The following is a 113,401-nucleotide window of genomic DNA, read 5'->3' on the forward strand; positions in this document are numbered from 1 at the left end:
CGGGCACCCCGACGGGAAGATCGACGAGGACGCGCTGACCTCGGCGCTGACCGGGCTGCTGACGCCCGGACGGTGGTGCCTGGCCACGTGGCGCGAGGACGGCCACCCCGACCACGAGGCGGTCGGCCGGGCGGCGGCTGCGGCGTGCGCGGCCACGGGGGCGGTCCTGCTCGAATATCCGATCTGGGCGTGGCACTGGGCCGTTCCCGACGATCCCCGGGTGCCGTGGCGGAAGGCGTACCGGATCGATCTTGATCTGGGCGCCCGGGAGGCGAAAGCCGCTGCGATCGCCGCCTTCCCCAGCCAGATCGCGGCCCTGGGACCCGAGCCGGCCGACGCCGCGATCCTGCCGCCGCACGTGCTCGCCCGGTTCTCGCGCCCGTTCGAGGTGGTGCTGCGATGACCACGCCGCTGACCTACTTCGAGGATCTGTACGCCGGCAGCGGCGACCCGTGGAACTTCTCCACCCGCTGGTACGACGCCCGCAAGCACGCGCTGACCGTCGACGCGCTGCCGTCACGCCACTATCGGTCCGCGTTCGAACCCGGCTGCTCCACCGGACGGCTCAGCGCCCTGCTGGCCGAACGCTGCGAACGGCTGCTCTCGGTCGACGCCGTCCCAGCCGCCGTCGCCACCGCCGCACCCCTGCTGGCCGCGTTCCCGCATGTCACCGTCCGCACCGCCCGGATGCCGGCCGAATGGCCGGACGAGACGTTCGACCTGGTCGTGCTCTCCGAGCTCGGCTACTACTTCGACGACCGCGACCTCGGCACCCTGCTCGACCACGCGATCGCCACGCTCGAGCCGGGTGGTGACCTCGTCGCCGTGCACTGGCGGCACCCGGTCGACGAGCACGCCCGCTCCGGCGACGATGTGCACGAACGCCTCGCCGCCCGGCCCGGCCTCACCCGGCTGGCCCGGCACGAGGAGGCCGACTTCCTGCTCGAGGTCTACACCCGTACGCCACCCGAGGCTCTCTCGGTGGCCCAGCGCGAGGGATTGGCATGAACAAGATCGCGGTTGTCGTCCCCGCCCACGACGAGGGTGACCTGCTGCCGGCCTGCCTGCGCAGCCTCAACGCGGCCACGTCCCCGGTTCCCGTCGAGATCATCGTCGTCGCCGACGCCTGCGGCGACGACACCGCCGCCCTGGCTGCCGCGGCCGGGGCGACCGTGCTGACGACGTCGTTCCGCAACGTCGGGCGGGCCCGCGCGGCCGGCATGGACCACGCCCTGCGCCACGGCCCCGACGGACTCTGGCTGGCCACGACCGACGCCGACAGCACCGTCCCGCGGGAGTGGCTGCTGTGGCACCAGGTGCACGCCTCGTCCGGGGCCGACCTGCTCGCCGGCACGGTGATGGTCGACGACTGGGCGGGCTGGCCGGCCGCGCTGCCCGGCCTCTACGACAGCCGGTACGCCACCACGGACGCTCACGTGCACGGGGCCAACCTGGGCATCTCGGCCGCCGCCTACCTGACCGCGGGCGGGTTCAAGCCGGTGCGCCACGACGAGGACCGCGGCCTGATCGACCAGGTGCGCGCGGCCGGCGGCCGGGTCGTCATCGACGCGACCTGCCCGGTCGTCACCAGCGCCCGCCCGATCGGACGGGCGCCGTACGGCTTCTCGGCCCACCTGACCGGCCTGGCCGCCTCCCTGCCCGCGGCCTGACGGTCAGCGGCTCGCCTTCTGGATGGCCTTGACCAGCTCGCCCTTCTTCATCTTCGTGCGCCCGCTGATGTCGAGCTTCTTCGCGACCTTGAGCAGGTGATCCTTGCTGGCGTTGGCGTCTACCCCACCGGCGGTCCTGCCCTTGCCGGTGGCGGCCCGCTTGTCACTGGGCCCCTTCTTGTCCTTCTTCTCCCAGTGATCCCCGACCTTCTCGAACGAGTGCTTGACGGCGGCGAGCGCGGTGCGATGCGCCCGCTCCCCCTCGCCGTACTCCTTCACGGCCGAGTCGTGCGCCTTGACGTACGTCCTCTGGGCCTTCTTGGGCGACCGCTTGAGCGTGCCCGGCAGAGCCGTGCTGGCCGGCATCGCAACCTCCTCGAATCGGTGGATACCGGTTCCGTTCCCCGCGGCGAGGGCTTGAAACGGGCGTACGCTGCGCCATGGCCTCGAAAACCGGACCCCTCGACATCACCTTCACGGCCACCCTGGGCAAGGCTCAGGAGGGCGACACCTGGACGTGCGTGAAGCTGCCCGGCTCGGCGACGATCTTCGGCACGCGCGGGCTGGTCAAGGTCGCGGGCACGGTCGACGGGGTGCCGTTCCACGGAGCGTTCATGGCGCTCGGCGACGGCACGCACAAGCTGCCGGTCAAGGCCGAGGTGCGGCGCGCGATCGGCAAGACCGACGGCGACGAGGTGGTCGTCCACCTCACCGAGCGGCTCAGCTGACCGCGTTCCTCAGGAGAGTCAGCACCTCTTCGTCCAGTTCGCGGGCCACCTTCGAGACACGCTCGTCCCCGTACGGGGCCACGAGGCTCGCCTCCAGGTCATAGGCCACGCGTACGGTGTCGCCGTCCTCCCAGATCAGGATCGTCGTGGGAGCGTACGACCCGGCATCGGGCACGTAACGGGTCATCTGCGTCATCGTGAACGCGTTGCCGACGATGAGGCGCACCTGGCGGCGCTGGGGCGTGTCGGGCAGCTTGCCGAGCGCCGCGTCCTGGTCGAGCCGCAGGAACTGGGTCAGCCCCGCCGGCCCGGACGTCTTCGCCACGGCGGCCTGGAACTCCTCATACGTCTCGGCCTCGTTCCAGGTCTTCACGGCCGCCTTCAGATCGGGCCGCGAAATCCCCTCGTAGATGCCGGCCAGCACGTCGTCGAACTTCTTCGTCGTCTCCAGGGTGACTCGCTCGACAGTCACCCGGCGTCGCGTCTCGGTCATGCCGTCGACGCTAATCGCTCTTGCGGCCCAGCCCATCGGTCAAATGACGCCCCCGATCCCTCAATTCCTCCGGAACCAGCATCGGCTCGACCCCGTCGCCGAGCCGCTGGGCGTCCTCGGGCCGGGCGACGACCCGGATGCCGTTGGGCCCGGCCAGCTTGACGAGCGTCTCGACCGACGCGCTCACGTCGTTGCGGGGGTGCACCACCAGGCCGAGCACGCGTCCACTCATACCTCCGACCATGCCACGCCCCGCCCGCCCCGGCAGCGGACTGCCTGATCAGGCACGCTCGCGCCGGCCGAGCTCCACAGCGGATGGCATTTCGTACCTTTCGAGGCCGCAGCCGGGATCGAACCGGCGTACGCCGCGTTGCAGGCGGCTCCCTCACCACTCGGGCATACGACCGTGTTCCTGTTTCTTCCAATTCTCGGGTGACTGACCGGATTCGAACCGGCGACCTCCGGGGCCACGACCCGGCGCTCTCGCCACTGAGCTACAGCCACAACCTTGGGCGTACGCCCGGTGCCCGCACCAGGATTCGAACCTGGGGCCCTCCCCGTGTGAAAGGGATGCTCTCCCGCTGAGCTATACGGACTGGGAGCAGGGGCGGGATTCGAACCCACGGTTTCCGGCTTATGAGACCGGCGAGGACGACCTGGCTCCTCTACCCTGCAAGTGCGCCGCCGGGGAATCGAACCCCGAACCCACTGATTAAGAGTCAGTTGCTCTGCCAATTGAGCTAGCGGCACCTGGTGTCGCCGGGTGGGATCGAACCACCGGCCTCCGCCTCATCAGGGCGGCGCTCCGACCTGCTGAGCTACGGCGACATCGCGTGGACCCGGCCGGGGTTGAACCGGCCACCTCCGCTGTGCGAGAGCGGCGCTCTACCTGATGAGCTACGAGCCCTGGCATTCCGTTGACGCGTACCCGGAGCGCGATTCGAACGCGCACTGGCGCCGTCCTGAGCGGCGTGCCTCTGCCATTGGGCTACCCGGGCGGGAAGCCGGCGGCGGGGCTCGAACCCGCAGCCTGCCGATTACGAGTCGGCTGCACGACCAGTCGTGCTGCACCGGCGTCTGTCACGTGCGTGCCCTCGGCGCGATTTGAACGCGCACTGTCGACGTTCTCGACGTCGTGCCTCTGCCGTTGGGCTACGAGGGCGGAAAAGCGGTCGGCCGGGATCGAACCGGCGGCCTCCACCTTGGCGGGGTGGCGCTCTGCCTGACTGAGCTACAACCGCGTGAGCCGTCGGCCAGACTCGAACTGGCCACCTCTGTCGTACCGGGACAGTGCTCTACCCGATGAGCTACGACGGCTGGTGTTTCATGCGTGGACCTGGGCGGATCCGAACCGCCGACCCCCGGTCGGGGCCGAGCTGCGCCACAAGCCCGTTCATCCGTCCGGAACCCCCGAGTCGAACGGGGTGTCTCACGCTCCCAAGGCGCGCGGGTTGCCGTCTCCCTCGCTCCGGATTGTTTGTGCCATCCGCTGTGTAATTGTCAAATAAATGCGCAGCAAGAATCGACTCACGGCGCTTTTTCGATCGTTGGCGGAATAGAAAAAGCCGCCGGTCCCTGATCGGGGCGGCGGCCTGGTCGTTGCCAGCTCTCGCTAGCAGCGCCACCGCGCCCTGTGGGTCTTGACCTGGAGTGCATGGGTGCCGATCAGCGTGGTCAGCACACACTCGGCACCCGGCTTGAGCCGCGGTAGCGTAATCGTGGCGTGCCGCGACATCGGTCTCTCCTATCCCGTGGTGGTCGGTGGTGATGACTACGTTAGATCGGTCGCGGCGGGATGGCAACGCTATTTATTTACTCTTTCCTGAGGCGCGCGGAATTGGCACGCGGCGCGCCGGTCGTGAATTGCTTCGGCACTGTCGCTGCACTGCTGATGGGCATGGGTGTGGATAACCCCCGGGTCGCTGGTACGCGGCCTGTGGACAACGCGCGGAGCCGGCGAGCCTCCGGGTCCAGGTCTGTGCCGGGAAGCTCAGCGCAGGCATTTGGTTCGCGTGGCCTGTCACGGTGACCGGTCGGCTCGCTGCGCGGCTGGCTGTTTCCAGGAGCCAGGCCCTTCCCCGCTTGATCATGGATGTTGATCGTTGATGTAGGGGTCTCGCTCGTGGTTCAGGGGCCTAAATCCAGGAGATGCCTGCAACCCCTCCCCGCCCGAGACAGCTCACAAGCCCTCGGCCGGAGACAGCTGAGGACAGACCACCACGGCTTGTCGCGTCGCGGCGTATGGTCGATCTCCCGTGGGGATGGTGGCCCCGGGTGGCACAGCAGGGAGTCGTAGGGGGCGGGCGCCGGCTCGGCGGGCCGTTCTTGGTCGAAGGAGTCGCGTAATGGGCAGCAGCAGGCCGGCGGTTCACCTGGCCGTCCCGGTGGATGATCTGGGGGCCGCGCGGGCCTTCTACGGCGGCGTCCTCGGCCTCAGCGAGGGCCGGTCCAGCGATCACTGGGTCGACTGGAATCTGCACGGGCATCAGCTCGTCACCCACGTGGTGTCCGGGCCGGTGCGGGCGGTCGGCGACAGCGAGGTCGACGGGCATGAGGTGCCGATTCCGCACTTCGGGCTGCTGCTGACGGCCGATGCGTTCCACGCGCTGGCCGAGCGGCTTCGTCAGGCCGGGACGACGTTTCTGATCGAGCCCTACCTGCGGTTCCCGGGCGAGCCGGGCGAGCAGTGGACGATGTTCTTCCGCGATCCGGCGGGCAACGCGCTGGAGTTCAAGGCGTTCCGCGACGAGGGCCAGGTGTTCGCCCGATGAGCGGGCGGCGGGTTCTGGTGACGGGGGCGTCACGCGGCATCGGCCGGGCCGTCGCGGTCGCGTTCGCCGCGCGGGGCGACCGGGTGGCGGTCCACTACGGCTCAGACCGACAAGAGGCCGAGACCACCATCCGTACGATGGAAGGCTCTGGACACGCGCTGGTCAGCGGTGACCTCGGTGACCCGGAAACGGCGCGGCAGGTCGTGGAGACCGCCGTCGACGAGCTGGGCGGAATCGACGTGCTCGTCAACAACGCGGCCATCGCCCCCGATCCCGGAAACCAGCACGACGTCGCGCTCGTCGGGTGGGAAGAGTGGCAGCGCGTCTGGAAACGCATGATCGACGTCGACCTGCTCGGGGCGGCGCACGTGACCTACTGCGTCGCCAACTACCTCATCGACGAGAAACGACCGGGCAGCATCGTCAACGTCGGTTCGCGGGGCGCCTATCGCGGTGAGCCCAGTTTCCCGGCGTACGGTGCCGCGAAGGCCGGTCTGCACGCGTTCGGGCAGTCGATGGCGGTCGCGCTCGCGCCGTACGGGATCTCGGTCGCCTCGGTGGCGCCGGGCTTCATCGGGACCGAGCGTCAGCAGTCCAAGGTGGACGAGTCGATCAGGGGGCAGAGCCCGTTCGGCCGGGTCGGAACCCCCGAAGAGGTCGCCGCGGCCGTGCTGCATCTCAGCTCCCCCGAGGCGGTCTGGTCGTCGGGCGCCGTGCTCGACTTGAACGGAGCCTCCTACCTGCACTGACAGGTGTCGATCGCTGCGGCTATCGTGGAGGGCCGACGAATGGGGGCGCCGCCGATGTCCGCTGCACGTAGGTTCGCCGTGATCTCGACATCCGAGCGCCCCACCGGGCAGCGTGTGCTGTTCCGGCAGGCGGTCGTGATGGGCGGCAGCATCGCGGGTCTGATGGCCGCCCGGGTCCTGAGCGGCCATGCCGAGCAGGTGCTCATCGTCGAGCGCGACGATCTGGCCGCGCTCGACCAGCCGGACGAGCGTCTGGCCGCGGGTCCTGTCGAGCCGCGGCCGGGGGTTCCGCAGGGCAGCCAGGTGCACGCCCTGCTCCCGTCGGGCCTGAATCAGCTCGAGCGCTGGTTCCCCGGCTTCATCGACGCGGCCCTGGCCGCCGGAGCGGTCAACCCGCCGCCCACGACCAACCGGTTCTACCTCGACGGCAAACTGCGCGCGGATCCGCCGAGCGGCCCGGCCGCCCAGGCCGGCCTCATCTCCAGCCGCCCGTTCCTCGAAGCCCTGATCCGGCACCGGGTTCTGAGCATCCCGAATGTCACGGCGATCCAGGGCCGCGCCGACGGCCTGGTCCTGGACGGCGCAAGGGTGGTCGGGGTGAAGAACAGGGACGCCGAGATCCCGGCGGATTTCGTCGTCGACGCGACCGGCCGCTCCAGCCGGCTCGGCGACTGGCTCGACGGCCACGGCTTCCCCAAACCGCCGATGCAGCGCATGGGCATCAAGCTCAACTACGCCACCGCGCTGTTCTCCCGCCCGGCCGACGCCGAGGTGTGGACCTGCATCTCGATCGCCAACCCCGGTCCCGGCAAGGTCGCCCGCATCGGCGGCTTCACCCCGATCGAGGGCGACCGCTGGACGGTCCTGGTCTCCGGCTACGACGGCGACCGTCCGGGGCGCGACCACGGCGAGTTCCGGCAGCGCTGCGTCGACGACTTCCCGCCCGAGTTCGGCGAGGTCGCCACCACCCGCGAACAGGTCAGCGATGTCATCACCTACCACCAGGCCGACAGCCGCCGCCGCGACTTCCACAAGCTCAGCCATTTCCCGGCGCGCCTGGTCGCGGCCGGCGACGCCGTCGCGTCGTTCAACCCGGTCTACGGCCAGGGCATGACCTCGGCGACGCTGCACGCCTCGGCGCTGTCGGAGTACCTGCGCGGCGACCCCGACCTGAACCGCCCGGCCCGCTCCTATTTCGCGGACGTGAAGGTCGTCGTGGACGCGGCCTGGCAGGTCTCGACGATGGCCGACCTGGCTCTGCCGCACGTCGACGGCCCCTACCCGCGCGGTTATCGGGCGCTCAAGCTGGCCAGCGGCCTGATCTTCAAGGCGTCGATGCGCGACCAGCGGGTCAATCAGCGGCTGGGCCAGGTCACCACGATGCTCGCGCACCCGAGCGCGCTGGCCGAGCCCCGGTTCCTGCTGCGGGCGCTAGCGGCCGGTGCTCGGGGCTGACACCCAGTCGCGGCCGAACCAGCGGCGGATGCGGTCGCGGCCGAACGCGGTCTTGTCGGCGGCGAGCTCGGCGGACGGGCCGATGAGCGCGCCGATCGGGCGCTGCCCGGCGACGAACTTCACGTCGACCTTCGCCACCTGGTCGGTGCCGAACTCGAGGTAGCAGACGCCGCGGCCGTCGTACTCGGTGCCGTCGGGCGAGCCGTGCAGCGACGCCAGGATGCGCGCGGCGACCACGGACGCCTGGCCCTCGGCGAACACTCCGGCTTTGGGTGTGCCGACGCTGGTGACATCGCCCACGGCGTACACCTGGGGGTAGGCGGTTTCGAGGGTCAACGGGTCGACCGGGATCCAGCCGTCGACGGTCATGCCCGATTCGGCCACGACCCGGGGCGCCTTGTGCTGCGGCACCCCGAGGAACAGATCGTACGGAAGCTCGGTGTCATCGCTGAGGATGGCGACCTTCCGAGCCGGGTCCAGGGCGCGTACGAGCCGTTCGGGCACCCAGTCGATGCCACGTTCCTCGAAGGCGGCGAGCACGGCGATCGACGCGTCGGGCGACGGAGGGATCGGCGTCCCGAGCGGCATGACCAGCGTGATGTCGGCCGGCAGCCCGCGCGAGGTCAGGTATTCGTGGGTGAGCAGCGCGGTCTCGCTCGGCGCGGGCGGGCACTTGAACGGCGTCGACGTGACCGCCACGACGACCCGGCCGCCCGGGAACTCGGCCAGCGCGTCGGCGGCGGCGAACGCGCCCGGCACGGTGTAGAACTCGTGGCCGCCCTCGAGCAGCCCCGGCGTCGCCGACGGGTCAAGGTCGGCCCCGAGCGCGACGACGAGAACGTCCGCCTCGAACGGGCCCGCGCTGGTCTCCACACGGCGAGTCACCGGGTCGATGGCGGTGATCTCGGCGCTCACGAACCGTACGCCCGGATTGACCAGATCGGCGTAGCCGTGCAGCACCTGGTCGGGCGCGGCCCGGCCGAACATCACGTCGAGCTTCGAGTAACCGAAGACGAACCCCTCGGCCCGGTCGACGAGGATGACCTCGAGGCTCTCGGGGGAAGCGGCCAGAGTCGTCGCCAGCTCGAGGCCGCCGAACCCGGCGCCGAGCACCACCACACGCGTTGTCACCTGCGCAGACTATCCGGCCTGTCGCCCGCGCCACACGCTGTCACGTTCGGTTTCGCCCCCTCGTCCTTGCTGCGAACACCGACACGACGGGAAGGACGAGACGCAATGAGGATGGCGGTGGCCGGAGGAACCGGCTGGGTCGGCAAGCTGGTCGTGGCCGAGGCGCGACGGCGCGGGCACGAGGTCGCGGTGATCTCGCGCTCCCACGGCGTCGACCTGACGACCGGGGCGGGCCTCGACGACGCGCTGCGGGGCTCCGACGTCGTGATCGACGTGACCAACATCGAGACCCTCAGCGGCAAGACCGCGACCGAGTTCTTCGAGACCGAGACGCAGACCCTTCTCGCGGCCGAGACCAAGGCGGGCGTACGACACCACGTCGTCCTCTCCATCGTCGGTGTGGACCGGGTCGGCACCGGCTATTACACCGCGAAGCGCCGTCAGGAGGAGCTCGCGCTGGCCGGGCCGATCCCCGCGACGGTGCTGCGGGCCACGCAGTTCTACGAGTTCGCCGAGCAGATGCTGGGCCGTGTCCCCGGCCCGGTGAAGCTCGCGCCGTCGATGCTGACCCGGCCGGTCGCCGCCGCCGACGTCGCCGCCGAGCTGGTCGGACTCGCCGAGGGTCCCGCTCAGGGGCACGCCCGCGATCTGGCCGGCCCCGAGGTGCTGAAGATGCCGGACATGATGCGCCGGCTGGCCAAGGGCAAGCTCGTGCTGACCGTTCCGGCCGGTAAGGCGATGGCGAGCGGCGGCCTGCTGCCCGCGGGCGAGTTCACCAGCGGCAAGATCACCTTCGAGCAGTGGGCGGCCGCCCGGGCCGGGTAGGGTCGCTGCTCGTGCCAGAGATCGTCACGGAGACGCGCGACGGCGTCGGGCGGGTCACGATGAGCAACCCCGCCCGGCGTAACGCGCTGTCGACCGCCATGCTCGCCGCGCTCGACACCGCCGTACGCGGAATGGACGCCGACCCCGCCGTGCGCACCATCGTGCTGTGCGGCGCCGGGGACACGTTCACGGCCGGCGCGGACATCTCGGAGTTCGCGGCCCACCACGACTCGTCCGCCGCCCGCGAAACCTGGGAGCGCACGCTGACCGGGCTGTTCGAGACGCTGAGCGGACTGACCACGCCGCTGATCGCGATGATCCGCGGCCACTGCTTCGGGGCGGGCATGGCGCTGGCGCTCAGCGCGGACATCCGCGTAGCCGCTTCGGGCAGCCGTTTCGCGATCCCCGCGGCCCGGCTCGGCATCGGCTATCCGTTCGCGCTCGCGCAGACACTCGTCCACGTGGTCGGACCGGCCAACGCCGCCGACATGCTGTACACCGCGAGGGCGTACGCGGACTCGGAAGCCCTGTCGGCCGGCCTGGTCAACCGCCTGGTCCCCGACGCCGAACTCGAGTCCGACGTGCAACGCACCGCGGCCGCGATCGCCGCGAACGCGCCCCTGGCCGTGCGCGCCGCCAAGGCGGCAATCAAGGCCGCGGCCCACCCGTCGCTGGTCGAACGGGCCCACGAGCTGATCGCCGCGACGGTCGGCTCCCACGACGAACGCGAAGGCCAGCGGGCGTTCATGCAGAGACGCGCGCCGTCCTTCGAGGACCGTTAAGGTCGCTCTCCATGGATGTCGCCGCCACGTTCCTCGCCGAGATCGACGCCCGTCAGCCCGGCGCGCTCGAAGGCCTGTTCCTGCACGGCTCACTCGGCTGGGGCGAGTTCTACGAGGGCAGCGACGTCGACTTCGTCGGGGTGTGGGCGCAGCCGCCCGACCACGCCGCGCTCGCCGCCGCGCACGAGGCCACCAAGGGCCGGCACCCGTCGGTGGTCTTCGACGGCTTCCACTGCTCGGCTCTCGACCTGGCCGGCTCGGCACTGGCCGTGGGCCGCCGCCCCGCGTTCTTCCAGGGCACGTTCGACCCCTCCGGCAAGATCGATATCAACCCGGTGACCTGGCACGAGCTCGCCGAGCGGGCCGTCGTCATTCGCGGGCCGCTGCCACCGGTCCACACCGACAAGGCCGAGCTCCGCGACTTCACGCGCGACAACCTGGACACGTACTGGCGCTCGACGATCACGCAGGTCGAAGAGGCCGGCATCGCTGCTTTCGGGCGGCACGACCCGTCGATCGCCTGGGTCGTGCTCGGCGTCGCGCGCCTGCACCACCTGCTGGCCAAAGACGAGCTCACTTCCAAGAGCGGAGCCGGCCGCTACATCCTCGAAGACATGGACCCGCGCTGGCACCGCCTGGCCACCGATGCCCTGCGCATCCGCGAACGCCCCACCGGCAGGTCCCCCTACGACGACCTGGCCTACCGAGGTCAGGAGGCGTACGACTTCCTCCGCTGGACAGTCGCCGACGGCGTCGGCCGGTAGGCGCAACTCCGAACGCCGCGTCCAGGGTGACGGGCGCTTACCGCTGCCAGCGGTAGGGCGTTGTTGTCGAGACGTTGATCAGGCCGGATCGTTCAAGGATGGGACGGGAGTCGCTGCGAAGCTGCTCGTCGTAGGCCGCCAGAAGATGCGCCGTGTTGATCATGGCCGTCACAGTGGGTCCGGCGAGGCCGCGGAAGCAACTCTTTCCAGCCGGCATCCAACGACCGCGGCGAACATTGACTTACTTCACTTCTTGTATTGACGAATATTAGTAAACCTTCCTAATATTTGGTGGCCCGGTAGTCATCCCCACGGCGCACCCCCCGCGCCGGACATGAAGGGTCACCATCCCCATGACCATCTCGAAAAGGTGGGCGGCCGCGCTCGTTGCCGCCGTCGGCACGCTCACCGCACTCTCGGTCCCCAGCCAAGCCCAGGCCGCCGTCCTGCCCAACGGATTCAAGAGCGTCGGCTACATGCCGTCGTGGGCCGGCAGCGTCACCAGCATCCAGTACTCGAAGCTGACCCACATCAACTACTCGTTCGCGCTTCCCAACTCGAACGGCACCCTCCAGCCGATCGAGAACACGGCGAAGCTCCAGCAGCTCGTCACCCTCGGCCACCAGAACAACGTCAAGGTCTCGCTGGCCATCGGCGGCTGGAACGACGGCAACGACTCCGCCTTCGAGTCGTTCGCCGCGAGCGCCGGCGGCCGCACCACGTTCACCAACAGCGTCATGAGCGTCGTACGGCAGTACGGCCTCGACGGCGTCGACATCGACTGGGAATACCCCGACCCGGGCCAGTCCGGCAACAACTACACGGCCCTGATGCAGCAGCTCAGCACGGCCCTGCACAACGAGGGCAAGCTGCTCACCGCCGCGGTCGTCAGCGAGGGCGGCACGGCCAACGGCGTACAGCCCGCGGTCTTCGGCGTCGTCGACTGGCTCAACATCATGGCGTACGACGGTGGCAGCCCCCACGCGAACTACGACTGGTCGATCAACGCCGCGAACTTCTGGAAGAACCGCGGCCTGCCCAAGGCCAAGACCGTCCTCGGCGTGCCGTTCTACAGCCGCCCCGGATACCTGACCTACGCGCAGCTCGTCGCGCAGGACCCGGCCAACGCCAACCGCGACTGCACCCCGTCCGGCGAGTGCTACAACGGCATCCCGACGATCAAGCGCAAGACGCAGTGGGCCCTGGCCAACGCCGGCGGCATCATGAACTGGGAGCTCTCGCAGGACGCGACCGGCGCCAACTCGCTGGTCAGCGCCATCTACGACACTGTCATGGGCGGCACCACTCCCCCGCCGACCGGTCGCACCGGCCGCATCACGGGCATCGGCGGCAAATGCGTCGACATCGCCTCGGCCAGCAGCGCCAACGGCACCGCCGTCCAGCTCTACGACTGCAACGGCACCACCGCCCAGACGTGGACGGTCGGCACCGACGGCACCATCCGCGGCCTGGGCAAGTGCCTCGACGTCGCCGCCGCCGGCACCGCGAACGGCTCGCTCGTGCAGATCTACGACTGCAACGGCACCGGCGCCCAGCAGTGGCAGGCGCAATCCAACGGCACCCTGCGCAACCCGACCAGCAACAAGTGCCTCGACGCCTCCAACAACTCCTCCGCCAACGGCACCCGCCTGCAGATCTGGGACTGCTTCGCCGGCGCCAACCAGCGCTGGGTCCTGCCCTGACCTGACCGTTCATCGGCCCGCCCCTCGTACGGGGGGCGGGCTTTTGTCAACCACACAACCGTCCCCAGCGGGCGACGCTCACTAGAACCGGCCTACCTCGTGCAGCATTTTCTCCAGGATCTCCCTGGTGTGTTCGGCCGGCTCGGCTTTCAGACAGACCCGTTCCAACACCCTCGCGTACTGTTCGACGTCCTTGCGCTGGTCCAGATAGATCGCGCTGGTGAGCTGCTCGAGATAGACCACGTCCGGCAACTCGGGCTCCGGAAACCGGAGGATCGCGAACGAGCTGCTCGCCGCAGAATGTCCACTGTCGTAGAACGGGATGATCTGCAGGCGCACGTTCGGCATCTCCGACGCCTGGATGAGGAACTCGATCTGATCTTTCATCACGTCGACGCCACCTATCGGCCGGCGCAGCACGGCCTCGTCGATGACCGCCCACAAATGCGGTCCACCGGGCCGGTGCAGAATCTGCTGCCGCTGACGGCGCAGCTCGACCCGCTTGTCGATCTCGTCCGGCATGACACCGGCATGACCGAGCATGATGATCGAGCGGGCGTAGTCCGGCGTCTGCAGCAAGCCCGGCACAAACTGAATCTCGTAGACGCGGATCAGCCTGGCCGCCGCCTCGAGACCCAGATAGGACTGGAACCAGCCGGGCATGACGTCACTGAACTGCTGCCACCAACCTCCGGTATTGGCCTGGCGGGCCAGCACGAGCAGCGCCTCACGCTCGTTGCCGTCGCTCACTCCATAGAGGCTCAGCAGGTCGCTGACGTCGCGCTCCTTGAAGCTGACGCGGCCGAGCTCCATCCGGCTGATCTTGGAGGCGGAAGCCCGGATTTCCCACCCGGCGTCTTCACGAGTGATGGCCTTGGCCTCGCGCAGGCGACGGAGTTGAGTCCCGAGCAGGATACGAAGCACGGTCGGGCCGCCGTCGGGGACGCCACTCGCTTGTTCCCTGGGCCGCTCGCTCGGGACCGCGCCGGCTTGCCGGTCGTGGCCGACCGCGGGCCATTCCCCGGTCCATCGCCGCAGGCGACGCACGGTGGCGGCGTCCAATCCCGCGTAGACGGCCCGGCGGACCAGGTCGTGTTCGAATGACAAACCCTGGGGGCCCCGTACGAGTATCCCGGCCGAGACCGCCTCCTCGATCAGCTCGAACAATTGGCCCACCGGGGCGCCGCCCAGCCGGCGAGCGACGGCAAGGTCGAGTGGTTGCAGAACCGAGGTGACACGCAGCAGCCACTGACTGCGCTCGGGTCGGTCGCGTAGCCCGTCCTGAACCGTCTCCACCAACAACGGCGGCAACTCTTCGCCGAGAAGAACAGCGGTTCTCGCGTCGACCGAGAGTTGCCCGGTCGCCAGCAAGGAGGACACCAACTGCTCGATCCGTGAAGGCAGACCGCCGCTGATGGCCGCGAGTGCCCGTACGGTGTCGTCCACGACCACGCCGAGAAGGTCGGCGCACAGCAGAGAGGCCGCGTAGTAGTGCAAGAGCACCAGCTCCATACGGTCAGCGCCGTTCGCAACGAGCCAGTCGAGCGTTTGTGAACCCGCCGTTGGGGCTGCTGATCGTCGGCGAGCGAACAACCAGCGCACCGGTGAGGAGACGAGAGCGGGGACGAGTTTCCGGACTGCCAGAGCGCTGAGCCTGTCCATCCAGTGCGCGTCATCGACGATGATGAGCAGGGGCCGCGCAGCCGTGTATCGCGCCAACGACTCTTGAATTCTGTGAATCCTGGAGTCCGCATCGAGTCGCGGGTCCTGCGGCTGAGCCAGCCAGTCGAACGAGCTAGACGGCGGAGTGGAGGCCAGTAATGCCTGACTGAGCGTGGCCAGCGGTGCCTCCTGGTCGTGCTGGGAGCTCTGCAGGGCGGCGACGGAGATGTCCCGCTCCTCCGCAAGGACTGCCGCCGCTCGCAACAACCGGGATTTGCCGATACCGGCCTCCCCGGACACGACGAGGCAGCCGCCCGTTCCCCCCGCCGTCTCCTCCAGGGCCCGACGGATCTGTTCTGTCTCCTTCGCACGCCCGACGAGATACCCGCTCGGCTGCGACCGCGCGTGACCGAGGCCGCTGACAGTCCGGCCGACCACCGCCGGCCTGACGGATGCAGCGGCGGAGGCACGACGTACACGCTCGAGGTCGGCCGCAGAGGTTCGCTGACGCAGTTGGGAGGCTCCCGGGCGGCCGAGGGAAGAACGTTGCAGCAGCCGCTCGAAGCTCTCGAACTGCTCCTCATTGCTGTTCACCGGACTCACCCCCGAGTAGCTCCTGTTCCTTCTTGCGCCACCGGTGCACCACGCCCTCCACGGCACGAATCGAGGCCTCGTCGAGTAACTCGACGATCTCCTCATAGCTGTAGCCCTGAAGCTTCAACGTCAGGATCGGCCGAATCCGATGACCTGCCCGGTCTAGACAATCGCGAATCGAGAGATCGCCGATGACAACGGCTTCCGGCCCCGACGCCTTATCGGGGCCGGAAAAGAGTTCCAAGTCGTCGTCGTTCTGCAGCAGGAGCGGATTGCCTCGTCGGCGGCGTCGCCATGCGCGCAGCTCGTTCGGAAAGAAGAAGACACAGGCGCCCAGGAAGTAGGTGCTGAGACAAGCTCCGCCGTCAGGTCTCCAGACCTCGGTTATCAACGCTTTCTCACGGAACCACGGCAAGGCCTTGGCGACGATGATATCGGCGAGGTCGTCCCGGGCGTGCGCGTCGCGGCACAACTGGTCGATCTCCTCGGCGGACGGCTCGAGATCGAACCCACGGGCCGCGGTTCGCCGGAAGATCTCGCCCGAGTGCATCCACGCGCGAAGCACAGCCAGGGCATATCGCGCGAGTTCGTCGGCGAATCTTTCGTAGAGGGGACCCGCGAAGTCGACGGCTGTGAGCGCCGAGACCAATTCCTGGTCCGCTGAGCAACGCTGTTCGTTCTCCTGCCACGTGCGGACCCCTTCGGCGCCGGCGAACGCCATCTCGTCCAGAAGCTGAGCCGCAGGTGTCTCGGTATCGAGGCCGAGAGGAATCTCCGGCTCGGGCCGATCGCTGCATCGCGGATCGGCCGGATCTTGCTCAGCCTGGGCGCCGTCGCCGCCTATCACCACCGTCGCCCTCTCGGTCGCCACTCGTCGGGCCGGACCCGGCAGGTGGGATCGGCTTTCATCGCCGGGCGCCCCGTTGCGCCGTAGATGAAGACGTTCCTTGTAAGTACAGGGGCCGGATTCACCCCACGCGCCCTGTCGCCCTTCCACCCGACCGGGGGATCCCCACGTGGTCGCGCCCCTTGGCTCGTGGGTTTACCTGCTGCTTCGGACATACAGACGACGTCCACAAACCATCCTGTATGGAGGCAATCGATGGCGTCATCACCTGCGAGGAAGCTCACCACCGTCGATCGCGAGAGCGTGACAGCGTGACGAACATGCTGCCGTGGGTATTGGTCATCCTGCTGCTGTCGCTGTTGTGTGCGGTCACGACACACCACCTTTGGCTGTCCCGAGGAGGCACTTCATTGCAGGCACTCGGCGCCTCCGGCACCGCTGGCGCAGCTACCTTCGGCATCGGGATAACCCTGCTCAACACCTTGAACTAGATCCTGCGATCACGGCGGTAGGTGCGTGAGGTGAGGATGCGCGAGGAGCCTCATCTTGCCAAGCAGGCGACCGCGAAGAGGGCGGCGAGGACGCCGTACAGGTGCACGGTGTGAAGTCGCTCGCGCAGCAGCGACCGGCTCAGCAGGAGGGTAATCGCCGGGTAGAGGGAGGCCACCACCGCCGCCGGGGCCAGAGCTGACGCGGCGGCCACGATGAAAGCCGCGTCGGCCACGGCGTCGGCGACCCCTACAACAGAGATCGAGACGGCGGCACCCACGCTGATCGGTAGCACCAGTCGACGACGCGACCGAAGCTGGGTGGACGCCACAGCCGGTTTCGCCTCAGACGACGAGGTCGGGGCCGGGGCTGGGCAGGCGGTACGGGTCCGGGCTCGGGCAAGGACAACAGCCAAGGCTACGGCTGCCACGCCGGCGATGATGCGGGCCAGGGCCACTGACCAGAACTGGTCGGCCGCACCGGCCTCGTGCAGCAGGACGAAGTAGACGCCGAAGCCCAGGGCGGCGCCTATCGCGCACAGGTCGGCCAATCGGCGCGAGCGAGTGCGAGCGGCGCCGGTGCCGGCGTCGGCGGACACGGGCCAGCTCGACATGGTGACGCCGGCCAGCCCCACCACGACACCGACCGCAGCCAGGACGCCGAGACGTTCGCCGTGCAGGAGGCCCCAGACGACCGGGACCAGGGCGGCGACGGCGGCGATCGGGGCGACCACGGCGAGGGAACCGTCGCGCATCGCCCGGTAGAGCAGCCCCATCGCGGGCAGGCCGACAAGTCCGGCGGCGACGCCAAGAAGCAGGCGGGGGTCGTTCGGCGGGGGAAGGCCGCGTACCGCCACTGCCACGAGCGCCAGCAGCATGGCCGCGAGCTTCGAGCCGATCAGGATGGTCAGGACCGGCAGACGGCGGGCGAGTAGCCCGGCCAGGAAATCGGAGAGTCCCCACGCTACGGCCGCGAGGACTGCGGCCGTCATCGCCCAACCCACGTCTGTCAGGTGTTCCGGTTGTCACGGCGGGATACGCAAGTAGGCATGCGGTGATGATGCCGACCGCAAAGCCGCAGGTCAGTCCCTCGATCAGGGCCGTCCCGTCAGGGGACCCCCGAACTAGCGGGTCGGCCTCGATGGGAGGAGCTGCGACGGGAGGAACAGCAGCGGCGGGGAGGGGGCGGCGCCGAGTGCGGGAGCCGGGTACGCGACCCCACGGCTTGTAGACCGAGAGCACGGTGGCCACACTCAACAGGGTCAGCGACACGATCGGGGGCATGATCAGGCTGCTCGTGTCGAAGCCCGGGTCGGCACCGGCGGCGACCTCGACGCCGTACGCCTGAATCGCCGACATGCCGGGCCGCAGCAGGATCAGGATCAGGGTGCAGAGCGCGACGTTGAGCACCAGCTTCACGGCCACCCACCAGTAGCGGATCAGCCCCCACCGCGTCCCGGCGCCGAGCACGACGCCTGTCGCCAGGCAGATCAGGCCCGAGATCAGCATCGGCCACACCACGAACGTTCCGAGCGCCTGATAGGCCAGCCCGCGCCGCGCGGGATCGTCGCTGAGCCCGCCGACGCCGACGAGCACTGCCACGAGCACGTCGACGCCGATCCAGGCGCCGGCCGACACGATGTGCAGCACGAGCCACAGCTTGCGATGCGCGGGCTTCAGAACCATGCGGCCAGCGTGCGCGAATCCGGGATCCGGCGAATCCGTTCCGGGGCGGCTGCCCGCGTACGCCCTCCGTCGTACGCAAGGAGGCCGTGCTCGTGGCACCGTGTGGGGCATGCGCACCCGTGACCTGGTTGTTCCCAGTGTGCTGGCGGCCGTCGGGCTGGCGGGGACGATCCCGGTCTTCGACCTCGCGGGACGGCCCGTCGAGGTCGCCGCGGTGGTCCTCGTGCTCGCCGCTGCTTCCGTGACCGTCGCCGCCCGCCGATGGCCCGGCCCGGTCCTGCTGGCCGTCGCCGCGATCACTTCGGTCTATCTGGTCGCCGGCTACCCGTACGGGCCGATCTTGCTCTCGTTCGGTGTCTCCGTCTTCACGGTGGCCCGGCGGCTGCCGATCCCGGAGGCGCTCGCCTGGTCCGTGCCCGCCCTGGTGCTGCTGCTCGTGCACGTTTCGACGACCGGGGTGGAAGGGATCGTGCCCGGCCTGGCCTGGGTGGTTGTGCCGTTCACGCTGGGTGCCGCCCGCCGTTCGGTCGTCGAGGCGCAGGCGAAGCAACGGGCCGAGTCTGAGCAACGGGCCGCTGACGCTGAGCGCCTGCGGGTCGCCCAGGAGGTGCACGACGTGGTCGGCCACGGGCTGGCGGCGATCCAGATGCAGGCCGACATCGCGCTGCACCTGCGCGACAAACGCCCCGAGATGGCTGTCGAGGCGCTGACCGCGATCAGTGCCGCCAGCGCCGAAGCCCTCGACGAGCTGCGGGCGACGTTGGCGGCGCTCACCACCCCGGCTCCTGGCCTGGCGAAAGTGGACGACCTGGTCGCCCGGGTCCGCGGCGCCGGTGTGGACGTCGATCTGACCGTGGACGGCGCTCCGAGCCCGCTGCCCGCGGCTGCCGATGTCGCCGCCTATCGGGTGCTGCAGGAGGCGTTGACTAATGTCGTGAGGCATTCGGCGCGTCCGCGGGCGCGGGTGACGATCAGACATCGTACGGAATGGGTTGATCTGTCGGTCTCGAACCAGGCGCTCGGTCGGGGGCACGTCGACGGCTTCGGCATCACGGGCATGCGCCGCCGGATCGAGCAGGTCGGCGGCACGCTGACGGCCGGGCACGAGGATCCGGTGGCCTTCGCCGTGCACGCCGTGATCCCGAGGGAGCGCCGGCCGTGATCACTGTGCTGCTGGCCGACGACCAAGATCTCGTACGCCTGGGTCTGCGGGCTTTGTTCGAGGCGTCCGAGGACTTCGCCGTGGCCGGTGAGGCCGCCGACGGTCTGGCCGCCGTGGCCGAGACCCGCCGCACCAGGCCCGACGTCGTGCTGATGGACATCCGCATGCCCGGCATCGACGGCCTCGAAGCCACTCGCCGCATCGTCGCCGATCCCGCTCTGACCGGCACCCGCGTCGTCGTCCTGACAACCTTCGAGCACGACGAGTACGTCTTCACGGCCTTGCGCGCCGGGGCCAGTGGCTTTCTGCTGAAGAACACGAGCCCGCCGGCGCTGCTCGACGCGGTCCGCACGGTCGCCGACGGCGGCGCCCTGCTCGCGCCGTCGGTCACCCGTACGCTGATCCGCGAGTTCACCGGCCTGGCCCCGCGCGCGGTCACCCCGCACCCGCAGCTCGACCGCCTCACCGAGCGGGAACGCGAGATCGTCACCCTGGTCGCCGCGGGCCTGAACAATCACGAGATCGCCGAACGCCTGCTGGTCAGCCCGGCGACGGCCCGCACCCACGTGAGCCGCTCGATGACCAAACTCGGCGCCCGCGACCGTGCTCAGCTGGTCGTGTTCGCCTACCAGTCAGGCCTCGCCTGAAGATCAGGGTTTGCCCAGCTCGCGCCAGCTCTTCTCGCTCACCTCGACGCCGAACCTGTCCGCGGCCCGCTTGATCCGTTTGAAGGCCTCGTCGCGTTCCGCGTCGGTGACGTCCTTGACCTGGTCGAAGCGGGCCAGCGCGTTACGCACGTGCTTGGCGTCGCTCAACGGTTCCTTGCGTTCGCGGGGGAACGCGAAGGCGCTCTCGGGCAGCGCGTTGCGGTCCTCGGCGTCCAGTTCATCGGCCATGTTCCGGTCCTACCCGTCAGCCCCATGAAGTAAGCAGCCAGGGCACCATCGGAGATATGAGCAGAGTCGCCATCATCGGGGCCGGCGTCGGCGGCCTCGCCACCGCCATCGGGCTCCAGCGCCGCGGCCACCAGGTCACCGTCTTCGAGCGCGCGCCCGCCGCCACCCAGGTCGGCGCGGGCCTGTCGCTGTTCGGCAACGCCTTCGCGGCCCTCGACCAGATCGGCGTGGGCGACGCCGTGCGCGCGGTCTCGGGCCCGCAGCACCACCTGAAGGCCGGGCAGCGCCGCCGCGACGGCCGTTGGCTGGCCACGATCCCGCCCGACGCGGTCCGCGAGCTGCGCCTGGTCCACCGGGCCGACCTGCACCGGGTGCTGCTCGACGCGCTCGACGACGGCACCGTGCTCTTCGACCGAGAGGTCGGTGAAGAGCCCGAGGGGTACGACGTCGTGGTCGCCGCCGACGGCCTGCGCTCCCGCACGCGGCGGGGGTGGCCCGGCGATCCCGGCCTGCGCTACAGCGGCTACACGAGCTGGCGCGGCGTCACCAGCGGCCCGGTCGACCTGCGCGGCGAGGCCGGCGAGAGCCTCGGGCGGGGCGAGCGGGTCGGGCTCGCGCCGCTGCCCGACGGGCGCGTCTACTGGTTCGGCGCGGTCACACTGCCGCAGGGCACGACCTATCCCGACGAGTACGCCGAGGTCCGCCGCCGCTTCGGCGGCTGGCACGCACCGATCAGGTCCGTGCTGGAGGCGACCGATCCCGCCGCGGTCGTGCGCACCGACATCCACGATCTGGCCCGCCCGCTGCCGACCTTCCGGCGGGGCACGACGGTGCTGCTCGGCGACGCCGCCCACGCCATGACCCCCGACCTGGGCCAGGGCGCCGCGATGGCCCTGGAGGACGCGGCCACCCTCTCCCACCTGCTCACGACCCTGAGCGTCGAAGAAGCCCTCGATGTGTACGACCGGGAGCGCCGCCCGCGAACCCAGGCGATCGCCCGGCGCGCCCGGGCGCTGGGCCGTCTGCTGCAGAGCCGGAGCCCCCTGCGCGACCTGGCGCTGCGGTTCACCCCAGCGCCGGTCGCCGCACGTCAGCTGCGTGTCGTACAGCACTTCACCCTTCCGGTCACGGGGGGCGATGGTGTCCGGTCATAGATGACAGACCTTTTCCATCCCCGGGAGTGATCATGAACCACTGCCTCAGCCTGGTGCGGGCCGTCGACCGGCCCACCGGGGCGGCTCGCTACGGCCGGATGTTCCCCGGCCTCGAGCCCCTCGGCACTGATCCCCAACTGCTGATGCGCGCCGGCGACACCGGCGGGGTCTGTGACGCCGCCGCCGTCCTGGACGAGCTGACCCCCGCCGGCGACGACGCCGCGGGGGCCGCCGGATGGCCGTTCTTCGGCCAGCTGATCGCTCACGACATCACCGCCGACCGCTCCGCCCTGATGGGCGGCGTCGACACCGGGGCGCTCAAGAACGCCCGCGCCCCCATGCTCAACCTCGAGATGCTCTACTCCGACGGGCCGATCGGCTCGCCCTTCCTGTTCGACGCGAACGACCCGGCCAAGTTCCTGCTCTCCCCCGACGGCTTCGACGTGCCGCGCAACCAGCAGGGCGTGGCCCTGATCGGCGACCCGCGCAACGACTCGCACCGCTTCGCGCTGACGCTGCACGTCGCCCTGCTCCAGGCGCACAACCGGATCGTCGACTACCTGCGGGCGTACCGGAGGGTTCCGGAGTCCCAGGTCTTCGAGTCGGCCCGGACCTCGCTGACCTGGCACTTCCAGTGGATCATCGTGCACGATTTCCTGCCCCGCCTCGTCGGCGCCGAGCTGGCCAAGGAGGTGCTGACCGAGGGCAACCGCTGGTTCCTCCCGAAGACGCGCGACGCGTTCATCCCGCTCGAGTTCGCCGACGCGGCGTTCCGATACGGCCACGGCCAGATCCGGCACACCTACCGGCTGGTCGAGGGCGGGCCGGCGGTGCCGCTCTTCCCCGACCTGGTCGGCTTCGGCGCGCTCGAGGCCGATCAGCGCATCGACCTGGCCCAGATCTTCGACGTGCCCGGCCGTCCGGCGGCCCAGCGCGCCAAGCGCCTCGACGGCCGCCTCGCGGCCAGCCTGATCGGGCTGCCCACGGCCATCACGGGCGCGGTCGACACCGAGGCCTACCGGTCGCTGGCGGTTCGTGACCTGCTGCGCGGTGAGACGACCCAGCTCCCCAGCGGCGAGACCGTGGCCCGGCTGCTGCAGATCAAGCCACTCGACCCCGACCAGCTCGGCGAGGACTGGGCGCACGGCACGCCGCTGTGGTTCTACATCCTCAAGGAGGCCGAGCACCTGGGCGACGGCGGCGAGCGTCTCGGCCCGGTGGGTGGACGCATCGTGGCCGAGGTGCTGCTGGGGCTGCTGCGAGCCGACCCGGCGAGCTTCCTGAGCCTCGAACCCGACTGGCTGCCGGTCATGCCGGCCCGCGGCGATTCCTTCGGCCTGGCAGACTTGCTCGTCCCCTGACCTTCATCAGGAATCAAGAAGCAGGTCGGCTGCCGTGCCGCCTAGCATTCCCGGGGGAAGCCGACGAACGAGGGAGCCGGGATGCACGACGCCGACAGCCACGACATGATCCGCGTGCACGGGGCACGCGTGAACAACCTCAAGGACGTCAGCGTCGAGATCCCGAAACGCCGGCTCACGGTCTTCACCGGCGTCTCGGGGTCGGGCAAGAGTTCCCTGGTCTTCGGCACGATCGCCGCCGAGTCGCAGCGGCTGATCAACGAGACCTACAGCGCGTTCCTGCAGGGGTTCATGCCGTCGATGGCCCGGCCCGACGTCGACGTGCTCGACGGGCTGACCACGGCGATCCTCGTCGACCAGGAGCGGATGGGCGGCGACGTCCGCTCCACGGTCGGCACGGCCACCGACGCCAACGCCATGCTGCGCATCCTGTTCAGCCGGCTCGGGAAGCCGTACATCGGTTCGCCTCAGGCCTTCTCGTTCAACATCGCCTCGGTCAGCGGGGCGGGCGCGGTCACCCTGCAGAAGGGCGGCCGCGAGGTCAAGGAGAAGCGCACGTTCAGCCTGCTCGGCGGCATGTGCCCGCGCTGCGAGGGGCGCGGCTCGGTCAACGACATCGACCTGACCGAGCTGTACGACGAGAACAAGTCGCTGAACGAGATGGCGATCAAGATCCCCGGCTACAGCATGGAGGGCTGGTTCGGGCGCATCTTCCGCGGCGTCGGCTACTTCGACCCCGACAAGCCGATCAAGAACTTCACCAAGAAGCAGCTCGACGACCTGCTCTACAAGGAGCCGACCAAGGTCAAGATCGAGGGCATCAACCTCACGTACGCGGGTCTCGTGCCCTCGATCCAGAAGTCGATGCTCTCCAAGGACATCGACGCCCTTCAGCCGCACATCCGCGCCTTCGTCGAGCGGGTCGCGATCTTCAAGACCTGCCCCGACTGCGACGGCACCCGCCTGAGCGAGGCCGCCCGCTCCTCGAAGATCAAGAAGGTGAGCATCGCCGACTGCTGCCAGATGCAGATCAGCGACCTGGCCGAGTGGGTGCGCGGGCTCGACGAGCCGTCGGTCGCGCCGCTGCTGACCGCGCTGAGCGAGACCCTCGACTCGTTCGTCGAGATCGGCCTGGGCTACCTGTCGCTCGACCGCCCCTCGGGCACCCTGTCCGGCGGCGAGGCCCAGCGTACGAAGATGATCCGGCACCTCGGGTCGGCGCTCACCGACGTCACGTACGTCTTCGACGAGCCCACGATCGGCCTGCACCCGCACGACATCCAGCGCATGAACAACCTGCTCGTGCAGCTGCGCGACAAGGGCAACACGGTGCTGGTCGTCGAGCACAAGCCCGAGGCCATCGCGATCGCCGACCACGTCATCGACCTGGGGCCGGGCGCGGGCAGCGCGGGCGGCGAGGTCGTCTACGAAGGCAGTCTCGAGGGGCTGCGGGCCAGCGACACGCTCACCGGCCGCCACCTGGAATACCGGGCCACGCTCAAGGAGAAGGTGCGGCAGCCCGCGGGCACGCTCGAGGTGCGCGGCGCCGACAGCCACAACCTGCGCGACGTCGACGTCGACATCCCGCTCGGCGTGCTCACGGTGATCACCGGCGTGGCCGGGTCGGGCAAGAGCTCGCTGATCCACGGCTCGGTGGCGCCGCTCGAGGGCGTCGTCGCGGTCGACCAGGGCGCGATCCGGGGCTCCCGGCGCAGCAGCCCCGCGACGTACACGGGTCTGCTCGAACCGATCCGAAAGGCGTTCGCCAAGGCCAACGGGGTGAAACCGGCCCTGTTCAGTGCGAACTCCGAGGGCGCCTGCCCGAACTGCAACGGCAACGGCGTCATCTACACCGACCTCGGCGTGATGGCGAGCATGTCCACCACGTGCGAGGTGTGCGAGGGGCGGCGGTTCGACGCGTCGGTGCTCGACTACACGTTCGGCGGCAAGGACATCAGCGAAGTGCTGGCGATGCCGGTGACCGAGGCCGAGGCGTTCTTCGGTTCGGGCGAGGCGAAACTTCCGGCGGCCCACACGATCCTGGCGCGGCTGGCCGACGTCGGCCTCGGCTACCTCAAGCTGGGCCAGCCACTGACCACGCTCTCGGGCGGCGAGCGGCAGCGGCTCAAGCTGGCCACCCGCATGGGCGAGAAGGGCGGCGTCTACATCCTCGACGAGCCCACCACGGGCCTGCACCTGGCCGACGTGGAGAACCTGCTCGGCCTGCTCGACCGGCTCGTCGAGTCGGGCAAGTCGGTGATCGTCATCGAACACCACCAGGCGGTCATGGCCCACGCCGACTGGATCATCGACCTCGGTCCGGGCGCCGGCCACGACGGCGGCACGGTCGTCTTCGAGGGCACCCCGGCCGACCTGGTCGCCGGCCGCTCCACCCTCACCGGCGAACACCTGGCGGGCTACGTAAAATCCTGATCCACCATGGAGAGCATCACCAAGAACCGGCAGCCGCCGGGCGTCCTGCGCGCCATGATCGCCGAGGCGTACGGGTCGTCGCAGGTGCCCGACGGCGAGGGCTGGGCGCATGAGCTGGGCCACGGCTGGTTCAACGTGGCCTACCGCGTACGGCTGCGCGACGGCTACCAGGCGGTCCTCAAGATCGCGCCGCCGCCGCGGGTCGAGGTGATGACGTACGAGCGCGGGGCGATGGCCACCGAACTCGCGGCCCTCGCCCTGATCCGCGAGCACACCACCGTGCCTGTGCCCGATGTGGACTTCGCTGACTCTTCTCGATCGCTGGCCGACGCCCCGTGGTTCGCCATGCCCTACATCGACGCCGACAACTTCGGCGCGATCCGGGCGACCCTGTCCCCCATCGAACAGGACAGGTTGGACGACGCCCTGGGCGCGGTGACGCGCGAGCTCAACTCGATCCGCGGCCGGGGTTTCGGCCCGCTCGCAGGACCGTTCGCGGACACCTGGCGGGCCTGTTTCCTGTCCATGATCGAGGGAGTGCTCGGCGACGGTGAACGCCGCGAGGTCGACCTGGGCGTGCCCTACGGTTCGTTGCGCGATCTGATCGCCGCCCACGCCGGCTGCCTCGACGAGGTGACCGATCCCCGGTTCGTCGAGTGGGACCTGTGGGCGAGCAACGTCCTGGTCCGCGACGGCAAAATCGTCTGCCTCATCGACCACGAACGGGCCTTCTACGGCGACCCGCTCATCGAGGCCGGCTTCGTCGCCGCCCAGCTCAAGGCCTTCGGCTCGGCCACGGCCTTCATCCGCGGCTACGGCAAGATCGGCTTCACCGCCCCCGAACGCGACCGCCGCCGCCTCTACAACCTCTACCTGGCCCTGATCATGGTCATCGAGACCGTCTACCGAGGCCACACCGACCCATCCCAGTACGAGTGGTCGCGCGCCCGCCTCGCCGAGGCGCTCGCCCTGTTCGGACCCACCCCCTGAACCGCGCCCTGCTCGGGTTGTCGGCGGCGGCCCTGGGAGGCGCCGCCTTCCTCGCCGATTTCGTGCCCGGCACCGCGGGCCGTGTGGTTGTCACGCTCACCAGCAGCGGACTGGCGTGGGGCGTGGCCGCTCTGATCGGCGGCTTCGGCCAGCGCGACCGCAGGTCGGCCATCACCGTGGCCACATTCCTGCTGCTGTGCGCGACCACTGTCTACTACCTGCTGATCCTCACGGTCAGTCAGCGCTGGCGCGGCGGCCACATCCAGGGCGTCAGCTCCGCCGACCTGCACAGCCTGCTCTCGATGGCTCGCGCCACCGCCTTCTGGACGGTCGCGTCGCTGTGCGCCGGCCCGGTGCTCGGCATGCTCGCCTGGCGCATCCGGGTCGGCGGTCGCCGGGAGAGCGCGGTTCTCACCGGCTTGGCCTTCGGCCTGTTCTCGGCCGAGGCATGGCACGACCTGTTCTTCTACCGGCAGTGGTTGCGGCTGGACGTGTTCGGCATCGGCTGGCTCGTTTCCGGCCTGGCGATCCTGTTGGCCGCCGTGACGACGACCTACCTGGCCCGCCACCGTCCCTCCTCGACCAGGCTCGTCCTGACCTCGGCGGCCCTCAGCGCCGTCGCCGGCACAGCCCTGTGGTGGTCCCTCGAACACGCCCGGGTCCTCGTCTCGGTCTGACCCGGCTCAGTTCAGATGCGGCGACCGGACCTCGGTGCGGCCCTCGGCAATACGCAGAAGGTCCTCGAACGCGGTCGGACCGGCGTGTGAGCCGTGGGACAGGCCCAGCGCGACGGTGAAGGGCACACAGCCCCCCGTCGATGATCAGGCCGGTGAGGCTGTCGTTCTCGGCGTGGCGGCGCAGGGCCTCCTCGGCGACGTCGAGCCGCGTGCGGGTGCGGGCCAGGCGTGACGCCTGGTCGGCGCTGGTCACCGCCAGCACGAGCAGCAGCGCCGCCGGGGCGATCGAACTCAGCAGCTCCCCGCGCAGGGCGAACCCGGCGACCAGAGCCGGCACGACGGCCACCCACGCCACCAGCGCACCCCTTCGGTGGCGACGGGTCGAGGCGTTGAGCAGCACGAAGACCGCGCCGGGCCAGACCTCGATCTGGCCGATCCGGTCGACGCAGGTAAGAACGACATCGGTGACGAGAAGGCCGGAAACGGTCTGCAACAGGGCGAGCGACTGCACGCGCGCCGGGTCGGTTCAGCACCGCCATCACGGTGACGAGCGCGCAGCCGAGGGCCGCCACGACCAGATAGGCCACCGCCGGGCCGACGTGCTTGTCGAACGGGGGGTTGAACACGACACCGGCCGTGGCAACCGCACCGAGCACAGCCAGCACGATCAACGGCGCGAAGCGGGACAACAGACGCACGCCCGCGACGAGACGGCGACGGTTGCGGTCGGGCTCGGGCGGCGCGACGACGGGAAACATACCCAACCCATCGGCGCCCGAAAATCTGACCTTAACGGCGGCGCGGGATAGGGAAGGCCGGCATGGCGAGGTAGCTCGGGCTCACCTCTACCAACGCCTGCGAAGTTCGAAGACGAGGGACTAGCCAGGAACGCGCCTTACACATTCGTGAGCGTCACCCAAAGTAACGATCCTTTAACTGGCAGCAAATTTCGCCGCAATGGAGTTCCGCATCTGACGGCCCAACACGGGAGTCATCCCATAATCGTGTTTACAAATGGGCAACGCGGTCGGCTTGGCTCGTAAATTAGTTTAGCCGGACAACAAATTCGTGCAGATCCTGAACGCATCTTCCGACCTGGGGTCAAGATGATCAAGTGGGCAGCTGCGTAGTGATCTACGCCGCGTTTCGTACACCTGTCTCACGTGGACGATCACTAGCCGGAGGTCTAGACTGCTTGACTGAGCCACGGCGAGGCTCGACGTTGTCGGCTTACGATTCCGAATAGAGGTCGGGTCGAGTGGCGCCACCGAGCGGGGACGATCTCTGGCACGGGCCCGACGACCAATGGCCAAAGCATCAGAATTCATCGATGCGAGAATCCATCGAGCACGCCCGACGAAGTGGATGGCATCTACGCCAGACAGTTGGGCACGGGTATGGCCGAATCTTCTGCCGACGCGTGGAGCGTGGCGGCGCCGTCTGCAAAGTGTCGATTTTCACGACACCACAGAGGCCGGGTGATCGCGCTAAAGACATAGCTCGAGCGGTACGCGACTGCCCGCACCATTTTGCCGACCAAACTGCAGACCTCAAGTACGCCGATGACCTGATCGACAGCGCCGAGAGGCTACTGGACGCTGCGGAGAATTTCCTTGATGCCGAGGCTGCTTCTGTCAGCGCCGCTGAAATTTGGAGAAAGGCCGAAGATCTCATCGATCTGGCATTGATGGACACCGAAGAAGTCGAACGCATCATGGCAGTGGCTCGAGAGTTCGATCTAGAGGCCAGGAGCCTGACCCGCCAGGGCTGGAATCGCGGCACGGAGGCCGGCGTCACAGAAGGGGCCCCCAGCAGCTACGTAGCCGCTGCGGAGAAACGCACGGAAGAAGCTTCAGGCGTCGTCGCCCAGGCTCCCCATCAAGAAGATCCAAAGCTTGTCGCGCTCAAGGTGAAACTTATCGCTACGAAGGGACGCATTGCCGACGTCCGGCTGCGGTTTGGTCACGGCAGGCCGTAACGTGTTGGCATATGCCAACGTTGGCCTTAGCATTACGGGACGAGCTGCGCACCGGGAGGCCCCTTTGTACCGGATTGCCCTGCGTGTCACCGGCGTAGATCTTGACGATGACCAGACCTTCGACACGATCGGCGAGAATCTCAGTCATCTGACGTGGATCGATATCGATGGCCGCACGGTGGCCGTCTTCCACACGGACAGCGATCCGGTCGGAGCCTCGTCGCAGGCGGCTCGTCAGATCGTCTGCTGTTTGAGCGGTGCGCGCGTCGTTGAGGTCGACCAAGATCTCGTTGGCGTGTCCGACATCGCCAAACGCGTAGGCGTAACGCGTGAGGCGGTGCGCCTCTGGGTTGAGGGCAAGCGAGGGCCTGGGGCTTTCCCAAGCCCCGTCGGCTCCTCAGGCGGGGGAGAACGCGGTTCCCAGCGGCTATGGCAGTGGGCCTCGGTGAACGATTGGCTCCGCCACTACAACCTGCACGATGATGAAGAGACGCTGACGGCTGCTCAGGTGGCTGAGGTCAACGCGTCGCTGCATCGTGTCGCCGGCCCGATTGATCGCGAATGGCGCCAGGTTGCCGCCGGGGTTCACGCCAGGATGACGATGCTGCCGACGCACTCAACGGCATCGAGCCTCGGCGGCGAGAATCGCCTCGGCCAGGTCGTCCCCGAGTACTCAGCGGCGACAGCTTGGCATGGGAAGCTCTCGGTGAGGGTTCAGGAGGAGGCGTGACCGAAACCGCCAGGGCCTCAAGCGCTGGGAATGATTCGTCCCTATGGCGAATTATCCAAGGCGTCGAACTGGTCGATGTCCGCGTGACTCGTTGGTACAGCGAGCTTCGGGACTTCGAGGTCAGAGAGATTCAGGAGTTCGATCCCGTTTTCAGTGTCGACTTCCGCAACGACGACGAGACATTGCAGTTCAAATGGGATTTCGACGCGTCCATCAACTCGAAGACCGGGCACCCTGTCGCAGATCTTGGCTTAGGTATCGTACAGACGTTCACCGTCACGGACAGAGACCTCAGACCCTTGATGACGGAGAGACTTATCCACGAATTCGTCGAGAAGACCGCTGTGATATCTATCGTCCCCTTCGTTCGCGAGGCCGTGCAAACGATGACGGTGCGCTTGGGTCTCCCGCCTCTGACTCTGGGTTTGGTTCGCGCGGGGAAGGCAGTGCCGCAGGCTTACAGCGTGCGGCCCTGACCTCAGCGCCACGAGTTGAGCCGTACGGCGCTTTGGGTCAATTTCCCGCGCCACTGTGGTGGCGACGGCGCGCGACGCCGTGCTGAACCCGGCGTCGGCCACCGAGGTCGAGGCCGCGCCAGCCACGACGGAGACCTTCGCCGAGTAGCAATTGTCGGCCGTGCTCGAACGGCTCGGCGTCGTCGGGACGTAGACCGTCAGCGGCGGCCCGGGATGCGGACGGCGAGCATGGCGATGTCGTCGGCGCGATCTCCGGGCATCTCGGCGGCCAGCCGGGTGAGCAGGTCGCGGGGCACGCCGAAGTTGCGGATGCTCAGCCGGCGGTAGAGGCGGGTGAAGCCCTCGTCGATGTTCTGCGCCCGGTTCTCGACCAGGCCGTCGGTGTGCAGCAGGACAGTCGAGCCGGCCGCCAGCGGTGCCGTGTAGGTGTGGCGGGGCGACCCCCGCCGCGCCCCGAGCAGCATGTCGTTGCCGGTGAGCGGGCGGACCTCGCCGTCGGGCTGGATCACCACGGGTGGCGGGTGGCCGGCGTTGGACCAGCGCAGCCGGTGCCCGCCGCTCGGGGCGCGGTCGATGAAGGCGACCACGGCGGTGGCCATCGTGGGCTCGCCGAGCGCGTGGTTCGCGGCGTCGAGGCGGCGCAGCAGGGCCGACGGGGGTTCGCGGCGGTCGACCAGGTAGGCGCGCAGCATGTTGCGGAGCTGACCCATGCGGGCGGCGGCGGCCGTGTCGTGGCCGACCACGTCGCCGATCACCAGGGCGAGCCGGTCGTCGGCGCCGGGGATCACGTCGTACCAGTCGCCGCCGACGCGTTGTGAGGCCGCGGCGCGGTAGTAGGCGGCCAGCTCGAAGTCGTCGAGGTCGGGGAGCTGCGACAACATGGCCTGCTGGAGGGTCTCGGTGATCGCGGCGCGGGCGTCGTGCTTGACCGCGCGGTCGAGGGCCTGGCCGATGTAGAGAGCGAGGGTGGCGATGACGGCCCGGTCGAAGACGTAGAAGGTCTGCGGCTCGTCCCACGCGAGCAGCACGGCGCCGGCCTGGTCGGGCAGCGGCGCGCAGACGGCGGCCTGCCACCCGAGCTGTTCGAAGTCCTCGGCCAGTCCCGGGTGGACGACGGTGAGGTCCATGGTGCTTTCGTAGTACTGCGAGTGGCGGTCCCGGATCGCGGTTCCGGTGAGCGCGTCGGAGACGGTGGTGATCGCGCCACCGCGTGGGCTGGGTGTGATGCCGGCCAGCACCACGGCGGCGTGCGTCGCGGACAGCGCGTCGCGCAGCAGGGCCGGAACGGTGACGAGTACGTCAGCGGTGGTGGACGTGGCGGCCAGTGCCTCGCTCGCGTGCAGCAGCAGTCTGCTGCGGCGCAGGGCCGCGTCGCTTTGCACGGCCGGTTCCATGAGTACAGGGCTCTTCTCGGTCAACATCCTCTGCTCCCCCCATTTCCTGGGATTGAGCCTGACGATTCGCGAGCGCCGCTGCATCCGCCATTTTACTGTCGTCTTGCCTCAGAGCTGCTCGGATGAGCGCTCGGAGAACACTTCGCGGAGCTGATGACGTCCGTTGATACCCAGTTTGGGATAGACGCTGTGCAGATGTGCCCCGACGGTGCGGACCGAGATGAAAAGCTGCTCGGCGATCTCCCGGTTGCGCAGTCCGCGTGCCGCGAGATGGGCGACCTGGCGCTCCTGGTGGGTCAGCACGCCGGTGAGACCGTCCTGGTGGCTGCTCGCGCCGAGCTCCCGGTTGGCCAGTTCGGCGGAGTGGGTGGCGCCGAGCCCGGTGAAGGTGCGGGCGGCGGCCGAGAGCATCACGCGGGCGTCGCGGGGCCGCCGGGCGCGCCGCAGCCATTCGCCGTAGTGCAGCCGTGCAACCGCCCTCTCGTACGGCCATTCGTCGCCGGCCGGATCGGCGGTGGCCGCCACGAAGTGGTCCTCGCCGTCGCCGAGCAGCGCCCGAGCCAGGTGCAGCAGCAGCGCCATGCGGGCTGAGGGTCCCGCGCTGGCCCGCACCCCGTCGATGATGCGGCGGGCGTCGTCGCCGCGGCCGCACCGGATCGCCGCGGCGGTCAGCTCGGCGACGTGCCGGCCGGACAGGAACGGGTGCAGCGGCCGCCCGTCGCGGTCGAACATCGAGCGCAGATATCGGTACGCGTTCTCGTAGTCGCCCCCGGCCGTCGCGGCGAGGCTCTCCGCCCGCAGCAGGCGCACGCCGATCGTACGGTGCTGGTGGATGTCGACCCGGCCGACCGCCCGGCGCACCAGCCGCAGCGCCGGTTCGACCTCGCCGCGCAGGGCGTGCAGCTGGGCCCGCAACGCCTCGGTCCCGGCCGCGAGCACCGGCAGCCCCGCGAAGCCGGCCGCGTCGGCATACCGTTCGGCGGTCGCCCACTCGCCGGTGTCGATCAGTGCGGCGACCAGCGACGGCAGCGCCTCGACGCCCGAGACGGACGAGCGGGCGCGCGGCTCGGCGTCCACGGTGGCCCGAAGCAGCCCGGCCGCTAGGCGCGTTCGGTCCCGATATCCGGCGATTGTTCCGATCACGTTGAGCCGGTGCCGTTCGGGCCGGCTCAAAGCCGCGCCCGGCTCGGGCACCGCCGTCGCGTCGCACAGGGCGATTCCGGCGCCCGACGACGGGTCACGGACCATCCGGGCGAAGGCCGCGATCAGCGGGTCCGAGGACGGGATCGGTTCGAGCGCGCGCCGCTGCTTCTCGTCGCCGGTCATCACGGCGATGACGGCGGCCAGCCCGATCATGGCCTCGCCGATGCGGGAATCAGTGGGCGGGCCGACGCGGCGAGCCCCGGCCACCAGGGCGTACGCCTCGTTCTGACGTCCGGCGCGGGTCAGCGCGGTGGCCGCGGCGTGCGCGGCCAGGTTGACGTCGTCGGGGTCGCCCGACAGCCGCCGCACCTCGCCGTAGAGCTCGCCCGTCCAGTCCGGCTCGCCGAGGTTGCGGGCGTCGACCGCGGCCTGCGCGAACCGGCGGGCGGCGTCGGCCGGTTCGGGCGTACGTTGTGCCGCCTCCTGCATCGCGGCGGCGGCTTCGAACAGCGCGTCACGGTCGCGAAAGACGGCCGCCGCGGCTTCCAGGCCCGCCGCGATCCGCTCGTCCGGGCCCGACGTGGCCGCGGCCAGGTGCTGGGCCCGCCGTTCGGAGTCGGCGGCCACGGTCATGGTCAGGTTCCGGTGTGCCTGCCGGCGTTGGAAGATCGGCACCGAGCGGTACGCGGCCTCGGCCGCCAGCGGATGCGTGAAGATCGCGGCGTCGGCGTCCACGACGACGAGCCCGGCCCGCTCGGCCGGCGTCCAGCAGTCGCCGTCGGGCAGCCCGGCTGCCGCGGTCACGCGCGCCCGCTCGACCGGCGGGGTCGCGGCGGCCAGGTGCAGCAGCAGCCCACGGGTCGGTTCGGGCAGCGCGGCGATCTCGGCGGCGAACGCGGCCTGCAGCCGGCCCCCGGCGTGCCGGTCAGCGGCCAGTTCGACGACGGTCGCCGGGTTGCCGGCCGCGCGGTGCAGGATCTCGGCGCGGGCCCGTCCGGTCGGCGCCCGGTCCTGCGCGTCGAGCAGGCGGGCGGCGTGCTCGACGCCGAGCGGCTCGAGCTCCAGGGTCGGCAGATCGGCCAGCCCGGCCGGCACGTACGCGCCGGTGAGCAGCACCGAGGTCACCTCGGAGATCGCGGTGAGCAGCTCGGCTCCGTCCCGGTCGAGCCGGTGCACGTCGTCGACGGCGACGAGCACGGGCCCGCTGCGGCTCACGGCTGTCAGCACTCCACGCACGACGGACGCGGTGGCCGCGGACGACCAATCACCGCCGCACCCGGGCCGTTCAGAGCCGGTCGCTACCAGACCGGAAATGTCGGGAAGGTCGCGCGGCTCAGGGCGTACGGCGGTGGGCTGTTGACCGTCCAATCCCAGCAGCGCCAGCGCCGCCGGCCCGTGCGCCCCCGGCAATCCGGGCAGATCGCGCCGAAAGGCCAGCAAAAGGTGCCGGGCCAGCGCCGACACATGCGGGGTGACAACGCGATGGCTGTCGCAGGCCCGCCGCACCCCCGCCGCGAGCAGCCGCGACTTCCCCGCCCCGCGCCCGCCGGTGATCAGCAGCCGGTGCCGCCCCGGCCCGAGGCACTCACCGACCCGGGCAAGCTCGCGGTCGCGTCCGATCAGCTCGTGTGCATCGTGCGGACCGAACCCGGTCACGAGGCGGCCCCGGCGAGCAGCGCCCGCAGCTGATGCCGGTTGCTGACGCCGAGCAGCGGATAGATGTCGTACAGATGAGACCCGACCGTGCGCGGTGAGAGGAACAGCCGCCCGGCGATCTCCCGGTTGCTCATCCCGCCGGCGGCCAGCCGCGCGATCGTCTGTTTCTGGGCCGTCAGCGCGGCGAAAGCGTCGCCGGTCACCGGACGGTCGTCGAGCAGCGCGCCCCCGGGCAGATATTTGCGCGTCTGCTCGGCGTGAGCGTCGGCCCCGAGGCGTACGAAAGTGTCGAGCGCCGCCATCAGCAAGGGCCGAGCCTCGACGACCCGGCGTTGTTTTCGCAGCCAGAGCGCGAAGTTGAGCTGGGCTTCGGCCAGTTCGAGCGGCCACTGCGGGGCGCTGTCGGGGTCGCCGACCGCCCGCCGGAAATGTTCCTCGGTCTCGTCGCCGTCGTCGAGCAGCGCCGCGGCGTGCGACAGCAGCATCGCCATCCGCGGCGTCGGCGTGCTCCCCACCCGCTGACGGCAGCCCTGCAGAATGCGCCGCACCTGGGCCTGCGCCCTTCCCCGCCGCCCGATCCCGCTCGCGGCCACGGCGAGCTGCGGCAGCGACCGCGGTCCGAGGAAGTAGTGGACCGGCTCGCCGGCCACGTCGAACATGCCCCGGAAATGCCAGTACGCCTTCTCGTAGTCGCCGCCCGCGAGCGCGCCGAGCCCGGCCGCCCGATGCCGCAGCCCGTCGGTGAACGCGTCGCCGGTGGACGTCGACGGCACGGGCACGACGTCGTTGCGCAACGCACCCAGCGTCGCCCGAAGGTCCGGCAGAGCGGTCAGCAGCAGGCTCACATCCCCGGCCGCCGCGAGCGTCTCGGCCTCGTCGATCGCCTGCTCGGCGTCGGCCCATCGCCCGCCGTCGATCATCGCGAGGATCATCGGCGGGACCCGGACGGCGAGCGCCCCGATCGCGCCGTAGCTGCGCCCGGCCTGCCACAGGCTGGACAATTCGGCCGCGGCGCGGGCGGAGTCGTCGCGCAGCCAGGCGATCATGCTGGTGCCGAGCGTCCACGCGACCTCGGCCCGCCCGGTGAGCACCCCGTCCTCGTTCAGAGTCCGAGGCGAGGCGTACGGGTCGGCGACCGCGAGCACCCAGGCCCGTGTCACCGGGTTCGCGTCGACCGGCAGGAAACTGTCGCCCAGCCCGCCGACCGGCCCCTCGGTGACCAGGTCGAGCAGCCCCGGAAGCTGCTCGCGATGGGCCGCCACCCCGGTGAGCAGGGCGGCGTTCGCGGCCACGGCGACCGCGGCCATGACGAGCTGACCGTCGCGCGGCCGCCGGTGCGCGGCGTGCCGGGCCACGTCGAAGGCCTCGCCCGGCCGCCCTGAGTGGATCATGGCGAGCCCGGCGGCGGCGTCGGCGAAGCCCAGCAGATCGGGATCATCGGTGCGCGCGGCCACTCGCCGGTGCAGCTCGAGCGTCCATTCGGGTTCCCCCGACCGGTACGCCGCCACGACCGCCCGCGCGTAGCGGCGCGCGGCGTCGTCCGGGGCGGGGCTGCGCTCGGCCGACGCGACCAGCGCCCGCGCCTCGCTGACGTAGTCGCGCCGCCCGCCGGCCTGCTCCTCGAGCGCGGACGCCACCGATTCGTCCGGCTCCTCCGATGCCAGGGCCAGGTAGTACGGACTGCCCGTCATCGCGGCGAGATCCCCGTACGCCTCCTGAAGCTCGACGGCCGCCACGGCGAGACAGGCCGTGCGGATCAGCGGATGACCGAACCGGACCCGGCCGTCGTCGATCGCGACCAGCCCGGCGACCTCGGCGGGCTGCCAGTCGCGCAGGTCGGCCGAGCCTCCGCCGGCCAGGTTCAGAACCGTCAGGTGCTCGTCGGCCAGCGCGGCTCGCAGCAGCAGCCGACGGGTCACCGCAGGCAGCGCGGCCACCCGGTCCACGAACTCACGCGGCGGCTCGTCGGCCAGCAGCGCGAGCGGGTTGCCGGCCGCCCGGCGCAGGATCTCCTTGCGGGGACCGCGTCCGCTGACCAGGCGCGCGGCCGAGCAGTCGTCGAGCGGACCCACCGGATAGCGGGCGATCTCGGCGCCCAAACCCGGCGGCGGGGCGCTGCCGCGCGCGGCCAGCAGCAGTCCCACCGGCTCGGCACAGGCGTCCCGCATGATCCGCGTCAGTCCGTGCAGCGCCGCGCGGCCGGCGTTCTCGGCACTGTCGACCACCAACAGCACCGGTGCCCCACCGCCGAGGCGGTCGAGCGCCAGCAGAGCGTCGGCGGGGTCGTCCGAATGCAGCGGTAGCCCCCACTCCGCCGGCCGCCCCGCGTCGAGCTCGCGAACCCGGAATCCCCGCTCCTGGGCGACCCCCGCGGCCGCCCTGATCAGAGTCGTCTTCCCCATCCCCATCTCACCCAGTAACAGCATCGACACAGCATGTGACTGCGCCGATTCCACCAGGGTGCTGAGCTCCTTCATCTCCCGGACGCGTCCTATCACGGCGATCCCCCTTTCAGCCGCGACCATCTGCCGAACCGGTTAATCCCGACACCATCCGATCATCATCGGTGAGCGCTGCGCCACGAAGAAGACACGAAGAATCACCAGCGTGAAAGGGTGGGGGCATGGCGGAGGACGTTCCCTTCGGCGTCCTGCTGCGCCGGCTGCGACTCGCGGCCGGTCTCACTCTCGAACAGCTCGCCCAGTCGTCCGGGGTCACCGACCGGGCGATCAGTGACCTGGAGCGTGGGGTCAGCCGCAACCCGCGCCTGCGTACGGCGGAGGCGGTCGCCGACGGGCTGAAGCTCGACGGCCGCGAGCGCGCGGCCCTGCTCGCCGCGGCCCGGCGTGGCCGGCAATCCTCCACGCCGGTCGTCTCGGGGTTGCCGCTGCCCCGCCGGGTCGCCGACTTCACCGGCCGGCACAGCGAGCTCGCCCAGGTCAGAGCGTGGACGGCCGGGGCCGGCGAGAGCTCGCCGGCGCCCGTCGTGGTGATCTCGGGAGCGCCCGGCGTGGGCAAGACATCCCTCGCGGTGCAGGCGGCCCAGGTGTGGCCGGCCGACGAGCAGCTCTTCGTCGACCTGCGCGGGCTCGACGCGCGTCCGCTGGCCCCGGCCACGGTGCTGGGCCGACTGATCCGGGCGGTCAGCGCCGACCAGCCCGCGGTCCCCCGCGACGTCGACGAGGCCACCGCGCTGTGGCACACGCTGATCCGTGGCCGGCGTTTCGTCGTGGTCCTCGACAACGCGATGACCGAGAGCCAGATCCGTCCCGTTCTGCCGCCGCACGGGCCCACGGTCGTGCTGGTCACCAGCCGCCGCGCGTTGAGCGGCCTGGAAGGCGTACGGAGAATGCGCCTTGATGCTCTGCCCTCCGACGACGCCGTACGCCTTCTGTCGGCCATCCTCGACGACGCCGGCACCCGGTCCTCGCCCGAGAGCCTGCGCCGCATCGCCGAACTGTGCGTCAACGTGCCGCTGGCCCTGCGGATCGCCGGGAACCGCCTGCTCAGCCGTCCGGGGTGGACGCCCGACGACCTGATCACCCGCCTGACCGAGGAGGAACAGCGGCTCGACGCGCTGGCCGCCGGCGACCTCGAGGTCAAGGCCGCGTTCACGCTGTCGTACCAGCAGCTCAGCCCGATCGCGCAGCGCGTCTTCCGCCGGCTGGCCCTGGTGCCGGGCACGTCGACCGGGGTCGAACTGGCCGGCGTGCTCGCCGAGGAGACGATCCCGGCGACCGAGCAGGCCCTCGACGAGCTGGTCGAACTCTCCCTGCTGCAACAGCGCCCCGACGGCCGCCTGGAGTTCCACGACCTGCTGCGCCTCTATGCCGGGCTCGAACTCGACCGCGAGGAGGACTCGGCCGCCCGCGTCGCCGCGATCCGCCGCCGCGACGCCTGGCTGCTCGACAAGGTGGTGGACGCCGGCCGGTTGTTCCCGCCCGGCCCCGCCGGACCGCCCGGCCAAGCTTTCGACTGGCTGAAACGCGAGGCCGAGAACTGGCTGCCCGCGCTGCGCCGGGCGGCCCGCGAGGGCGACGACCAGCGCGTCCTCGACGCGGCCGAGTCGCTGCATTGGTATTCGGACCGCTGGCCGTCGTGGCCGCACTGGGTGACGGTCTTCACGCTGTCGAGCCGGGCCGCCGAACGCCTCGGTGACGAGCGGCTGCGGGCCGTACACCTGGGCTATCTCGCCTGGGTCCACATCGTCTGCCTGAACCAGCCCGACAAGGCCCTCGACCACGCCCGCAACGCCCTCGACTGCGCCGAACGCTGCGGCGACCAGCGCCAGATCGGCTGGGCCGACTTCTACGCCGGCTGGGCCCTGACCCGCCGCGACCGCTGGCCCGAGGCCCTCGGGTACGCCCGCCGCGCCGTCACCCGCTTCCGCACGACAGGCGACCCCGGTCTGCCCAGCGCCCTGCTGCTCCAGGCTCTGGCCGTCCAGGCCATCGGCCCGCCCGACGACGCGATCCCCCTGATCGACGAGGCCCTCGCCGCGGTGCCGTCGTCGGGCGCCGCCCCGCCCGCGGTCGGCGAGCTGCTGGCCGCCCTGAAAGCCCGCGCCCCGGAATCCTCCCCCCTCCACAACCGCCTCACCGGCCCGACCTGAGGTCAGCGTCGCCAGAACAGCAGGTGCGTGACTCCGCTCGGGCTCGGCACCGAGTCGAGGTGGAAACGGTCGAGAAGATCGGTGTGACTCCCCCACAGCCGCTCGCCCCGGCCGAGGTCGATCGGCGCGACGGCGATGTGCATCGTGTCGACCAGGTCGGCCTCGATGAACTCCCGGATGGTCGCGACGCCACCGCCGAGGCGCACATCGCGGCCGTCGGCGGCCTGCTTCGCGCGGGCCAGCGCCTCGGCCGGGCTCGCGTCCAGGAAATGGAAGGTGGTGTCGGCCAGGCTGAACGACGGACGCTCGTGGTGGGTGAGAACGAAGACCGGCGTACGGAAGGGCGGGTTGTCACCCCACCATCCGTGCCACTCGTGGTTCTCCCAGGGGCCGCGCTGGGGACCGAACTTGTTACGACCCATGATCTCGGCTCCTCTTTCCCCCTGGGAAGCCGGTACGCACCATACTCCACCGGTTGCACTTTGCAATCGGTATTGCCGGTCTAGTCGCCTGTCATCTGCCGGTCTACCGGAACGGAGGCGGGCCAGTCTTCCGGTCGATGGCGGGGGGCCAGGGCCCGGCGGACGCTCGGGGTGCCAGCGAGGCGGGGACGGCCCGTCCCACCGGGAGCGGAGCGCGAAATGCCCTACATCACCACCGACGACGGCACCGAGATCTTCTACAAGGACTGGGGCAGCGGGCAGCCCGTCGTGTTCAGCCACGGGTGGCCGCTGAACGCCGACGCGTGGGACATCGAGCTCAAGCTCGCGGCCGACAACGGGTTCCGGGCGATCGCGCACGACCGTCGCGGGCACGGACGGTCGTCGCAGACGTGGACCGGGAACGACATGGACACGTACGCGGCTGATCTTGCGGCTCTGGTCGACGCGCTCGGGCTGCGGGACGTCATTCTGGTCGGCCACTCCACGGGGGGCGGCGAGGTGGTGCGGTTCGCCGCCCAGCACGGCGCGGGACGGGTCGCCAAGATCGCTACAGCGGGGGCGGTGCCGCCGGTCATGGTCAAGTCGGACGCCAACCCCGAGGGGACGCCGATCGAGGTCTTCGACGGCATCCGCGCCGGCGTGCAGGGCGACCGATCGCAGTTCTACCAGGACCTGGCCGTGCAGTTCTTCGGCGCGAACCGGCCCGGCTCAACCGTCTCGCCGGGGCAGCGCGACCAGTTCTGGCGGCTCGGCATGCAGGTCGGGCTCAAAGCCGCGTACGACTGCGTGAAGGCGTTCTCGGAAACCGACTTCACCGCGGACCTTCAGGCGCTCGACGTCCCGATCTTCATCGCGCAGGGCGACGACGACCAGATCGTGCCGATCGCCGACGCCGCCCTGAAAGCGATCACACTGGTCAAGAACGGCACGCTCAAGGTCTACGCCGGCGCGCCGCACGGCATCGTGGGCGCCTACCAGCAGGAACTCGACAAGGACCTGCTCGAGTTCTGGCTGAGCTAGTCCATTCCGCCGGCCCAGCGCAGGCCGCGCTCGATCATCGTGCGACGAACCCACCGGGGTGAACGAGGAAACGGCCGCCGACCATGAGCTGGTAACGCGACGCCTCGTAACCGACAGCGAGCACCCCGCCGTGCCAACCGGCGAACCCGGCGCCCGCCTCGACCCGCTCGACGAGGCCGGCCTCCTGCTCGCCGGTGAACCGTCCGTGGGTCCAGCACTGGACGATCAGGTCGGCGGCGTCCATCGCGGACCGGTCGGTGTAGACGTCCAGAGAATCGGCGAGCCGCAGCTCATAGCCGTGCTCTTCGAGAAACGGCGCGAACAGCGACGTGGCGGCGACCGGCTCGTGCCCTTCCCAACCGCCGCAGACGATCAGAGCCCTCAAGGACAGTCGCACTCGGTGATCGGGATGATCACGTCAGAGCTGTCCCGCTCGGGCGGGAAGAAGGCATCGAAGCTGACCGCCACCCAGTCACCCACAGCAACCGGACGGGTCCACTCCATCTCGTATCGATCGCCGTAGTAGGCAACGGTCTTCTGCGCGGTGGGCTGGCCCTGGGGGATCGGGCTCCAATAGCCGATCGCGAGCAGATAACGGCCGTGGTCCTCGCCCGGGAAGTCCACCGTCGCCTCTTGCTTCTCCACGCGGAACCATTCGTCGAGCACGACCGTCTCGGGATTCGCTGCGTCGAGCGACGGAATGCCCTCGTCACAGACGACTTCAGCCAGCTTGTCGGCGCCGGCTCCCGGCTCGAACGGCTGACCGGCCAGTTTCATCCCGTTCTGCCACGGCTCGCCGCCACGCGTCGGGGGCGGCGACGCCACCTGGATGCGGCGGAACAGCGCGGGCGGGCTGTCGGCCCCGTCTGGCAGCGCGGGTGCGCTCGGGTATCCCAGCGGAGCCCCGAAGGAGAACCGCAGCGAATGGACACACGCACCATCCAGCTTGAACACAGCGTCGCTGAGGCCTACACCCATGACTCGCTCCCCATTGGCGACAGACGTGCGAGAGTGATGATTGATCCTCGACAGTAGGATCAGGAAGGTGGCAGCACAAGGAGTGACGCGGGAACATGGCGTTACCCAGTCATCACAGATCGTGAGTGAACTCTCCGCGACCTGGCGTTCTTATCTGCCCGAACATACGTTGAGGCTGCTGCTGACGGCTGACAGTGTCAGCAATCCGCCAGTTGTCCAGCACGCCGAGGCGGTTGTCCTCTACGCCGATGTCGTCGGTTTCACCGCCTTGGCCGAAAGCTTCGCGGGATCCGGCAGCTACGGCACGGAACAGCTCACCCGCATCATCAACCATTGGTTCGCGCTCACGGCCGATGCGATCGCCGCGTCCGGCGGCAGCGTCGTCGACTTCGCCGGTGACGCGCTGGTCGGAATGTTCGACTACACGCCCGCTACCGCTGCCACCGTGGCTCGCCGTGCGATCCGCTGTGCCGAGCTGATCCGGGAGGCCACCGCCGCGGTGGTTCCGGTGATCACGCCGGACGGCGCCCGCTCCCTGACGATCCGAGTCGGCCTCGCCTCCGGCCAGCTCCTGCTGATGCTGCTCGGCGACCCGGCGACTCGACTCCAGCACCTGATCGCAGGACCCGCCCTCGCCGACGCGATCGATGCGTTGCACCGCGCCGAACGGGGCGAGATCGTGGTCGATGCCGCTCTGCTGGAATCGGCGGAGCCGCTCGGAACGGCCGACCCTCAGTACACCCCACCGGCACCGCCTACCGGCGAGCTGGAGCAGCTTCTGGGACCCTTCCTGCACCCCGCGATCCGCACGAGGCTGCGATATGGACGGCACGAGCTGGTCAATGAACACCGCAAAGTCACGACCGCTTTCGTACGGCTACCCGACCTCGACGTCGGCAACCCCGCGTCGGTGGAGGCGCTGCAACGCTATCTGGCGGCTGGGGTCGCGATCATCGACCAATACGGAGGCCATCTGCGCCACCTGATGGCCGATGACAAAGGCACAATCCTCGTCGCCGTCTTCGGCACACCTGTCAGCTATGAGGACGACGAGGAACGAGCGCTCCGGTGCTGTCTCGAGCTGCTCGCCCTGGGCGGCGCTGACCGAGGTGGGGTCACCACCGGACCGGTCTTCTGCGGCGAGGTGGGCTCCGACATCCGAAGGGAGTACGCCGTCGTCGGTGACGCGGTCAATCTCGCCGCACGTCTCATGCAGGCGGCGCCGCCTGGTCACCTCCTCGTGGACAGAGCCACGTTCAAACAAGTCAGCGACGTCGCTGTCGCCGACGGCCCTATCGAGGTCGTCGCCAAGGGCAAGGCCGCACCGGTGCCGGCGTGGATCGTTCACGCGGTGCCGAACTCGGCGACGTCGAGTCCCCTGCCCTCCCCCGCACCGGGCGCGTTGGTCGGACGCTCGGCCGAGATGGCGAGCCTCCGTGCTCGAGTGCACGAGGCGCTGACGGGCCGCGGAAGCGTCGTCTGGCTTCACGGTGAGGCCGGCATCGGCAAATCTCGGCTGGCAGCCGAGGCCTGCCGCCTGGCCGGGACGCTCGGTTTCACCGGTTACGGCGACAGCTGCCGTTCGCACGGTACGAGCTCCAGTTATCTGGTGTGGCGGTCGATCTGGCGCGAACTGCTCCAGATCGACTCAACCATGTCCCTCGACCGGCAGCGCGAGGCGCTGACCGAACGCGTCGCTCGATACGACGGCACCGGCCAGCGAGCGCCATTGGTGGCCGCGGTCATGGATCTGCCGATGGACGACACCGACCTCACAGCCCAACTCGACCACGCCGGTCGGGACGAACTTCTGCGCTCCCTGTTGCTGGCGTGCCTGAGGGAGCGCGCCGCCGCCGGGCCACTGGTATTGCTGCTGGAGGACTGCCACTGGATCGATCCCGCCTCGCTCAGCCTTCTCGAACTGATCGTCGGACGGCTCTCCGAGCTGCCGGTGCTGCTGCTGGTCACCTCGCGCGAGCCGGCTCCCGGCAAACTGGCTGAGGCGAGGTACGTGGTTGACCTGCAGCTCACACAGATGGCCAGCACGGACGCCCGGCGGCTGGCCATGCTCCGGCTGCACGACCGGTACGGGCGATCCGCCGAGATCGCTGGCAAGCTGGTCGAGCAAATCGACGAGCGCGCCGGGGGAAACGCGTTCTACATCGAGGAACTGGTCGCCTACCTGCACGGTGGTGGCGTCGATCCGGCCGATCCGGCCGGATTGGCCGAATTGCACGTTCCCGGTAGTCTCCAGCGGCTCGTGATGGCTCGCATCGACCAACTCAACGACGACGAGAAGGCCGCAATCAAGGTGGCCAGCGTGATCGGCCGCCGATTCCAGCCGCCGTGGATCGCCTCGGTCTATCCGGCCGCCGGCTCGATCGCGCAGGTGGCGTCCAACCTGCGCCGACTGGACGCGCTCGATCTCACTCCGCGCGTCGGTATCGAGTCCGAGGCGGAGTTCCAGTTCAAGCACCCGATCACACAGGAAACGGCCTACCAGAGCATCACCTACGACACACGCGCCACCCTGCACGAGCGCGCCGCGATCTTCATTGAGGAGACCTTTTCCGACCGGCTCTCTCAATATGTCGATGTACTAGCTCATCACTACTCACACACTGAACGCCTCGACAAGCAGCGGCTCTGGTTCCGGGCGGCCGGCGACCGCGCCAAGGCGATCTTCGCGAACGAGACGGCGACCCACTACTACGAACAGTTGCTGCCACTCCTGCCCGAGGCTGAACAAGCGGCACTTCACATCGAGATCGGCACCGTGCATCACCACACGGGACAATGGAGCAAGGCCGAACGCCATTACCGGCTGGCAATGCGAGCCGCGAAGGCCACCAAGCGCCGCGAGATCGTCGCTGCCGGACAGCGCCAACTCGGCGACCTGCTCATGTACACCAGTTCACACGCCGAATCGGTGAGCTGGCTGGAGCGGGCTCTCGCCGGCTTCGAGCGTATCGGCGACGCTGCCGGACTGTCGCGAACGATGGACCGGATGACGTTCGTGCTCTTCCGCCAGGGCGAATACGGCGAGGCGATCGCGATGGCCGACCGGCACCTCGCGATGGCGACTGCGGCCGACGACCGGGCGGCGATGTGCGCCGCGTTGAATCACCTCGGCCTGTGCCTGCTCAACACCGGCAAGCCGGACGAGGCGATCGCGCACTTCCAACGAGCGTTCAGCACTGCGGAACAAACGCTCGACCGGCACTGGATGCTGGTCAGCGCGGGCAATCTGGGCTGGGCGTTCCAGCGCAACGCCGACCACGTGCAGGCCATCGCCTCATATCGACAGGCGCTGGACGTGGCGCATGACATCGGCGCACGACCCTCCGCGAGCATCACGGTCGGAAACATGGGCGAGATCTACCGCGCGGAGGGCGATTTCGCACGGGCTCGGGCATGCGCGATGCACTCGCTTTGGGTCGCTGTCGAACTACGCGATTGGATCCCCGTAGTCGATCAAGTGACCGGCCTGGGCGTGATCGCCGCCGCTGAAGGGCGCCCCGAGGAGGCACAGCGCCTGCTGGAGCGAGTCATCCCGCTAGCACGCGAGTTCGATGCTCCCTACTACCTGTGCGAGTCGCTCCATCGCCTGGCCAAACTGCACCTGAGCGGAGGTCGCCCTGCGGTGGCGGAGCGGCTGAACTCCGAGGCGCTGCGCGTCGCCGAGGAGCATGATGAGCGAGACACACAGGTGAACGCCTACCTCCTCGCGGTCCGTCTGCGCGTCGACAACGGTGAGATCGAGCCGGGGTTCGCCGCCGGAGCGCTACGCAAGGCAGCCGAACGATGGACCGAGCCCCACGAGGTGGCGGCGCTGCTCGATGCCGCCTGGCAGGCGGACCCCAACGACGACAACGCCCGGAGGACGGCCGCCGACATCTACGAGCGGCTGTACGCGCGAGCACCCAGCCTGGAGTACCGACACGCGTACCGGCGCCTCACCGGAGTGCGCCTGCCGCCCGGACCGCCGCTGCCTGCCCTTCCACAATGGATTGTGACGGACACTGGGCCTGACCTCGAGACGCTGCTCGAACGTATCGACCGGATGCCGCGCCACGACCGTAGGAACTAGTCGTCGAGGCTTTCGTCGCCGGCGAGCCGGCGCAGGGCCGGCAGGGACGGGGCGAAGGCGTAGACCGCGCCCGTCGTCGTCACGAAGCCGCCGTACGCCAGTTTGGGGATCTTGTCGACGACGGCGGCGGGGAGGCGCTCGGCGGCCTCGTCGGGGTTGGGGCCCAGCACCGGGTCGAAGCCGTCCCAGCGCTGTGGCTCGGCGGCGATCTTGCCGTACTTGGCCAGGTAGCTCGACGGGAACTCGGCGTTGCCGGCCCAGCTGCGCTGCACGGCCTCGAACTGGTCCTCGATGCTCGCCACGTACGAGTTGAAGACCATGCCGCGTTCTTGCCGGTCGGGGCGGGCGCGGTCGAACGGCGGGCCGAACGGGATGCCCCGGCGCAGCATCTTACGGCCGCGGTCGCGGAAGACCTCGTCGTCGCGCGGGTTCACCTTGCGGATGTGGGCGAACTGCGGCGTGGTCTGACCGCTCGGGTCGTTCTTGAAGCTGAAGTCGTTCCCCCCGGAAGGGGCGGCCGGGTCGGCCAGGGGCTTGCCGTCGAGGCTGCGGCCGACCGCGCGGGCGGCCACGTCCTCGGCTGTCTCGCCTGGGCGGCGCAGCGACTCCATCTTGTCCCACCAGCCTTGCGCGTCCTGGGTGAGGCGGCGGAACACCTGGAACGAGCCGCCCCGCATCCACGGCGCCGGGGCGGGGCGCGGCGCCGCCGTCGCGGGCCGGCGTTCGCCGGGGCAGCCGAGGATGAACTCACCCGGGGCGACGACCGACGCGGCCGGGAGCCCCGCGTCGTCGGCGAAGCCCTGGACGCCCGGCTGGGAGAGGCCGTCGACGAAGCCGAAGTGGTCGTAACGGCGGTCCTTGTCGTCGCGGTGGACCTTGCCGCGTTCGAGGTGGAGCACCTTGAGCCCGGCCGCGGCGGCCGCGTTCTCCTCGCGGCGGACGGCCTGCACGAGGGTCTCGTCGTCGCCGGCGGCGATGGTCAGCAGGGCGTCGACCGACGGGCCGAGGCCGCCCACGACCCACGACGCCGGGTCGCTGCGGCCGATGTCGCCGAGGAGCGCGGGTGTCGTGGTCACGCGGCCCTGGTCGTCGAGCCGGGGGCCGAGCGGGCCGCGCCAGAAGGCGTCGTAGCCGGCCAGGCGGTTCGCGGTCTCGGGGTGCAGCACGACCAGGCCGTTGGCGGTGAGCCCGACGTTGAGCAGGGACTGGCCGGCGTTGAACCGGGACGGCCCTTTGGGTGGCACGTCGTCGGTGCCGGCGACGCGGTCGGCGGCGCCGGTCAGCCACCGGCGGGCCCCGGCCCGGTCGTTGCTGAACGACAGGGCCAGGAACGCCTGGTGGCGGCCGCCGAAGGGGCGCAGGATGTTGCCCTGGATCTGCTGGGGATCGTCAAGCGGTGAGGTCGGCATGGTGAAGCGGCATCCCCTCGGTCGTTTCGGGCGCGACCGAGGGTAACGCCGATTGGTTACTGACCGGTCAGGACTGTCGTGATTCGGTCGGAGGGAATCGTGAGGGCCGGCCGGGCGGGCGTCACGAGCGGCGCGGGCCGGATCGTGCGGTCGACGAAGATCGCCCACCACAGGCAGAACATGGCAACCGTCCACACCTTGCGGGAGTTGTCGGCCACGCCGGCCCGGTGGTCGCTCAGCAGCTTCAGCACGTAGTCGACGTCGATCAGGTGGCGGGGCGCGGAGCCGGAGATCAGGCCGGCCACCCAGTCGCCGATGCCGCCCTTGAGCCACAGCCGGGTCGGGGTGGGGAAGCCGAGCTTTCGGCGTTCGCGCACCGACTCGGGGACGATCCCGCGCATCGCCTCGCGCAGCGCGTGCTTGGTCGTGTCGCTGTGCGGCGGCAGCTTCTGGTCGGTCGGCAGCCCGGCCGCGGCGGCGTACACGGCCTGGTCGAGGAAGGGCACCCGCAGTTCGAGCGAGTGCGCCATCGACATGCGGTCGGCCTTGGTGAGGATGTCGCCAGGCAGCCAGGTGTGCAGGTCGACGTACTGCATGGACGCCACGTCGTCGACGTCGGCGGTCTCGGCGTACAGGTGGGCCGTGATCGCCGTGTGCGGGTCGGAGGTGTAGCGCAGCAGTTGGGCCTTCTCGTCGGGCGAGAAGATGCGGGCGTTGCCGTAGTAGCGCTCCTCGATCGGGGTGGTGCCGCGCTCGAGGAAGCTGCGGCCGCGCACCCCCTCGGGGATGACGTGGGCGAGTTTGCCCAGGCCGCGCTTCATGCCGTCGGGCAGCCGCTCGACGCGGGACAGCGACATCGGCTCGCGATAGATGGTGTAGCCGCCGAACAGTTCGTCGGAGCCTTCGCCGGAGAGCACGACGGTGACGTAGCGCGACGCGGTCTGGGCCAGGAAGAAGAGCGGGATGAGCGACGGGTCGGCGACCGGGTCGTCGAGCAGATGCACGATGCGGGGCAGCTCGCGGATGACGTCGTCCTCGGTCACCACGGTCGGGGTCAGGCGTACGCCGAGCTGGTCGGCGGTGTCCTGGGCGATCTCGATCTCCGAGTAGCCCTCCTGGCCGAACCCGGCCGTGAAGACGTGCAGGTCGGGCTTGGCCTCGCGGGCCAGCGCGACGATCGCCGACGAGTCGACGCCGCTGGACAGGAACGCCCCGACCGGCACCTCGGCGTGCAGGTGCTGGTGCACGCTGTCGCGCAGCGCGTCGCGGATGGCCTGCTGGGCGTCCTCGGGCCGCAGGTGCAGCGGGCGCAGCTGCGGCCGGAAGTAGCGTTCCGTACGCAGGCCGCCACCCGGCGTCCACACCAGGCGGTGGCCGGGCGGGAGGCGCCGGATCTGGCTGTGCAGCGTCAGCGGGTCGGGAACGTACTGAAAAGTGAAGTAGTGGGCGAGCGCGTCCTTGTCGATCGCGGCGCCCGAGGCGGCGGCGAAGGGCAGCAGGGCCTTGCGCTCACTGGCCAGGAACAGCCCGTCGACCGTCTCGAGGATGTACATCGGCTTGATGCCGAACTGGTCGCGCGCCGCGTGCAGCGTGCCGGTCCACTGGTCGTACGCCGCGAAGGCGAACATGCCGCGCAGCCGGGGCAGCGCCGCCGGACCCCAGAAGTGGAACGCGGCCGCCAGCACCTCGCTGTCGCCGTCGGTGGCGAAGGTGGCGCCGTGGTCGCGGATCAGCTCGCTGCGCAGCTCACGGTAGTTGTAGATCTCGCCGTTGAACACCACGGTCCAGCGGTCCTTGTAGTGCACCGGCTGCGCCGCCTCGGCCCGGTCGATGATCGCCAGCCGCTTGAACCCGAACGCGGCGCCCTCGGCGAACTCGACGCGGGTGTCGTCGGGACCACGGTGGTGCATGGTCTCGAGCGCGGTCGCGAACGCGTCAGCCGTCGTCCGGTCGGGCACTCCGGCCCCTGGACGGCTGCTCACGAAGACGTTCAGCCCACACATGGGTTCCTCCCCTGTTCGATGCCGGGGAAAGGTAGGTCGGCTCCTGTGAAGAACTCATGCGCTCATCGCAAACGGTTCGGATCTTCACAGGAACCGCACATTCGTTGGCTGGAGTGGCAACGCCCGGTCACAATCGCGAACGTGACCGCACGTATCCTCGTGGCCGACGACGACCCGAAGCATGCCCAGCTCATCCGGCTTTACCTCGAGCGCGAGGGCCACCAGGTCATCACCGTCGGTGACGGTCGCGCCGCGCTGGACGCGGCGAGGGCCCGCAAACCCGACCTCGTGGTGCTCGACGTGATGATGCCGCTGGTCGACGGCCTCGACGTCTGCCGCATCCTGCGCGCCGAGTCGGACGTCGCGATCCTGCTGGTCACGGCCCGGTCGTCGGAGAACGACATGCTGCTCGGGCTCGACATCGGGGCCGACGACTACATGACCAAGCCGGTCAGCCCGCGCGAGCTGATGGCCCGGGTGCGGGCGCTGCTGCGCCGGGCCGGGGCGGCCGACGGGCCGTCGTCGATCGTGCGGGTGGGCGACCTCGAGGTCGACGCCGGCCGGTTCGAGGTACGGGTACGGGGTGAGGCCGTGACGCTGACGGCCAAGGAGTTCGGCATCCTCGAGCTGCTGGCCCGCGAGCCGGGCCGGGTCTTCACCCGCGGCCAGATCATCGACAAGACGTTCGGGTTCGAGCACGATGTCTCCGAGCGCACCGTCGACGCGCACGTGGTGAACCTGCGCCGCAAGATCGAGGAGGACCCGGCCGAGCCGCGTTACGTGCAGACGGTCTACGGCCGTGGCTACCGGATGGCCGAGCGGTGAGTTTCCGGCTGCAGATCTTCGTGCTGGTCACCCTGGTGGCGGCGACCGCGATCGGGGCGACGGCCTGGCTCACCCTCAACCTGACCTCGCGCGAGGTCACCGACGCCCTGGAGGCGCAGGCGCGGCACCGGGCCGAGATCGTGCAGGAGATCCAGCGGTACGGCCTGAGGCACGGGAACTGGCCCGGCGTGAACCGGCTCGTGGTCGACCTGTCCCGCCGCACCGGTCTGCACATCCGGGTGCAGACCTCGGAGGGCGAGGTGCTCAGCGACTCCGACGCCGAGGCCAAGCGCCCGATCGGGCCGGTGCAGGCCATCAAGTACGACATCGACCCGTTCCCGGCCCTGCGGCTCGCCCGCGGACCGCACCCCAAGGACCGGTCCGACGCCGAGCTCGCGAAGCTGGTCCCGGTCCCGAAGAACCTGTACGGCCCGGACCCGACCGACCTGGTCGCCGGCAGCCCGGCGGCGCTGGCCCTGCGGCAGGCCGCTCAGTACCGGGCCGGCCTCATCCTGGTCCGCTGCCTGCACGAGAGCACCGGCGAGGAACCGGCCCTGGGCCGCGACGAGGCTCCCTTCGTGACGCCGCAGCAGCTCAAGCGGTCACCCGACTGCCTGCGCCGGGCCACCGCCAAGGTGCTCGGCGACCGGCACTGGCTGCTCGGCTACTGGAACTACCTGATCTCCTGCGGCGACTCCCGGGGGCTGACCGAACCGGCCCGCACCAAGAAGGGCCTGACCTGCCTCAACGGCGCCTACATCGACACGGTCATCACCAGCTCGGCCGTGCCGCTCGAGCTCTACCTGGGCGGCCGCGGCTCGCTCACCGCGGCCGACTTCGGCCGGCCCGCCGTGGTCGGCGCCGCGGGCCTGCTGCTCATCACGCTGGCCGGCACGTTCCTGATCGCCCGGCAGGTCAGCCGCCCGGTGCGGCGGCTCACCGGGGCGTCGATCCTGCTCGCCGCGGGCCACCTCGACGCGCGGGTGCGCACCGACGGCCGCAGCGAGCTGGCCCAGCTCTCCCAGTCGTTCAACACGATGGCCCGCGCGGTGCAGGACAGCGAGGAGCGTCAGCGCCGGCTCATCGCCGACGTCGCGCACGAGATGCGTACGCCGTTGTCGAACTTGCGGGGTTATCTCGAGGGGCTCTCGGACGGCGTGATCGAGCCGGACCGGGAGCTCTTCGCGTCGCTGCACGAGGAGACGATGCTGCAGGGGCGCATCCTCGACGACCTGCAGGTGCTGGCCCTGGCCGAGGCCGGCGAGCTGGGCTACAGCCGTACGCCGACCGATCTGACCGACCTCGCGTCGTCCAGCGTCACCGCCCATCGAGCGGTGGCGATCGAGGCGGGCATCGAGCTGACCGCCGACGCCCCGCAGCCGGTGTGGATCGAGGCCGACCCCGACCGGATGCGCCAGGTTCTGGGCAACCTGCTGACCAACGCGATCCGCTACACCGATCGCGACGGGCGGGTGATCGTGCGGGTGCGGGCCGAGGGCGGCCGGGCGGTCCTGGAGGTGCGCGACACCGGTGTGGGCATCTCGGCCGGCGATCTGCCGCACGTGTTCGAAAGATTCTGGCGGGCCGACCCGGCTCGGCAGCGGGCCACCGGCGGCACCGGTCTGGGGCTGACGATCGCCCACCGGATCGTGACCGACCACGGTGGCCGGATCGAGGTCGTCAGCCAGCCCCACCTGGGCACGAACTTCACCCTCAGCTTCCCCCTGACCACCGTCTGACGGATCCGACGCATCGACGCTCGTGAGCGGAAAGCGCCCTCGCGGCTTTCGGCTGATGATGCAAAAGTTATGTAGGTCGATCGGAAAGTCTGGACAGGACCGTTCCGTAGTTCCTAACGTGAGCGTCACTACAGGAATGTTTCAGGTAGATGTCAGTTCCCCCGCTGGCTGCCTGAAGCACGCCTGTGCCACAGCAATCCCCGGCTGCGGCGCGGCGGCACGCGCCCCGCCTGGCGTATTCGATGTCAGGAAGGGACCACGTGAACAGACAGACCCGGACCCGTCGATTTACAACGATGGCAACGGCCTCCCTCCTCCTCTCCACCGTCCTCACTGTCGCCGTCGGACCGGCGACCCCGGCGGCCGCGGTCATCAACGCGGCCGATTTCCAGCAGGTGACCCTGGCCAAGGGTGTAGCCGAGACGGGCGAACCGATGAGCCTGGCCGTGCTGCCGGACCGCTCGGTGCTGCACTCGGCCCGCAACGGCACGCTGCGGCGCACCGACGCGAGCGGGAACACCGCCGTCGTCGCCAACATCCCCGTCTACACCCACGACGAGGAGGGCCTGCAGGGTGTGGCGGTCGACCCCGGCTTCGCCACCAACCGCTACATCTACCTGTTCTACGCCCCGCCGCTGAGCACCCCGTCGGGCGACGCCCCGGCCACCGGCACCTCGGCGACCTGGGCCACCTGGGCCGGCGTCAACCGGCTGTCGCGGTTCACCCTCAACGCGGACTTCTCGGTCAACATGGGCAGCCAGGTCAACCTGCTGGACGTGCCGACCGACCGCGGCCAGTGCTGCCACGTCGGCGGCGACATGGACTGGGACGCGGCCGGCAACCTCTACCTGTCGACCGGCGACGACTCGAACCCGTTCGACTCGGCCGGCTACTCCCCGATCGACGAGCGCACCGACCGCAACCCGGTCTACGACGCCCAGCGCAGCGCGGGCAACACCAACGACCTGCGCGGCAAGATCCTGCGGATCAAGCCGAACGCCAACGGGACGTACTCGGTCCCGTCGGGCAACCTCTTCGCGCCGGGCACGGCGAACACGAAGCCCGAGATCTACGCGATGGGCTTCCGCAACCCGTACCGGATCAGCGTCGACAAGGCCACCGGCGTCGTCTACGTGGGCGACTACGGCCCCGACGCCGGCACCACCTCGTCGACCCGGGGACCGTCGGGCCAGGTCGAGTTCAACCGGGTGACCGGGCCGGGCAACTACGGCTGGCCCTACTGCACCGGCACGAACACCAGCACCGAGACCTACAACGAGTGGAACTTCGCGACCAACGCGACCGGCGCCAAGTACAACTGCACCGGTGGTCCGACCAACAACTCGTTCCGCAACACCGGGCAGGGCACGTTGCCCCCGGCCCAGCCGGCCTGGATCCGGTACGCCGGTGACGCCGGCTCGCCGTCCGAGTTCGGCGGCGGTTCCGAGTCGCCGATGGGTGGCCCGGTCTACCGCTACGACGCGAACAACCCGTCGACCACGAAGTTCCCGCAGGTCTTCAACGGCAACTTCTTCGCCGGCGAGTTCGGCCGGGGCTGGATCAAGCCGATCGTGGTCAACGCGGACGGCACCCGGGGCGCGATCGACACGTTCCCGTGGAACGGCAAGCAGGTCATGGACGTGGCGTTCGGCCCGGACGGCGCGCTCTACGTCCTCGACTACGGCACCGGCTACTTCAACGGCGACGCGAACTCGGCGCTCTACCGCTACGACTATGTGGCCGGCGGCAACCGCGCGCCGACCGCGGCGGCGAGCGCGACCCCGACCTCGGGCTCCGCGCCGCTGACGGTCGCCTTCTCGTCGGCGGGCAGCAGCGACCCCGAGGGCGGCGCCCTGACCTATTCGTGGGCGTTCGGTGACGGCACCACGTCGACGGCGGCGAACCCGTCCAAGACGTACTCGGCCAACGGCAACTACACGGCCACGCTGACCGTGCGGGACCCGCAGGGCGCGACCGGCACCGCCAGTGTCCCCGTGACCGTGGGCAACACCGCGCCGCGGGTCACGATCAACGCCCCGTCGGCCGGGCAGCTCGCGTCGTTCGGTGACAGCATCCCGTGGAGCGTCACGGTCACCGACCCCGAGGACGGCACGATCGACTGCTCGCGGGTGACGATGGCCTACGTGCTCGGCCACGACCAGCACGGACACCAGATCACGTCGCAGACCGGCTGCTCGGGCACGATCGTCATCCCCACCGACGGGGAGCACGACGACGCCGCGAACATCTTCCCGATCTTCGACGCGTCCTACACCGACAACGGCGGCCTCGTCGGCAACGCCCAGAACATCCTCGCGCCGCGCAAACGGCAGGCCGAGCACTACAAGACGTCGCAGGGCGTCACCAAGATGACCAAGACGACGGCCGAGGGCGGGCAGACCGTCGGTGACATCCACAACGGCGACTGGATCCAGTTCGACCCGTACAAGCTGAACAACGCGACGTCGTTCACCGCCCGGGTCTCCTCGGCCGGCATCGGCGGCACGCTCCAGGTGCGTACGGGATCAGCCACCGGCACGGTCATCGGCTCGGCGGCGGTCACGTCGACCGGGTCGTGGGACACCTTCGTCAACGTCACCGGGTCGATCAGCGGGGCGCCGGCCGGCACCACGTCGCTCTACCTGACCTTCTCCGGCGGCACCACGGGCGCGCTGTTCGACCTGGACAGCTTCTCGTTCGCCACCGGCACGGCGCAGAGCCTGCTCTCGCTGAACAAGACGGCCACCGCCTCGAGCACCGAGAACGCCACCTACCCGGCGTCCGCGGCGGTCGACGCCAGCACCACGACCCGCTGGTCGAGCGCGTTCTCGGATCCGCAGTGGATCCAGGTCGACCTGGGCGCGACCTACACGGTCTCCCGCGTACGCCTGCTGTGGGAGGCGGCCTACGGCTCGGCCTATCAGATCCAGACGTCCACGAACGGCACCACCTGGGCCACCCCTCGAACGGTGACCGGCGGCAACGGCGGCGAGGACGACAACACGGGCCTGAGCGCGCAAGCTCGGTACGTGCGCATCAACGGCACCGCGCGGGCCACCGCGTGGGGCTACTCGCTCTTCAATTTCGAGGTGTACGGCAGCTGATCCTTCCCCCATGGAGTGGGCGCTCGTTCCCCCAAGCGAGCGCCCACTTCCCCCCAACCAAGGAGGCTTCATGCGCAAGCTCCTGGCCGGCGCGGTGACCCTGGTCGCCCTCGCCGCCTGCACCTTCACCGCGTCGTCCCCGGCGAACGCCGCCGACGCGCCCTACGACGTGCTGGTCTTCAGCAAGACAGCCGGGTTCCGGCACGACGCGATCGCGACCGGCATCCAGACCATCCGTGATCTCGGCGCGGCCAACAGCTTCACGGTCACCGCCACCGAGGACGCGAACGCTTTCACGACGTCCAACCTTTCCCAGTACGAGGCCGTGGTCTTCCTCAACACCACCGGTGACGTGCTCAACTCCACCCAGGAGACGGCCTTCGAGTCGTACATCCGGGGCGGCGGCGGGTTCGTCGGCGTGCACGCGGCGGCCGACACCGAGTACGGCTGGGGCTTCTACGGCCAGCTCGTCGGGGCCTACTTCAACTCGCACCCGGCGATCCAGCAGGTCACCTCGCGCGTGCAGGACCGCGGGCACGCCAGCACCGGGCACCTGCCGCAGTCGTGGACCCGCACCGACGAGCTCTACAACTACTCCACCAACCCGCGCAGCAGCGCGCACGTGCTGGCCACACTGGACGAGTCGACGTACTCGGGCGGCAACATGGGCAGCGACCACCCGATCGCCTGGTGCAAGACGATCGACAGCGGACGCTCCTGGTACACCGGCTTCGGGCACACCCAGGCCACGTACTCCGAGGCGAACTTCCGCAACCACCTGCTGGGCGGCCTGCGCTACGCGTCGAACCGCAGCAAGGCCGACTGCCGCGTCGAGACCGGTTACACCTCGATCTACAACGGCAGCACGACCGGCTGGTCGCAGGCCGGGCCGGGCAGCTTCACCAACACCGACGCGACCCTGACGTCGACCGGCGGCATGGGCCTGCTCTGGTACAACGCCAAGCAGTACACGTCGTACTCGCTGAAGGCCGACTGGAAGCTCACCGGCGACAGCAACTCGGGCATCTTCGTCGGCTTCCCCAACCCGGGCAACGACCCGTGGGTGGCCGTCAACCAGGGCTACGAGATCCAGATCGACGCCACCGACGCGGCCGACCGCACCACCGGCGCGATCTACACCTTCAAGTCGGCCGACCTGGCCGCCCGCGACGCCGCGCTGAACGCGCCCGGCGAGTGGAACACCTACGAGCTGCTCGTCGAGGGTCAGCGGATCCGGGTCTACCTGAACGGCCGTCTGATCAACGACTTCACCAACACCGACCCGAACCGTAACCTGGACGGTTATATCGGCCTGCAGAACCACGGGGCCGGCGACACGGCGGCGTTCCGCAACGTGCGGGTCAAGGAACTGACCGGTCAGCCGCCGGTCAGCAATCTGGCCCTCAACAAGGCGGCCACCGCCTCCAGCACCGAGAACGCGTCCTACCCGGCCTCGAACGCGGTCGACTCGTCGGCGACGACCCGCTGGTCGAGCGCCTTCAGCGACCCGCAGTGGATCCGCGTCGACCTGGGCGCGACCTACAACATCAACCGCGTACGCCTGCAGTGGGAGGCGGCCTACGGCTCGGCGTACCAGATCCAGACCTCGCCGGACGGCAACACGTGGACGACCCAGCGGTCGATCACCGGGGCCAACGGCGGCGAGGACGACCACACCGGGTTGAGCGCTCAGGCCCGGTACGTCCGCATCAACGGCACTCAACGGGCCACGGCGTGGGGCTACTCGCTCTTCGCGTTCGAGGTCTACGGCAACTGATCCACAGCAACAACTGATCCACGGCAACAACGAAAAGAGGGTTCGGATGACGACCGGCGTGTGGTTGATCGGAGCACGAGGATCTGTGGCGGTGACCTGCATGGTCGGGGCCACCGCACTACGCGCCGGGCTCGCCGAGCCGCTCGGTTGCGTCACCGAGCTGCCGGAACTGGCCTCCGCGGCCGTTCCGGGGCTGGCCGAGCTGGCGTTCGGCGGGCACGACATCAGCGACCTTCCGCTCGAGAAGAAGGTCGAGGACCTGGTCGCCGCCGGCGTGCTTCCCGCACGCCCGGCGGCGGCCGTCGCCGACAAGCTGGCGGCGCTGGAGCGCGAGCTGCGCCCGGCGCCGGTGGCGGCCACCCAGCTCGAGGTGGCGCGGCTGGTCGCGCAGGACATCGACGACTTCCGGCGCCGCCGGGGCCTGGAACGGGTCGTGGTCGTCAACGTCTCGTCGACCGAGCCGGTGCCGGCGGCCGACCCGGCGTTCGAGAATCTGGCCACGCTGGAGGAGGCGCTGGCCGAACGAACCGTGCTGCCGCCCAGCTCGCTCTACGCGTACGCGGCCTTCCTCGCGGGCTGCTCCTACGTGGACTTCACCCCGTCGACCGGTGCCCGCCTGCCCGCCCTGCGCGAGCTGGCCGGCCGGGCCGGGCTCCCCTACGCCGGGCACGACGGCAAGACCGGCGAGACGCTGGTCAAGTCGGTGCTGGCGCCCATGTTCGCGATGCGCAACCTGCGCGTGCGCACCTGGTCGGGCACCAACCTGCTGGGCGGCGGCGACGGCGCCAACCTGGCCGACCCGGCCGCCAACGCCGCCAAGGCCGGCAGCAAGCAACGGGTGCTGGCCGAGACCCTCGGCTACCAGCCGCAGGGCAGCAGCCACATCGAGTACGTCGACGACATCGGCGACTTCAAGACCGCCTGGGACCTGATCACCTTCTCCGGGTTCCTGGGCACGCGGATGAAGATGGAGTTCTCGTGGCACGGCTGCGACTCCGCCCTCGCCGCGCCGCTCGTGCTCGACCTGGCCCGGCTCACCGCCGCCGCGCAGGCCGCCGGGCGCAGCGGGCCGCTGACCGAGCTGGCGTTCTTCTTCAAGGACCCGATCGGCGACGTGCCGCACGACCTGGCCGGCCAGTGGGCCGCGCTGGTGGCCTTCGTGCGGGGGCTCGATGAGCCTGCGTGACCTCGCGGAGCTCGTCCGCGCCCCGGCCGCCCTCTCGGTGCCCGGCGACACCGTCGCCGGAGCGGCCGCGAGCGGCGGCCCCCGGCCGTCCACGCCGGGGCTGATCGCGGCCTCGGTGTGCCTCTACTGGGGTGGCATGGCCGCCAACGACTGGGCCGACCGCGAGCTCGACGCCACCGAACGACCGGAGCGGCCGATCCCGTCCGGACGGGTCTCGCCCCGGCAGGCGCTGCTCACCGCGGCCGGGCTGACGGCGGCCGGGGTCGGCATCGCCGCCCTGGCCGGCGGGCGCAAGGCGGCCGCGGTCGCGGCCCCGCTGGCCGCCGCGGTCTGGGCCTACGACCTGTGGGCGAAGAACACGCCCGCGGGGCCGGCCGTGATGGCCGCCTGCCGCGGGCTCGACGTGCTGCTCGGCGCGAGCGGAGGCCGTCTGCGCCCGGCGGTGCCGGCGGCCCTCACGGTCGCCGCGCACACCTACACGGTCACCGCCCTCTCACGGCACGAGGTGCACGGCACCACGCCGGCGCTGCCGCTCACCACGCTGGCCGGAACCGTCGCGCTGGCCGCGACGGCGGCGGGCCGGCGACCGGGGCCGGCCGGGTTGCTGGCGGGCTGGTACGCGGCCGGTTACGGCCGGGCGCAGGCCCGCGCCGCGGCCGAACCCACCGCCTCGAACGTGCGCGCGGCCGTCGGCGCGGGCATCACCGAACTGCCGGGACTGCAGGGCGCCTTGACGGCGAAGGCGGGCTCACCGGCGTACGGGATAGCCGTTGCTCTTATCGCGCCGCTCGCCCGGCGCCTGGCGCGGAAGGTGTCGCCCACATGAGATTCGGCTACGGGACCAACGGGTTCACCAACCATCGGCTGACCGAGGCGCTCGAGGTCATCGCGGAGCTCGGGTACGACGGGGTCGCGCTCACGCTCGACACCAACCACCTCGACCCGTTCGACGGGGAGCTGGCCCGGCGCACGGCCGTCGTCGCCGCCGACCTGCAGCGGCTCGGCCTGGGCGTCGTGATCGAGACCGGCGCCCGCTATCTGCTCGACCCGTGGCGCAAGCATTCGCCCACGCTGATGGACGACGACCCGGCCAAGCGCCTCGAATATCTGCGGCGGGCCGTACGGGTCGGGGCCGATCTGGGCGCCGAAGCCGTCTCTTTCTGGGCCGGAATAGGCCCGGCCGATCGCTGGGACCGGCTGGTCGACGGCTGCCGGCAGATCGTCGACGTCGCGGCCTCATCAGACGTGACGCTCGGGTTCGAGCCGGAGCCGGGCATGCTCGTGAACGACATCGCCGACTGGCAGCGCCTGCACGCCGACCTCGGGGAACCGGCCAACTTCGGCATCACGCTCGACATCGGGCACTGCCGCTGCCTCGAGCCGATCCCGGTCGCCGACTGCGTGCGGGCCGTACGCGAGCACCTGGTCAACGTGCAGATCGACGACATGCGACGCGGGGTGCACGAGCACCTCGAGTTCGGCACCGGCGAGATCGACTTCCCGCCGGTGCTGGCCGCGCTGGCCGACTACCCGGGGCTGATCTCGGTGGAACTGCCGCGGCACGGCCACGCGGCGCCGACGATCGCCGCGCAGTCCCTGGACTTTCTGCGGAACGCAGCCAAGGAGGCCACCCATGACCACATTGGATGAGTTGCGCGGCGCACTCGGGCCACGGATCGAGGAGGACCTGGGCCGCGGCCCGGCCTCGGTCGCCGGCCTCTTCCCCGCGGCGGGCCGCCGCTACGGCCACTCTCCCCTGACCGACGGCTGGACGGCCGACGAGGCGGCGCGGGCGGTGCTGCTCTCGGCCGTGTCACCCGACGAGATCGCCGAGGTCTACCGCTACGGGGACACGGCCGAGAAGCTGGCCGTGCTGAAAGCGCTCCCCCTGCTGCCGATCGGCGCCGAGGCGGTGCCGTTGCTCGAGGACGCGCTGCGCACGAACGACACCCGGCTCGTCACCGCGGCCCTCGGCCCGTACTCGGATCATCTCGGCCAGGAGGCGTGGCGCCAGGCCGTACTCAAGTGCGTCTTCATGGGGGTGCCCCTGAAGGCCGTGCACCGGCTCACCGAACGCGCCGACGACGAACTGGGCGCCATGCTCCGGGCCTTCGCCCACGAACGTCACGCCGCCGGCCGCGACATGCCGCCCGACGCGCTCGCCCTGCTCGCCCTCAAGGAGGCCTGATGCGCATCTTCGACCCGCACATCCACATGACGTCGCGCACCACCGACGACTACCAGCGCATGGCCGAGGCCGGGGTGAAGGCGATCGTCGAACCCGCCTTCTGGCTCGGTCAGCCGCGCACCGGCCCGGGCTCGTTCACCGACTACTTCGACTCGCTGATCGGCTGGGAGCCGTTCCGGGCCTCGCAGTTCGGCATCAAGCACCACGCCACGATCGCGCTGAACCCGAAGGAGGCCAACGACCCGCGCTGCCGTCCGGTCCTCGACCTGCTGCCCCGCTACCTGGCCAAGGACGGCGTCGTCGCGGTCGGCGAGATCGGGTACGACTCCATGACGCCCGCCGAGGACGAGGTGTTCGCAGCCCAGCTCTCCCTCGCCCTCGACCACGACCTGCCGGCGATGGTGCACACGCCCCACCGGGACAAGGCGCGCGGCACCCAGCGCAGCCTCGACGTCGTGAAGGAGTCGGGCATCGACCCCGGCCGGGTGCTGCTCGACCACCTCAACGAGGTCACCGTGGCGGCCGCCCGCGACGCCGGGGTGTGGGCCGGGTTCTCCATCTATCCCGACACGAAGATGTCGCCGGACCGGATGGTGACGATCCTGCGCGAGTACGGCCCCGAACGCGTCCTGGTCAATTCGGCGGCCGACTGGGGCAAGTCCGACCCGTTGCTGACCCTGCGGACGGCCGAGGCGATGCTGGCCGCGGGCTTCGACGAGGACGACGTCGATCGGGTGCTGTGGCGCAACCCGGTCGAGTTCTACTCGCAGTCGGGGCGGCTCGACCTCACCGACGTCGAGGCCGGACCGACCTTCGCCGGGAACTCGATCCTGCGCGGAGGCAGCTGATGCATCTCAGCTACTGCACCAACGTGCACCCGGCCGAGGACCTCGCCGGCATTCTCGAACAGCTCGACACGTACGCCCAGCCGATCCGGCAACGGCTCGGCACGGACGTGCTCGGTCTGGGCTTATGGCTGGCCGCCCCGGCCGCGGCCGAGCTCGCCGCCGACCCCCGATCGCGTCGCCGGCTGCGGCAGGAACTCGACGCGCGCGGCCTCGAGGTCGTCACCCTCAACGGCTTCCCGTACGAGGCGTTCCAAGCGCCCGTGGTCAAGCACGCGGTCTACTACCCCGACTGGACGTCGCGTGATCGGCTCGACTACACGCTCGGCCTGGCCCGCATCCTGGTCGACCTGATGCCGGACACCGCGTCGTACGGGTCGATCTCGACCCTGCCGCTGGCCTGGCGCACGCCGTGGGACGTCTCTCGCGCGGATGCCGCCCGCCGGCACCTCGACGAGCTGACCCGTGGGCTCGACGCGATCGCCGGGGAGACCGGCCGGCTGATCCGGGTCGGGTTCGAACCCGAGCCGGGCTGCCTCATCGAGAACACCACGCAGGCCGCGCGACTGCTGGCCGGCACCGACCCGCGCTACCTGGGCGTCTGCCTTGACCTGGCCCATCTCGCGTGTGCGTGGGAGAACCCGGCCGAGGCGCTCGACCGGCTGCGCACGGCCGGGGTCCCGGTGGTGAAGACGCAGGTGTCGGCGGCCCTGCAGGCCGATGACCCCCTCGCCACCGAGGACGTGCTGAGGGCGTACGTGGAACCGCGTTTCCTGCATCAGACCCGCACGGTGCTGGGCGGGGCGACCGACGACCTCGACGCGGCCCTCGACGAGAAGCTGCCCGGGCCGTGGCGCATCCACTACCACGTACCGCTGCACGCCGCCCCGGCCGCGCCGCTCACCTCGACGGTGCCGGTGTTGCGCGAGGCGATCCATCAGCTCCTCAGCGCGCCCGGACCGCGCTGCGAACATTTCGACGTCGAGACGTACACCTGGGGTGTTCTGCCGGAGGACCAGCGGCCTGCCGACGCCGCCGGACTCGCCGACGGGATCGCGGCCGAACTGGCCTTCGCCCGGGACCTGCTGGCCGCGGAGGTGGCTGCACGATGACTCAGCTTCTGGTGCTCGACGTGGTCGGGCTGACCCCACGCCTGCTCGAACACATGCCGCGCCTGCGGGCCATCGCCGAGCGCGGATTCCAGGCCCCTTTGGGCACGGTGCTGCCCGCGGTGACCTGCTCGGCCCAGTCGACGTTCCTGACCGGCGCGATGCCGTCCGAGCACGGGATCGTGGGCAACGGCTGGTACTTCCGCGACCTCGGCGAGGTCTTCCTGTGGCGGCAGCACAACGGACTCGTGGGCGGCGAGAAGATCTGGGACGCGGCCCGCAAGGCCCGGCCCGGCTACACCGTGGCCAACGTCTGCTGGTGGTATGCGATGGGCGCGCAGGTCGACTGGACCATCACGCCGCGCCCGATCTACCGCGCCGACGGCCGCAAGGAGCCGGACTGCTACACCTATCCGCCCGAGCTGCACGACGAGCTGCCCCAGTTCCCGCTGTTCACCTATTGGGGGCCGGGCGCGGGCATGCCGTCGTCGCAGTGGATCGTGCGGGCGGCGCAGCACCTCGTGCGCACCCGCAACCCCGATCTCACCCTCGTCTACGTGCCACACCTCGACTATGACCTGCAGCGTTTCGGCCCGTCCAGCCCTGAGGCGGCGGCCGCGGCGGCAGCGTTGGACGCCGTGCTCGGGCCGCTGCTCGACGACGCGTTCGTTCGCGACATCACGGTGGTGGCGCTTTCCGAGTACGGCATCACGGACGTGAGCAAACCGGTCGACATCAACCGGATGCTGCGCCGTGAAGGGCTGCTCAACGTCCACACGCAGGACGGCATGGAGTATCTCGACCCGTGGACCTCGCGGGCCTTCGCGGTCGCCGACCACCAGGTCGCCCACGTGTACGTGCGCGATCCCGGTGACCTGCCGGCCGTGGCCAAGCTCTGCTCGGCGTTGCCCGGTGTCGAGGCGGTGCTGGACGACGAGGGCAAGGCCTCGCACGGTCTTGACCACTCGCGTGCGGGCGATCTGGTGCTCGTCTCCGACCCGGACGCGTGGTTCACGTACTACTACTGGCTCGACGACGCGCACGCCCCCGATTTCGCACGGGTCGTCGAGATCCACCGCAAGCCCGGTTACGACCCGGCCGAGCTGTTCTTCGACCCGGCCGACCCGGGCGGGGCCAAGCGGCGGGCGGTCGCGGCGGTCGCCCGCAAGAAGCTGGGCCTGCGCTATGTGATGAACGTGGTCGGTCTCGACGAGGGGGCCCGGGCGGTCCGAGGCTCGCACGGGCGGCTGCCCGACGATCCGCTCGACGGCCCGGTGCTGCTGTGTTCAGACCCTTCGGGCGTACGTGACGAGGTCGCGGCCACCGAGGTCAAGGGTCTGCTGCTCGGCCTCGCGGGACTGTCGTCATGACCCTCGAGGCGACCCGCACCCCGCCCGCGGCCGAGCTGAGACAGCGGGTCGACCGGGCCCTCGCCGAGTTCATCGACCGGCAGGACCCGGCCTGGCCGGACGGCGCCCCGCGTGGCGCGCTCGACAGTCTGCGCCGGTTCATCCTGGCCGGCGGCAAGCGGCTGCGGCCGACGTTCTGCTACTGGGGCTGGCGTGGAGGCGGAGGCGACGACTGCCCCCAAGTGGTCAACGCCGCGGCCGCGCTGGAACTGTTCCACGCGTTCGCGCTGATCCACGACGACATCATCGACGGCAGCGACCGGCGGCGCGGGGAACCGTCCATGCACCGGTTCTTCGCCACCCTGCACGACCGGCACTCGTGGCGCGGCGACTCGTCGGCCTTCGGGCGCAACACGGCCCTGCTCTGCGGCGACCTCTGCGCGGCCTGGGCCGAGCAGATGTTCCACGAGTGCGGGCTGCCCATACGGCAGATCCACCAGGGCTATCAGGCGTTCGCGCTGATGCGCACCGAGGTCATCGCCGGGCAGTACCTCGACCTGGTCTCCGGGGTCGGGGACGGCTCGGTGGCGAGCGCGCTCACGGTGATCCGGATGAAGGCGGCCCGCTACACGGTCACCCGGCCGCTGCAGATCGGCGCGTGCCTGGCCGGCGCGCCGAAGGCCCTGTACGCGTCGTTCGTGGACTTCGGTGATCCGCTGGGCGACGCGTTCCAGTTGCGCGACGACGTGCTCGGCGTCTTCGGCGACCCGGCCATCACCGGCAAGTCGACCCTGGACGACCTGCGCGAAGGCAAGCCGACGGTGATGATGGCCCTGGCCCGCGACGCCGCGTCCCGAGCTCAGTCGGCCCAGCTTGCGACGTCCTTCGGCAATCCCTCGCTGGACGCCGACGGTGCGGCTGACCTGCGCACCATCATCGTGGAGACGGGGGCACTGGCCCAGATCGAGCAGATGATCCGCGTACGCGCCGAGGCCGCCCTCACCGCCCTCGACGCCGCGCCGCTCGACGCTACGGTGCGCAAGGCCCTGACTGAGCTGGCCACCGCGGCGGTCGATCGCTCGCTCTGATCCACTTCGCTCCGTCCGGGCCTCATTCACCCGGACGGGGCGGAGGCGGGTGCGCAAGTCGTACAGTTGCTGCGTATAGCGGACATCTGTGGGTTGGGGTGAGCCGTCATGGCCCCGGGAACAAGTCACAACACCGTCCAGCGCTCCGTACTCGAGACCGACGACTTCGACGAGGCGTACGAGTTCCTTCGCGCTGCCTACACCGACCATCGGCTGCGCAGTCCGCGGCCGCCGCCCGGGTTCCGGTTCCGCTCCCGGTTCGCGCAGGCCGACGGCCTCGCGGTCGACGTGCTGACGCACGGCGCCACCCTCAAGGTGAACGCCGACCCGTTCCCGCACGTCATGATCCTGCTGTTCCGCCAGGGCCGCTACGAGGTGCGCACGCAGCACGAGGAAGCGAGGTTCGCCGCCGGCGACGCCCTGTTGTTCCCGCCCGGGGTGGCGTTCGACGCGTCCTGGGACCGCATCAAGTTCGCGCTGGTCCGTTTCCCGATCGCGGTAGCCGAGCGGGTCGCCGCCCGTCACGGGGTGAAGCCGGCTGACCTGCGATTCGACTCGATGACTCCGGTGTCGGCGGCACTGGGCCGACAGTGGACCACCACCTCGGACTACCTGGCCCGCAGCTTCGCCGGACCCGATCCGATGATCACCCATCCGCTGGTGCGGTCGGCCACCGCCGAGGTCGCCGCGGCCACGGCGCTGGCCGTCTTCCCCAACACGACCATGACCGTCGACTACCTCTCCGGCCCCGGCCGGGTCGAACCGGCCGCGATCCGGCGGGCGGTCGCCTTCATCGACACACACGCCGACCAGCCAGTCACGATCGACGACATCGCAGCAGCGGCCGGGGTGGGCGTACGCGCGTTGCAGGCCGGCTTCGCCCACCACCGCGACACCACCCCCGGCGGCTACCTTCGGCGGGTGCGGCTGGAACGCGTCCACCGCGAACTGCAGGCGGCCGACGCGACGCTCGGCGACACGGTCGGCAAGATCGCCCGGCGGTGGGGATTCGGCAACCTCGGCCGGTTCGCCGTCGACTACCGCAAGACCTACGGCCGGTCGCCGAGCCGGACCCTGCGAACGTGAGGGGCGCCGATGGACGCGAACACACCGCGGACGACCTCGCACGAACTCGCCGGCGCGGAAGCGATCGAGCAATTCCTCACCGCCGCGTACGGAACCTCCATGCGCATCGCCGGCGAAGGCGAGCGGCAATTGCTGCACCACCAGCGCTCCGACGCCGGGTTCTTCGCCGTGGAGAGCGCCTACCAGACGGCCCGCCTCTCCTTCCGGGTCGAACCGCTCCACGCGCTCATCATCACCCGCACCATCACCGGGCGCGTGGACCGCTCCACCGAGGGCGCCGAAACCCGGTACGGCGCGGGTGACCTCTACATCATCAGCCGCCCCGACCGGCCGCACACCACCCGATGGCAGGCCGGCCAGGTGGAAAGCTGCATCCTCGACCCCGGGTCTCTCGAATTGCTGGCCGCTCCCGCGCCCGGCCGCCGCCCGGCGTCGATCCGCTTCACCGGCCTCGACCCGGGCTCACCTGAACTGGCCCGCCGCTTCTGGCAGGTCCGCACCTACGTCGCCGAGGTGGTGGCCGACCCGGCCGCCGCCGGCGCGCCGCTGCTGCTGGCGGGCGCGGCCCGATTGCTCGCCGCGGCGGTCCTGGTCACCTTCCCGAACACTGCCCTCATCGACCCGACCATCGAGGACCGCCACGACGCCACCCCCCGAACCCTGCGCCTGGCCATGTCCTACATCGACGACCACGCGGCTGAGGACATCAGCGTCGCCGACATCGCGTCGGCGGCCAGCGTGAGCATCCGCGCTTTGCACCTGGCCTTCCGGCGGCACCTCGCCACCTCGCCCACGGCCCATTTGCGCCGCGCCCGGCTGGCCCACGCCCACGCCGACCTGATTGATGCCGATCCCGCCGACACTACGGTGGCCGCGGTGGCGGCCCGGTGGGGGTTTGCTAGTAACAGCCGGTTTGTCGCGTCGTACCGGGGCACTTTCGGAGTGACCCCGCGAACCACCCTGCAGCGCCGGTAGCAGGGCGGCCGCCGGGTTGCCGGCGCGACCCGTCACGGCGGTCACTGGTCGCGCGACACGAAACAATCACGGAAGACGGGCCCCAGCCCCACGACCGCAACGGGCCGCGCAGAGCCGAACCACGACGGCGACCCGCCTGGAAAGCCCCGCAACCACAGGAACACCGCGTAGAGCCGCACCCGGGACAAGCCACGACGGTCCCGGCCTGGGCGGCCCCGCGACGGCCCTCTTACGTGAGGTCGAACGTGTACTCGGCGCGGTGGACCTGGCCGGCGATCTGGAACTCCAGGTAGGCGCGGTAGCGGGCGTTGCCCGGGATCGAGACGGCGAACTTGATGGCGCCGTCGACCAGTTCGGCCTCGGGGTGGACGTGCACGTAGCCCAGGTCGCCCTCGCGCAGCACGACCAGGTGGCCGAAGGCGCCCAGGTAGCGCTCCAGGGTGGCCGGGCCCGGCGCCCCGCTGCGGGCGACCCGGAAGAGCACGGGCGCGGTCATTCCGGCCTGCGGGGTTCCCTCCATCGTGGCCGTGAACGGGCCGGCCTGTGCCTTGAGCGCGGGCGGGGGCAGAGCCACCTCGGTCGCGGCTCCGGGCACGAGATGATCGATGCCCAGGACCAGGGGAATCGACGTTCCCTGGACGGTTTCGACGGTGAAGTCGGCGAAGACGCGGTAGGTGCCGGGCTTCGTGAGCTTCAACGGCACCGACCACACGCCGTCGGCTGACATGGTCGGGTGCAGGTGCTGGAAGCCGTCCAGGCCGCGGCCCACGACGACCAGGTGCAACGCCTTGTCGTGCACCACGGAGAAACGGGTGGCCGGCTGCCGGTCGGCGCCGACGATACGGAAGGCGTAGTCGATCGTGCTGCCCGCGGCCTGCGTACGCCGGACGGGCTGCAGGACGTAGCCGGTGGAGCTGACCGTCGTCCCCAGCGCTTCGACCGAGGCTTCGCCGCCGGCCGTCCCGCCGTGCTGGTGGCCGCCGGGCATCACTGCCTGCGGGGCTGCCGCCGGGGGCGCCGGAGCGGCCGGGGTCTGTGCGCGGGCTGTTGTGCGGCCGAGCGCATAACCGCCGATCAGAGCCACGACGACCCCGCCGACCGCGATCGGCACGACCGGGATGGCGTTGCGGCGGCGCCAGAGCGCGACACCGGCCACCGCCACCGCCACGGCAGCCGCACCCCCGAGCCAGGCCGGGAGATTGTTTTCCTCTGCCTTGGGAGCAGCGGCGGGCGGGGCCGCCGCCGGGGCCGGGGCCGTGGACGAAGGCGCGGCTGCGGGCGGCACCGCCTTGCCGGAGAGCGCCGGGTCGGCCTGGTTGGTCGGCGGCGTCCAGCCTGATGGCGCGGGCGTCGTCGGTCCGGTGTATTTGAAGGTCACCGTGCCGTGCACCGAGTCGCCGTCCGACGCCCGGGACAGGTAGTCGATCTTGTATTCACCGGTCGCCGGGAAGTGGGCGACGGCCACGCGCGCCGGGAAACCGGTCGTGTACTGCCGCGGCTCGAATTTGCCGTTCTCCATGAAGTATTCGGTGACGGGTGTGTCGAGCGGTCGCGCGCTGCCGTGCTCCCAGCCGTTGTCGACCCGCGCGCCGGCCGGCGACGTGATCGTGAAGTAGGCGTTGTCCGGCACCTGCTCGGTGAAGTAGAGCTCCACGCTGCCCATCGGCGCGGTGACCGTGGCGTTGTTCTTCGGGTTGGACATCGCCAGCGTGCCGTGGGCCGACGCCGGGGCCGGCACGGCAAGGACGACCACCACCGCGGCGACGGCAGTGAGCAAGAAACGACGGACAGCTCCCATCGCTCAATCCTCAAGCCCTGGCGCTTTTAGTCAAGGCATCGAGATCTTTTTATTTTGACGGAAGAAGTCCGGCCAGTGACGGGGCCGGCCGATAGGCGGCGATCTCGTTCGCCGGCATCGGCCGGCCATAGTGGTAGCCCTGGGCGTAGCGGTAGCCGAGCCGCACCAGCTCGGCGGCCTGCTCGGCGGTCTCGACGCCCTCGGCCACCGCGCGCAGGCCCAGCCCCTCGCAGATGCCGATCAGGGCGGCCACCACGACGGCCTGCTGTCCGCCCTCGGTGACATCGTCCACGAACGACTTGTCGACCTTCAGCACATCGGCCGGGCACGTACGCAGCAGACCCAGCGACGAGTGCCCAGTGCCGAAATCGTCGAGAGCGATCTGTACGCCCAACGCGGCGATCGCCCGCAGCTCGGTCAGGGCGGCCCCGCCGTCGAAGACCGCCGTCTCGGTGACCTCGACCGTAAGCACCCCGGGCGGCAGTCCGGTGCGGTCGAGCACGGCCGCGACCTCCTGCGCGAAGCCCGCCTCACGCAACTGGCGGGCCGACACGTTCACGGTCACCGTCCGCGGGGCGGCGTCGCCCAGCTCGTCACGCCACCGCACCGCCTGGCGGCAGGCCTCCTCGAGGATCCAGGCGCCCAACGGCACGATCAGGCCCGTACGCTCGGCCGCCGGAATGAACACGGCCGGGCTGATCGGCCCACGCGCCGGATGCGTCCAGCGCACCAAGGTCTCGACACCGTGCAGCTCGCCGCCGGGCATGGTCACGATCGGCTGGTAGTGCAGGGTGAGCTGGTCGGTGTCGAGCGCGACGCGCAGGTCGGCGGCGAGCCGGGACTGCTCGGCGGTCCGCTGGTCCATCGCCGCGGCGTAGACGACCTGGCGGCCCTTGCCCTGCCGCTTGGCCTCGTACATCGCCACGTCAGCACGGCGCAGCAACTCCTCGGCGGTATCGCCGGCCCGAGCCGGAGCCAGCCCGATGCTCGCCTCGACCACCAGCTCGTGCCCGCCCGCCCGCACCGGACTGCGCAGCTCAGCGGCGATCGCGGACAGGGTCGCACACACCTCGCCGCGCAGCAGCAGCGCATACTCGTCGCCTCCCTGCCGGGCCGCGAGGTTACCGGCCGGCAGCCGCGCCGCGATCGACGCGCCGACCGCGGTCAGCAGCTCGTCGCCGACCGGGTGGCCGAGGTCGTCGTTGATCTCCTTGAAGTCGTCCAGGTCGATCAGGGCGACCGTCACGCCGTCCGGGTCGTCGGCGAGGGCAGCCGCGATCTCGCGGGCCAGCACCGTGCGGTTGGCCAGGCCGGTGAGCGCGTCGTGGCCGGCGCGGTGGGCCAGTTCGCGCTGGCGGGCGTCGAGGTCGTCGAGAAGCCGGGCGTTGTCGCGCAGCGCCACGACCTGACGAGCGGCGACCACCACGGTCACGGTCACCGAACCGATCGCGACGACCAGCATGTCGGGCGCCCGCTCGGCCGCGGTGAACAGCAGCAGGCCGCCCGTGGCCAGCACCGCCCCGTACGGCATGAGGCTGAGCCGGCGCGTGAGCGGCCGGGGCTGGGGACGGCCGGCGAGCGTGGCCCGCGACTGGCGGTCGGCGGCGAGGCTGAGCAGCAGGCTGGTCGTAGGCAGCAGCACGTGGGTGACGTTCAGGTGGGGCTTGTCGGCGAACAGCGGCGCCAGCGCCCCGCCGCCCGCACCGACCGCCCCGGTCACGGCGAGCAGGTGCAGGGCCCGCCGGTCGATCAGGCCGGTGCCGGTGAAGGCGACCTTGACGAACGCGAAGACGCAGACGAAACCGGCCGCCACCACGATGCCGGCCGCCGCGAAGTCGCCGGTCCCGCCGACCGACCAGTGGTGCCAGCGGGGGTACGCCAGGTGCCAGCTGAACGTGACCACCGTGACCAGGACGGTGGCGATGTCGAGACCGAAGCGGGTCCACTCGATGCTCGTACGCCGCGCCCCGGGAATGCGCAGCAGCCCCACCAGGAACGCGAGCAGCCCCGCGACCAGGATCAGTGCGGTCGCCCCGCCGATGTGCTGATTCTCCTGGCGGCCGGTGAGGTTGTCGAAGGCGCTGAGCGCGGTGCCCAGGCCGATCAGCGCGATACCCGCCGAGGCGTACCGCCAATACGTGCGGCCGTCGGCGGCGGCGCGCCACGAGATGACCGTGGCCACCGGGACAGAACCGAAGAGCGGGAGCCACCCGTACGCGGAAGGGGTTGTCGTGAACAGGCCGACGGTGAAGTAGATCGCGGCGGTGAGCTGGAACCCCACGGCAAGCGCGAGGGGACGCGTCAGGCGCCACGGAAGCACACTCTCCACACGGTTCCCATCGGCCCGTGACCGCCGGAGGCTGAGCTAAGTGCCCGGCTTTACCCGGACACGAGGGCGCCGAGCAGGGCGGCCGGCGTGCGCGGGTCGTCCATGGTGATCGCGAGAAGGTGGCCGTTGGTCAGGTAAAGCACCAGGCCGGGACCTTTGCGCAGGACGAGGGCCGAGCGGCCCGGCGTGATGCGGTAACCCCAGCCGCCCCACTCGAGCGGGTTGATCTCGGTGGCATCGGCCCGAACGATGTCTTTCAGCGGGACGGTCTTGAACGGGATGTCGAGCAGGCCCGCCACCAGACGTACGCCCCGGCGGTCGACGGTGACCCGGACGCGGCCGAAGACGAGACCGGTGAGCACGGGCACGGCGAGCACGGGCCAGATCTCGACCGGGCCGGCCGCGGCGACGACCGCGATCACCAGGGCCGCGATCACGCTGATGGTGAGCAGGAGCGGGGCACGCTGGGTGGTGGACCAGGCCGCGCGCTCGGTGGGCGACAGGTCGAGCGGGGTCACGGTGACCGGGGGCGGCGTGTGCCCGCCCGGCTGCGGGCCCGCCACGACCGCGACGACGGCGGCCCAGCCGATGCCGGCGACGAGCCACAGGAAGCGCCAGCCCAGGCGGGTGTCGACGGGATCGGTGGAGGCCGCGGCCAGCCAGACCCCCGCCGCGCCGCCGGCGACCGCGCCGCACGCGGCGAGCAGGTAACGCGTACGTGGGACGAACAGGGCGGCCACCCCGGCGGCGACACCGACCGCCAGGATCGCCACGGCGAACCCGGTCGCGTCGCTGAACCCGTCGGCCGGGCCGGTGCCGCTCCAATGAGTGGGGAGACGGTCGGGCAGCCGATCGGACCAGGCCGCCCACGTGAACGCGGTGACCGCCAGGGGCAGCCAGATCAGGATCAGCGCCGCCCAAATCCTCGAACGGGTCATGGTTGTGCCTCCCTCACTATCGCAAGCATCTCGGCGTTGCCCAGCCCCTGCCGGCGCGCCTCCCCCACGAACTGCCGGGCCAGATCGAGCAGCCGCAGCCGGGCCACGTCAGCGTCACCGCGCACCACGGCGCCCCGGCCTCGGCGCAGCTCGATCAGCTCTTCGTCGCGCAGCTTGGCGTAGGCGCGCAGCACGGTGTGCAGATTGACGTCGAGCACGTCGGCCAGCTCGCGGGCGGCCGGCAGCCGCTCCCCCGGCATCAGCTCGCCACGCAGCACCCCACCCCGAACCTGCGCCGCGATCTGATCAGCGAGCGGCTCGGCCGCCGCCACATCCACCCGGAACAACATGTTCGCATTCTACTATAACAAGTAGTCGTTCGCTGCCGGCATCACCGGTTCTCCAGACAGGAACACCGTCTTCCTAAGTCAGGAAGAACAAGCTTGAACTTAGGAAGATGCGCAGCCGTCTCGGCACGCGCGGAAACCTAAAATACCTGGTCAAGGGCCCATCAAGGCTTCTTCCTCAGACATGGCATCATCTTCCTAAGACCGGTTCTGTTTGCTTCCTGACTTAGGAAGAAGCGACGCATGACAACTGAGTGGCTTGAGGGCTTGATCACGGAGCTGCGTAAGTTCGGCTCGGAGGCAACGAGGGTCGAGGTCAAGGCGGCATCTGGCGGCCTACCCGCCTCGGCCAGGGAAAGCCTCGCCGCCTTCTGCAACAGCCCTGGTGGCGGCACCCTCATTCTCGGCCTGGATGACACGCCCGGCTTCCAGCCTGTCGGGCGGCTGGACGCTCGAAAGCTTCAAGCCGATCTTGCCGCCATGTGCCGTGACGACCTGACACCCCCGCTTCAACCGGACATCTTCATCGGGGACGTCGACGGCTCTCCAGTCGTCGTAGCGCAGGTATTCGAGCTCCCACGTGAACAGAAGCCCTGCTACATCACCACAAAGGGTCTCAGCCGCGGCGCCTTCATCAGAGTGGCAGATTCGGACAGACGTCTTACGGCCGAGGAAGTACATCAACTGATCGCCGAGCGAGGGCAGCCCGTATTTGATGCGGAGGCTGTGGATGGCGCAGACCTGACCGCTCTGGATGAATCAGCGGTCAGCAGCTATGCAAACCGCCTTCGCGAACAGAATCCGCGCCTATGGGCCAACGAGTCCATCGAAACCATCCTACGGATGAATCGAGTCATTGTTCCCGACTCAACCGGCGAGTATCGACCGTCAGTCGCCGGACTACTTTCACTCGGCCACTTCCCGCAACAGTTTTTCCCTCAGCTGAACGTCACTTTCGTGCACTATCCAACGTTGACCGGCGAGAGCTCACCGTCCGGAATCAGGTTCCTCGACAACGTAAGCCTGAACGGGTCGATACCGTACATGGCGCGTGAAGCACTCGCGGCGATTCAGCGAAACATGACACGCAGGTCGCTCATCACCGGCGACGGCAGGCGCGACGTCTGGGAATACCCACCTGAAGCACTTCGAGAAGCAATCGTCAACGCCCTCGTCCATAGGGATCTTTCTCCCGGCAGTCGTGGGACGCAGGTTCAGATCGAGCTTTATCCCGATCGCCTCAAGATCCAGAACTCTGGAGGGCTGTTCGGTTCGCTGGACGTAAACCGTCTCGGCGAAGAAGGCCGATCGTCAGCTCGAAACTCGCTGCTGCTCAAGCTCCTGGAGGACGTCACCGTTCCAGGGGAAGACAGAACCGTATGCGAGAACCGCGGGTCCGGCATCCGAGCGATGATATCTTCGCTTCGCCGAGCCGGCATGGGACCTCCGTCGTTCAAGGACCGGGTCACATCATTCGAAGTACTGATGCCGAATCACGCGCTTCTCGACGACGACACCGTCATGTGGCTCAGCGCGCTGGGTCGCGGAGGAATTCGAGACTCGCAATGCATAGCCTTGGCATTGATGAGGCGCGGCGAAGTGCTCGACAATTCCAAGTATCGGGCCGCGACAGGGGTGAATGACAGCCGCGTCGCATATTTCGAGCTGCAAGACCTTGTCGCACGCGAACTCGTCGACCAAACGGGGAGCCGCGGCGGTGCACGCTATACACTGTCCGAATACGCCCGTCTCGTCGGCACGCATGAGGCCCGGCGTCGGCCTCGACCCAACAGAAGACTGCAGATAATCGAGGCGCTCGCGCATCTCGGCGATCTCTCCAAGGCAGAAATCGCCCAAACGATCGGGGCTACCGAAAAAACCGCAGAGCACTGGCTTGGCCGGCTCAAGCGTGACGGCGAGATCGAGGTAATCGGTGGCAAGAACCGAAGTAAGAACACCCGTTACATTTTGAGCCCCCAGCTGCGGCTCCTGCTTGCGGACGCCGAACCGATGGATCGATAAGACCGAACGTGGTTCGTCAAGGATCCCCGGCCCGGCCGCGAGGGCCGGGCCGGGGTTTCGATCAGCGGACGCCGAAGGCGCGGATCACCGTCTGCGTGACCGAGCCCTGGCGGGCGGGGTCGGCCGCTGTTGCCCGCACGCTCACGAAGCGGGCCGACCTCGGCGCGTCCAGGACGCCGCTCTTGGGCAGGGCGCGCCAAGAACGGCCGTCGTCGTACGACACCTCGACGCGGGCCGCCCCCAGCGGCTTCCCGTTCATGCGGCTGGCCGTCACCGCGAGGTGGGCCTTGCGCGACGCCACACCCGACAGGTCGGTCGCCACCCGGTAGTCGAGCTGCGTCAGTTCCAGGGGCACCGACTCGACCGGGTCCAGGTTCGGCTTCGGCGAGTGGAAGGCCCACTCGGTCCGCGTCCGGGTGCTGTACGGCGTGTACGAGCCGTCGTTCGTCACCTCGGTGACCAGCCGCAGCGACTTGGCCTCCTCGCCGACCCACGCCTCCAGCTTGTCCTCGTCGGCCCGGGCCAGCTCGACGGAGCCCTCGTAAAGGGCCGTCGTCTGGGTCACGCCGCGCGACAGGGTCCCCTGGTGGTGCGGGTCGCTGTCGGCGAAGCCGGGCAGGGCGAACACGCCGACGATGTAGCCGTTGCGGGCCGGGGCCGGGAACATGCCCGCGGCGAACTGTCGTGGACGTCCGACCGGGGCGAACCACGTCGCTTTCGACGTACGCCCGGTGGGGTAGGCCTGGGCATCCGAGATCATGGTCAGCTCGCCGGAGACGCCGGCTTGTTCCCGCCACGAGCCGGGCGAAACCCAGTCGGTGCGCTTACCCTGGGCCGGGATCGGCAGGGACGGACCGAAGTACATCGAGCCGGGACGGTCCGGCGGCACGTCACCGCGGACCATGTAGCCGCTGCCGGGCTTGAGGGCGCGGAACTCCTGCTCGACCCGGGCAAGATCGCGTTCGCGGGGACGCCAGCTCAAATTCGAAGGGATCGCGTCGCGGTGCCAGCGGTTCAGGTCGTAGACGAAGCGCGGAACCGGGTGCGACTCGACCGTGACCGACGAGCGGCCCAGCCGGGCGATCAGCCTCTCCCCCGGGTCCCGGGCGATGCCCGCCACCGGAAGCGGGGTGGCCGGGTCGCTGACGTCCCACCAGGCGTCGAGCCGCCCTGCTCCACTGTTGACGATCAGCAGCATCGTCGCGCCCGCCTTCGCCGCCGCCGCGGCCTGGGCCAGGGCGGTGTTCACGTCGACGAACCGGACGACCGCCACCTTGCCGCGCGCGGCTGTGAACGAAGCACCCGGCGGCACGAGCACCGCGCCGCGCTTGCCGGTGCCCTCGGGCAGCCGGCCCGAACCGGATTGGTACAGCAGGTCGTCGAAGCGTTCACCGCCGACGGTCAGGGTCAGCGGCGCCTGCATCGAGCTCCAGCGCGTGCCGACCGTGAACGAGCCCTGCTTGACCTTGGCCGTCGGGGTCAGCCAGATGCTGTCGTACTGCGGCCCGAGGAAGAGCGCGTCGCCGAACGGGTGTCGCGACGGATACGACCGGAAGAGGTCGACGCGCAGCTCGGCCATCGTGCTGCGCTGCGGCGTCGTGACACGCGCCTGGGTCAGCTTCGTGCCGTCGAGGGTCAGCGAACGGTCCCCTTCCACGACCACCTCGGGCGCGACCACCACGGCCTGCCCCAGCGAGTGCGGTCCGCCGGCGCCACGTACGTCCGAGTAGAGCCACGCCGCCCACGTGCTCGTCGGCAGCCGCAGCTCGGCGGTGCCCGAGGCCTCGATCCGGTACGCCTTCGGGGCGGTGTCGTTCAGCACGTCCTTGAGGATCAGCGTGCCTTCCAGGGGCTTGCCGTCCGGTCCCTTGGTGTTCACCTTCACGAGGGCTCGTTTGCCCTCACGGTTGACCGCCACCGTCGAGCGCAGCGCCACTCCGTCCGGCCCCGAGGCCACCAGATAAGCCATGGCGTACGTGTCGTCGGGCATCGGATCGAGCGGGAGCACCACCTTGGCGTCCGTCGTCCCGCGCGCCGGCACGGTGATCTGCTCCTGCGGCAACGTGAAGGCGCTGCTGGTGACGTTCAGGTCGAGGGTCACGGCCGTGTCGCCCAGGTTCGTGTACGTGATGACCTGCTCGGCCTGCTGCCCCGGCGCGTACGGCCACCGCAGCGAGGCGAACGTGCTGCCGGTCGCGAACACCGTTCCGTGCACGGCCTTGTCGACGTCGATGCGCCCGGTGCCCGCCCACTCCGGCGGCACCCGCGGCACCTGCACCGACGTGCTCATCAGGACGTTCTTGAGGCGCGGGCCGGTCCAGTCCGGGTGGGCCGCGGCGAGCAGGGCGGCCGCGCCCGCGACATGCGGCGTGGCCATCGAGGTGCCGCTCATGGTCTGGTACGCACCCTCGCCTTTGGGCGCGTACTGCGACCTCGCCGCCAGGATGTCGACGCCCGGCGCGCTCAGGTCAGGCTTGGGGGCGTTGTCGCCCCAGCGCCCGCCGCGGCTGGAGAACGTCGCGAGCAGGTCGTACTGGTTGACCGCGCCGACGGTCAGCGCCGAGGTCGCCGCCCCGGGCGCGCCGACCGTTTCGGCGTCCGGCCCGCTGTTGCCGGCCGCGATGACGAAGAGCGCCCCGGTCTCGGCGCTGAGCCGGTCGACCGCCGCGCTGAGCGGGTCGGTGCCGTCGGTCGGACCGCCGCCCAGGCTCATGTTGATCACCTTGGCCTTGGCGGTGCGGGCCGCCCATTCCATGCCGCCGATGATCCAGGAGTCCTGGCCCTCGCCCTGGTCGTTGAGCACCTTGCCGATGTGCAGCTCGGCGCCGGGGGCCACGCCCTTCTCGGCTCCGCCCGAGGCCGCTCCGGTGCCGGCGATCGTGGACGCCACGTGCGTACCGTGGCCGTGCCGGTCGGTGACCTCCTCGCCGGGCACGAAACTGGTCGCTTCCTCAATGCGTCCGGCCAGGTCGGGGTGGCCCGTGTCGACGCCGGTGTCGAGCACCGCGACGTCGACGCCCGCGCCGGTGTCACCGCCCGCCCACACCTTCGGGGCGCCGATCTGCGCGGTGCTGTCGGCCAGCGTGGCCCGCACCTTGCCGTCGAGCCAGACCCGCTTGATGGCGCTTAGCTTTGGCAAGCTCGGCATGGACGTTCCTGGGCGCGCCAGCGTCGAGAAGAATTCCCGCGTACGGGCCACCGTGATCGCCGCGCCGCCGATGCTCTCCAGCGGGCGTACCGCGGAAGCGCTCTTGGGCAGGGCGCGAATGCCGTCGGCGTATTCGACGATCAGCGGCAGCCGGGCGGCACGCGCGTCGTCGTATCCGTCGGCCACGAGGCGGGTGACGTTGAAGAGTTCCTCGTCGAGAAGACCCGAGGCCACGTACGGCATCGCGGCGTCCGGATAGGCGTAGGTGTCCCCCTCGAACGTGCTGACGCGCAGCCCGCCCGGGGCTTCGACGCGGATGACCGTGTCCCCGGAGAGGGTCACGCGGTCCCCGGTGATGAGAGTTACCGTGCGGGTCTCGCCTGGGGCGGCCGGCGGGTCGGCGGACGCCGGGGCAGCGGGGATCGCCCCCACCGCGGCGGCCGTAACCACAGCTAGAACGGACTGTACGAGCAACGCGACTCCTGAGTGGTGCGGAACGAGTTGCATCGAAGCCTGTGGAGATCTGATTACGGCGCGGTAAAGGCGCCCTGTCCACATGGCGCCATGTCCACTCCGCGCCACGCAGGGTCAGCTGAGAAATCGGTCCAGTTCCGCGACCAGGATCCGCTTCGAACCCGCGCGCGCCAACTCCGGCGGCGGCACGACGATCACCGGACAGACGGCGCCCTTGACGGTCGACCGCACGACGTCGCCACCCCACCAGCGGCGGCGGGCGGCCCCCAGCACGATCAGGTCGCCCGGCTCGGTCGCGTAGTCCTGCAACACGTACGACGCCTTGCCGCTGGGCACCCGGATCGACGCGCCCACCTCTCGCGCCGACTGCCCCACGGCCTGCCGGAACGTCTCCTGCACGAGCCGCCCGCACTGGTCGGCCACCGTACGCTGGAAGTCCCACGACGGCCGGGCCCGCGAACTCGACTCGAGGTGCCAGGCCCGCACAGCCCACAGGGGTACGCCCCGGCGCCGCGCCTCGGTCAGCGCGAACCGCACGGCCGCGAGCCCGGACAGCGACGACGACACCCCGACGATCACTTTGGTCACCGGTCCACGGTCGCTCTTCTTTCGCCCGGCGACCAGACCTGTTGACGCAACGTTGACGCCCAGTTTTCCGGTCTTCTCAGGCCTCTCGCAGGCTTCTCAGGCCGCCGCGGTTACACCACCGGCGACCAGCACGGCGCCCGAGGCGATCAGCAGGGCAGTGCACACTTTGCGGGTGCGCGGGCTCGGCGGCGACTGGTCGAGCACCGCGATCAACACGCCCCACACCGCGGCGAGGCCGCCGGCCAGAAATCCGAACATCGTTGCAGAATGCCGTCACCGGCCGTCGCAAGGATCCAACGGCCGGTGACGTGAAAGTGAATAGCGGGCTAGTTCTTGCTCTTCAGGATCGCCGCGGCCTTGTCGATGTCGGTCTGCTTGACCGCCGCGATCGAGCCGAAGTTCTTCACGGCCTGGTAGTACGTCCAGGCGAGGCTGTTGCAGGCCGCCCCGGAGACACCGCCGTAGTTGGCGCAGACCCGCTTGAGGTCGGCGTAGAACGTGTCGTCGACCCGGGCCTTGTTGGCCGGGAAGGTGCCGATCGCCTTGTAGTTGCGGTAACCGAAGTCGTGGTGCCAGCAGGAGTTCTCGAAGGGGTAGCCGAGGGGGTTGTCGGGGCTGGTCGAGCAGTAGTCGGTCGACCAGTCGAAGCCGTACGACGCCCACGGGCCGCGGTTGTTACGAGCGGCGTTCCATTCCGCGGTGCTGGCCGAGGTCGGCTGGGTCCAGCGGGCGAGGACGGTGGCCTTCGAGTCCGCGGCGAGCGCGGCGTTGGCCGGGAAGAGAGCGGCGAGGGCGAGGAGCAGGACGACGAGGACGCGTCGGGTCAACGGAGCCTCCTGGTTGAGGGGATGCCCCAGAGCCTCCGGTGTCGCGGTTAACGCATCCATACCCGTCTATGAAATCTGGCACTCCGCGCGCGCAAATCCCGGAGGGTATTCCCTTAACGATCGCTAACGTGATTGTGTTGACAGACCTGTGTCAGTACTTCAGGTGTTCACGTGTCAGCTTCGCTACCTTCTCGACCAGGGCGATGCCGGTGTCCATCGTCTGGTTGTTGTGCGACAGCACGGCCACCGAGACGTCCACCTTGCCGTCGGGCGACGTGATGCGGCCGATCGTGTTGACCGCCCACAGCCCGTTGTCGGCCGAGCGCGTGTCCCACCCGTTCTTCACGGTCGTGGTCTCGCCGGGCTTGGCCGCCGCCGGCACACCCCAGTCCTGCGCCTCGTCGACGGTGTTCATCAACTCGAAGGCCGTCGTGCGGGAGCCCTTGTCGAGCGGACCCTTGGCGTCGACGAACTTGGCGAGCAGCTTGACCTGGTCGCTGGCGGTCGTCCTGGTGAGGCCCCAGGCCTTGTTCACGGTCGTCTGGGTCAGGCCGAGGCGCTTGTTGCACTTGGTGATCGCGGACTGGCCGCCCAGGTGCTGGAAAAGCTCGGTGGTCGCGTTGTTGTCGCTGAGCTGGATCATCGGCTTGGCCAGGGCCAGCTCGCTCTTGGTCGGTTCACGATCGGCGTCCTGCGCCTTGAGCAGCTCGCACGCGAGGATCTGAGCCTTGACGATGCTCGCCGTGTCGAACTTCGTGGACCCCTCATAGGCGTACGCCTGGCCGGTCTTCTTGTCGAGGACGGCGACCGAGAAGTCGGGGGTCTCGACCGCGACCTGCTTGAGGGCGGTGTCGAGCAGCTTGGCCCGCTTGGCCCGCTCGATGCGCGCGAGCTCCTCGGGGCTCGGACCGGTCGGGCTCGGCCTGCCCCCGGTCAGCGCGGAGGGCAGAACCCCCGGGTCGTCGTCAGCCATGCCGAGCGCGATCAGACCGCCGCCGCCCAGGATCACGGCTGCTGCCACAGCGATGATGAGGTTTCGGGAACTCCGCACCCAGGCATAGTGCCGCCTTCTCGGCGAGGACTCAAACCGTCATACACAGGGCAGCGTCATCGATACGTTCAGTTGTGGATTCCGACGGTCGCGGTCTTCGTCTCCTCGGTATCTTCGGTCCGTTCGGCCTCTTCGGTCTCGAAACCCGTGCGGTGCATGGTTTCCCACACCGCCGGGCGGCCGTGCCAGGCCGAGACCGCGCCCCACACCTGCCACAACGCGAGCACCTGGCGATATCCGAAGTTCTCCAGCACGGCCGCGACGACCCCGCGCAGCATGTCGCTCCAGCGCGGATAACGGTGGAACGACACCTCCTCGATGAAGAGCGCGACCAGACTCACGAGCAACCCGTAGCCGTACGCCACCAGGGCGAACCGCCACGCGAAGCCGACATAAGGGCGGCGTGGGCGTCGCCGCGCAGCTTGCCGAGCAGCCCGAGCGCGGCGGGCAGGGCCGCGTGCCAGGCATCGTCCGGGATGGCGATGAGGTCCTCGGCGCCTTCCTCACCGTTCTCGGCCACGAACGCGAGCAGAGCCCGCCGCGGCCCCGCCGCCAGCGCCGCCCGCCGCCCGTGCCGGACGCGGCGCCAGACCCGCACGACCACGATCCCGATCGCCGTACCGGCCACCACGGCCAGCAGCGCCAGCATCGCGACGCGAAACACCTCGAACAACGCCGGCCCCTCAGCTCTCGACCGGCAGGCGGACGGTGACGGTCGTGCCGACGTTCTCGCTCGAGTCGACGTCGATCGCGCCGCTGTGGTTCTCGATGATCGTGCGGGCGATGGCCAGGCCCAGGCCGGTGCCGGGGATCGCCTGCTTGATGGCGTTCGTGCCGCGGAAGAACCGTACGAAAAGGGCCTGCTGCTCCTCGGCCGGGATGCCCATGCCGGTGTCGGCGATCACGAGGACCGCCTGATCGCCGCGACGTTCGGCCCGGACGGTCACGACGCCGTCGGGCTGGGTGAACTTGACCGCGTTGGTGAGCAGGTTGTCGACCACGCGGTTGAGCTGGGCGCCGTCGCCGCGCACCCGCAGCGGCCCGCACACCTCCAGCTCGAGCCTGACTCCGCCCTTGCTCGCCGCCGCCCCGACCGCCCCGAGCGCCCGGTCGACCACCGCGACCAGATCGAGCGGAACCCGTTCACTCCCGAAGCCGCCCGACTCGATCTTCGAGAGGATCAGGATGTCCTCGACCAGGTCGCGCAGCCGCCTCGTGTTGCGCCCGATCACCTCGAGCATGCGCCGCTGAGCCTCGGTGAGGTCGTTCGGCCCGCCGTCCCGCAGCAGCTCCAGATAGCCCGAGATGCTGGTCAGGGGCGTACGCAGCTCGTGCGAGACGGTCGACATGAAATCAGCCTTGGCCGTGTCGAGTTCCTGCAGACGCGCGCTGACCTGCTCCTTGTTGCGCCGGATGATCTCGCTCTGCTCGGCCGCCGCGTTGACCGCCTCGGCGAGCGCCTGGATCTCCGCAGGCCCCTCCGTCGAGTCGGCCCGGGCGTTCAACTTCCCATCCCGTACGCGGTCCAGGGTCTGGACAACCGCGCCGAGGGGCCGGGTGAGTCGCCGGGTCGTGCGCACAGCCGTGACGACAGCCGCAGCGGTCGCCGTAACGGTCAAGACCGAGACCACCGCGATCGCGGCCCACTGCAGGGCGCCAACCCGGGAACGAAGGTCGTCGGCCCGGGCCGCCAGCGTGAACCGCAGATCCTCGTTGGCCCGCAGGAACCCCTGCGAGAGCTCCTTGCCCCGCTCGGCGGCCCTGATCACGGCCTGGCTGCGGGGCGGCTCGAGGCGCTGCTTCTCGGCGTTCGACCACCACGCGTCCGCCTTGGCGATCTGGTCGGCGGCGGCCGACGCGTGCTGGTCGGCACTGAGCCGGCGCAGGACGCCGCCCGCGAGCTCGTAGTCGCTGCGCGCCACGTAGTAGGTGCTGAGCATCTGCTCGTCGGACGTGAGCAGGTAGCCGCGCAGTCCCCGCTGCGCGTCGGTGAGCACCGCCCGCATCTCGGCGTTCGCGAGTTGCAGCGGCTGCACATGGGCGGTGAGCTGCTGCACGGCCCGATGCTCGACCAGCACCACGGCCAGCTCGGCCAGCCCCGATCCGATGATCAGCACCACAAGAACCGCAAAGGCCCTGCTGAGAAGCCCGCCGACAGAACCGTCGCGCCGGCCCCATCGATGACCCCACCGCCAAACCCGAGCCAGCCCCCGAACTCGGCCCGGCCACCGAGCCCCAGCCGGCCCGTGAGCAGCAGCCTGCCCCTGAGACCCAGCCTGCCCCTGAGACCCAGGCGGCTCGTGAGCCCCAGCCGGCTCGTGGTCGCCGGTGGCACCCTGAACTTCAGCGAGCCTCAAGGCGTCAACCGGCCCTGGGGCGCCGGCCAACCCGCGGCTGCCCTCGCCCGCCGGGCGAACGTCGTGGTCCGGCGCCGGCCCTGTCACGCCAGAACCACCTCGCCATGAGGGCCCACGGGAATCGTCAGGCGGTGTCTTCCCGGTGGTGCCACCGGGTTCTATCGTCCTGCCGGAGCTGTCGCGTCGTCGCATCGTCCCGGCGTACGCCCGCTTCTCAGGCCCGGGCCCGGCTCAGCAGGGCCTGGATGCGCGAGACGAGCTCGCGCGGGCTGAAGGGCTTGGTCACGTAGTCGTCGGCTCCGGCGCTGAAGCCGCCCTCGACGTCCTGCTCCTGCACGCGGGCCGTGAGCATGATGATCAGAATTCCGGCCGTGGACGGGTCGGACCGCAGCATGCGGCACACGTCGATGCCGGAGAGCCCGGGCATCGACACGTCGAGCACGGCCAGCGTCGGCTGCCGGCTGCGCGCCTGCTCGACCGCCGTCTGCCCGTCCTCGACCGCGATCACCTCGAAGCCGGCCTGCTCAAGCTTGAACGCCACCAGGTCGCGGATGTCAGCGTCATCGTCGGCGACCAAGACCACCGTCACGGCAATCTCCCTCGGGTTGGTTGCGCTGCTTTCGCTACTTATCGGGACCATATCCGGTTAGTCCGGGTTGTGAGGCCGCTCCGGAAATGCCGACGCGCTCGGACTCCTGCAACTGACGCGCACCCGCCGCGCAGCAGTCCTGCAGCCGCGTTCAGGTGTTCTGAATTGGCAAGCCCACTCGCACCGCCCGGCAGGAGGTTTCCGATGAGCCCAGTTCTCGACGACATCCGGTCCGAAGCCCTTTTCGCCTCGAACCTGCAGCGTTCCCAGCGCCCCACCCCCGAAGTGATCCGCGAGGTCGTGACCACCACGGTCACCAGCCTCGGAGAAGCTCGCTGCGCCGAGGTGGTGGCCCAGGAGTTCGGCGAACACCCCGACTGCGCCCTCGGCCGCATGCTCTGGGCCCGAACCGCCGTCCGCTCCGCCTTCGCCTGACCCAGCCCGGCCCGGCTCGGCCCGGCTCGGCCCGGCTCGGCCCGGCCCGGCCCAGGCTCGGCTCGGCTCGGCCCCGGCTCGGCTCGGCCCCGGGTCGGCCCAGGCTCGGCTCGGCCCCGGCTCGGCTCGGCCCCGGCTCGGCCCCGGCCCGGGCCGGTCCGGCCTGAGCTGGTGCGGTCCACCCCGATCCGCCGCTCGGGTGGGCGAATTCTGGGACGGGACTGGTGTCTGGCTCGCCGCCGGTCGTAAGCTCGGCCGCATGCTGCACGCGCGATTGAATTGGTGGCCCGCCTGACCGGCGGCTCACTCTCCCGCGCGTAACAACCCACGCGGCCGCCTCCCCGAGGCGGCCGTTTTCGTATGGTCGGACCTCGGTCGGCGCCGCCGAGACCCGAAAGAGGACCACCATGCGGCCTTTCGCTCTGCTCCACCGGGACGGCGCCGACCACGTCGAAGTGCTCACAGGAGACGTCGTGACCGTCGCCTCGCTCGACGACATTCCCCTGCATCGCGGCCGGCCCACCCTGGCCGTCGTCCCCTATCGGCAGATCACCGAACGTGGCTTCGACTGCGTCGACGACGCCGCGCCGCTCGAGTGCCTGATCGTGCGGTCGTCGCGGAAGGAACCGCTCGACGCTTTCCCGCCGGGCCCGATCAGCGTCAGTGAGGGCGGCTTCGACCTGTCTGACGACGAATACGGCTCGATCGTCGAGAACGTGCTGCGCGACGAGATCGGACGCGGTGAGGGCGCCAACTTCGTGATCCATCGGGTCTACACCGGGAGGGTCGACGGTGATCCGATCGCCGCCGCCCGGTCGGCCTTCGGTCGCCTGCTCGCGTCGGAGCAGGGCACCTACTGGACGTTCCTCGTGCACACGGGCACCCGCACGCTCGTCGGCGCCACCCCGGAGCGCCATGTCAGCGTCACCGACGGGATCACGATGATGAACCCGATCAGCGGCACCTTCCGCAACGGCTCCGGCCGCCTGCTCGACTTCCTGCGGGACCCGAAGGAGGTCGAGGAGCTCTACATGGTCTTGGACGAGGAGCTCAAGATGATGGCGAAGGTGGCCGAGCACGGCGGCCAGGTCGCCGGCCCTTACCTGAAGCAGATGACCCACCTGACGCACACCGAGTATCTGCTGGCCGGGCGCGGCTCGCTCGACGTGCGCGACGTCCTGCGCGAGACCATGTTCGCCCCTACGGTGACCGGCAGCCCGATCGAGAACGCCTGCCGGGTGATCGCCCGGCACGAGCGGCGCGGACGCGGCTACTACGCCGGCGTGCTCGCCCTGCTCGACCACGACGACCAGGGCCGGCAGACGTTGGACGCGCCGATCCTCATCCGCACCGCGGAGATCTCTCCGGAGGGCGCGTTGCGCGTGCCGGTCGGCGCGACGCTGGTGCGCCACTCGACCGCGGCGGGCGAGGTCGCGGAGACGCACACCAAGGCGGCGGGCATTCTCGCGGCCCTCGGCGCGGTCGCCGCGAAGTCCGAACCAGGTCGCGCGGAAGTGGAGTCGCCCGAGGTGCAGGCCGCGTTGGCGGCGCGCAACGACGGGCTCGCTCGTTTCTGGCTCGACTCCCGGTCGCCGGGAGCCCTCACGGTTCCCGGGCTGGCCGGCCGGACCGCCGTGATCATCGACGGCGAGGACACGTTCACCGCGATGCTGGCCCACCAGCTCAAGGAACTGGGCCTCTCGGTCACCGTGGCCCCCTGGACCCTGCTCCCGGCGGCGGCCGCGGACGCCGATCTCGTGATCGCGGGGCCCGGCCCGGGTGATCCTGGTGACACCCGTGACCCGAAGATGGCAACCGTCCGCGAAATGATCGCCGCCCGGCTCGCGGAGCGGAAGCCGCTCTTCGCCGTGTGCCTCGGGCACCAGATTCTCGCCGGCCTGCTCGGGCTCGACCTGCACCGGCGGGACTCGCCCTACCAAGGGCTGGCACGTGACGTCGATCTCTTCGGCACGCAGCGCCGGGTCGGCTTCTATTCGAGCTTCACCGCTCTCGCTCCGGCCGACGATGTCACCACCACCTACGGTCCCGTCGAGATCGCGCGGGATCAGACTGACTCGGCGGTGCACGCGCTGCGCGGGCCCGGTTTCGCCGGTGTGCAGTTCCACCCGGAGTCGGTGCTCAGCCGCGACGGCGTGGCCGTGCTGGCCGAACTTCTTCCAGAACTGCTGTCCGATGTGATTAGCCCGGCCAAGAACGGGTAGCGAAGAGGGTTGCCGGTGGTTCAAGGGGATCGAGAGCCTCCGCTTGGGCCACCGGCCCCGATCAGCCGGCGAGAACATCGTCAAGCACCTCGACAAACCGCCCAGGCTGCTCGAAGAGCACCGCGTGACCGGCGCCCGGGACATCGACCAGCTTCTTGGTTGGTGCCCGCAGCAGCGCATACCAATCGTCGAAGAGCACTCGAAGCCCGCGCATCTCGTCGCCGCCCATCACGAACCAGGCCGGCACCGGCAGGCTCGGGGCGTCGCGGCGCAGGTCGATCTCCTGCATTCTGGGATAGAGCACGTCCCAGGTGTCGAGCATCGCATTCACCACGTGGGCCTTTTGCAGCACCGTGTACTCCCGGACGTTCAGCCCGAAGCTCGGCGTCTGCTGGTCGTAGGCCTGATTCTCGTACGTCATGATCGGCTCGTAGCCCCAGACGTCGGGATAGGGCGGCGGGCCCTGATCGGTCAGCTGCCGGGCGACCTCGTCGCGGCCGGACGAGCGCGCCCAGGACAGAATGTCGTCGTAGAAGATGCGGTCGCTCGCCCTCAGGTCGACGGCCTGGCCCGAGCCGATGTACGCGGCGAACTTCTCCGGATGCCGGCTCAGGGCGAGAACCGACAGGATCGAACCGCCCGAGTGGCCCAGCAGGTAGATCTTGTCGTGGTGGAACCGCTCGCGAAGGTAGTCGGTGACCTCGATGATGTCGTCGACCATCCGGTCGACGGTGACTCGTGACGTCGGGTCGAGCGCCGGATAGGACGAGCCGCCGCCTCGCCGGTCGAGCGTGGCCATGACGAAGCGCTGTTCGACGGCGCCCAGGTGGGTGCGGACGTTGCCCAGCTCGGACCCGCCCGGCGCGCCCGGCACGAAGAGCAGGACCGGGAGGTCGGCCCGCTCCCCACGGATCATCACGCCGAGCCCGCCGACCCGGGTGAGCTCGGCGACACCGCCCGGGATCGGCGCTGTGCGGGCCGGAACGGCTATGACCGCCAGCAGGAGCAACAGACCGGCGGCGGGAAGCGCGACCAGCACCCGGCTCAGCCGCCGCTTGGCGCCACGACCGAGCGCCAGGCCGAGCAGAAGCGGCAGCAGGGTCAGGACGGCCTGCAACCCTCGACCGGCGACCAGGGCGACCACCCCGAACAGGCTGGCATGGGGCGGCTCGGCGGAAGGGCCGGCCACGCCGGAACGGGCGAGCTCGAGCGCGACGAGGAAAGCGACCGGAACAGTCAGCCAGATCAGGCGGGAACGGCCGGAGCGGCCGGCGGCCCACCCGATCGCCACACTGACCGCGACCGAGCAGAGCGCCTGGGTGACGGTCAGCGGGCCGCGCGGGGTCCACCACCCCGCGACAGCACCCCAGAGAGCGGCGGGTAGGGCCCAGAGAAGCGCCGGAAGTCGAGTCATGCGAGAGACGATCCCGCTCGGCGGCCGGGAGCACAGCCGCCATCGGTCGGGGGTCGACCCAGTACTTTGGTAGGTCCTCAGCCGCCGCCGCAGCTCGTAGGCTGCGCTCATGTCGTCGCTTCTGTTCGCGTTGCTGGTGCCCGGCCCGCCGGGCAGCCGGCTCTCGGTCCTGCGCGACCGCACGGCCGACATCCTGGCTGTGCTGTCCGCGCTGGCCTACGGCGCGATCATGGTGCCGCTCGGCGACGCGACCTCGCCCCACGCGGCGATCCCCTGGCAGGCCGACGTGGCGATCGGCATCCCGTGCGCGCTCGCTCTGCTGGTCCGCCGCCGGTGGCCGCTGGGGCTCTGCCTCGCGCTGCTGCCGTTCGGCGCCATCTCGGTGATGGCGACCGGCGCCATCCTGGTGGCCCTGTTCACCGTCGCCATCCGCCGTCGTGCGGGCCTGGTGCTCGCCCTCGCCGCCGCCCACCTCTCGACCGGTGTCGTCTATTACGTCCTGCAGCACGACCCGCCGTTCGCCCTCTGGGTCGACCTGCTCATGCGGTCGGTGACCGGGCTCGCGGCGATCGGCTGGGGCATGTTCCTGCAGGCCTACCGGCACCTGACCTCGTCCCTACGGGTCGAGGCGGCGAACGCCCAGGCTCAGCAGCAGCTACGGGTCGACCAGGCGCGGCTGAGCGAGCGGACACGCATCGCTCGCGAGATGCACGACGTTCTCGCTCACCGCATGTCCATGGTCAGCCTGCACGCGGGGGCGCTCGAGGTGCGCACCGACGCCGACCCCGACGAGATCGCGACCGCCGCCCGCACGATCCGCATCAGCTCCCACGAGGCCCTGGAGGAATTGCGCACGGTCATCGGCGTCCTGCGCCAGACCGAACCCGAGAACACCGGGTACGCCACCACAACCACCACCGATGGCACCGCGGTGAACCACCACCTGATTGGTCCCGGCGCCGACCTGGCGGCTGCTCTCGACACTCTCGTCGGGGAGGACCGCGCGGGCTCCGGCGACCGCGACGAGGGTGATGCCGACACTCGGCCCGAGCCGCCGCAGCCGCGGTTCTGGGAGGTGGCCGATCTGCTGACCGGGGCGCGCACGGCCGGCATGAACATCGACTTCGCGTGGGTGGTCCCCCGGGCGTCGCCGTCACAGGAGCTGGGGCGGACGGCCTATCGGGTGGTGCAGGAGGCGCTGACCAACGCGCGCAAGCATGCCCCCGGCGCCGAGGTCGAGGTGCTGCTCGACGGAGGTGGCGACCGCGATCTGCGCATCCGGGTCGTGAACTCGCTGGAGAGCTGGCCGGGGGTGCCTCCGGTCGTCGACGAAGTGCCCGGGGCGGGCGCGGGCCTGATCGGGGTCGGTGAACGGGTGGCGCTCGTCGGCGGCCGGGTGGAGTACGGCCCCGAGGGCGACCGTTTCCGCCTGGAGGCGTGGTTGCCGTGGCGCGAATAGCTCCGGCCGAGGACGGCAGCAGGCCGACGCGGCTGGTCATCGTCGATGACGATCCGATGGTGCGCACCGGGCTGCGGCTGATGTTCGGGGGCCTGCCCGATCTTGAGGTGGTCGGGGAAGCGGCCGACGGGGCTGAGGCGATCACGGCGGTCGACGCGCACTGGCCCGATGTCATCCTCATGGACGTTCGGATGCCGCGGGTCGACGGCGTCGAGGCGACCCGACGCATTCGTGGGCGGGCCGGGGCTCCGCAGGTCATCATGCTGACGACGTTCAACGTGGATGCGCAGGTGCTGGAGGCGCTTCGCAGCGGGGCCACCGGGTTCCTGCTCAAGGACACGCCGCCGGCGGATCTGATCGCGGCCGTTCGGAACGTGGCCGCCGGCGGGAGCATCCTGTCGCCGCAGGTGATCCGGACCGTTGTCGACTTCGTGGCCGCCTCCGGTGGGGGGACTCGGCGTGCGCAGGCGCACGAGCAGTTGAACAGGCTCACCGATCGGGAACGTGAGGTGGCGATCGGCCTGGGGCACGGCTGGTCCAACGCCGAGATCGGTGCCGCTCTCGGCATGGGCGTCTCAACGGTGAAAGGCCACGTGTCGCGCGTCCTGGCCAAGCTCTGCATGAACAACCGCTCCCAGGCCGCGGTGCTGATCCACGACGCCGGCCTGGTCTGACAGGCCGAAAGGAGACGACACCTGAAGGAACGGACGGGCAACAGGAGCGAGAACGGCGTACAGATTCGCGATCTAGGCTTTGGGCATGGAGGCCACTTACTTTTTCGATCCCGCGTGTCCGTTCACCTGGCGCACCTCGCGCTGGCTGGTGGCGGTCGCGCCTGAGCGGGCCGTTGCCGTGCAGTGGCGGGCGTTCAGCCTGCTGGAGTTGAACGGCGACAACACTCCCGAGCGATTCCGGGGTCGGGTGCAGGCGTCATTCCGGGCGTTGCGGCTGGTCGAAGCGCTGCGGGCGGACAGCCGGGCGGAGACAGCCGGGGCGTTCTACACCGAGCTCGGCACGCGGGTGCACGAGCAGGGGGCCACGCTGGACGACGCGACTGTCAACGAGGCGGCCGAGGCCGCGGGCATCGAGGACGCCAAAGCGGTTCTGGACGACGAGCGCTGGGACGAGGCCGTTCGCGCGTCGCACGCGGCCGGGCTCGAGCTGGCCGGGCCGGGCGTCGGATCGCCGGTGTTGCACGTGGAGGGTGCGACGCGCGGGCTGCACGGTCCGATCATCGCCGAGGTGCCCACCGGCGACGAGACGTTGACCATGTTCGATTCGGTGGTCACTCTCATGCGCGTCGACACCTTCTTCGAGGTGAAACGCGGACGGGGCTAGTTGCGTTTAACGGCGTGACACGGATGGGTATCCGCGTCACGCCGATCACCACCGGAGGGGTTTGATGTCCGAAGAGCCGCAGGTCACGCTCGATTCCCATTCGCTCAACCCGGTCGAGGAGAAGCTGCGCGGGCCGCTCGAGGAACAGCTCACGTCGGCGCTGCAGGCCGCGACCGACAAGATCAGGCACGGGTACGACGGGGAAAGCGTCGACGAGGTGACCGAGCAGTTGCTCGACGGGACCCGTTCGGGCCTGCACCCGGACATCGCCGCCGGGTTCCACCCCGACCACGCCCAGCTCCGCCGCGTCGCCGAGGCCATCGTCACCGGCCACTGACCGTCGGCGCCGCGCGGGCAAACTAGGACGTGACGATTTCCCGGATCGTGTCCATCGCTCGCAGGCGGTCAGCGCCGGTGCCGAGGTAGGCGTCCGGGATGATCAGTTCGGTCAGGCCCAGGGCGGCGTACGCGGCCACGTCGTCGGCGAGCTTGGCCGGAGAGCCGCCGATGACCGGTGTCGTCGTCTCCGGAACAGGCCCGTCCACGACGGTCAGGGCCTGGGCCGTGCGGGCGATCGCCTTCGGGTCGCGGCCCACCGCGGCGCAGTGCGAGTCCAGGACCGCGGACTTGTGGGCCACCAGCTCCGGCCGCCCCCAGCAGTTCCACTCGTCGGCGTATTCGGCCACGACGCGCAGCATCCGCTTCTCGCCCTTCGCGCCGATCATCAGCGGGAGCGGCTGCTGCACCGGCTTCGGCTCACAAACCGCGTCGGTGACCTGGTAATAGTCACCATCCACGGTGGTGCGTGAATCGTTGAGCAGGCCGCGCAGCACCTTCACGCCCTCGACGAACCGGTCGATCCTCTGCTTCAGTGGGGGCAGCTCGATCCCGTACTGCTGGTGTTCGTTGATCTGCCATCCGGCCCCGACGCCGAAGACGAACCGTCCGCCGCTGATCTGGTCGACCGTCGCGGCCATGTTCGCCAGGACGGCCGGGTGACGATAGGTCATGCCGTAGACGAGCGTGCCGATCCGCACCCGCGGGACCGCTGCCGCCAGCGCCGCCACCACCGAGCCGCATTCGAGGACGGGCCAGGTGTCGTCCTGCCCAGGGTCCACGTTCGGCATGAAGTGGTCGGCGAACCAGACGCCGTCCCAGCCGGTCTCGGCCGCGTGCCGTGCCGTCTCGAGAACGCCGGCGAAGCTCTGCCCGGCGCCGGGCCATATCGAAAGTCGCATGCGGACACCTTTCCAGAGACGTCCTCAGGACCGGATCGCGGCCAGCAGGTGGTCGACCAGACCATCCGCGTACGAGTCGTCGAGCGGCCCGGTGCGCAACATCCATCGATGCAGCACGGGCCCGAAGATCAACTCCACTGCCTGGTCGAGGTCGGCGTCGGTTCGCACCTGACCGGCCCGTCGCGCCGACTCGAGCCGGTCACGCACCGCTGAAAGCTGCGGCCGCAACAGCCGATCGCGCACCTCGTCGGCGAGCAGATCGTCCGAGAGCGTCTCGGCGGTCAGCGCCCGGGTCGTCGCGGACAGCCGCGGATCAGCGAACTCGGCCACCGTCGCCCGCACGACCGCCCGCAGGTCACGTTCCAGATCGCCGGTGTCGGGCAGCGTCACCGGCACCGCGTTCTCAACGAGCGCGTCGAGGATCACCGCCCCCTTGCCGCGCCACCACCGATAGATCGTCTGCTTGCCTACCCCGGCCCGCGCGGCGATGGCCTCGATCGTCAGCTTGGCGTAGCCGGTCTCGGCCAGCAGCTCGAGCGCCGCGGCAAGGATCGCGCGACGGGACTGCTCATTGCGACGGGCAGCAGAAGGCACCCCCGAACAATACCGCAACGAGACGCTACGTCTCGTCTTGACAAGAAAGCGAGACGAGACGTAGCGTCTCGCAAACAAGCAGGGGCGCAAACAGGGGCGCAAGCGCGAGCGCAAACAGGGGCGCAAACAGCGGCGCAAACAGGGGCGCAAGCACGAGCGCGAGCGCGAGCAAGAACGCAGCGACGAAGTATCGACGAAAGAGGAATCCATGCCGCATATCGCCATGGTCAGCATCCCGGCGCACGGGCACGTCAACCCGAGCCTCGAGATCATCCGCACGCTGGTCGATCGAGGGCACCGGGTCACGTACGCCAATGACCCGCGCTTTGCCGAGCTCATCGAGAGCACCGGAGCGGAGCTCAAGCCGTACGCCTCGACTCTGCCCTCGACCGACGAGGACTGGGGCGGTGACGCGATCGACCACCTCACGCTCTTCCTCGACGACGCGATCGCGATGTTGCCGCAGCTGCGCGCCGCCTACGACGACGACCGCCCCGACCTGTTCCTCTACGACATCGCCGGCGCGCCCGCCCGCCTGCTGGGCGAGCAGTGGGGCATCCCCGCCGTGCAGCTCTCCCCCACCTTCGTGGCCTGGACCGGCTACGAGCAGGAGATGGCCCCGATGATCGAGGGCTTGCGGGCCGACCCACGGGGCGCCGCCTACTACGACCGGTTCGAGCGCTGGCTGGCCGACAACAAATCCCGCACCACCGACAGCCTGTCCTTCCAGGGCCGCCCCGACCGCTGCCTGGCCCTGATCCCCCGAGCCCTGCAACCGAATGCGGACCGCGTCGATCCCGCTGTCTACGACTTCGTGGGCCCCGTGCTCGGCGACCGAAGCGGCACCTGGCAGCGGCCGGAGCGCGCCGAGCACGTCCTGCTGATCTCGCTGGGCTCGGCCTTCACCCGGCACCCCGACTTCTATCGCCGCTGCATAGCCGCCTTCGGCGATCTGCCCGGCTGGCACACCGTGCTGCAGATCGGTTCCAAGGTCGACCCGGCCGAGCTGGGCGACGTCCCCGATTCCGTCGAGGTGCACCCGTGGGTGCCGCAGCTGGCGATCCTGGAGCAGGCCGACGCGTTCGTCACCCACGCCGGCATGGGCGGCAGCAGCGAGGGCCTCTACTGCGGCGTCCCGATGATCGCCGCGCCGCAGGCCGCCGACCAGCACGCGAACGCCGAGCAGCTGGCCGCGCTAGGGGTAGCCCGGGTCGTCGACTCGGAAACCGTCACTCCCGAGGAGCTGCGGAGCCACCTGAAAAGCCTGCTTGATCCCCAGACGGCCGCCCTGACCAAAACCCTGAAAACCGAGGTCCGCGCGAGAAGCGGCGCGGCCGACCTCATCGAGTCGATGCTGTGACGACCTGACGCGTGGCCACGTAGTCGAGGAACTCCGCCTCCGTGAGCGGCTGCGCGAACAGGTAGCCCTGGCCGTAGGGACAGCCCATCGCGGCCAGGGCCGCCCGCTGCGCGTCGAGTTCGATGCCCTCGGCCACCACGGCCAGGTCGAACGTGCGGGCCAGGCTGACGATCGTCTCGACCAGCGCGAGTTGCTGCCGGCTGTGCAGGATGTCGTCGATGAACGACTTGTCGACCTTCAGGACGTCGACCGGCATGCGGCTCAGGTAGCTGAGCGACGAGTAGCCGGTGCCGAAGTCGTCGATGGCGATGCGGACGCCCATGTCGCGCAGCTCGTCGAGGTCGCGCCACACCTGGTCGGCGTCGTGCAGCACCAGACTCTCGGTGATCTCGAGGAGGACCTGCGCGGGCCGCACGCCCGACGTGGCGAGCACTTCGCGCACCTCGTCGACGAACCCGGGTGTACGGAATTGGCGCGCGGACACGTTGACGCTGATGTACCGCACGGTCTCCTGCCAGGCCGCGAACGTGTTCAACGCCTCGCGCAACACCCAGCCGCCGATCGCGACGATCGACCCGCTCTCCTCGGCCAGCTCGATGAATTCAGAAGGACCGAGCAGCCCGCGTACGGGGTGCTGCCAGCGCACGAGGGCTTCGAGCCCGGCCACCTCCCCGGTCGGCAGATCGGCGATGGGCTGGAAGCGCAGGCGAAGCTGCCCGGCGGCGACCGCGTCGTTGAGCGCCGACCGCATCTCGAGCCGCCGCAGCATCGCGTCGTGCATCTCGTCGCGGTAGCGCTGCCAGGTGTTCTTGCCCGCGGTCTTGGCGCCGTACATGGCCACGTCGGCGCGGCGCAGCAGCTCGCCGATGCCGGCCGGGTCGGCGCTGGTCGCGACGCCGGCGCTGGCTGTTCCCCGGATCAGGTGGGTCGCGCCGGTCGCGTCGACGACCTCGAACGGCTCGGCCAGCGTCGCGACGATCCGGTCGGCGACACCGTCGGGCGGCCCGGAGAGCAGGACGGCGAACTCGTCACCCCCGGTGCGCGCCACCGTGCTGCCGGCTCCGGCCACCTCGGTGACACGACGGCCCACCACGGCCAGCAACTGGTCGCCCGCCTCGTGCCCGAGGCTGTCGTTGACCTCTTTGAAGTCGTCGAGGTCGATGAAGAGGACCGACACCTCGGTCGCGTGTGACGCCGCCGCCTCGAGCCGGTTCTGGAAGTAGGCCCGGTTGGCCAGCCCGGTCAGCGCGTCGTGGAACGCCTGGTGCGCGAGGTCGTTCTCGAGGCGGCGACGCTCGGTCACGTCGCGGATGGTGACCACCAGGCCGTTGACCGCAGGGTCGTCGCGCAGGTCGCGGCAGCTGCACTCGACCTGCAGCGGCGCGTCGTCACCGGAGACGGCGGTCAGGTCGACGCCGTCGCGCACCTCGTCGAGCAGGGTGCGTAGTTTGTCGTGGTCGGTGTCGGCGATCAGGCTGGTCAGCGGCAGGCCGACCAGGTCCGTACGCCCGAAGACGGGCAGCGCGGACGGGCTGGCGTACCGGATGATCGCGTCGGCGCCGACGATCATGATCACGTCGGCCGCGCTCTGGATCAGGGCCCGGAAGTAGTCTTCGCTGCTGCGCCGGTTCACCTCGTCGGTCAGGTTGATCCGCTCGACGGCCATCGTGCCCTGGGCCATCAACGCCTCGAACGACGACTCCAGCCCGAGGAGAACGTCGGACGGGGCGGCCAGGTAGACCTGGTTCAGCCGGATCGGGTCGTTCGGATCGCGCCCGGCCGAGACCGCCTCGGCGCACAACGCCCAGTCGAAGCCGTTGAGCCTTCCGGCGACGTCGGGCGGCAGGTCCTCGACCCGCACGCGCCCGGTGGTCATCTGCCCGGTCGCCGCCCCCGGCTCGGCGGCGCTGGTGTGCCAGAAAAACCGGTGATCGGCCCCGGCCGGGACGATCGAGGCGACGGCCTGGGTCAGCGCGGCCCCCGCCTCGTCCACGCTGCTGGCCGCGACCAGATCGGCGCCGGTGAGGCGCAGCGTGCGTTCCCGGGCCGCGGTCTCGCGCTGCGACTGCATCAGCCCGGCCACGCGGGCCATGACGAGCAGGAACATCGCGGCCGAGGCGAGAGCGATGACCGGGGCGTCGGTGACGCCGTCGCGCAGGTACTGGATGAGCAGCACGGCCGGGGCGATCAGCGCGGCGACCGACATCAGCGCGATGCGGCGGCTGCCCGCGACGGCGGCCGGGGCCCGCTCGCCCGACGTGAGCTGCCGCATCGACGGGTGCAGGGCCGAGATCGCGATGGCGGTGTAGAAGAGCACCCAGCCGGCGTCCGTCGGCCCGCCCACCTGCCAGGTGCCGGCCAGCTGGCGCAGGCCGTAGAGGACGTCGGTGACCAGCAGGCTGAAGACGCCGCCGGCGAGCACGGTCAGCGCGACCGGCTTGCGGCCGCCACCGGTCAGCAGGCGGGCCAGCATGGCCAGCGCGAGCACGTCGCCGAGCGGGTAGCCGACCGAGACCGCCTTCTCGACGAAGCCGAGCTGGGTGTCGCGCAGGTAGGGCGAGACGAGGAAGACCCACGACAGCAGCCCCAGGCCCGCGGTCGGCAGCAGTGCGTCGAGCAGCGCGGCCCGGTTGCCGGCGTCGGAGCGGGCCCGGATGAAGACCAGCAGTGCGGCCGCGAGCATCGGGTAAACCGCGAGGTAGAACCCGTCCGCCGGGGAGGGGAACGGGTTCTCGAGATGCAGGAAATCGGTCAGGACGTTGTACGCGGTGTCGCCGAACGTGAAGCTCACCAGCACAGCGGAGAGCAGGTACCACGGCAGTCGCCGCGACGGCCGGTGCACGCGCACGCCGACCAGGACGGCCGCGGCCGCCGACAGCCCGATCGCGGCCCAGCTGTACATGCCGAACTGCGGAAGCGTGTAGAAGACCACGGTCAGGGCCAGAATCCAGGCGCCGAAGCCCGCCTGCAAGCGCTGGGCCGACATCGTGCTCCGATCGAATCGCGGTAAGGCCTGCGCCCCTCTGACCGGCACAACGATGCATTTGATGAACCGCTGGGGTCAACCCATGCGTTGGATCGCGGCCCGGAAGCGGTCGAGGTCACGTCGCCGCCGTTCGAGGGTCGTGGCGATCAGCACGAGGACCAGCCCGGCCACCGCGAGCGGGATCCAGCGGGGGATCAAATCCCAGATCTCCGCCAATTCATGCAGGGACAGGACGACCAGGACACTACCGCCAGTAAGCACTGGAGCACGCAGACGTACCATCACGCCGGCGATCACGACCGCCACCCCGGCCGCGCCCAGCAGCAGCCGGCGCAAAGGATGCCCGTCCTCGTCGAGGACCAGGGCGAGCGGGGGCAAGAAGGCGACGGCCAGGGCGGGACCGTAGGCGATCCAGCTCGACCGGTCCCGGCCCAGCCAGACGCCGCCCGCGAGCAGGAGGCCGTCGAGGATCAGGGTGGTCCACCAGGGCAGGCCCAGACCGGCCGGGATCGACAGGGCGACGACCGCGGCCGACCCGAGCGCGCCCGGCCTGCGCCAGCCGGCCGGGAGCACCAGCACCAGGGCCGCGCCGAGGGCGATCAGGGCGACGGGCAGCTTCCAGTCGGCCTCGCCGAACAGGGTGCGGTCATAGGCCCGTACGCCCGCCTGGGCGGCCAGCACGAAGCCGTAGATCCCGGGCAGCGCGACGACGGCCAGAGCGCCGTACCGGGCGATCGGGACCAGCAGCGTCAGCGCCGCGACCGCGAGGGCGACCAGCGCCACCGTCAGCAGGCCACCGCCGACGAGCAGGTCGGCGAACCGGCTCGCGGCGATGCCGAGGCAGACCGCGATCAGCGAGGCGGCGATCGGCACTACGACGCGGCGGCGGGAGACCAGGGCGCCGCCGAGCACGACCGCGGCGGCGACCAGCAGGGACGCGCCCGCCCCGGCGGCGTCGCCCGGGTCCTCGGTCGCGAGGAGCCCGATGAGCGCGAACGCGGCGGCGACCAGGGCGGCCAGTCCACCGGTGACGGCGGCGGCGAGCTCGAGGCCGCCGCGGCGCCGGGCGAGCACGGCGACGTCGAGGGCAGCGACCGCGGCGAAGGTCAGCGCCCAGCCGGTCGGGCCGGGCTCGATCGCGGCGACCAGCAGCGGGATCACCGGGTGGGCGACGGCCAGGGCGGCGTAGCGGGGACCGGTCAGGCCGGTGACGCGCCCGTAGCCGACGGCCACGGCCGCGGTGGCGGCGAAGACCGCGCCCGCGTAAACCCAGCCGGAGAGGCCGGAGACGCCGAACAGGTCGACGTGCCAGGCGGCGTACCCGTCGAGCAGCAGAAGCAGCAGGCCGACGGCGGCGAACGTCTCGGCGGTGGCCCGCAGGCGCCGGCGCAGGGCGACGAACGGCACGGCGAGGGCGACGACTGTGAACGAGGCGAGCAGCACCGCGCGGCCGCCGAGCCCGAACTGGGCCCACGCGACCGCGGCGAAGACGATCGCGGCCACGCCGAGCAGCAGGCCACCGAGCAGGAAGAGGACGTTCTGGGCCGTACGCGGGGTGACCTCGACGGCCGGGACGCGAGCCCGCATACGCGCCGCGGCGGCCTCGCGACGCTGCCAGACCTGGGCGAGTTGCTGGTTCAGGGCGGCGATCTCGGCGTCGGCCCGGGCGACCTCGGCGGCGTCGCAGGACGGGCAGCCGCTACCACCACAGTCCGGACAGGGATGCGTCATGGGGACGATCCTTGCCGGTTCCTCGCCATCCAGGCAGAGCATCCGTACTCAACGTCAATAGGCATAATGCACCGCCATGATCGAGATGCAGGAGCTGACGAAGCAGTACGGCGGGGTCAACGCCGTTCAGGGCGTCACATTCACCGCGGCGCCCGGCCGGGTCACCGGATTCCTCGGCCTCAACGGCTCCGGCAAGACGACCACCCTGCGCATGCTGCTGGGCCTGAGCCGCCCCACCTCGGGCCAGGCGCTGATCGCGGGCCGGCGCTACCGCGACCTGAAGCAGCCGTTGCGGCAGGTCGGCGCGGTGCTGGAGCAGGGGCTGAGTCACCCCGGCCAGTCCGGTCGCGGCCACCTGCGCAGCCAGGCTCTGCTCTGCGGCGCCGGCAAGCAGCGGGTCGAGGAGCTGCTGGAACACGTCGGGCTGGCCGACGCCGCGCACGAGCGCACCGGCAACTACTCGCTGGGCATGCGGCAGCGGCTGGCCGTCGCGACGGCGCTGCTGGGCGAGCCGCCGGTGCTGGTGCTCGACGAGCCCGCCAACGGCCTCGACCCGTCCGGCATGGCCTGGCTGCGCGCGCTGCTGCGCTCGCACGCCGAGGCGGGCGGCACCGTGCTGATCTCCAGCCACCTGCTCGGCGAGCTGGAGCTGCTGATCGACGACGTCGTGATCATCGCCGACGGGCAGGTGCGCCTGGAGTCGCCGCTGGCCGCGATCGCCGGGCAGCAGACGGCCCGGCTGCGGGTGCGCGGCCGCGATCCGCACGCGCTGTGGCAGGCCTTCGAGCGGGCCGGCGCCCAGGTCGAGACCGACGGACGGGTCCTGTTCGTCACCGGCCTGAGCGCCGAGGACGCCGGCGAGATCGCGCTGCACGTGCGCATTCCGCTGTACGAGCTGACGAGCGAGACACCCAGCCTGGAGCAGCTCTTCCTCAGCCTGGCGGTGGCCGCGTGATCGCCACCCTGCGCAGCGAGCTGCACCGCACCCTGACCATCCCGTCGAGCTGGGGTTCGATGGCCGCGGCGACGCTCATCGGGCTGTCGTTCAGCTGGTTCAGCGTCGACTTCTGGTCGCTGTTCGCCGCCCTCGGCGTCTTCGGCATCGCGGTGATCACCACGTCGCAGCACTACCAGCACCGTACGGCCGTGCTGCTCTTCCTCGGCCAGCCGCGCCGGCTGCGGGTCCTCGCCGCCCAGGGCGTCACCGCGATCGTCATCGGCCTGGCCACCGTGCTGGTCAGTGGCATCGCGATCCTGCCCGGCAAGGAGTGGGTCCAATATTTCGGCACGCTCGCCGCGACGCCGCTGCTCGCCCTGTTCGCCGTGGCCAGCGCGACCGTGATCCGCCGGCCGATCTGGCTGTTCGTCGGCTTCGGCGGCTGGTTCGTCTTCGTCGACGGCCTGATCTTCAGGTTCAAGCAGCCGTTGCCGTTCACCGCGCTCATCCAGGCCTCCGGCGGCCATCCGAAGGGCCTGCTGATCTTCACCGTCTACACCGTCGCGGCCCTGATCCTCGCCGGGTGGGCGATCCGTCGCGACCTGAGCACCGACTGACTATGTGACCTGAGTCACCTAAGCTCACGACCGGGCCCTCCGGTTCCGTCCCGTGGTCATCATCGATCGAAGGGACCACGGCCATGCACGACATCCTCATCCTCGGAGCGGGTTACGCGGGCCTGTGCGCGGCGACCAACCTGGCCGGGCGCGTGCGGCGGCGGGACGACGTACGCATCACGCTCGTCAATCCGGAGGAGCGCTTCACCGAACGGCTCCGTCTGCACTCGACCGCCGCCGGCCGCCCGACGGCCGACCTGCGCGTGCCCGATCTGCTGGCCCAGACCAAGGTCGATTTCGTACGGGGCTGGGTGACCGCGATCGACGCCGAGGCTCGCACGGTACGCGTCGACGACGAGCGCGACCTGCGCTTCGACACGCTCGTCTACGCCCTCGGCAGCGCGGCCGACACCTCGGTCCCCGGCGCCGCCGAGCACGCGTACGCCCTGGACAGCTTCCGCGACGCTGAAGCCCTCGCCACCCGGCTGGCCGGCACGCGGACGGTCATCGTCGGTGGCACCGGACTGACCGGCGTCGAGGCCGCGGCCGAGATCGCCGAACGGCACCCAGCCCTCACCGTCAAGCTGGTCGGCCGCGAGCGGCCTGGACACACGATGACCGCCAAGGCCCAGCGATACCTGCTCACCGCTCTGGAGCATCTCGGCGTCGAGGTGCACTCGGACGCCGAGATCACGAAGGTGCTTCCCGGTGGTGTCGAGCTCGACGGTACCGGAAGCCTGGCCGCCGACGCGGTCCTGTGGACAGCGGGCACCCGGGTCTCGCCGCTCGCCGCCGCGTCGGGCCTCACCGTCGACGACCGCGGGCGCATCGTCACCGACCAGACCCTGCGATCGGTCTCCCACCCGCACGTGTACGCCGTGGGCGACGCGGCCGCCGTACGGCAGGAATTCGGTCTTCTGCACGGAACCTGCCAGAGCGGCATGCCGACCGGGGTGCACGCCGCCGTCTCGATCGCCCGTGAACTCGACGGCAAAGCGCCCGCGCGGTTCCGCTTCGGCTACTACCACGCGCCGGTCAGCCTGGGCCGCGGCGACGCGGTCGTCCAGTTCACCCGCCCCGACGACAGTCCTCGCCGCGCTCACCTGACCGGCCGCGCCGCCGTCTGGTACAAGGAAACGGTGACCGCCTCGCCCTGGCCGACCTTCGCGCGGATGACGCGCTTCCCGGCCATCGCCTCGTGGTGGCCGCACGGCGGTCGGTACACGCGATGACCGCCTTCGACGAGCACCGGCGGCTGCTGTTCGCGATCGCCTATCGCCTGCTGGGCAGCGCCGCCGACGCCGAAGACGTGGTGCAGGACGTGTGGCTCAAGTGGTCGGCGGCCGACCGCTCGGCCGTCGCCGATCCCAAGGCCTACCTGGCCCGCATGGTCACCCACCAGGCGATGGATCAGCTTCGCTCGGCCCGGCATCGGCGCGAGACGTACATCGGGCCGTGGCTGCCCGAACCGATCCTCACGCAGGGCGAGGACGTCTCGGACGACGTCTCGACGGCCATGCTCGTCGTGCTCGAGACGCTGACCCCGCTCGAACGCGCGGTCTTCGTGCTCAAGGAGGTCTTCGACTTCCCCTATCCCGAGATCGCCGCGGCCGTCGAGCGCACCGAACCGGCCGTGCGCCAGGCCGGCCATCGGGCCCGCGAGCATGTTCGCGCACGACGGCCCCGGTTCGACGCCGACCCCCGACGGCGGCGCGACGTCACCGAGCGGTTCCTGGCCGCGGCGGCCGGCGGCGATCTCAACACGCTGATGGAGCTGCTGGCGCCGGACGTCGCGCTGTGGACCGACGGCGGTGGCAAGGTTCGCCAGGCACGACGACCGGTCGTCGGCGCGACGAAGGTGGCCACCTGGCTGGCCGGGGTCAGCCAGGTCCCGTACGAGGGGATCTTGCCCTCGGACATGCGGGTCGAGATCGTCGAGCTGAACGGCGCGCCCGGGCTGGTCTTCAGCGGCCCCGACCGGGTGATCGCCACGCTGACGATCGACCTGACCGAGGACGGCCTCATCCGTACGATCCACAACGTCGCCAACCCCGACAAGCTGCGCGCCGTCACGCCCCGCTGACCCACTCCGTCCATTTGTCGACGGTGATCTCGACGAACGGCCCGGCCGGTGGTCTGTTTCGGTACTGCGGATAGCGCGCGACCAGCGCCGCCAGCCCTTCGGGATGGGTGTCGCGCACGACGGCCGTACCGTCGGCGCGCACCCACCACAGCCGTGACCAGTCCTGTTCGTAATGGTCGGCCAGCACGCTGACCCGGGGCGACGCCTCGATGTTGGCCAGGCGGCGCAGAGCCCGGGTGCGCTTGGGCTTGCCATCCACCGCGGACACGAGCACGTCGTTCCTCAGGAGCGCGAAGACGATCGGCACCAGGTGCGGCGCGGCATCCGGCCCGACCGTGGCCAGCCGGGCCACCGGCACCGAGGCGAACCGCGCCGCCGGGGTCACCGGCCGACCAGCTCCCCGATCGCCGCCTCCCACTTCTCCAGAGCCGGCTCGACGATGCTCCACGGGCCGGACGGCAACCACACCGAGACGCGGTCGATGCCCGCCTTCTCACACTGCTCCAGGGCCCGCGGGTCGGCCGGCACGCTGAGCATCTGCACCTGCAGGTAGCGGTCGGCGCGGGCGCGCAGCTCGGCGATCCGGGCGAACACGTTCTCGTCGCGCCACTGCGGGAACCATCCGTCGCCGTACTCGAGAACGCGGTCGAGAACCGTGGGCCCGCCACCGCCGATCAGGATCGGCGGGTGAGGGCGCTGGGCCGGCTTGGGCCACGACCAGATGCGGTCGAAGCTGACGTGTTTGCCGTCGAAGCTGGCCTCGTCCTGGGTCCAGATCTCGCGCATGGCGCGAATACGCTCCCCCATGACCGGCACACGCAGCCGCGGATCGGTGCCGTGATTGCGCATCTCCTCCCGGTTCCAGCCGAGACCGACGCCGAACTCGAACCGGCCCCCGCTGAGGTGGTCGACGCTCGCGACCTCCTTCGCCGTGATGATCGGATCCCGCTCGGTCACCAGGCACACGCCACTGCCGATGCGCAGCCGACTGGTGGCCTCGGCCGCCGCCGTCAGGGCCACGAACAGGTCGTACGTGTGCCAGTACTTCTGCGGCAGGTTCGGCCCGCCGGGCCAGGGCGTCTCGCGGCTCGCGGGGATGTGGGTGTGCTCGGCGAAGTAGAGGGCGCTCTGGCCGCGCTCCTCGGCCCGCCGGGCGATCTCGCCGGGCCGCATGCCGTCGTGGGTGGGGAAGTAGCCAACACCGAAGTCCATACGAGGGATTTTAAGTTGGTCCAGCCTATGAACCCATCGGCTCCGAAGCCCGTGTAGGCACTGAGCTCGCTTCAATCGGGCACGGAGGGAGAGTCAGATGATTCTCGGTATCGCCGTCGGGACCGCACTGCTGGTGGGCATCCTGATCGGCCTCCTGTGTTTCAAGAAGACAAACGAATTCTGCGGCCGCTGCGGGGTCACCCGCGAATGCCCGATCTGCTGGGCCTCAGCGCTTCAGTGTCAGGATCAGATCCACGACCAGAGCCGTCCAACCGGTCTGGTGCCAGGCGCCCAACCCGGCCCCGTTGTCCCCGTGGAAGTACTCCGGGAAGACGACCAGGTCCTTCCAGTCCGGGTGGGTCTGCAGCACCTGGTTGGCGCCGTAGATCGGACGCTTTCCGTCCTCGTCCGGTAGGAACAGCGAGATCAGCCGGCGGGACAGATCGTCGGCGATCTCGGCGAGCGGCAACTTCCGCTGCGACCCGGTCGGGTACTCCGCCTTCATGTCGTCGCCGAAGAACCCGGCGTACTCTCGCAGTGCCTCGATGAGCAGATAGTTGACCGGCATCCAGACCGGCCCGCGCCAGTTCGAGTTGCCGCCGAACAGGCCGCTGGTGCTCTCGGCCGGCTCGTAACCCACGGTGAAATCCGAGCCGCCGAGCGAGACGGTGAACGGCTTCTCCAGGTGAGACCGAGACAAGGTCCTGATCCCGTACGGCGACAGGAACTCCTCCGGATCAAGCATGCGCGCCAGCACCCGCAGCAACTGATCCTGCCCCACCATCGCGAGCAGCTGCTGCTGGCGCCCCTCGGAGGACAGCCGCCGGGCACTGATCACGTCGGCGAACTCGGACTGCGACGCCTTCAGCCAGCGCAGCCGGGCGTGCAACTCGGGCAGCCGGTCGAGGGTCGACTTGGACAGCCGCGTGGTGGCCGCCAAGGGAAGCAGCCCGACGACGGAACGGGCCTTCAACGGCAGCTTGTGGCCGTCGGGCAGGCGGAGCTGGTCGTAGAAGAAACAGTCCTCCTCGTCCCACAGGCCCTGGCGGTAGGCGCCCTCGGCGATGTACGCGAAGTGTTCGAAGAACTTCGTCGCCATGTCCTCGTACGCCCGGTCGTGCAGGGCGAGCCGGATCGCCATGTCGAGCAGGTTCAGGGCGTACATGGCCATCCAGCCCGTGCCGTCGGACTGCTCGAGCACGCCGGCCACAGGCAGCGCCGCCGACCGGTCGAACGGGCCCACGTTGTCGAGCCCGAGGAAGCCGCCCTCGAACACGTTGTTGCCGCCGACGTCCTTGCGGTTGACCCACCACGTGAAGTTGAGCAGCAGCTTGTGCATGACGCGGGCCAGGAAGTCGAAGTCGTGCCCGCCGTCGATCTCGAAGACCCGCAGCGCGGCCCACGCGTGCACGGGTGGATTCACGTCGCCGAACGACCACTCGTACGCCGGGATCTGGCCGTTCGGGTGCATGTACCACTCGCGCAGCAGAAGCAGGAGCTGCGCCTTGGCGAACGCGGGGTCGACGCGGGCGATCGAGACACAGTGGAACGCCAGGTCCCAGGCGGCGTACCAGGGGTATTCCCAGGGGTCGGGCATCGAGATGACGTCGAAGCTGTTCATGTGCCACCAGGCGTTGTTACGCCCGTAGCGGCGGCCGGGTGGCGGGGGCGCCGAACCCGGGTCGCCGGTCAGCCACTGCTTCACGTCGAAGTGGTAGAACTGCTTGCCCCACATGAGGCCGGCGATGCCCTGGCGGGCTACCGCTTTTTCGTCCTGCGTCGCTTCCGCCGGGATCAGGTCGGCGAAGAACTCGTCGGCCTCACTCCTGCGGTCGCGCATGACTGTGGCCCAGTCGTCCTTCCTGCCGGGCTCGTCGTCCTCCTGAGTCAATCGCAGGCGGATCGTACGGGTCTCGCCCGGGTTCAGCGTGAGGACGTAGTGCAGGGAGCCCTTGGTGCCCTCGTTCGCGGGGTTGACGGTGGGGGCGCCGTTGACGACGTGGTCGTTGATGCCGTCCTTGGGGAACTGACTCTTGCCGGGCTGACCCCACAGGCGCTGGGCGTTCGTCTCGTTGTCGCAGAGCAGCGGGACCGGGACGCCGTCCCCTTCAAGGGTTATCCGGCCGAGCGCGCGATGTTCACCGGCGAGCCGGCCCGGCGTGCCGGTGATTTTCGGCACGGGACGGTTGGGCAGACCCCACGACCACGTGTTGCGGAACCAGAGCGTCGGCAGCACATGCAGGGTGGCGGGGTCAGGGCCGCGGTTCGAGACGGTGACCGCGACGCACATGTCGCGCGGAGAGGCCTTGGCGTAGTCGACGGTGACGGCCCAGAACCGGTCGTCGTCGAAAATGCCGGTGTCGACCAGCTCGTACTCGCTCTCCTCCCGGCTCCGCTGACCATTGACGCGCACCAGCCGGTCGTACGGGAAAGGGGCCTGAGGGTAGTGATAACGCCAGCTCATCCACGAGTGGGTGGGCGTGGAATCCTGATACCACCAGTACTCTTTCGCGTCCTCGCCGTGGTTGCCGCCGTCGCCGCCGAGGCCGAACATGCGCTCCTTGAGAATCGGGTCCTGCCCGTTCCAGAGAGCCAGCGCGAAACAGAAGGTCTGACGGTCGTCGCAGATGCCGCCCATGCCGTCGTCGTTCCAGCGGTAGGCCCGCGAGCGCGCATGATCGTGGGGGAAATAGTCCCAGGCGGTGCCGTGCTCGCTGTAGTCCTCGCGGACCGTGCCCCAGGCGCGCTCGGCCAGGTAAGGACCCCAGGCCCGCCAAGGCTGCTCGCCGGAGTCCGCCTGAGCGAGCCGTCCGCGTTCCGCCACTCCCACTCCCCTTCACCGCATCTGCCGACACGCCCAGTGTGCCCGACAACGTTTGGTCGCTCGATCGCTACGCTGCGCACGATGGGACCCCCATCACAAAACATCGAAACAGAGGGTCTCGACGGTGGGGAGGGACAGGCGGAACTCGGTACCGCCGTGGGGGGCTGGTTTGGCTGTCAGGGTGCCGCCATGGGCGTCGATGATGGCCTTGGTCACGGCCAGGCCCAGGCCGGTGCCCTTGATGCCGGCTTTTTGTGCGTTGCTGGCACGGAAGAAGCGGCTGAACAGGTGGGGGTACTGCTCGGCGGGGATGCCGATGCCGTTGTCGGTGACGGTGATGACTACCGCGTCGGCTTCCTGTTCGGCGGTCACCGAGACGGTGCCACCCTCGGGGGTGTATTTGACGGCGTTGGAGAGGAGGTTGTCCAGGGCCTGACGCAGGCGCTGGGCGTCAGCCAAGACGGCCAGATCGGGCTGGATCGAGGCGATGACGGTCAGGTTCTTGGCGGCGGCGGTGGGCTGCTGGCCGTCGACGACGTCGCGCAGGACCCCGGCGGCCACCATGGGGCACGGGTCGATGCTGATGTGGCCGGCGTCGAGGCGGGCCAGGTCCAGCAGGTCGTCCACCAGTTCCTGCAGGTGGCGGGTGGTGCGGTCGACGATGTTCGCGTGCTTGCGTTCGGCGTCGGCCAGGGCGGGGCTGTCCAGCAGGACCTCCGTGTACGCCTTGATGACACCGACGGGGTTGCGGAGCTCGTGGATGACGACCGCCGACAGCTCGTCCTTCATCCGGTCGAGCTCGCGCAGCTTCTCCACCTGCTCGCGCTCGCGGTCGAGCAGATGCTCGCGCTGCTCGGTGAGTTCGTGCCGCTCGGTCACGTCCGTGGAGAGGCCGTCGACGTAGAGCCGGTCGCCCTCCCAGCGTGACGCCGCCCGCGTCCAGATCCAGCGGACCACGCCGTCGAGTCCCACGACGCGGCACTCCATCTCGGCGTGTTCCCCGTCGGCGAGCTGGTCGTGGAACCGCATCATGGTCTCGGCGTCGTCGGGGTGCATGCAGTCGGTGAGCGTGGCCGGCTGGTCCACCGTCACCGGGCGGCCGAGGATCCCCTCCGCGTTCGGGCTGCCGTAGACGAGCCGCGGCGCCTCGCCGGGAATCACCTCGACGGTCCACACGTAGTCGTTGACCTGCGCCACGATGCGGTCGAAGTTACGCCGCGCGTCGGCCAGGGCCAGCGACATGTCCTCGGCCCAGCGGCGCTCGACGAACCGGCCCAGGTGGGCGGCCGCCGCGTCCAACATCTGCACCGTGTCGGAGTCGAACGGAAGGTCCTGGTCGGTGAAGAAGGCGAGCACACCGAGCGTACGGCGACCCGAGCGCACCGGCACGCCGACGGCGACACGGATCCCGAGGTCGTGCAGGGCGCCGCGCCCATCGTCGAGCATGTCGGTCGGCATCTGCCCGGCGTCCCACCACACCTCGCGGTTACGGGCCCAGACCAGACCGGGCAGCCCCTCGCCGAGGACGAAGGTCAGCGGCCTGTCGTTGGTGAAGGACGACAGATCACGGTCGGTCGTGGTGTGCGAGCTGTGCCGCACGATGGCTTTGCGGTCGTCGGTGACCTGCCAGTACTCGCCGCACAGCCAGCCCAGCGACTCGGTGATCGCGGCGACCGCCTCGATGCCCGCGTCCTTGGCGTTGGTGGCGTCGGAGAGCACCTGGGCGACCGCGTGCCGGGCGCGGCGCAGCTCCTCGGCGCGGTGCACCTCGGTGATGTCGTGGAAGGCGACCACGGCGCCGAGCCGGCGGTTGTCGCGCGTGTCGATCGGCCGCCCGTTCGCGACGAAGCGGCGCCAGGTGTCGTCCCCCTTCATGATCATGTGCTCGCCGCGCACGGTCTCTCCCGCGTACGCCCGGGTCAGCGGCAGGGCTTCCAGAGGCGTACGGCCGTCGGGCTCGTGCACCGCGAAAACCTCGGCCCACTCCTCCATCGGCGTGCCCAGCGCTGCCTCGCGCCCGGTGACCTCACGCGCGGCCCGGTTGAGCAGGGTCAGCCGGCCCTCGGTGCCGAAGGCCGCGATGCCGACGTCGACGCTGTCGAGCACGGCCTCGAGGAAGGCGTGCTCGTCGTCGAGCTTCTGGCGCTGCTGCTCCATCTCGGCGGCGGCGATGATGCGTCCGGTGATGTCGTGCAGGAACGCGTGGCAGACGATCCCGCTCGGCTCGTCCGCGACCTGCAGCGTCATCTCGGCCGGGAACTCGCGGCCGGTGCTGGTGATCGCGGCGATGCGCAGGTGCTGCCCGGAGAGCTGGGAGTCGCCGGTGGCCCGCACCCGCCGCATGCCGGCGATGTGGTCGGCCCGGAAGCGCTCCGGGATGATCAGGTCGACGATGTTGCTGCCCAGCGCCTCGTCGGCGCGGTAGCCGAACATCCGCTCGGCGGCCGAGTTCCAGGCGATCACCTCGCCGGTGAGGTCGGTCGAGATGTACGCGTCGTGGGTGTTGTTGACGACGGCCGCGAGCCGGGCGACCGACATCGCCTGCTCGGCCCGGGCCAGGCGCAGCGCCACCTCGGACTCGGCGGCCTCGGCCAGATCGTGCAGCACGGCGACCTCGTCGGTGGACCACTCGCGGGGCGTGGAGTCGACGACGCAGAACGAGCCGAGCACGTGGCCGTCGGGAGAGCGCAGCGGTACGCCGGCATAGGCGATGGCGTTGTAGTCGGCGATGGCCGGGTTGTGGCGCAGCCGCGCGTCGAGCCGGGCGTCGGCCACGATCAGGGCGGCCTCGTCCTCGACGACGTGCTTGCAGTACGAGTGCGACAGCGGCGTCTGCCGGGTCTCGGCCAGCTCGCCCTCGAGCCCGTACGCCCCGGCGAAGCGCTGCCGGTCGTCGTCGACGAGCGAAACGAGAGCGGCGGGCGCGTTGAGCGCGCGGGCCGCGAACTCGGTCAGCCGGTCGAGCACGCGCACCGGGCCGGCTTCGAGCAGACCGGTGGCACGCAGCGCACGGAGACGTCCGGGGCCTGGCAGCGACGGAGCCGGTGGATTCAGCACGGAGCTTGGTATCGGTGCCCGCGGCTCCTACTTGAGCCAAGCGGCCGCCCGAACATCCGGCCGGAAAAATCCGGACGAAAGTATGAGCCGAAAACCTTGCCTCAAGAATTGTGGAAAGAATTGCTGATTCCGCTATCACTTCGCATCGGCAGCTTTCCTGTTCTGTGAGCTCCCTGTGAATTGAATATCGAGCCCGCAAAGAAAAGAGCGAGGGCCGTACCCGTCGCCGGGGTACGGCCCTCGCTCTATCCGGGGGTTGTTCAGCTCACCGGTTGCCACTCAACCCGGTGCGTTCCCATCCCGCCGGTTCAGTTCACTCACCAGGGGGCACTACTTGCCGGCTGTGCCAGCTCAGCGGTGGCCGTGGCCCTTGGGGTTGTGGTGACCCTTGGGGTCCTGGTGGCCGTGGCCCTTCGGACCCTGGTGGCCGTGGCCCTTGAACTCCCAGCCCGCGGTGAGGGCGACCCAGCCGCGCTTCGGGCCGCGCTTGACGCGCTCGCAGTCGAAGCTGTTCCACTTCTTGCGGAACTCGCCGATCTTGCCGGCGCGAACGCAGGCCTGCGGCGACCGGTAGAAGTCGACGAGCCGCTTCTTGGCGAACTTGTGGTCCTGGACCTGAACGGCGGAGCCCTTCGCGGCGGGGGCGGCGGGGGATGCCGCGGCCGGGCCGACGCCCATCGCGAGGCCGGTGGCGACCGCCAGGCCGGTCATCGTGATCATGCGCGTGACCTTATTCATGACAACGCCTTTCTCTCTGTTCCATCAAGCGTCGCTTGATGCAGCAGATATTAGGGACGTCGCCGCAATTTCCCGGCACGGAAACACAACCACGATCGAGTGATTCATTTCCGCACGGCAAGAACCGTTTCCCATTAAATCGAAACGGGTTCCGGCCGACAAATTTCAGGTCAGCCAGCCCGGCCGGATCAGCCCCGCCTCGTACGCATAGACGACGAGCTGGGCCCGGTCGCGCGCCCCGAGCTTGATCATCGTGCGGCTGACGTGCGTCTTCGCGGTCGCGGGGCTGATCACGAGCCGGCCCGCGATCTCGTCGTTCGACAGCCCCTCGGCGACGAGCACGAGCACCTCGCGCTCCCGATCGGTGAGCTGATCGGCCGTCTCGGGCGGGCTCGCCGTCGCCCGCCCCTGCCCGCCGCCCGCGAACTGCCCGATGACCCGCCGCGTGACCCCCGGCGAGAGCAACCCGTCCCCGGCCGCCACCGCGCGCACCCCGCGGATCAGCTCGACCGGCTCGGTGTCCTTGACCAGGAACCCCGACGCCCCCGTCCGCAGCGCCTCGAACACATACTCGTCCAGCTCGAACGTCGTCAGGATCACCACCCGGGTGCCCGCCAGCGCGGGATCGGCCGCGATGCGCCGCGTCGCCTCGAGCCCGTCGACCCCAGGCATGCGGATGTCCATCAGCACGACGTCGGGCTTCGTCTCGCGCGCCTTCGCCACAGCCTCGAGCCCGTCCGCCGCCTCGGCGACGACCTCGATGTCCGGCTCGGCGTTGAGCAGCGCCCGAAACCCGGCCCGCACCAGCAACTGGTCATCCGCCAGCAGCACCGAGATCACTCCACCACTCCTTCGCCCGCCATCCGGGCATCACTCGCCCGCCCACGACCAGCACCACCATCACTCGCACCGGCCTCCGCATCGCCGCCGCCGGCAGGGCCACCGCCGCCCGGAGAGGCGTGCCCGCCCGAAGAGGCATAGCCGCCCGAAGAGACGTGGCGGCCCAGAGAGGCGTGGCCGCCCGAAGCGCCACCGTTGGGACTACCGCTCCCACCGCCGCCGGAAGCGCCTTCACCCGCAGCCCGGCCGGTCGAAGCGGCATGCCCGTTCGGAGCAGAAGCGGCATGCCCGTTCGGAGCGGCCTGGTCGGAATCGCCGCCACCCGCCGCGCCGTCCAGGGCCGGCAGCAGCACCGAGACCAGGAAGCCACCGCTGACCACCCCCGCCTCCAGCGACCCGCCCAGGCTGCGCGCTCGCGCCCTCATCCCGGCGATCCCGGTTCCGGGCGGGCCGCCCTCGGCCGGGAGCGTCGGCGGCGCGTTGGCCGTGTCGTTGCGGATCGCCAGATGCAGCGCGGTCGGCAGGTAGTCGACCGAGACCGTGGCCGTCGCACCCTCCCCCGCGTGGCGGCGCACGTTGGTCAGCGCCTCCTGCACGATGCGGTAGGCCGCCCGGTCGACCTCGGCGGGCAGTTCGCGCACCTCGCCGGTCACCTTCGTCTCGACCGGCAACCCGGCGTCGGCGGTCAGGTCGGCGAGCCGGCTCAGCCCGAGGGCCGGCTGGCGGGGCGCGGCCTCGTCCTCGGTGCGCAGCGCGCCGAGCACTGATCGCACCTCACGCAACGCCTCGGAGCTGGCCGTCTTGATCGCCGAGAGCGCCTCGCGGGCTTGTTCCGGCCGGCTGTCCATGAGGTGCAGCCCCACGCCCGCCTGCACGTTGATCAGCGACAGGTGGTGCCCGATCACGTCGTGCAGCTCGCGGGCGATGCGCAGCCGCTCCTCGGATGCCTGCCGGCGCTGCTGTTCCTCCTCGGCCCGCTCCTGCTCCTCGGCAGCCCGTTTCTGCTCGGCCCGCACCTTCATCAGCTGCGCCATCTGCTCGCTTCTGATCTTGGCGACACCGCCCAGGAAGATCGCCCCGGCCAGCGCGAGGCCCAGCAGCAGCGCCTCGCGCAGCCCCGGCCGCACCTGCTCGCGCAGCCCGATCGGGTCGGCGAACACCCAGAAGATCAAGAGATAGGCCACGTACGCCGTTCCGGCGCTGACCAGTGCGGCGATGCGCCGGCCACTCCCGCAGGCGGCCAGGTTGAACAACGCGACCAACGGCGCGACGGCCCAGAACCAGTGCGGCGCGGCGACGGTGGCGAAGGCCAGCGAGGCCAGCGCGGCGATCGCGAACACGATCACCGGATAGCGCCGGCGGAAGAGCAGCGCCAGCGGCCCGACGAGCAGCAGCACATAAAGTGCCGGGCGCACGGTGACGAAGACCTGACCGTCGTCGGCCTGCCGGTTGGCCCCGATCGTCTGGAAGAGCGCCGCCCCGATCACCGCACCGAGGCCGGGCCCGCGATGATGCGCCGGCGACCGTCCGAGGCGGTGTTCTCGCGCCCATGGGGGCCCGCTGAAACGCCCGCTGCGGTTCTCCCGCGCCCACGGCGGCATCGGCGGCCCGTGCATGTGTCTCACGCCGTCCACACCACCCTTCGTCGTCGCATCGCAGTCAATCGCGGGGGCAAGATCGCCGTGACAGCCATCGCAAGGCACCGCTGCCACGAGCCGCTGCCACGAGCCGCTGCCACGAGCCGCTTGCGGCGAGGCGCTGCGGCGAACCGCTGCGGCGAGCCCACGACTTTCCGTCCCGATGCCGAAACTACGGCACCCCACCCCTCCGCGGCATCCACGCGCGGGGGGATGGCCCTCTACTCCCCAGGGAGTACGCCACGGGCGGCTAATGCCCCAGCGGGCGTACGCGATGGGCCTCAGACCCTCCCGGAGGCCGCCTTGAAGATGCTCCCCCGGGGCGACGTGCCCGGGCGGCGAAAGGCCGACTCTGGAAGCACGGACGGAAGCACGACGGAAGCACGAACGCCCCGGGAGGATGCGGTGCAACCCAACGACAGTTCCACCAGCCAGCAACGGATGCGGACCTCCGACAAGGAGCGCGAGCAGGTCGCCGAGATCCTGCGGGCCGCGATGGCCGAGGGCCGGCTCGACCTGACCGAGGGTGAGGAGCGGCTGGCCACGGCGTACGCCGCGAAGTTCCGTGACGAACTCGGCCCGCTGACCAGCGATCTGCCCGGCGGCGGACGGGCGGCTCTGGCCGAAACTCCCGAGGCCCGGAACGCGACACGCCGGAGCCTGCGCCGGCACGCCTCGATCATCGGCTCGGTCGCCATGATCCTGACCGGATTGTGGATCATCTCGGGGGCGCACTTCTTCTGGCCCGCGATCCCGCTCGCCTTCCTGGTCATCGGGTTCATGAAGCACGCTCGATACCGCCGCTGGCAGTACGAGTACAGCCTCGGCCACGGCGTCGCGCCGTGGAACGGACCGGGCTGGGCGCACCCCGGACACCCTCGTCAATTCCACAGTGGACATCGAGGTTGTTGATCTTCCCTCCCCGCTCTGCGAGAGTGACCGGGTTTTGCCCCCGGTGACCTCGAACGGGGGCGCGGGGAGGGGCAACACACATGATGGGTCCGTCGCACGCTCTCTCGGGGGCGACCGTCTGGCTGGCCGGCACCTGGGCGCTGGATCAGTTCGCGGGTTATGAGCAGTCACCGTTAGCTATCGCCGTCGGCACAATGGTGTGTGCCGGCGGCGCCCTGCTGCCCGACCTGGACATGTCCGGGAAGGTCACGCGCAACCAGGGCGGCGCCACCGTCGCCCGTACGTTCGGGGTGTTCTCGCTGTTCGCGGCCGAGGTGGTCGAGAAGGTGTCGCTGGGCGTCTATACGGCGACGCGGCTCAGCAAGGACCCGCGTCGCAACAACGGCCACCGTACGTTCACACACACCCTGCCGTTCGCGGCACTGCTCGGCTGGCTCACCACCTGGCTGTGCGGGCACTACGGCAAGTGGGCCGTGGTCGGCATCGTCTTCTTCATGGCCGGTCTGGCTCTGCGTGGCCTGTTCGACGAGTGGGCCGAGCGCGCCGGGTGGGTGATCGTCACTTTGGCGTCGGCGGGCATAGCCTGGTTCACGGCGGCGAATCTGCCCGGCGATCGCGGCTATCCCATGCTGGGGTTCGCGGTCGCCGTGGGCTGTGTGGTCCACATTCTCGGCGACATGATCACGTCGGCCGGCGTACCGATCCTGTGGCCGATCCCGACCGGCCGGCGCATGTGGCGGATGATCGGCCTGCCCAACAAGATTGCCGTCAAGGTCGGCGGCAAGGTCGAGACGGTCGTGCTGCGTACGGCGTTCGTCGTCATCTCTCTGCTCGCGATCGCCGGCATCTTCGCGCCCAGCCTGTTGCAGCAGCTCGAACTGGACGCCTGGGCGGACGGACGATAGCGAAGCCTCGCGCATTGACAACGTTGTGAAGGCGGTCGGATCCTCGGGGATGACGACTGTTGGCGTGTTGGTGGTCATGAGTGCTCACTAGTTGGTTTTGATGGACTTGGTGAACTTGAGGGAATGGGCGGCGGCCACGGGAGTCTCGTACGCGACGGCACGTCGGCGTT

The 113,401-nt window shown here is 70.1% G+C and carries 96 protein-coding genes, 13 tRNA genes and 1 pseudogene (1 of these 110 running past the window's edge); 53 read left to right on the plus strand and 57 right to left on the minus strand.

Going from position 1 to position 113,401, the window contains the following annotated elements; translation table 11 throughout:
- The 3 genes in view from EER30_RS22155 to EER30_RS22165 are tightly spaced (each overlapping or abutting the next) and all read left to right on the plus strand, a layout consistent with a single transcriptional unit that may run on beyond the window.
- On the plus strand, positions 1–403 hold the 3' portion of the coding sequence (locus EER30_RS22155) for a PIG-L deacetylase family protein (protein WP_127502416.1). Its footprint begins 320 nt before the window's first position; the window shows 403 of its 723 coding nt (coding positions 321–723); its start codon lies beyond the left edge, outside the window; its stop codon occupies positions 401–403.
- The gene (locus tag EER30_RS22160; protein ID WP_127502417.1) at positions 400–1,008 is read left to right on the plus strand and encodes an SAM-dependent methyltransferase; all 609 of its coding nucleotides are present in this window, start codon (positions 400–402) and stop codon (positions 1,006–1,008) included. The genes EER30_RS22155 and EER30_RS22160 overlap by 4 nt, the downstream gene beginning before the upstream one ends.
- Complete coding sequence (locus tag EER30_RS22165) at positions 1,005–1,670, plus strand: glycosyltransferase family 2 protein (RefSeq protein WP_127502418.1); 666 nt, start codon at positions 1,005–1,007, stop codon at positions 1,668–1,670. The genes EER30_RS22160 and EER30_RS22165 overlap by 4 nt, the downstream gene beginning before the upstream one ends.
- Before the next feature lie 3 nt (positions 1,671–1,673).
- Here the strand turns inward: EER30_RS22165 and EER30_RS22170 are convergent, their stop codons facing one another.
- On the minus strand, positions 1,674–2,036 hold the full coding sequence (locus EER30_RS22170) for a ChaB family protein (protein WP_127502419.1): 363 nt from the start codon (positions 2,034–2,036) through the stop codon (positions 1,674–1,676).
- Between the two features lie 74 nt (positions 2,037–2,110).
- Between EER30_RS22170 and EER30_RS22175 the strand changes: the two genes are divergently transcribed.
- The gene (locus EER30_RS22175) at positions 2,111–2,398 is read left to right on the plus strand and encodes a DUF1905 domain-containing protein (protein WP_127502420.1); all 288 of its coding nucleotides are present in this window, start codon (positions 2,111–2,113) and stop codon (positions 2,396–2,398) included.
- Here the strand turns inward: EER30_RS22175 and EER30_RS22180 are convergent.
- From EER30_RS22180 to EER30_RS47235, 15 genes are all read right to left on the minus strand, one after another.
- A complete protein-coding gene (locus EER30_RS22180; RefSeq protein WP_164842442.1) occupies positions 2,391–2,891 on the minus strand; it encodes a DUF302 domain-containing protein in 501 nt (166 codons plus the stop codon). The two genes, EER30_RS22175 and EER30_RS22180, sit on opposite strands and share 8 nt — an antisense overlap.
- A 10-nt stretch (positions 2,892–2,901) precedes the next feature.
- Positions 2,902–3,123 (minus strand): hypothetical protein, encoded by a 222-nt coding sequence (locus EER30_RS22185; RefSeq protein WP_127502422.1) that lies wholly within the window; start codon positions 3,121–3,123, stop codon positions 2,902–2,904.
- Between the two features lie 103 nt (positions 3,124–3,226).
- Positions 3,227–3,297 (minus strand) — tRNA-Cys (locus EER30_RS22190).
- Positions 3,298–3,322: 25 nt separating this feature from the next.
- A tRNA-His gene (locus EER30_RS22195) sits at positions 3,323–3,395 on the minus strand.
- Between the two features lie 20 nt (positions 3,396–3,415).
- Positions 3,416–3,487: transfer RNA gene (locus EER30_RS22200), tRNA-Val, on the minus strand.
- Positions 3,488–3,566 (minus strand) — tRNA-Met (locus EER30_RS22205).
- A 2-nt stretch (positions 3,567–3,568) separates the two neighbouring features.
- Positions 3,569–3,641, minus strand: a tRNA-Lys gene (locus EER30_RS22210).
- 1 nt (position 3,642) lies between these two features.
- Positions 3,643–3,719 (minus strand) — tRNA-Ile (locus tag EER30_RS22215).
- Positions 3,720–3,725: 6 nt separating this feature from the next.
- Positions 3,726–3,798 (minus strand) — tRNA-Ala (locus tag EER30_RS22220).
- Positions 3,799–3,816: 18 nt separating this feature from the next.
- A tRNA-Leu gene (locus EER30_RS22225) sits at positions 3,817–3,889 on the minus strand.
- Positions 3,890–3,893: 4 nt separating this feature from the next.
- Positions 3,894–3,966: transfer RNA gene (locus tag EER30_RS22230), tRNA-Thr, on the minus strand.
- A 14-nt stretch (positions 3,967–3,980) separates the two neighbouring features.
- A tRNA-Leu gene (locus tag EER30_RS47230) sits at positions 3,981–4,053 on the minus strand.
- Between the two features lie 5 nt (positions 4,054–4,058).
- Positions 4,059–4,132: transfer RNA gene (locus EER30_RS22235), tRNA-Gly, on the minus strand.
- A gap of 3 nt (positions 4,133–4,135) precedes the next feature.
- A tRNA-Thr gene (locus tag EER30_RS22240) sits at positions 4,136–4,208 on the minus strand.
- Positions 4,209–4,222: 14 nt separating this feature from the next.
- Positions 4,223–4,282 (minus strand) — tRNA-OTHER (locus EER30_RS47235).
- 954 nt (positions 4,283–5,236) lie between these two features.
- On the opposite strand from EER30_RS47235, the gene EER30_RS22245 reads away from it, so the two are divergent.
- The 3 genes from EER30_RS22245 to EER30_RS22255 all read left to right on the plus strand — a co-directional run bounded on the left by EER30_RS22245 (position 5,237) and on the right by EER30_RS22255 (position 7,866).
- Positions 5,237–5,662, plus strand: a complete 426-nt coding sequence (locus EER30_RS22245) for a VOC family protein (RefSeq protein ID WP_127502423.1) — start codon at positions 5,237–5,239, stop codon at positions 5,660–5,662.
- Positions 5,659–6,411 (plus strand): SDR family NAD(P)-dependent oxidoreductase, encoded by a 753-nt coding sequence (locus EER30_RS22250; protein ID WP_205650350.1) that lies wholly within the window; start codon positions 5,659–5,661, stop codon positions 6,409–6,411. The genes EER30_RS22245 and EER30_RS22250 overlap by 4 nt, the downstream gene beginning before the upstream one ends.
- Positions 6,412–6,489: 78 nt before the next feature.
- Positions 6,490–7,866 carry an NAD(P)/FAD-dependent oxidoreductase gene (locus tag EER30_RS22255; protein WP_240670226.1) on the plus strand — a complete coding sequence of 459 codons (1,377 nt, stop codon included), beginning with the start codon at positions 6,490–6,492 and terminating at the stop codon, positions 7,864–7,866.
- Here the strand turns inward: EER30_RS22255 and EER30_RS22260 are convergent.
- Positions 7,843–8,997, minus strand: a complete 1,155-nt coding sequence (locus EER30_RS22260; protein ID WP_127502425.1) for an NAD(P)/FAD-dependent oxidoreductase — start codon at positions 8,995–8,997, stop codon at positions 7,843–7,845. The two genes, EER30_RS22255 and EER30_RS22260, sit on opposite strands and share 24 nt — an antisense overlap.
- Before the next feature lie 105 nt (positions 8,998–9,102).
- Here EER30_RS22260 and EER30_RS22265 point away from each other — a divergent pair, with 105 nt between their 5' ends.
- The 3 genes from EER30_RS22265 to EER30_RS22275 are packed head-to-tail and all read left to right on the plus strand — an operon-like array spanning position 9,103 to position 11,368.
- Positions 9,103–9,822: an SDR family oxidoreductase gene (locus EER30_RS22265; protein ID WP_127502426.1), complete on the plus strand. Its 720-nt coding sequence runs from the start codon at positions 9,103–9,105 to the stop codon at positions 9,820–9,822.
- 11 nt (positions 9,823–9,833) lie between these two features.
- Positions 9,834–10,604, plus strand: coding sequence for an enoyl-CoA hydratase-related protein (locus tag EER30_RS22270; protein WP_127502427.1), 771 nt, complete (start codon positions 9,834–9,836; stop codon positions 10,602–10,604).
- 11 nt (positions 10,605–10,615) lie between these two features.
- Complete coding sequence (locus EER30_RS22275) at positions 10,616–11,368, plus strand: hypothetical protein (protein WP_127502428.1); 753 nt, start codon at positions 10,616–10,618, stop codon at positions 11,366–11,368.
- 37 nt (positions 11,369–11,405) lie between these two features.
- On the opposite strand, the gene EER30_RS49425 is transcribed toward EER30_RS22275, so the two are convergent.
- Positions 11,406–11,531: a hypothetical protein gene (locus EER30_RS49425; RefSeq protein ID WP_255436775.1), complete on the minus strand. Its 126-nt coding sequence runs from the start codon at positions 11,529–11,531 to the stop codon at positions 11,406–11,408.
- 190 nt (positions 11,532–11,721) lie between these two features.
- Here EER30_RS49425 and EER30_RS22280 point away from each other — a divergent pair, with 190 nt between their 5' ends.
- On the plus strand, positions 11,722–13,071 hold the full coding sequence (locus tag EER30_RS22280) for a glycosyl hydrolase family 18 protein (protein ID WP_127502429.1): 1,350 nt from the start codon (positions 11,722–11,724) through the stop codon (positions 13,069–13,071).
- Positions 13,072–13,152: 81 nt separating this feature from the next.
- On the opposite strand, the gene EER30_RS48830 is transcribed toward EER30_RS22280, so the two are convergent.
- The 3 genes and pseudogenes from EER30_RS48830 to EER30_RS22290 form a co-directional block, all read right to left on the minus strand.
- A complete protein-coding gene (locus EER30_RS48830; protein ID WP_240670241.1) occupies positions 13,153–13,995 on the minus strand; it encodes a Sco1979 family transcriptional regulator in 843 nt (280 codons plus the stop codon).
- Positions 13,996–14,685: 690 nt separating this feature from the next.
- Positions 14,686–15,432, minus strand: a pseudogene (locus EER30_RS48835) (ATP-binding protein); the annotation flags it as partial.
- Positions 15,314–16,198 (minus strand): hypothetical protein, encoded by an 885-nt coding sequence (locus EER30_RS22290; RefSeq protein WP_127502431.1) that lies wholly within the window; start codon positions 16,196–16,198, stop codon positions 15,314–15,316. The pseudogene EER30_RS48835 and the gene EER30_RS22290, both read right to left, overlap by 119 nt.
- A 287-nt stretch (positions 16,199–16,485) precedes the next feature.
- Here EER30_RS22290 and EER30_RS22295 point away from each other — a divergent pair, with 287 nt between their 5' ends.
- Positions 16,486–16,665, plus strand: a complete 180-nt coding sequence (locus EER30_RS22295) for a hypothetical protein (protein WP_127502432.1) — start codon at positions 16,486–16,488, stop codon at positions 16,663–16,665.
- Between the two features lie 50 nt (positions 16,666–16,715).
- Here EER30_RS22295 and EER30_RS22300 read toward each other — a convergent pair whose 3' ends face one another.
- Positions 16,716–17,654, minus strand: a complete 939-nt coding sequence (locus EER30_RS22300; RefSeq protein WP_164842444.1) for an EamA family transporter — start codon at positions 17,652–17,654, stop codon at positions 16,716–16,718.
- 803 nt (positions 17,655–18,457) lie between these two features.
- On the opposite strand from EER30_RS22300, the gene EER30_RS22310 reads away from it, so the two are divergent.
- A complete protein-coding gene (locus EER30_RS22310) occupies positions 18,458–19,510 on the plus strand; it encodes a sensor histidine kinase (protein WP_127502434.1) in 1,053 nt (350 codons plus the stop codon).
- Complete coding sequence (locus EER30_RS22315) at positions 19,507–20,157, plus strand: response regulator (RefSeq protein WP_127502435.1); 651 nt, start codon at positions 19,507–19,509, stop codon at positions 20,155–20,157. The genes EER30_RS22310 and EER30_RS22315 overlap by 4 nt, the downstream gene beginning before the upstream one ends.
- A gap of 3 nt (positions 20,158–20,160) precedes the next feature.
- Here the strand turns inward: EER30_RS22315 and EER30_RS22320 are convergent, their stop codons facing one another.
- Positions 20,161–20,406, minus strand: a complete 246-nt coding sequence (locus tag EER30_RS22320; protein WP_127502436.1) for a DUF6582 domain-containing protein — start codon at positions 20,404–20,406, stop codon at positions 20,161–20,163.
- Between the two features lie 56 nt (positions 20,407–20,462).
- Between EER30_RS22320 and EER30_RS22325 the strand changes: the two genes are divergently transcribed.
- The 5 genes from EER30_RS22325 to EER30_RS22345 all read left to right on the plus strand — a co-directional run bounded on the left by EER30_RS22325 (position 20,463) and on the right by EER30_RS22345 (position 27,021).
- Positions 20,463–21,560 (plus strand): FAD-dependent monooxygenase, encoded by a 1,098-nt coding sequence (locus EER30_RS22325; protein WP_127502437.1) that lies wholly within the window; start codon positions 20,463–20,465, stop codon positions 21,558–21,560.
- 32 nt (positions 21,561–21,592) lie between these two features.
- Positions 21,593–22,921, plus strand: coding sequence for a peroxidase family protein (locus EER30_RS22330; RefSeq protein WP_127502438.1), 1,329 nt, complete (start codon positions 21,593–21,595; stop codon positions 22,919–22,921).
- An 81-nt stretch (positions 22,922–23,002) separates the two neighbouring features.
- Complete coding sequence (locus tag EER30_RS22335; protein ID WP_127502439.1) at positions 23,003–25,354, plus strand: ATP-binding cassette domain-containing protein; 2,352 nt, start codon at positions 23,003–23,005, stop codon at positions 25,352–25,354.
- Between the two features lie 6 nt (positions 25,355–25,360).
- On the plus strand, positions 25,361–26,344 hold the full coding sequence (locus EER30_RS22340) for a phosphotransferase family protein (protein WP_127502440.1): 984 nt from the start codon (positions 25,361–25,363) through the stop codon (positions 26,342–26,344).
- Positions 26,345–26,361: 17 nt separating this feature from the next.
- Positions 26,362–27,021, plus strand: coding sequence for a hypothetical protein (locus EER30_RS22345; RefSeq protein ID WP_127502441.1), 660 nt, complete (start codon positions 26,362–26,364; stop codon positions 27,019–27,021).
- Here the strand turns inward: EER30_RS22345 and EER30_RS22350 are convergent.
- The gene (locus tag EER30_RS22350; RefSeq protein ID WP_127502442.1) at positions 26,954–27,532 is read right to left on the minus strand and encodes a hypothetical protein; all 579 of its coding nucleotides are present in this window, start codon (positions 27,530–27,532) and stop codon (positions 26,954–26,956) included. The two genes, EER30_RS22345 and EER30_RS22350, sit on opposite strands and share 68 nt — an antisense overlap.
- A gap of 819 nt (positions 27,533–28,351) precedes the next feature.
- Between EER30_RS22350 and EER30_RS22355 the strand changes: the two genes are divergently transcribed.
- The 3 genes from EER30_RS22355 (at position 28,352) to EER30_RS22365 (ending at position 30,205) form a co-directional block, all read left to right on the plus strand.
- Positions 28,352–28,999, plus strand: a complete 648-nt coding sequence (locus EER30_RS22355; protein ID WP_127502443.1) for a hypothetical protein — start codon at positions 28,352–28,354, stop codon at positions 28,997–28,999.
- A 64-nt stretch (positions 29,000–29,063) separates the two neighbouring features.
- Positions 29,064–29,729 (plus strand): hypothetical protein, encoded by a 666-nt coding sequence (locus EER30_RS22360; protein WP_127502444.1) that lies wholly within the window; start codon positions 29,064–29,066, stop codon positions 29,727–29,729.
- Positions 29,726–30,205 (plus strand): hypothetical protein, encoded by a 480-nt coding sequence (locus tag EER30_RS22365; RefSeq protein ID WP_127502445.1) that lies wholly within the window; start codon positions 29,726–29,728, stop codon positions 30,203–30,205. The genes EER30_RS22360 and EER30_RS22365 overlap by 4 nt, the downstream gene beginning before the upstream one ends.
- Positions 30,206–30,402: 197 nt before the next feature.
- On the opposite strand, the gene EER30_RS22370 is transcribed toward EER30_RS22365, so the two are convergent.
- The 3 genes from EER30_RS22370 to EER30_RS22380 all read right to left on the minus strand — a co-directional run bounded on the left by EER30_RS22370 (position 30,403) and on the right by EER30_RS22380 (position 36,800).
- Positions 30,403–31,626, minus strand: coding sequence for a PP2C family protein-serine/threonine phosphatase (locus EER30_RS22370; protein ID WP_127502446.1), 1,224 nt, complete (start codon positions 31,624–31,626; stop codon positions 30,403–30,405).
- Positions 31,627–31,707: 81 nt separating this feature from the next.
- Complete coding sequence (locus EER30_RS22375; protein ID WP_127502447.1) at positions 31,708–34,398, minus strand: helix-turn-helix transcriptional regulator; 2,691 nt, start codon at positions 34,396–34,398, stop codon at positions 31,708–31,710.
- Positions 34,395–36,800 (minus strand): LuxR family transcriptional regulator, encoded by a 2,406-nt coding sequence (locus tag EER30_RS22380; RefSeq protein ID WP_240670227.1) that lies wholly within the window; start codon positions 36,798–36,800, stop codon positions 34,395–34,397. The genes EER30_RS22375 and EER30_RS22380 overlap by 4 nt, the downstream gene beginning before the upstream one ends.
- Before the next feature lie 221 nt (positions 36,801–37,021).
- On the opposite strand from EER30_RS22380, the gene EER30_RS22385 reads away from it, so the two are divergent.
- Positions 37,022–39,010: a helix-turn-helix domain-containing protein gene (locus EER30_RS22385; RefSeq protein WP_127502449.1), complete on the plus strand. Its 1,989-nt coding sequence runs from the start codon at positions 37,022–37,024 to the stop codon at positions 39,008–39,010.
- A 2-nt stretch (positions 39,011–39,012) separates the two neighbouring features.
- On the opposite strand, the gene EER30_RS22390 is transcribed toward EER30_RS22385, so the two are convergent.
- The gene (locus EER30_RS22390) at positions 39,013–39,432 is read right to left on the minus strand and encodes a dihydrofolate reductase family protein (protein ID WP_240670228.1); all 420 of its coding nucleotides are present in this window, start codon (positions 39,430–39,432) and stop codon (positions 39,013–39,015) included.
- A gap of 219 nt (positions 39,433–39,651) precedes the next feature.
- Between EER30_RS22390 and EER30_RS22395 the strand changes: the two genes are divergently transcribed.
- Positions 39,652–40,473 (plus strand): alpha/beta fold hydrolase, encoded by an 822-nt coding sequence (locus EER30_RS22395; RefSeq protein ID WP_127502450.1) that lies wholly within the window; start codon positions 39,652–39,654, stop codon positions 40,471–40,473.
- A 34-nt stretch (positions 40,474–40,507) separates the two neighbouring features.
- On the opposite strand, the gene EER30_RS22400 is transcribed toward EER30_RS22395, so the two are convergent.
- Positions 40,508–40,870 carry a ThuA domain-containing protein gene (locus tag EER30_RS22400; protein ID WP_240670229.1) on the minus strand — a complete coding sequence of 121 codons (363 nt, stop codon included), beginning with the start codon at positions 40,868–40,870 and terminating at the stop codon, positions 40,508–40,510.
- Positions 40,855–41,451 (minus strand): hypothetical protein, encoded by a 597-nt coding sequence (locus EER30_RS22405; protein ID WP_127502451.1) that lies wholly within the window; start codon positions 41,449–41,451, stop codon positions 40,855–40,857. Before EER30_RS22405 ends, EER30_RS22400 begins: the two co-directional genes overlap by 16 nt.
- 67 nt (positions 41,452–41,518) lie before the next feature.
- Here EER30_RS22405 and EER30_RS22410 point away from each other — a divergent pair, with 67 nt between their 5' ends.
- Positions 41,519–45,541 (plus strand): tetratricopeptide repeat protein, encoded by a 4,023-nt coding sequence (locus tag EER30_RS22410; protein WP_164842445.1) that lies wholly within the window; start codon positions 41,519–41,521, stop codon positions 45,539–45,541.
- Here EER30_RS22410 and EER30_RS22415 read toward each other — a convergent pair.
- Positions 45,538–46,950, minus strand: coding sequence for a Dyp-type peroxidase (locus EER30_RS22415; protein ID WP_127502453.1), 1,413 nt, complete (start codon positions 46,948–46,950; stop codon positions 45,538–45,540). The two genes, EER30_RS22410 and EER30_RS22415, sit on opposite strands and share 4 nt — an antisense overlap.
- A 56-nt stretch (positions 46,951–47,006) precedes the next feature.
- Positions 47,007–48,953: an asparagine synthase (glutamine-hydrolyzing) gene (gene asnB, locus EER30_RS22420; protein WP_127502454.1), complete on the minus strand. Its 1,947-nt coding sequence runs from the start codon at positions 48,951–48,953 to the stop codon at positions 47,007–47,009.
- Between the two features lie 132 nt (positions 48,954–49,085).
- Here asnB and EER30_RS22425 point away from each other — a divergent pair, with 132 nt between their 5' ends.
- From EER30_RS22425 to EER30_RS22490, 14 genes are all read left to right on the plus strand, one after another.
- Positions 49,086–49,778: a response regulator transcription factor gene (locus EER30_RS22425; RefSeq protein WP_205650364.1), complete on the plus strand. Its 693-nt coding sequence runs from the start codon at positions 49,086–49,088 to the stop codon at positions 49,776–49,778.
- A complete protein-coding gene (locus tag EER30_RS22430) occupies positions 49,775–51,517 on the plus strand; it encodes a sensor histidine kinase (protein WP_127502456.1) in 1,743 nt (580 codons plus the stop codon). The genes EER30_RS22425 and EER30_RS22430 overlap by 4 nt, the downstream gene beginning before the upstream one ends.
- 296 nt (positions 51,518–51,813) lie before the next feature.
- Positions 51,814–54,621 (plus strand): PQQ-dependent sugar dehydrogenase, encoded by a 2,808-nt coding sequence (locus EER30_RS22435; RefSeq protein WP_240670230.1) that lies wholly within the window; start codon positions 51,814–51,816, stop codon positions 54,619–54,621.
- A 70-nt stretch (positions 54,622–54,691) separates the two neighbouring features.
- Positions 54,692–56,398 (plus strand): ThuA domain-containing protein, encoded by a 1,707-nt coding sequence (locus EER30_RS22440; RefSeq protein ID WP_127502458.1) that lies wholly within the window; start codon positions 54,692–54,694, stop codon positions 56,396–56,398.
- A 46-nt stretch (positions 56,399–56,444) separates the two neighbouring features.
- Positions 56,445–57,584 (plus strand): inositol-3-phosphate synthase, encoded by a 1,140-nt coding sequence (locus EER30_RS22445; protein ID WP_127502459.1) that lies wholly within the window; start codon positions 56,445–56,447, stop codon positions 57,582–57,584.
- A complete protein-coding gene (locus EER30_RS22450) occupies positions 57,571–58,410 on the plus strand; it encodes an SCO3242 family prenyltransferase (RefSeq protein WP_127502460.1) in 840 nt (279 codons plus the stop codon). Before EER30_RS22445 ends, EER30_RS22450 begins: the two co-directional genes overlap by 14 nt.
- On the plus strand, positions 58,407–59,234 hold the full coding sequence (locus EER30_RS22455; protein ID WP_127502461.1) for a sugar phosphate isomerase/epimerase family protein: 828 nt from the start codon (positions 58,407–58,409) through the stop codon (positions 59,232–59,234). Before EER30_RS22450 ends, EER30_RS22455 begins: the two co-directional genes overlap by 4 nt.
- Positions 59,218–59,772 (plus strand): EboA domain-containing protein, encoded by a 555-nt coding sequence (locus EER30_RS22460; RefSeq protein ID WP_127502462.1) that lies wholly within the window; start codon positions 59,218–59,220, stop codon positions 59,770–59,772. The genes EER30_RS22455 and EER30_RS22460 overlap by 17 nt, the downstream gene beginning before the upstream one ends.
- Positions 59,772–60,620, plus strand: a complete 849-nt coding sequence (locus tag EER30_RS22465; RefSeq protein ID WP_127502463.1) for a TatD family hydrolase — start codon at positions 59,772–59,774, stop codon at positions 60,618–60,620. Before EER30_RS22460 ends, EER30_RS22465 begins: the two co-directional genes overlap by 1 nt.
- Positions 60,620–61,729 (plus strand): metabolite traffic protein EboE, encoded by a 1,110-nt coding sequence (eboE, locus tag EER30_RS22470; RefSeq protein WP_127502464.1) that lies wholly within the window; start codon positions 60,620–60,622, stop codon positions 61,727–61,729. The genes EER30_RS22465 and eboE overlap by 1 nt, the downstream gene beginning before the upstream one ends.
- The gene (locus tag EER30_RS22475; RefSeq protein WP_127502465.1) at positions 61,726–63,096 is read left to right on the plus strand and encodes an alkaline phosphatase family protein; all 1,371 of its coding nucleotides are present in this window, start codon (positions 61,726–61,728) and stop codon (positions 63,094–63,096) included. Before eboE ends, EER30_RS22475 begins: the two co-directional genes overlap by 4 nt.
- Complete coding sequence (locus EER30_RS22480) at positions 63,093–64,163, plus strand: polyprenyl synthetase family protein (protein WP_127502466.1); 1,071 nt, start codon at positions 63,093–63,095, stop codon at positions 64,161–64,163. The genes EER30_RS22475 and EER30_RS22480 overlap by 4 nt, the downstream gene beginning before the upstream one ends.
- 108 nt (positions 64,164–64,271) lie before the next feature.
- Entirely contained in the window at positions 64,272–65,249 is a 978-nt protein-coding gene (locus EER30_RS47990; RefSeq protein ID WP_127502467.1) for an AraC family transcriptional regulator, read from the plus strand.
- A gap of 9 nt (positions 65,250–65,258) precedes the next feature.
- Entirely contained in the window at positions 65,259–66,224 is a 966-nt protein-coding gene (locus EER30_RS22490; protein WP_127502468.1) for a helix-turn-helix transcriptional regulator, read from the plus strand.
- 229 nt (positions 66,225–66,453) lie between these two features.
- On the opposite strand, the gene EER30_RS22495 is transcribed toward EER30_RS22490, so the two are convergent.
- The 4 genes from EER30_RS22495 to EER30_RS22510 are packed head-to-tail and all read right to left on the minus strand — an operon-like array spanning position 66,454 to position 71,639.
- Positions 66,454–68,022 carry a copper resistance CopC family protein gene (locus EER30_RS22495; protein WP_127502469.1) on the minus strand — a complete coding sequence of 523 codons (1,569 nt, stop codon included), beginning with the start codon at positions 68,020–68,022 and terminating at the stop codon, positions 66,454–66,456.
- 49 nt (positions 68,023–68,071) lie between these two features.
- Entirely contained in the window at positions 68,072–70,351 is a 2,280-nt protein-coding gene (locus EER30_RS22500; protein WP_127502470.1) for a putative bifunctional diguanylate cyclase/phosphodiesterase, read from the minus strand.
- A 50-nt stretch (positions 70,352–70,401) separates the two neighbouring features.
- Entirely contained in the window at positions 70,402–71,289 is an 888-nt protein-coding gene (locus tag EER30_RS22505; RefSeq protein WP_127502471.1) for a DUF1648 domain-containing protein, read from the minus strand.
- Entirely contained in the window at positions 71,286–71,639 is a 354-nt protein-coding gene (locus EER30_RS22510) for a GntR family transcriptional regulator (RefSeq protein ID WP_127502472.1), read from the minus strand. The genes EER30_RS22505 and EER30_RS22510 overlap by 4 nt, the downstream gene beginning before the upstream one ends.
- 240 nt (positions 71,640–71,879) lie before the next feature.
- On the opposite strand from EER30_RS22510, the gene EER30_RS22515 reads away from it, so the two are divergent.
- Positions 71,880–73,658 carry an ATP-binding protein gene (locus EER30_RS22515; protein ID WP_127502473.1) on the plus strand — a complete coding sequence of 593 codons (1,779 nt, stop codon included), beginning with the start codon at positions 71,880–71,882 and terminating at the stop codon, positions 73,656–73,658.
- A gap of 61 nt (positions 73,659–73,719) precedes the next feature.
- Here EER30_RS22515 and EER30_RS22520 read toward each other — a convergent pair whose 3' ends face one another.
- The 9 genes from EER30_RS22520 to EER30_RS22555 all read right to left on the minus strand — a co-directional run bounded on the left by EER30_RS22520 (position 73,720) and on the right by EER30_RS22555 (position 82,692).
- Positions 73,720–77,280, minus strand: a complete 3,561-nt coding sequence (locus EER30_RS22520) for a S8 family serine peptidase (RefSeq protein ID WP_205650351.1) — start codon at positions 77,278–77,280, stop codon at positions 73,720–73,722.
- 114 nt (positions 77,281–77,394) lie between these two features.
- The gene (locus tag EER30_RS22525; protein WP_164842446.1) at positions 77,395–77,868 is read right to left on the minus strand and encodes a universal stress protein; all 474 of its coding nucleotides are present in this window, start codon (positions 77,866–77,868) and stop codon (positions 77,395–77,397) included.
- A gap of 96 nt (positions 77,869–77,964) precedes the next feature.
- On the minus strand, positions 77,965–78,126 hold the full coding sequence (locus EER30_RS47245; RefSeq protein WP_164842447.1) for a hypothetical protein: 162 nt from the start codon (positions 78,124–78,126) through the stop codon (positions 77,965–77,967).
- Between the two features lie 68 nt (positions 78,127–78,194).
- Positions 78,195–78,695 carry a phospholipase gene (locus EER30_RS22530; RefSeq protein WP_240670231.1) on the minus strand — a complete coding sequence of 167 codons (501 nt, stop codon included), beginning with the start codon at positions 78,693–78,695 and terminating at the stop codon, positions 78,195–78,197.
- A 151-nt stretch (positions 78,696–78,846) separates the two neighbouring features.
- Complete coding sequence (locus EER30_RS22535; protein ID WP_349290886.1) at positions 78,847–79,746, minus strand: serine hydrolase; 900 nt, start codon at positions 79,744–79,746, stop codon at positions 78,847–78,849.
- 68 nt (positions 79,747–79,814) lie between these two features.
- Positions 79,815–80,087: a hypothetical protein gene (locus tag EER30_RS22540; RefSeq protein ID WP_205650352.1), complete on the minus strand. Its 273-nt coding sequence runs from the start codon at positions 80,085–80,087 to the stop codon at positions 79,815–79,817.
- Positions 80,084–80,419 (minus strand): hypothetical protein, encoded by a 336-nt coding sequence (locus EER30_RS22545; RefSeq protein ID WP_127502477.1) that lies wholly within the window; start codon positions 80,417–80,419, stop codon positions 80,084–80,086. Before EER30_RS22545 ends, EER30_RS22540 begins: the two co-directional genes overlap by 4 nt.
- Before the next feature lie 10 nt (positions 80,420–80,429).
- On the minus strand, positions 80,430–81,863 hold the full coding sequence (locus EER30_RS22550) for an ATP-binding protein (RefSeq protein WP_127502478.1): 1,434 nt from the start codon (positions 81,861–81,863) through the stop codon (positions 80,430–80,432).
- Between the two features lie 454 nt (positions 81,864–82,317).
- Positions 82,318–82,692: a response regulator gene (locus EER30_RS22555; RefSeq protein WP_127502479.1), complete on the minus strand. Its 375-nt coding sequence runs from the start codon at positions 82,690–82,692 to the stop codon at positions 82,318–82,320.
- A gap of 204 nt (positions 82,693–82,896) precedes the next feature.
- On the opposite strand from EER30_RS22555, the gene EER30_RS22560 reads away from it, so the two are divergent.
- Entirely contained in the window at positions 82,897–83,127 is a 231-nt protein-coding gene (locus EER30_RS22560) for a hypothetical protein (protein WP_127502480.1), read from the plus strand.
- 407 nt (positions 83,128–83,534) lie between these two features.
- Positions 83,535–85,349 carry an anthranilate synthase family protein gene (locus EER30_RS22565; RefSeq protein ID WP_127502481.1) on the plus strand — a complete coding sequence of 605 codons (1,815 nt, stop codon included), beginning with the start codon at positions 83,535–83,537 and terminating at the stop codon, positions 85,347–85,349.
- A gap of 61 nt (positions 85,350–85,410) precedes the next feature.
- On the opposite strand, the gene EER30_RS22570 is transcribed toward EER30_RS22565, so the two are convergent.
- The gene (locus EER30_RS22570; protein ID WP_127502482.1) at positions 85,411–86,763 is read right to left on the minus strand and encodes an alpha/beta fold hydrolase; all 1,353 of its coding nucleotides are present in this window, start codon (positions 86,761–86,763) and stop codon (positions 85,411–85,413) included.
- 109 nt (positions 86,764–86,872) lie between these two features.
- Between EER30_RS22570 and EER30_RS22575 the strand changes: the two genes are divergently transcribed.
- The 4 genes from EER30_RS22575 (at position 86,873) to EER30_RS22590 (ending at position 89,897) form a co-directional block, all read left to right on the plus strand.
- Entirely contained in the window at positions 86,873–88,222 is a 1,350-nt protein-coding gene (locus tag EER30_RS22575; RefSeq protein WP_127502483.1) for a sensor histidine kinase, read from the plus strand.
- The gene (locus tag EER30_RS22580) at positions 88,210–88,896 is read left to right on the plus strand and encodes a response regulator (RefSeq protein ID WP_240670232.1); all 687 of its coding nucleotides are present in this window, start codon (positions 88,210–88,212) and stop codon (positions 88,894–88,896) included. The genes EER30_RS22575 and EER30_RS22580 overlap by 13 nt, the downstream gene beginning before the upstream one ends.
- 85 nt (positions 88,897–88,981) lie before the next feature.
- Positions 88,982–89,560, plus strand: a complete 579-nt coding sequence (locus EER30_RS22585; protein WP_127502484.1) for a DsbA family protein — start codon at positions 88,982–88,984, stop codon at positions 89,558–89,560.
- A gap of 64 nt (positions 89,561–89,624) precedes the next feature.
- Positions 89,625–89,897, plus strand: coding sequence for a hypothetical protein (locus EER30_RS22590; protein WP_127502485.1), 273 nt, complete (start codon positions 89,625–89,627; stop codon positions 89,895–89,897).
- Between the two features lie 22 nt (positions 89,898–89,919).
- Here the strand turns inward: EER30_RS22590 and EER30_RS22595 are convergent, their stop codons facing one another.
- Positions 89,920–90,798, minus strand: a complete 879-nt coding sequence (locus EER30_RS22595) for a TIGR03560 family F420-dependent LLM class oxidoreductase (protein WP_127502486.1) — start codon at positions 90,796–90,798, stop codon at positions 89,920–89,922.
- Between the two features lie 24 nt (positions 90,799–90,822).
- Positions 90,823–91,392, minus strand: coding sequence for a TetR/AcrR family transcriptional regulator (locus EER30_RS22600; RefSeq protein WP_127502487.1), 570 nt, complete (start codon positions 91,390–91,392; stop codon positions 90,823–90,825).
- A 208-nt stretch (positions 91,393–91,600) separates the two neighbouring features.
- On the opposite strand from EER30_RS22600, the gene EER30_RS22605 reads away from it, so the two are divergent.
- Positions 91,601–92,752 (plus strand): macrolide family glycosyltransferase, encoded by a 1,152-nt coding sequence (locus EER30_RS22605; protein ID WP_127502488.1) that lies wholly within the window; start codon positions 91,601–91,603, stop codon positions 92,750–92,752.
- Here the strand turns inward: EER30_RS22605 and EER30_RS22610 are convergent.
- Together EER30_RS22610 and EER30_RS22615 are read right to left on the minus strand one after the other, a co-directional pair.
- Entirely contained in the window at positions 92,733–95,738 is a 3,006-nt protein-coding gene (locus EER30_RS22610; protein ID WP_127502489.1) for a putative bifunctional diguanylate cyclase/phosphodiesterase, read from the minus strand. The genes EER30_RS22605 and EER30_RS22610 overlap by 20 nt on opposite strands.
- Positions 95,739–95,813: 75 nt before the next feature.
- Positions 95,814–97,469, minus strand: a complete 1,656-nt coding sequence (locus EER30_RS22615) for an SCO7613 C-terminal domain-containing membrane protein (protein WP_127502490.1) — start codon at positions 97,467–97,469, stop codon at positions 95,814–95,816.
- Positions 97,470–97,545: 76 nt separating this feature from the next.
- Here EER30_RS22615 and EER30_RS22620 point away from each other — a divergent pair, with 76 nt between their 5' ends.
- From EER30_RS22620 to EER30_RS22635, 4 genes are all read left to right on the plus strand, one after another.
- Positions 97,546–98,424: an ATP-binding cassette domain-containing protein gene (locus tag EER30_RS22620; protein ID WP_127502491.1), complete on the plus strand. Its 879-nt coding sequence runs from the start codon at positions 97,546–97,548 to the stop codon at positions 98,422–98,424.
- Positions 98,421–99,023: a hypothetical protein gene (locus EER30_RS22625; protein ID WP_127502492.1), complete on the plus strand. Its 603-nt coding sequence runs from the start codon at positions 98,421–98,423 to the stop codon at positions 99,021–99,023. Before EER30_RS22620 ends, EER30_RS22625 begins: the two co-directional genes overlap by 4 nt.
- A gap of 83 nt (positions 99,024–99,106) precedes the next feature.
- Positions 99,107–100,255 carry an NAD(P)/FAD-dependent oxidoreductase gene (locus EER30_RS22630; RefSeq protein ID WP_127502493.1) on the plus strand — a complete coding sequence of 383 codons (1,149 nt, stop codon included), beginning with the start codon at positions 99,107–99,109 and terminating at the stop codon, positions 100,253–100,255.
- Complete coding sequence (locus EER30_RS22635) at positions 100,252–101,106, plus strand: RNA polymerase sigma-70 factor (protein WP_127502494.1); 855 nt, start codon at positions 100,252–100,254, stop codon at positions 101,104–101,106. Before EER30_RS22630 ends, EER30_RS22635 begins: the two co-directional genes overlap by 4 nt.
- Here EER30_RS22635 and EER30_RS22640 read toward each other — a convergent pair.
- From EER30_RS22640 to EER30_RS22670, 7 genes are all read right to left on the minus strand, one after another.
- Positions 101,093–101,491 (minus strand): TIGR03668 family PPOX class F420-dependent oxidoreductase, encoded by a 399-nt coding sequence (locus EER30_RS22640; RefSeq protein ID WP_127502495.1) that lies wholly within the window; start codon positions 101,489–101,491, stop codon positions 101,093–101,095. The two genes, EER30_RS22635 and EER30_RS22640, sit on opposite strands and share 14 nt — an antisense overlap.
- Positions 101,488–102,318, minus strand: a complete 831-nt coding sequence (locus EER30_RS22645; protein ID WP_127502496.1) for an LLM class F420-dependent oxidoreductase — start codon at positions 102,316–102,318, stop codon at positions 101,488–101,490. Before EER30_RS22645 ends, EER30_RS22640 begins: the two co-directional genes overlap by 4 nt.
- A gap of 226 nt (positions 102,319–102,544) precedes the next feature.
- Complete coding sequence (locus EER30_RS22650; protein ID WP_127502497.1) at positions 102,545–105,142, minus strand: MGH1-like glycoside hydrolase domain-containing protein; 2,598 nt, start codon at positions 105,140–105,142, stop codon at positions 102,545–102,547.
- Positions 105,143–105,235: 93 nt separating this feature from the next.
- The gene (locus tag EER30_RS22655) at positions 105,236–108,199 is read right to left on the minus strand and encodes a sensor histidine kinase (protein WP_127502498.1); all 2,964 of its coding nucleotides are present in this window, start codon (positions 108,197–108,199) and stop codon (positions 105,236–105,238) included.
- A gap of 351 nt (positions 108,200–108,550) precedes the next feature.
- Positions 108,551–108,937 (minus strand): hypothetical protein, encoded by a 387-nt coding sequence (locus EER30_RS22660; RefSeq protein WP_127502499.1) that lies wholly within the window; start codon positions 108,935–108,937, stop codon positions 108,551–108,553.
- 165 nt (positions 108,938–109,102) lie between these two features.
- Positions 109,103–109,777, minus strand: coding sequence for a response regulator transcription factor (locus EER30_RS22665; RefSeq protein WP_127502500.1), 675 nt, complete (start codon positions 109,775–109,777; stop codon positions 109,103–109,105).
- Positions 109,774–111,264 (minus strand): sensor histidine kinase, encoded by a 1,491-nt coding sequence (locus tag EER30_RS22670; RefSeq protein WP_240670233.1) that lies wholly within the window; start codon positions 111,262–111,264, stop codon positions 109,774–109,776. Before EER30_RS22670 ends, EER30_RS22665 begins: the two co-directional genes overlap by 4 nt.
- Before the next feature lie 555 nt (positions 111,265–111,819).
- Here EER30_RS22670 and EER30_RS22675 point away from each other — a divergent pair.
- Positions 111,820–112,326, plus strand: coding sequence for a DUF1707 SHOCT-like domain-containing protein (locus EER30_RS22675; RefSeq protein ID WP_240670234.1), 507 nt, complete (start codon positions 111,820–111,822; stop codon positions 112,324–112,326).
- Positions 112,327–112,406: 80 nt separating this feature from the next.
- Positions 112,407–113,231: a metal-dependent hydrolase gene (locus tag EER30_RS22680; protein ID WP_127502501.1), complete on the plus strand. Its 825-nt coding sequence runs from the start codon at positions 112,407–112,409 to the stop codon at positions 113,229–113,231.
- Positions 113,232–113,401 lie beyond the last annotated feature (170 nt).

The sequence above is a fragment of the Actinoplanes solisilvae genome, assembly GCF_003999975.1.
In the GTDB taxonomy this organism is placed as follows: Bacteria; Actinomycetota; Actinomycetes; order Mycobacteriales; family Micromonosporaceae; genus Actinoplanes; species Actinoplanes solisilvae.

Excerpts from the sequence above, each read along its gene's own strand:
- EER30_RS22605 (WP_127502488.1), top strand. The coding sequence starts at position 91,601 with ATGCCGCATATCGCCATGGTCAGCATCCCGGCGCACGGGCACGTCAAC.
- EER30_RS22325 (WP_127502437.1), top strand. The coding sequence starts at position 20,463 with ATGAGCAGAGTCGCCATCATCGGGGCCGGCGTCGGCGGCCTCGCCACC.
- EER30_RS22330 (WP_127502438.1), top strand. The coding sequence starts at position 21,593 with ATGAACCACTGCCTCAGCCTGGTGCGGGCCGTCGACCGGCCCACCGGG.
- EER30_RS22250 (WP_205650350.1), top strand. The coding sequence starts at position 5,659 with ATGAGCGGGCGGCGGGTTCTGGTGACGGGGGCGTCACGCGGCATCGGC.
- EER30_RS22475 (WP_127502465.1), top strand. The coding sequence starts at position 61,726 with ATGACTCAGCTTCTGGTGCTCGACGTGGTCGGGCTGACCCCACGCCTG.
- EER30_RS22355 (WP_127502443.1), top strand. The coding sequence starts at position 28,352 with ATGCGAGAATCCATCGAGCACGCCCGACGAAGTGGATGGCATCTACGC.
- EER30_RS22610 (WP_127502489.1), bottom strand. The coding sequence starts at position 95,738 with ATGTCGGCCCAGCGCTTGCAGGCGGGCTTCGGCGCCTGGATTCTGGCC.
- EER30_RS22300 (WP_164842444.1), bottom strand. The coding sequence starts at position 17,654 with ATGACGGCCGCAGTCCTCGCGGCCGTAGCGTGGGGACTCTCCGATTTC.
- EER30_RS22505 (WP_127502471.1), bottom strand. The coding sequence starts at position 71,289 with ATGACCCGTTCGAGGATTTGGGCGGCGCTGATCCTGATCTGGCTGCCC.
- EER30_RS22680 (WP_127502501.1), top strand. The coding sequence starts at position 112,407 with ATGATGGGTCCGTCGCACGCTCTCTCGGGGGCGACCGTCTGGCTGGCC.
- EER30_RS22490 (WP_127502468.1), top strand. The coding sequence starts at position 65,259 with ATGGACGCGAACACACCGCGGACGACCTCGCACGAACTCGCCGGCGCG.
- EER30_RS22465 (WP_127502463.1), top strand. The coding sequence starts at position 59,772 with ATGCGCATCTTCGACCCGCACATCCACATGACGTCGCGCACCACCGAC.
- EER30_RS22455 (WP_127502461.1), top strand. The coding sequence starts at position 58,407 with ATGAGATTCGGCTACGGGACCAACGGGTTCACCAACCATCGGCTGACC.
- EER30_RS22515 (WP_127502473.1), top strand. The coding sequence starts at position 71,880 with ATGACAACTGAGTGGCTTGAGGGCTTGATCACGGAGCTGCGTAAGTTC.
- EER30_RS22590 (WP_127502485.1), top strand. The coding sequence starts at position 89,625 with ATGTCCGAAGAGCCGCAGGTCACGCTCGATTCCCATTCGCTCAACCCG.
- EER30_RS22435 (WP_240670230.1), top strand. The coding sequence starts at position 51,814 with ATGGCAACGGCCTCCCTCCTCCTCTCCACCGTCCTCACTGTCGCCGTC.
- EER30_RS49425 (WP_255436775.1), bottom strand. The coding sequence starts at position 11,531 with ATGATCAACACGGCGCATCTTCTGGCGGCCTACGACGAGCAGCTTCGC.
- EER30_RS22560 (WP_127502480.1), top strand. The coding sequence starts at position 82,897 with ATGAGCCCAGTTCTCGACGACATCCGGTCCGAAGCCCTTTTCGCCTCG.
- EER30_RS22445 (WP_127502459.1), top strand. The coding sequence starts at position 56,445 with ATGACGACCGGCGTGTGGTTGATCGGAGCACGAGGATCTGTGGCGGTG.
- EER30_RS22510 (WP_127502472.1), bottom strand. The coding sequence starts at position 71,639 with ATGTTGTTCCGGGTGGATGTGGCGGCGGCCGAGCCGCTCGCTGATCAG.
- EER30_RS22280 (WP_127502429.1), top strand. The coding sequence starts at position 11,722 with ATGACCATCTCGAAAAGGTGGGCGGCCGCGCTCGTTGCCGCCGTCGGC.
- EER30_RS22320 (WP_127502436.1), bottom strand. The coding sequence starts at position 20,406 with ATGGCCGATGAACTGGACGCCGAGGACCGCAACGCGCTGCCCGAGAGC.
- EER30_RS22405 (WP_127502451.1), bottom strand. The coding sequence starts at position 41,451 with ATGGGTGTAGGCCTCAGCGACGCTGTGTTCAAGCTGGATGGTGCGTGT.
- EER30_RS22185 (WP_127502422.1), bottom strand. The coding sequence starts at position 3,123 with ATGAGTGGACGCGTGCTCGGCCTGGTGGTGCACCCCCGCAACGACGTG.
- EER30_RS22585 (WP_127502484.1), top strand. The coding sequence starts at position 88,982 with ATGGAGGCCACTTACTTTTTCGATCCCGCGTGTCCGTTCACCTGGCGC.
- EER30_RS22380 (WP_240670227.1), bottom strand. The coding sequence starts at position 36,800 with ATGGGGAAGACGACTCTGATCAGGGCGGCCGCGGGGGTCGCCCAGGAG.
- EER30_RS22245 (WP_127502423.1), top strand. The coding sequence starts at position 5,237 with ATGGGCAGCAGCAGGCCGGCGGTTCACCTGGCCGTCCCGGTGGATGAT.
- EER30_RS47990 (WP_127502467.1), top strand. The coding sequence starts at position 64,272 with ATGGCCCCGGGAACAAGTCACAACACCGTCCAGCGCTCCGTACTCGAG.
- EER30_RS22440 (WP_127502458.1), top strand. The coding sequence starts at position 54,692 with ATGCGCAAGCTCCTGGCCGGCGCGGTGACCCTGGTCGCCCTCGCCGCC.
- EER30_RS22620 (WP_127502491.1), top strand. The coding sequence starts at position 97,546 with ATGATCGAGATGCAGGAGCTGACGAAGCAGTACGGCGGGGTCAACGCC.
- EER30_RS22565 (WP_127502481.1), top strand. The coding sequence starts at position 83,535 with ATGCGGCCTTTCGCTCTGCTCCACCGGGACGGCGCCGACCACGTCGAA.
- EER30_RS22390 (WP_240670228.1), bottom strand. The coding sequence starts at position 39,432 with ATGGGTCGTAACAAGTTCGGTCCCCAGCGCGGCCCCTGGGAGAACCAC.
- EER30_RS22340 (WP_127502440.1), top strand. The coding sequence starts at position 25,361 with ATGGAGAGCATCACCAAGAACCGGCAGCCGCCGGGCGTCCTGCGCGCC.
- EER30_RS22310 (WP_127502434.1), top strand. The coding sequence starts at position 18,458 with ATGCGCACCCGTGACCTGGTTGTTCCCAGTGTGCTGGCGGCCGTCGGG.
- asnB (WP_127502454.1), bottom strand. The coding sequence starts at position 48,953 with ATGTGTGGGCTGAACGTCTTCGTGAGCAGCCGTCCAGGGGCCGGAGTG.
- EER30_RS22385 (WP_127502449.1), top strand. The coding sequence starts at position 37,022 with ATGGCGGAGGACGTTCCCTTCGGCGTCCTGCTGCGCCGGCTGCGACTC.
- EER30_RS22450 (WP_127502460.1), top strand. The coding sequence starts at position 57,571 with ATGAGCCTGCGTGACCTCGCGGAGCTCGTCCGCGCCCCGGCCGCCCTC.
- EER30_RS22370 (WP_127502446.1), bottom strand. The coding sequence starts at position 31,626 with ATGTTGACCGAGAAGAGCCCTGTACTCATGGAACCGGCCGTGCAAAGC.
- EER30_RS22165 (WP_127502418.1), top strand. The coding sequence starts at position 1,005 with ATGAACAAGATCGCGGTTGTCGTCCCCGCCCACGACGAGGGTGACCTG.
- EER30_RS22180 (WP_164842442.1), bottom strand. The coding sequence starts at position 2,891 with ATGACCGAGACGCGACGCCGGGTGACTGTCGAGCGAGTCACCCTGGAG.
- EER30_RS22495 (WP_127502469.1), bottom strand. The coding sequence starts at position 68,022 with ATGGGAGCTGTCCGTCGTTTCTTGCTCACTGCCGTCGCCGCGGTGGTG.
- EER30_RS22170 (WP_127502419.1), bottom strand. The coding sequence starts at position 2,036 with ATGCCGGCCAGCACGGCTCTGCCGGGCACGCTCAAGCGGTCGCCCAAG.
- EER30_RS22160 (WP_127502417.1), top strand. The coding sequence starts at position 400 with ATGACCACGCCGCTGACCTACTTCGAGGATCTGTACGCCGGCAGCGGC.
- EER30_RS22630 (WP_127502493.1), top strand. The coding sequence starts at position 99,107 with ATGCACGACATCCTCATCCTCGGAGCGGGTTACGCGGGCCTGTGCGCG.
- EER30_RS22395 (WP_127502450.1), top strand. The coding sequence starts at position 39,652 with ATGCCCTACATCACCACCGACGACGGCACCGAGATCTTCTACAAGGAC.
- EER30_RS22415 (WP_127502453.1), bottom strand. The coding sequence starts at position 46,950 with ATGCCGACCTCACCGCTTGACGATCCCCAGCAGATCCAGGGCAACATC.
- EER30_RS22335 (WP_127502439.1), top strand. The coding sequence starts at position 23,003 with ATGCACGACGCCGACAGCCACGACATGATCCGCGTGCACGGGGCACGC.
- EER30_RS22175 (WP_127502420.1), top strand. The coding sequence starts at position 2,111 with ATGGCCTCGAAAACCGGACCCCTCGACATCACCTTCACGGCCACCCTG.
- EER30_RS22645 (WP_127502496.1), bottom strand. The coding sequence starts at position 102,318 with ATGGACTTCGGTGTTGGCTACTTCCCCACCCACGACGGCATGCGGCCC.
- EER30_RS22480 (WP_127502466.1), top strand. The coding sequence starts at position 63,093 with ATGACCCTCGAGGCGACCCGCACCCCGCCCGCGGCCGAGCTGAGACAG.
- EER30_RS22660 (WP_127502499.1), bottom strand. The coding sequence starts at position 108,937 with ATGAATAAGGTCACGCGCATGATCACGATGACCGGCCTGGCGGTCGCC.
- EER30_RS22595 (WP_127502486.1), bottom strand. The coding sequence starts at position 90,798 with ATGCGACTTTCGATATGGCCCGGCGCCGGGCAGAGCTTCGCCGGCGTT.
- EER30_RS47245 (WP_164842447.1), bottom strand. The coding sequence starts at position 78,126 with ATGTTCGGATTTCTGGCCGGCGGCCTCGCCGCGGTGTGGGGCGTGTTG.
- EER30_RS22575 (WP_127502483.1), top strand. The coding sequence starts at position 86,873 with ATGTCGTCGCTTCTGTTCGCGTTGCTGGTGCCCGGCCCGCCGGGCAGC.
- EER30_RS22570 (WP_127502482.1), bottom strand. The coding sequence starts at position 86,763 with ATGACTCGACTTCCGGCGCTTCTCTGGGCCCTACCCGCCGCTCTCTGG.
- EER30_RS22460 (WP_127502462.1), top strand. The coding sequence starts at position 59,218 with ATGACCACATTGGATGAGTTGCGCGGCGCACTCGGGCCACGGATCGAG.
- EER30_RS22635 (WP_127502494.1), top strand. The coding sequence starts at position 100,252 with ATGACCGCCTTCGACGAGCACCGGCGGCTGCTGTTCGCGATCGCCTAT.
- EER30_RS22275 (WP_127502428.1), top strand. The coding sequence starts at position 10,616 with ATGGATGTCGCCGCCACGTTCCTCGCCGAGATCGACGCCCGTCAGCCC.
- EER30_RS22615 (WP_127502490.1), bottom strand. The coding sequence starts at position 97,469 with ATGACGCATCCCTGTCCGGACTGTGGTGGTAGCGGCTGCCCGTCCTGC.
- EER30_RS22265 (WP_127502426.1), top strand. The coding sequence starts at position 9,103 with ATGAGGATGGCGGTGGCCGGAGGAACCGGCTGGGTCGGCAAGCTGGTC.
- eboE (WP_127502464.1), top strand. The coding sequence starts at position 60,620 with ATGCATCTCAGCTACTGCACCAACGTGCACCCGGCCGAGGACCTCGCC.